We start from the raw sequence: 115,343 nt of genomic DNA on the forward strand, positions 1-115,343 counted from the left end.
GAATTACTTTTAAAAAAACAAATTAACACAGGTTTTTAAAATAATTATTTTACGTATGAGAAAAACTTTACTCGTAATTTTTTTTCTTCAATTTTTAGTTTTGAGTAATGCGCAAAGTATCGTTGTAAATGGCGCAACGGATGCTGAAACTAATTATGGAGCAGAACAATTACTTACCGACGTGTTGTTAGACGGAGGGCTATGTTCGTCTACTTCTAATTTCCAACTTAGAGAAAACACAGAATTCCCATTTCCAAATGCAAACAGAAGTTGGGGTTTTTTTAAAAAAGGAAGCTCAACTTTTCCGTTTGAAAGAGGAATTGTCCTCACTTCCGGATATGCAAAAGATGCAGAAGGTCCGGATTCTGGTACGATGAGTATGGGTACTAGTGCATGGACTGGAGATTCTGATGCAGATGTATTGGCCGGAATATCTACTAGAAATGCTACTGTTTTTGAGTTTGATTTTGTTCCTCAAGGAAATGAAATCTCTTTCAACTATATTTTTGCATCAGAGGAATATCCGGAATGGGCTTGTTCAGACTACAATGATGTTTTTGGATTTATCATCAGTGGTCCAGGGATTACAAATGACCCAGGATTAAGTGGTAAAAACATTGCATTATTGCCCAACGGAGATCCGGTAACCATAAACAATGTAAACAATCAAAATTGTGGAGACGATACTTATTATGTTCATGGGCCTTTTACGACCATTGAGTACGGAGGGAGAACCACACCTTTGACTGCTTATTCTGAAGTGACTCCGGGTGAAACTTACCATATCCGTCTTTTGATCGCTGATGCAAGTGATACCAATTTCGATTCCGCTGTATTTCTGGAAGCAGGATCTTTTAACTTAGGATCAACCATTGTTGATGATGGTGGGGTAGATATAGGTGACGATTTGATGGTTTGTGGTCAGGACGAATATACACTTTATGTAAACGTTGACGACCCTGCTGTAGACTTACAATGGTATAAAAATGGTGAAATCATCGATGGAGCGACGACGAATTCTTTGGTGATCAATGAATCTGCAATTTATAGTATCGAAGTGACCAGTGGAGATTGTTCTGCAACAGATGAAGTCAACGTCGTATTTGGTGATTTGCAAACAAATGGTACCAATTTTTATTTAGAATTAACAGACGATAATAATGATGGATCTGAAATATTTAACCTAACTTTGGTTGAACCTCAAATTGTAGACACACCTGCTGATTATACTTTTGGATATTTCTTAACCCAAAATGAAGCAGATAACAATACCAACCCAATTGACAATCCAAATGCCCATCCGGGACAACATGGCGATGTCGTTTATGTTAGAGTAGAAAATGCAGATGGTTGCTACGCCGTAGTCAATCTTAATTTAAGACTAGAGGCCAATGATAATCCATGTGATTTCATTCCGATTTGTTCAAATGAAGACATCTTTGATGAACCAGAGCCTCATGATCCGATCCAATTAATTTCAAGCTGTGTTGATTTTACTGCTGATGAAACACTTTGGTATTATCTCGTGATAGAAGAAGGATCGACGTTTACATTTACCATTTCGCCTGATACAGCAAATGATTATGATTTTATGTTATGGCAAAATGTAGAAGATTGTAACCTCATACCGCAAATCAGCGGTGTTCAGCCCGGTATTGAGGCAACTAGAGCTTCTTATGATGCACCGGGTGCTGGTGAATATGACACTGGATTGATGATGGATGAAACAGATTTATGTGAAGGAGCGGTTCCAGCAGGAGGTTCGGTTGATGGATTTGTACGCCATTTAGATGTTCAACCTGGTGACCAGATCATTATCGCAATTTATAAATTTAGTTCAGGTGGTGGATTTACACTTTCATTTGGTGGAGATGCTGTGCTGGATTGTACCATAGTTGGAGAACTAGATTATGCCGAGTGTGACAATGATGGAGATGGACAAGTCCAATTTGATTTAGCAGAAATTGCAGAAGAAATAACAAATGGTGATACATTTTTGAACGTTACTTATTATGCAACGGAAGAAGATGCAACAAACGACACAGGATTAAACACTATCCCAACTGAACCTTATACGGTTACGACAGCAACTTCGCCAGATGTGATCTATGCGCAAGTGAAAAATGACGCAGGTGAAGTAGAAGAAATTTTAACGCTTACACTTTCAATTAGCGAAGGAGTTACAGGTGCTCAAAACGCTTCTTATTTTGCATGTGATTTAGGTGAAGACGGTACTGAGATAATTGATTTAACAGAAATTGAAGTCATTTCCAATCCTGAAAATTATACCATACGTTATTATGAGGAAGAACAAGATGCCATAGATGGAAATGCAACGTTTATTTCCAATCCATCTGCGTATGAAGCTTCAACTTCGACGATTTATGTGAGAATTGAAAACGAAAACGGATGTTTTGTCATCGTTGAAATCAGTTTGGACATCAGTAGTTTGGCAGTAGATTTAGGAGAAGGATTCTCGATGTGTGAAGGCGAATTTGATTTGACCGCCAACGGTGATTTCTCCGGATTTACAAATGTTACTTTCACTTGGACTTTAAACGGAAATGTCATCGAGGGTGCGACTACCCAAACCATTACCATTTCAGAGCCAGGAACTTATGGTGTAACCGTTGATACAGACGAAGGTTGTTCTGGGTCAGATACGGTGACCGTAACACCGGGTGAATCTCCTACCATTACCAATGTAACTGTTGGGCCGGATTATGTAATCGTTGAAGCAACAGGTGGAGTAACGCCTTATCAATATTCGATCACCGGATATGTTTGGCAAGACAGCAACCAATTCAACTATTTACAGCCGGGAATTCATACGGTATATGTAAGATCTGCAGAAGGATGTATCGTTTCTCAAGAATTCGCAGTATTCTTCATCCCTACGATGTTTACACCAAATGGTGACGGAATTAATGACACTTGGAACATTCCGGGACTAGAAATCTATCCGGGATCAAATGTCACGATTTACGATAGAAATGGAAGATTGGTACACCAAGCCAATTTAGAGTCCAATGTTATTTGGAACGGATTCTTTGTAAATGGTCAAAAAGCGCCTACGCAAGACTATTGGTACGTAATCAACGTTTCAGACGGACGCCAATTTACCGGTCATATCACTGTGAAAAGTAGAGGTGAGAAACAATAAAAAAAGAAATGATGAAAAAACAAAATATAATTTTAACATTGGCAATTGGACTCATTTCCTTTTGCGGCTTCGCCCAGTCAAGTTTACCTTTTGATGAACAATATTTCATAATGGATAAATTTCTTGTCAATCCTTCCTTTACCGGAGCTACTGATGATATCGTTTTTAGAGCTTCCCATAGAAGACAATGGGACAATATGCCTAACGGGCCTGTAACGACGATTGCCAGTGCGCATGCAAACATCGTAGACAGAGTAGGTCTTGGAGTTTATTTCATGAATGACCATAACGGAAATACCAAAACCAATAGTTTTAACCTTTCTGCCGGATACCATATCCCGATTGGAGATGGGAATAAAAAACATCCGGAACAGAAAAACCAATTCTCTTTTGGTACCTCCCTAAGCTTTGCAGGAATGCACTTTAGTGGAATTACGGAAAATCCAAATGACCCGATTTATAACGATTTGGAGACGAGAGTTTATGTTCCCTATATCAATTTTGGGGCTTCTGCAACCTATCAAGGTTGGATGCTAGGTTTGTCCGTTTTGGATATCCCATTGAGTTACAATGATCCGATTGTGAATCAATATGAACCAAGTCCGATTTTTTATTATGGAATGTTAGGGAAAACGATCAATGCTTCTTCTCAAATCGAAATCGAACCCATGGTTGCTTACCGTTCCAATTTTGATGAAGACAGTCGATTGGACGTCAACTTACGGGCAAAAGCCAAATTTGAAGACAATGCAGTTTGGTTAGGAGCAAATTATCGTATGGATTTCTTCAACGGAGAAAGCCAGTCTTTGAGCGTCTCTCCTATGCTGGGAGCAGAAATAGGAAGACTAAACCTTGGTTTTTCTTATAACATCGGATTGAGCGATATCGCATTTGATGGAAGCAACGGATTTACAGCAGTTTTGGGTTATGATATCGAAAACTTTTTCAAACCGGCTCCCGAAGTAGATTAAATGATTAATCTCCTCATCATAAAAAGGACAGTTTTTGCTGTCCTTTTTTTATGCTTTTCATTTCCGTTTACTCATCCTAAAATTGTAATTTTGGAGGATGTTTCTCCAATCCATTCAACTTAGTAATTTTAAAAATTTCAATGAAATTCAATTTGAACTTTCTCCAAAAATCAATGCATTTGTTGGAAGAAACGGTGTAGGGAAAACCAATGTGCTGGATGCCGTTCACTATTTGGCATTGACCAAAAGTTATTTAAACTTTTCTGATGTTCAAAACATTAACTTTGAGGAAGATTATTTTTCAATCGAAGGAAATTTCATGAAAAATGAACTGGAGGAAATCGTTTTTTGTGGTGTCCAAAAAGAAAAAGCAAAGGTTTTTAAACGAAATGCCAAACAATATGAGAGAATTTCTGATCATATCGGTCTTTTTCCCGTCGTCATGATTTCTCCTTATGATTTGGATTTGATTAAAGAAGGAAGTGATGTGCGTAGAAAGTTTATGGACAATATCATTTCCCAATCCAATAAAGAATATTTACAAAATTTAATTCGGTACAATCGTGTTTTGAATCAACGAAATTCCTTGTTGAAATTTTTTTTCCAGAACCAAACATTTGATAAAATTTCTCTTGAAATCTATGACGATGAAATGGCTGAATTGGGGAAATTCATTTTTCAACAACGCAAAGAATTCATCGAAGCATTTTTACCCATATTTAGCCATTATTATCAAATTCTTTCTCAAGGAAATGAATCTGTACAAATCCGTTATGAGTCAGATTTGGAAGAAATTCCTATGGATATTTTGTTGAAAGAAAGTTTACCAAAAGATAAGGTTGCACAGTTTACGACCAAGGGCATTCATAAAGATGATTTGAAATTTACATTGATGAATTATCCGGTTAAGAAATTTGGATCTCAGGGTCAACAGAAATCTTATTTGATCGCTTTGAAATTGGCTCAATTTGAATTGATGAAAAACTATCTGAAGATTACTCCGCTTTTGTTGTTGGATGATATTTTTGATAAATTGGACGAAGTCAGGGTGGAACAATTGATCAATTTGGTCAATGAAGAAAAATTTGGACAAATTTTTATTTCGGATACCCATCCGGAACGAACAGAAAATGTGGTCCAGCAAATCAATTCAGAAAGTAAGATATTTCGATTATGAGGAGGAAAGACAATAAACAAACACTTGGAGAAGCGATCAGTGGTTTGATTTCAGATTTTGGGATGAAAGAAAAGTTAGACTCCATTCAGGTTGAGGAACTTTTTGCAGAAATGATGAAAGGCGTAATCATGAAATATGTGGAAAAGACACAGGTTAGGAATAGAGTTTTATATGTGAAAATGAATTCTCCAGAACTGAAAAATGAATTGCAGTATGGAAAAGGAAAAATCATCAGCCATATCAATGAAGAAATGGGTTCAGACTATCTCAAAGACGTAAAATTTATATAATGCCTATCATAAAAAACTCTGCTTATGAAGTTCCTTGGTTAATTTATAAAAATCCGCATATTTCTACCATACACATCGGTCGTTTTAAAAAGACCTATCCTCCTGAATATGAGCGTGAAAGATTGGAGTTGTGCGATGGTGATTTTTTGGATATAGATTTTTCCCTGCAAAACAAAGATAGAGCCGTGGTGCTTTGTCATGGGCTGGAAGGTGGCTCAACTCGAACCTATAATAATACGAGTGCAAAGTATTTCTTGGAAAATGATTTTTCTGTTTTTGCATGGAACAATCGGAGTTGTAGCGGAGAAATGAATCGACTTCCCAAATTGTACCATCACGGTGTGATCGATGATTTTGATGAAATGATCAATTTTGTTTTGGGCAAGGGATTGAAGGAAATCTATTTGTTGGGATTTTCCATGGGTGGAGCTCAAATCATGAATTATTTAGGTTCAAAAAAACGGGATGATAGGATAAAAGCTGCAGTTGTTGTTTCTACACCTATTCAATTAAAATCAAGTGCGGAAACTTTAAAAAATGGATTTAACCGGGTTTATCTTAAAAATTTCACCTATAAAATTGCTAAAAAACTGAGAGCGAAATCCGTTCAATTTCCTGAGGCTTTGGATTGGTCTCGTTTGAATTCGATTAAAACTTTTGATGAAATAGATGAATATTTCACTGCGCCATTGCATGGATTCAAAGACAAAGAAGATTATTATAAAAAGGCTTCACCTGGGTTTGTAATGGAGAATATTAAGGTGCCGACCCTGATTCTCAATTCACTAGATGATCCCTTTTTGGGAAAAGAATGTTATCCGATTTCCTTTGCAGAAAATCATGAGTTTGTGTATTTGGAAATACCTAAACATGGTGGACATTGTGCTTTTCCCATGAAAAATTCCAATTATTCATTTTCAGAAATTCGTGCTTTGGAGTTTTATTTGGAACAAAAAAGCCATAGGTAAATAAATACTACTATGGCTCCAGTTGGGTCAATTATAGAAAGGTTAATTTATTGCTCCATCAGGTGCTGGGGTTGTTCCGGTAGCACTTCCACTCATATCGACCATTCTTGTTGAATTGGTTTTGGTTAAGAATGCATTATAGTAAACAGAAACATTTAAATAGATATCGACATTGTGTTCAAACTGTCGGTTGTTATTCAAATCAAATTTTAAATGCCAAGTTCCGTTCTGCACAAAGGCTCGAGCAGAATATAAAGGAAATTGACTTGCACTTCCATCTACAAATATTGAAGTTCCCCCACTATCGGTTAAAACGAAAAAACCACCAATCGTTAGATAAAAATTAGTCGCACTAATTCCGGTGTCATAGTCATGCAAACCATGTGGGCTCACATTGTCAAAATGGTAAGGAACAAAAGTTATCGCTGAAAAAGGCATAACTTCTGGGTCAAATTTATTTAAAGTATTGGTAGTTAGGTTTTTTACCATTAGTAAAGAATTTCCAGAAGTTCCGGTATATGCACCTATGTTTTCAAAGTACAATTCGTTATCTGGATGAAGTTGGAATGTTCCGTTGACTTCAAGGGATTCCGTTGGTGTATAGTTTGTAGGGAGTCCAATACCGACTTGGGAGAAGAGGATACCTCCTATTATGCTAAAAACAGCAAATAATAAATTTTTCATAAGAATAGGGTTTAGATAGGTTTTTTATATTCCAGTCGGTGCTGATGGGGCAGCTCCGGTATTGGAACCATTTAAGTTATAAGGGATTGTGCCTAGGTTTCTAAAGAATCTTTTTGGAAAAAGTACGACGTCAAAATTGTACTGATATGAACCGGTTTGAGGATTGGCGTCTCTGGCTCTGATTTCTACGTGCCAGGTGCCACTATTTTCAAAAGTTCTGATGACAAAATTATCGTATACATAATTTCCTCCACTTGCGCTTTTTCTATAGATTCCTTGCGCTCCTCCAACAGGTATAGCTTCAAAATTGGAAAGGGAAATAACATATTTTGAAGTAGAAATATTGAGGTTGAGATCGGTCAGGTTATCAGCATCTAAATTGCTTACATTATAAGCCTGAATGATAATCGGCATGATTTCTTGGTTGCCGACGAATTCCATCAGGCGACCGTCAACTGGCGAGCCATTAGCATGGCTGTCAGCGTCTACTGCAACAATTCTGAAACTGCCCGGGCCTAGTGTGTGACCGTCATATGCAGGAAGGTTGTCTACATAAAATTTGTCTGTGATATAAACATCGCCATTGTCAACTTCCAACATATTGGAAGGGCTAGATACACCTATTCCAACCTGTCCATAAACAGATATATAGCCGACAAAGAATAAGCTAAAAATTAAATTTGCTTTCATAATGAGTTAGGTTAATTATGGGTAATTAGTAGGTGATAATCGGTGTGCCAACCGCAGTAGTTCCTCCTTGCATGTTTACAACTTGTAAGGGGTAAATTTTCGCATAAGTTTTTGGATAGACCACGCATGTGATATTCCAAGTTCCATTATTGTCGGAAGCGACTGCTGAATAGTCTGCCTCTAAATGCCAAGTACCGCCAATTTCTTTTGTTCTAGCAACAGGAGGAGCCGGATTGTCTCCCTCCAAATCCTCGTTGAACCAGGCAGAAAGAATGACTAGTGCATAATTGGTCGAGTTTATTTTGGTGTCAAAATCCAAAACCCAATCACCATTTACATTTTGTAGTTGATAGGTTAAAATGGAAGAAATTCCTCCTGTTCCGGATGCTGATAAGTCCAAAAGCTCAATAGCGTCAGTGTTTTGATCCTGAACCAGATATACAAAAGACTCTCGTTCCGTAATGGAAACTGCTGGTAGATTGGCAGGTAGTAGTACATTGGTAGATTTCATCGATCCGTTAATGTCAATAGCAGATCCTGCCCTTGGTGAGTCGGTGTTTATCCCAACTTGAGCAAATAATGAAATAGCCGAAAATAGTGAAAGTAGGGTTAATAGACCTTTCATAGTGAGTTTAGTTTAGTAGTTGGGACGAAATTACAAACATTTGGTTGATTACCAAAATTATTTAGAAAATCCGTTAAATTTATCTATAAAATAGGATCTATTGAAGAAAGGATTTTTAGTTCTTCATCATTTCTCGGATGACATCCAACGGATTTGCTGCGCTAAACACAGCATTGCCTGCTACCAGTACATCTGCACCCAATTGAGAAAGTTGCGCTGCATTTCCCGGCCCAACTCCACCATCTACTTCAATTAAAACTTCAGCATTTTTTTTGTCGATTAGTTCTGCAGCTTGAACGATCTTTTCATAAGTATGTTGGATAAATTTTTGTCCTCCAAAACCAGGATTGACACTCATGATTAATAGCAAGTCTATTTCTTTGATGATGTCTTCTAGTACATGAACTGGTGTGTGTGGATTTAAAGCTACCCCAGCTTTCATTCCTTCATTTTTGATCGCTTGAATTGTTCTATGGAGATGGGTTGAAGCTTCGTAGTGTACCGTTAAAACATCTGCTCCAACTTCTTTGAAGGTAGAAATATACCTTTCAGGTTGTACGATCATCAAATGAACATCCAAAACCTTTTCGGTTAAATCATCAATGGTTTTAATGATAGGCATTCCATAAGAAATATTCGGAACGAAAACACCATCCATCACATCGAGATGTATCCATTCTGCTGCACTTTCATTGAGCATTTCGATATCTCTTTGAAGGTTTCCAAAGTCTGCTGCAAGAACGGATGGTGCGATGATTGGCATGATGTAGAATTTTCAAATTATCGGTAAAGATACTATTCTCGTAAAAGAAAATAGATCTTTCAAACATAAAAAAAGCCCGAATTTTCGGGCTTCCTATATTTTTTTATGATTTATCGTCCTATGTAGGATTTTAATATTTTACTTCTCGAAGTATGTTTTAATCTTCTGATCGCCTTTTCTTTGATTTGTCGCACGCGTTCACGTGTTAAATCAAAAGTCTCACCGATTTCTTCTAGCGTCATCGGGTGCGCACCATTTAAACCGAAATACAATCGGATCAAATCCGCTTCTCTTGGCGTCAAAGTTTGTAAAGCGCGTTCGATTTCAATTCGCAAAGATTCGGTCATTAAACTTCCATCAGGACTTGGAGATTCTCCAGTGTTCAATACATCATATAAATTGGAATCTTCACCTTCAACCAACGGTGCATCCATCGATACATGACGACCTGAATTTTTCATCGATTCTTTTACGTCGCTTTCTGACATGTCCAATAACTCCGAAATTTCTTCTGCCGAAGGAGCTCTTTCGTGTTCTTGTTCAAGGGTAGCGTAAGCTTTGTTGATTTTATTGATCGAACCGATTTTGTTCAAAGGCAAGCGTACGATCCTTGATTGTTCAGCCAACGCCTGCAAAATAGATTGTCTGATCCACCAAACCGCATAAGAAATGAATTTAAAACCACGCGTTTCATCAAATCTTTGTGCAGCTTTAATCAGTCCTAAATTTCCTTCATTGATCAAATCCGGTAAACTCAACCCTTGATTTTGATACTGTTTAGCAACTGAAACCACAAAACGAAGATTGGCTTTGGTTAATTTTTCCAAAGCAACTCGATCTCCGGCCTTGATTCTTTGTGCTAATTCCACCTCCTCGTCTGCAGTGATGAGGTCTACTTTCCCGATTTCTTGTAAATATTTGTCAAGTGACGCAGTTTCCCGATTGGTTACCTGCTTGGTAATTTTCAGCTGTCGCATTCTCTTTCTCTGTTCTTTTTAATTGAATAATGTGTGGTTGTTTTAAGTATACGTAAATTTGTTGTAAAAGGTTACAGTTTCTAAAATGAATTATTGTAATTTGTTCTGATTTAATCAATTGAGAAAAAAGAATTTATGGATATTGAAGCATTTAGGACTTATTGTTTAGGGAAGAATGAAGTAACAGAAGAATTTCCATTTGGTCCGGAAACATTGGTATTTAAGGTAGCAGGAAAAATGTTTGCGCTTACAGGTCTTGATCGTCCTGAGTTTTCAGTTAATTTAAAATGCGATCCCAATTATGCGATGGAACTTCGCGAAAACTTTGTGGAAGTTCAACCCGGGTACCACATGAATAAAATCCACTGGAATACCGTCCATTTCGAAGGAAGTTTACCAGAAAATCTTTTAATTGAGTTGATAGATCATTCCTATCATCTTGTGGTAGATTCATTTTCTAAATCAAAAAGAAAAGAATTGGGCATTTAATTAATAAGAATTCCTCGATGTATCCACTGAAATTGTCATTCCTGAACTTAATTCGATTCCAATTTGAATTTCAATAAAACATTGTCTTTTAAAACCTGAATCGTATCGCTTTCAGCATGTTTCCAAATTAAATACGGTTTTTCTAAATCTTTTAAGGAGGCAATTTCTACTATATTTAAATTCGAGTCCAATAAAGTAGAATCCTGTGATTCTGCTATCAATTCCAAATCGGTATTTAAAAAATAAGGCTCATTGATGCGAAGTGATCCATCTCTTTCCAAACCCCATTCGACCAGCATTGGATAGATTTCAATTTCATTGTCGACAAAAACTTTGGAACTGTTCAATACGAAACGCACCATAAAAACCAATGCCACAAAGATGGAAATTACCATGAACCAATAATAGTATTTCCACCTTGATTTGTATTTTTTCTTCTTTGCCAATTTAGTTTTTCATTAGGTTGATAAAGCAAAAATAAAGAATTTAATTTTTTCAATTTCAATGGTTTTTTGAATTTGAAATTCTAAAATCATTTAAAAGCGCAATTCCTTTAAAATTGGCTAAATTTGCAGCTTCAAAATCGAATCAAATGCAATACCACCACAAAGAAATTGAACAAAAATGGCAAAAATTTTGGGCTGAAAACAAAACCTTTAAAGCTGAAAATCACTCTTCGAAACCAAAATTTTATGTGCTGGACATGTTTCCCTATCCTTCTGGAGCGGGTTTGCATGTGGGACATCCACTCGGATACATTGCATCTGATATTTTTTCGCGATACAAACGCTTAAAAGGATTTAATGTCTTGCATCCCATGGGCTATGATTCCTTTGGGCTTCCGGCGGAGCAATATGCCATTCAAACCGGACAACATCCGGCGATTACAACCAAAGTGAACATAGAAGGTGGCGTGGACAAACAAGGAAACGAAATCGAAGGTTATCGAAAACAATTGGACAGAATTGGTTTTTCCTATGATTGGGACAGAGAAGTTCGGACTTCAAATCCCGATTATTACAAATGGACCCAATGGATTTTTATCCAATTGTTCAATTCTTATTACGATAAAGATGCGGACAAAGCCTTACCGATTGCTGATTTGATTCAAGAATTTGAAAAAGATGGAAATCTGAAAGCCAATGCAGTTTGCGATGAGGATACCCCGAAATTTACAGCAGAAAACTGGAATCAATTCTCTGAAAAACAACAACAAGAAATTTTGTTGAAATACAGATTGACCTATTTGGCTGAAGCCGAAGTCAATTGGTGTCCTGCGCTGGGAACCGTTTTGGCAAACGATGAAGTCGTAAATGGCGTTTCTGAGCGAGGAGGTCATCCGGTCATCCGTAAAAAAATGACCCAATGGATGATGCGCATCACAGCTTATGCAGAAAGATTGTTAAACGATTTGGAAAAAATCGATTGGCCACAGCCGATCAAAGACGCCCAAACCTATTGGATAGGAAAAAGCAATGGTGCTTCTGTGAAATTCGAAGTAAAAAATCACGACCTACCGATTGAAGTTTTTACCACCCGACCCGATACGATTTTTGGGGTTTCCTATGTGACACTTGCGCCTGAACATCCTTATGTTTTGAAAATCGTAACGGAAGATAGAAAACAAGCGGTTACCGACTATATCGAAAAAACGTCCAAACGTTCAGAACGTGAGCGGATGGCTGACGTTACGACGATTTCAGGTGAATTTACCGGTGCTTATGCCATTCATCCTTTGACCGGAAAAGAATTGCCGATTTGGATAGGGGATTATGTGCTTTCCGGATATGGAACAGGCGCTGTGATGGCAGTTCCGGCGGGAGATGAACGCGATCATAAATTTGCCAAACATTTCAACTTACCAATTATAGACATATTTAAAGACATTGATGTAACGGAAAATGCATTTGTGGAAAAAGAAGGATTTGTTTTCCAGAATTCTGAAATGCTCGATGGTTTAAATTATAAAGAAGCTACTCAAAAAATCATACAAATTCTCGAAGAAAACCATTTCGGAAAAGGAAAAGTCAATTATCGTTTGCGCGATGCTGTATTTTCCAGACAAAGGTATTGGGGTGAACCTGTCCCTGCGTATTATAAAGATGATGTTCCTTATATGATCGATGAAAAACATCTGCCGTTGGTTTTGCCCGAAGTGGACGAATATCTTCCCACCGAAACCGGCGAACCACCTTTGGGAAGAGCCAAAGAATGGGCTTGGGATATTTCCAAAAATGAAATTGTAAATGTGGATCAAATCGACGAACAAACCGTTTTCCCATTGGAATTGAATACGATGCCGGGCTGGGCGGGAAGTTCCTGGTATTTTTTGCGGTATATGGATGCAAAAAACGAGGAAGAATTTGCCTCAAAAGAAGCGATGGATTACTGGAAAGAAGTGGATTTGTACATGGGCGGAAGCGAACATGCGACCGGGCATTTGTTGTATGCACGTTTCTGGCAGAAATTCTTGTTTGATTTGAATTTAGTTCCAACCGATGAATTTGCTAAAAAACTCATCAACCAAGGGATGATTTTGGGGATGAGTGCGTTTGTTTATAGGATTGATTTTGATTTTCATTGGTCAACTTCGACTAGAAATTTTCCACAACCTAAATTAGCTAATGATTATTTTATAAGTTATGGATTGTTTAAACAACTAAACAATTTACAAAATAAAATTTTAAACTCGGATAAACTTTCTCTTGAGGAAAAAAATACATTCGTTAATGGAAATGGATTTGGAAAAAGACTTTCAATAGTAGGGGAAGGTTCTGAGTTTTGGAAAATTTTATCAGATAATGATAAAATACTAATTTCAAACTACAAAGAAATAGAGAGAAGAATCATTAGTGACTTGAAAGAAGGGAATTTTGGAATTATTGTAGAGGCTTTGAAATTTAATCCCATCCACGTCGACGTAAACCTACTTAAAGACGGCGACGAATTAGACATTGAAAAATTCAAAGCTTGGCGAGAAGAATATGCTGATGCTGAATTTATATATGAATCTGATGGAAATTTCTTGACTTCCCGCGAAGTAGAAAAAATGTCCAAATCCAAATACAATGTCATCAATCCCGATGATATTTGTAAGCAATACGGAGCGGACACACTTCGACTTTATGAAATGTTTTTGGGTCCGATTGAACAAGCCAAACCTTGGAATACACAAGGATTAAGCGGCGTTTATTCGTTTTTGAAGAAATTCTGGCGTTTGTACCATTCGGGAGAAAATGAGGCTTTCTTTGTTTCAGATGAAGAGCCGACCAAAGCGGAAATGAAGGCTTTGCATCAAACGATCAAAAAAGTGGATGAAGACGTAAACAATTTCTCGTTTAACACATCGGTTTCCAATTTTATGATTGCCGTAAATGAATTGACCAAGATGAATTCCAACAAACGTGCGGTTTTGGAGCCGTTGGCGGTTTTGATTTCGCCGTATGCGCCGCATATTGCAGAAGAAATTTGGGAGAAATTGGGACACAAAGAAAGTATCACATTTGCCGAATTCCCTGAATTTGATGCGAAATGGTTGGTGGAAGATGCAAAGGAATATCCGGTTTCGTTTAATGGAAAGATGCGTTTCAAATTGGAATTGCCGATGGATTTGAGCAAAGACCAAATCCAAGAAGCGGTGATGGCAGACGAAAGAACCATTAAACAATTGGAAGGAAGAACGCCAAAAAACATCATTATTGTTCCGGGGAAAATCATCAATATCGTGGGATAGAGCAGTTTAAGTTGGGAAGAAAATAATTTTTGAATTCTCTTTTAAGTTGGATTAAAATTTGCTTAAATTTAGACTAATAAAGGTAGTTATGGAAACAGCAGAATTAATCGAAAAAGAAGAAGTAATCAATTATCACTTCGTTCCGGTGGATCAAAAAGAGTCTAATATCACCCAAGCAAAATTGGAAAGAGCATTGCGTTTGGGAAATGAATATAAATCAAAGACTTATATCACTTTCCTGACTGATCAGGGACCTAAAAAAATTGAAACAACGGTTTGGTCTTGGACAGAAGATTACATCCAAATCAAAGGAAGTGTTTCAATTCCATTGAAATCCTTGATTGACATCGCATAAAGAGGATCGATTTTAGATTTGAGATAAGATTTTTTCCAATTTGATTTGAAGCAATTGATCTTGTTTGACGCGCTCGGCAATGGCTTTGTAATCTTGTTTGCTCAAATCATGTTTGGAGTAAGCCTTTTCAACTTCTTGCTCCAATTTGTTTTGAACCTTTTCAATTTCAGGTTGAATTTCTTCGTATTTGGTAAATTCAGATTTCGGAACATCAGGCTCATAATCAGAATTTTTGCTTTCATTGATGGCATGGTAAACTTCTAAATCCATTCCTTCTTTTGAAATAATTTGCGCCATTTCTTTTTGTGCTTTATTGTTCAATTGAAGCATTTCTTTATAAGCCCGAGCGAAATTCTGTAAATCATAATCGGTTACTTCCTGCGCATTGATTTGGGAAAATGCAAAAATTCCCAACAGCACTACCAAACTTTTTATTGTCTTCATTATGATTGATTTTAATTCAAACGTAAGCTTTTCAAATATATTGCCAAAATAAATTTCTTAAATCCTATCTAAACAACTGAAAAGCAGACTTTAAAGAATTTGGCACAATTGTTTCATAAATTCTGACGTTAATTATTTAAAAAATCAGTTTATGAAAGTTAAAGGAAAAATGTTAGGGTTATTGTTTGCGATGTTGTTTGCATCTTCATGGATGATTTCATGTAGTGATGATGATAGTCCGGCCGACAGTGATGTTTTTGTAGGAAGGTATGAAGGTTTTGTTTCCTATTCAAATGGTGAGAGCAATACAACGGACGAAAATGGATATGTTCAAGTTGTAAAAGTAGGTGAGCATTATAATTTTTTATTTTCCAATGGGATTCCGGATTTAACGGGTGTTCAATTTGAGTCAGATGGAGAAGTTTTGATTAACATCGGTGCGACTGAAACTCAGTTGATCCGTGTTACCGCCAATTCTCTTCAGATTGCCTATGCAGAAAATGGGAATGATGTTTGGACAGCCAATTGTACGAGATAGAAATTCCACAATTAATAACGAAAAGCACCCGATGAATTGTTCAAAGGGTGCTTTTTTTTTGTCTAATTTAAGAGCCTGTTTAAATTTTAACGGAATTAAATTCATATAGTAATACTATATTTCCCTTAAATATCTTTTTATGCTCTTTTTACCGTATTTTATCCTTTTTAATTTTGTTTTAGCCCGCTAAAACTACAATCAAAAAGAACAAAATTCATCTAAAAACTGCTATAAAAATAATTATTTATAAAATTTAACAGGCTCTTAATTTTATTTCGAAACTAAGCAATTGAAAAGCATTTTCAATAAATCCGGATAAACACCTAGAGCAAAAGTCAAAAGCGTTCCTAAAATCAAAAGGATTTGAGTTGTCAAAGACAGCTTGATTTTCTTTTTAGACGAATTTCGGAAATACATCGCGATCACAACTTTGATGTAATAATAAATACTCAAAACCGCCAGAACCAAAGCAGCGATCACCAAAATCAAATTGGAAGGCTCTTTCATTGCGGAACTCAATATGAAGAATTTCGCTAGAAATCCGGACGTAAATGGAATTCCCGATAGGGATAACAAAGCTACAGTCGAGACAAATGCCAAAAGTGGTGATCTTTTTGAAAGTCCGTTAAATCCTTTGTAAGAAACATTTTTTACCTGAGTCAAAGTATAGAATAGGACGATACTCGCCAAACCATAACTCACGGTATAAAACAACAAAGCATATTTTGATTCTTCGTTAATTTCAAAAAACGCAAACATCATAAATCCGGCTTGAACAACAGACGAATAAGCCAACATCCGTTTGACACTACTCTGTTTTAAAGCTGAAAAATTACCCAAAATCAATGTTAGAATGATGATGAAACTGAGTAAATACTGATAATTCTGCGCAACGATTTCAGAAGTGATTTTAAATGCAGACATCACCGTTATGAAGGTCATGAATCCTGCTCCTTTTACGATGGTTATCATAAAGGAAGAGAAAACCGTCGGTGTCCCATCGTATACATCCGGCGCCCAAAAATGCATAGGCGCAACTGATACTTTGAAACAAAAAGATAAAACCAATAATACCCAACCTGAATAATAAATGGACTGGAAATCAAAAGCATAAGCCACGATGTTTTTCATCATAAACGTTCCGGTAGCACCATAAATTAACGTAATCCCAAGCAACATAATTCCAGTAGAAAAAGCGCCCATCAAAAAATATTTTACTGCAGCTTCTGTACTTTTCATCTTATGTTTGGCAGAGCCGGCAAGTGCATACAGTGGAATTGAAAGAATTTCGATTCCTAGAAACATTAGCAAAAGGTTGTTGAACGTAGCCAAGACCGCAATTCCTACAAACGATATGAAGATTAAGGCAAAATAATCTGAAACCTGACTTCCCGGTTTGGTGAAATTATATCGATTGACTAATGTGTAGTAAAGTCCGATCAAACACAACAAAATGAAAAATGAAATCCGATAAGGATCGGTCTCAATCATATTGGAATACTTTCCTTGAAAAACCTCAAAACCTTGTAATTGAATAACCCCGGAAACGATCATCACAATAAACAATAGAACCGCCAAAATGTTGAGTTGGCGTTTGTCTTTTAAAACAAAACCACTGAACATAAATAAGATTCCTGAAAGTGCCGATGTCAATATAATATTCATGAATGCGCTTGTTTAATTTTGAAAAAGATTAAATAAAACAGTTGGATATACACCTAAAACCAATATGATGATGGAAATCAAACCAAATAATATCCATAGTGTTTTAGGGAATTTTTGTCTCTTTTCCGGTATATTTTCTGGCTCGCCAAATAACAAAGCAGTTGATAATCTCAATGTATAGGCCGCAGAAAGAATGACACCTGTACAACCGATGATACAAAGAATCGGATTATATGTATACAATGCGTTTAACATCATAAATTCACCGATGAAACTACTAGTAAGCGGCAAGGCGACGTTTGCCAAACCAAAGAAAGTAAAGAAAATCGCAATCCATGGATCTATTTGTGCCAATCCACCGATGGATTTGATGGTTTTGATTTTATATTTTCTTTGCATATAATCTACACTTAACCATAGTCCCAAAACCACAATTCCATGACTGAACATTTGAAAATAAGCACCTTTGATTCCGATTTCGGATTGAGAAAATAAACTCATGAAAATAAGTGCCAAATGCGCTATAGACGAAAAAGCAATGATTTTCTTGACATTATTTGTCGTCAAGGCTATGAGCGAAGCATAGATCAATCCAAATCCGATGACGTACAGTAAATTATCATAGACTTCGCAAGAAAAAGGAAACATATTGATGTACCAATTTACTACTGCAAAAAGTCCCATCTTCGCCATCAAAGCACTCAAAACAACGGTTACCGGAGTAGGAGAAGTCTTATAAACCGCCGGTTGCCAACTATGTAACGGAAACAAAGGAATTTTTATAGCAAATGCGATCAAAAACAACCAAGCCAGCGTCTGTAGATTTCCAAATTCTGCTGTTACTTTCATCACGTCTTCCAGCAAGAAACTGTCTGGACGCAAATGAAATCCGATGTAAATGATGCCTGCCAACATCAAAAATGACCCTAAAATTGTATAGATAAAAAAGGTTGTATTGGCCGAAATCCTCGTGTTTTTTGCACCCCAAATTCCTATCAAGAAATAAATCGGAATCAAAACGATTTCCCAAAAGAAATAGAATAACAATAGATCTTGTGCTAAGAACACTCCGTTTAGCCCGGCAAATGCAATCAATAATAAGCCATAAAAAGAGTTAGAATAATTCTTTTTAATCGTATAGAAATACAAAAATAAAACAGTGTAGACCAGCGTGGTCAATAAAACCATGGCTGCGCCTAGTCCTGTCAAACTTAGTGCAATATTGGCTTGAACATCCGCCAATTTGAACCATGGAAAAATCACGGTCAAATCTACAGCTGTGTTAGAAAACAATAAAAATAAAGTGTAGACAAAACAGTAAATGCTGACAGCCGTTCCAACAAATCCCAGTGGTCTGTTGTGTTTGATAACCGTTAAAATCAGTCCGGCAATAAGTGGCAATAAAATCAGTAACGATAATAACATTCCTTCTATATGTTTTTAAGTATCAGGTGATTGAATTCAATTGACCTAAACTTTTTTAATTTTTAATTCTAATTCTAAATTTCTCCGAAAATTAATTGATCACTCAATCAAATTATTCCAAAAAAGAAAATCCCCAATCCGGCAACAATTCCGATGACCATCAATAAAATGTACATGCCTATGTTTCCGGTTTGAACCGTTTTTATATTTTTTGAAATGACATAAGATAAATCTCCCGTACCATCGACTAAGCGAACAATTCCAGATTTTTCTACGTATTTTTTAAAGAAATTTCCTAATCCAATCAATGGCGAAACAATGGCTGCTTGATAGATTTCGTCTATGTACCATTTGTTTTCCAATACTTTTGCCAAACCTGTCGCTTCCTTGTCCACTTTTCCGTTGTACCATTTGTTGGCAAGTAATATAGCCACCGCAACACAACTCAGCAAAGCGCCGATCAACATCCATTCGGTTGCATGTGAAATATGGTGAGGTTCTCCATGAGGAATTACAACTCCGGAAAGGAATTCGTTCAAACGATGTGCATTTTTCATGAACAATTCAGGAATTCCAACCCAACCACCTACGATGGAAAGAACCGCTAAAATGATCAAAGGAATCGTCATCGCTTTTGGACTTTCATGTGGATGAACACTTTCATCTCTTAATTTTCCACTGAATGTCATAAAATACAGTCGGAACATATAAAACGAAGTCAATACCGAAACGATAAATCCAATGGCGTAAATCGCTTTGTTACCTAGAAACATGCTCAAAAGCATTTCATCTTTGGAGAAAAATCCACTTAGTGGCGGAATTCCGGCAATCGCGATACATCCAATTAACATCGTGATATGTGTCGTGGGCATGTATTTTTTCAGACCGCCCATTTTGGTCATGTCTTGTTCGTGGTGCATTCCATGGATCACAGAACCAGCTCCGAGGAATAACAAAGCTTTAAAGAAAGCATGTGTCATCACATGGAAAACCGCAGCGACATAAGCACCCATTCCCAAAGCGGCAAACATTAAACCCAACTGTGATACAGTCGAATAAGCCAATACTTTTTTGATATCGTTCTGTCTCATCGCAATGGTTGCGGTAGTCAAGGATGTGATGATTCCGATCCAAGCGATGATTTCTTTTGTGTAAGGTGCCAATTCAAATAATTCATTGCAACGCGTGATCAAGAAAATACCTGCCGTTACCATCGTTGCAGCGTGAATCAACGCCGAGACAGGAGTTGGTCCGGCCATCGCATCAGGCAACCAAGTAAACAAAGGTACTTGAGCTGACTTCCCGGTTGCTGCAAGGAATAGTAATAAGGTGATTCCTCCGATTGCAAAAGTTGAAATATGGGTGGTAGAAAGCAATCCAAATACTTCTGTGTATTGTAGCGTTCCAAATTCTCTGTATATCCAAAACATCGCCAATAAAAAGCCTACGTCACCAATTCGGTTCATGATAAAAGCTTTTTTGGCTGCGCCAACGAAATCTCTGTTTTTGAACCAAAATCCGATGAGCAAGAAGGAACAAAGTCCAACGCCTTCCCATCCGATGAACATCATGAAGAAATTACTTCCCATGACCAGGATTAGCATAAAGAAAATAAACAAATTCAGGTAAGCAAAGAACTTCCCAAATCCTTCATCGTCATGCATATATGCTGAACTGTATACATGAATCAAAAACCCAATTCCTGTAATGACTAATAAAAACAAACTCGTCAAGGCATCGATTTGGAATGAAAAAGGAATTTGAATTGACTTAAAATTGATAATATCAAATGCATGAAAAATCATCGGTTGCGCTCCCGCTCCAGATGGTACATTCATGAATACCAATACCGACAAAATAAAACTAACGAAAACCAATCCTGAACCGATCGTACCGATCATCGATTTGGAAAATGTGTTTCTTCCTAAACCATTGATGAAAAACCCTAAAAGTGGCAACAAAGGAATGAACCAAATATACTTCTCCATAAATTTAGTGTTTTAATCGGTTTAGGGATTTCACATCTACGTTGTACGCTTTTCTATAAAATAAAATCATGATGGATAGACCGACTGCAACTTCTGCTGCGGCTACAACCATGATAAAAAGAACGAGCATTTGGCCGTCAATTCCGGCTTCTGTTCCTATGTTTTTGGCTTGATGCATTTTTGAAAACGCAACCAACAACAAGTTGACAGAATTTAACATCAATTCCACACACATCAACACGATGATGATATTTCTACGCGTCATCACACCGATCATCCCGATGGAGAACAGCGTAAGCGATAGAAATAAATAGTAACTTATCGGTATCATTCTTTTATTTTATTTATAGAAAGTTGAATGTAAAAAGTAAAGTCTATATTTTCAAATTCTAATTTCAAATCTTCAATTATTTTATTTTCAAATTAATCTTTCACATGTAAATCTTCCGTTCTTTTGGATAGTAAAACCGCACCGATCATCGCACCCATAAACAGGATACTCGCCAATTCAAATGGAATGACGTAATCTGAATACAAAGCAGTTCCTATACTTTCTGTTAGACCTATATCGCTTTTTGCCAATAAAGTTTGGTTGTTTTCTTTTATGTCCGATTTCAAGAAAATGCCCACTGTGAGTGCAAAAAACAAGATAGAAACGATCGTTCCGGATAAGATGATAAACGGTTTGCTAAAGTTTTTGTCTTCTTTGTTCAAATTCATCAACATCACGACAAATAAAAATAAAACCATGATGGCACCTGCATAAACGATGATGTTGACTACCGCTAGAAATTGAGCATTGAGCAAAACATAATGTCCGCTGATGCTGAAAAATGTGATGATCAGATACAAAATCGAATAAACAGGATTTTTGGTCGTAACCGTCAAAAGTCCACTTAAAATGGTCAAACTCGCCAAAACAAAAAATAAAATCTCCGCTGTTTCCATTTAGTCGTTGGTGTTTTTTGGATAAGGAATCAATAAATCTTCTTTTCCGTAAATGAAATTTTTACGTTTATAACTTGCCGGAGGAACTGTTTGCGAAAGATAAACAGCATCTTTTGGGCAGGCTTCTTCACAAAATCCGCAGAAAATACATCGCAACATATTGATTTCGTATTTCGCTGCATATTTTTCTTCACGGTACAAATGTTCTTCACCCGGTAATCGTTCCGCAGCTTCCATCGTGATGGCTTCCGCAGGACAAGCCAGCGCACAAAGCCCACAAGCTGTACAATTTTCTCGTCCTTCTTCATCACGGTTTAACACATGCAATCCACGGAAAACTTGACTGAAAGGACGTGTTTTCTCAGGATAATTGATGGTCGCTTTTTTCATGAAGAAATGTTTCAGCGTGATCCACATTCCTTGAAAAATTGAAATCAAATAGAGTTTCTCCCAGAAATTCATCGGGCGTCTGTCTACTTGTTTTGCTCTGTTTGTTAGAAGTTCCATTCTTCTATTTTATTATTAATTGTTAAAAAAATACAACATTACAAATCCGGTGATCAGCATATTGGCCAATGCCAACGGCAACAGTCTTTTCCATCCCAAATCCATTAATTGGTCATAACGGAAACGCGGTATGGTCCATCTCACCCACATAAAAACAAAGATGAAAAAACATGCTTTTAAGAACAAACTCAAAAAGTGTAAAACCGCCATCGTATTCATCCCCAAACTTTCCGTCAACTCCGCATCGTTCACAAACGGAATATCATATCCTCCGAAATATAATGTCGATAAGATTACTGAACTGATGAAAATGTTGATGTATTCGGCAAATAAGAAAAATCCTAATTTCATGGACGAATATTCAGAATGGTATCCACCGATCAACTCGTTTTCCGCTTCCGGTAAATCAAACGGTGTTCGGTTGGTTTCTGCAAAAGAACAAACCAAAAAGATGATAAACCCGATGGGTTGTAATATGATGTTCCAATAACCGTCCATTTGTTGTTCCACAATTCCTCCGAGTCGTAGCGTTCCGCTGATCATCAAAATCGTTATCAATGCGATACCCATTGGCAATTCGTAGGAAATGATTTGCGAAGCAGCACGAAGTCCTCCCATCAACGACCATTTGTTATTGGACGCCCAAGACCCCAACATGATTCCGTAAACACCCAAACTCAAAACACCCAAAATGTAAAGAAATCCAACGTTGATGTCTGCGATTTGTGGAACGATGATACTGTCGCCAATTTCTATCGGCGTAGACCATGGAATCACGGCTCCGGTCATACAAGCGAGAATCATCGCAATCGTCGGTCCTAAAACGAATAGGAATTTTTCTGCATGACGAGGTGTGATTTCTTCTTTAAAAAATAATTTTCCACCGTCTGCAAGTGGTTGTAGTAATCCTCCCCAACCGGCACGGTTTGGTCCGCGACGGTCTTGTATATAAGCCGCCACTTTTCGTTCCGCCCAAGTCGAATACATCGCAACTACCAACGAGAATCCTATCATGATTCCTGCCAGCGTTGCTTTTTCACCAATTAAACTCCAAAATTCCGGGTTCATATTTTTCTTTCTATATTAAATTTTGATTTGGAAATTAATTTCCATTTTCATCCGCCGCGGCGGACAAATTCACAAATTAATTTACTCCTTAAAATCTTTACTCGTTGCTGGGCCGTCAATTTTGCTTAAATCTCGTTCCGGTTCATTGACTTCACTTACATCGTGGATGTTCAACAATAATTTCGGATCACGACCTTTCATCACTCGTTTAAACGTTTCATGCGGTTTAACCATTCCCACTTTTCCGGCATAATGTCCTTGACGAATTACCGAGTCTTTTGCTACTACACTCGGTTGCTCAATGACCCAATCCTGGGTTTCTTTTTTATCAAATCGGCAAGTATTGCAAATCCAGTCTTCCACTTCGTTCCATTCGTTTTTACGAGCGGTTACACGGAAAACTTCGTCACCTCTGTACCACAACTGAACTTTTCCGGAACAAGTCGGGCAGTCTCTATGCGCATCCACCGGATTTAAAAACCAAACACGATTTTTGAATCGGAAAGTTTTATCGGTCAACGCACCAACCGGACAAACATCGATGATGTTTCCGATGAATTCGTTGTCCAATGATTTCTCCAAATAAGTTGAAATCTCCGCATGATCTCCTCTGAACATCACGCCATGCTCACGACATCCAGTAATTTGGTCGGCCGTTTTTACACAACGGTAACACAGGATGCAACGGTTCATGTGCAATTGGATTTTGTCTCCTAAATCCTCAGTTTCAAATGTTCTGCGTTTGAATTCGTATCTTGTTTCTTCTTTACCGTGCTCGTAACTCAAATCTTGCAATTTACATTCGCCAGCTTGGTCACAAACCGGACAATCCAAAGGATGGTTGATCAATAAAAATTCGACCACACCTTCTCTTGCAGTTACAGCACGTTCAGATGATTTGTTACCGACAACCATTCCGTCCATCACAGTCGTTCTACAAGAAGCTACCAATTTTGGCATCGGTCGGGGATCGGCTTCACTTCCTTTGGTCACTTCGACCATACAAGTTCTACAGTTTCCTCCTGTATTTTCCAATTTTCCGTAATAACACATCGCCGGTGGAGCCACTTCTTTCCCTATCATTCTGGCTGCTTGAAGAATCGTCGTTCCAGCAGGCACTTGAATGGTTTGCCCATCAATGGTTACGGTAAATAAGGGTGTTTCTTTTATTTCTGACATTTTAAGCCTGTTCTTTAATTTCCAATGGATCTGCATAGTGCGCCAATCCATAATTTCTCGTCAGGCATTCTTCCGGATTTAGGACATGCCATTCAAACTCATCTCTGAAATGTCGAATGGCTGCTGCAACTGGCCAAGCCGCCGCATCACCCAAAGGACAAATCGTGTTTCCTTCTATTTTTCGTTGGATGTCCCACAGCAAATCGATGTCGGACATTTTTCCTTGTCCTTCGTCAATTCGTTTCAGAATTTTTTCCATCCAACCCGTTCCTTCACGACAAGGTGAACATTGTCCACAACTTTCATGTCGGTAAAATCTTGCCAATGTATACGTATGATAAACGATATCTTGATCTTCATCCAGAACGATAAATCCGCCCGAACCCATCATGGTTCCGGTTGCAAATCCACCGTCAGCCAAACTTTCATAATTCATCAAACGCGGCTGTCCGGTTGCGGTGGTTAACAATAAATTCGCCGGTAAAATCGGAACGGAACTTCCGCCCGGAATACAAGCTTTCAATCGTTTTCCGTTGGATATACCACCACAAAATTCGTCTGAAAATATAAATTCTTCCACCGTTTGGGTCATGTCGATTTCATAAACGCCCGGTTTGTTGATGTTTCCGCATGCGGAAATTAATTTGGTTCCGGTGGAACGACCGACTCCGATTTTGGCATATTCGGCACCCGTCATCATGATGATCGGAACGACTGCCGCAATGGATTCAACATTATTTACCACCGTTGGTCTTCCCCAAGCTCCTTTTACAGCGGGGAATGGTGGTTTGATTCGAGGGTTTCCTCTTTTTCCTTCTAAAGATTCTAACAAAGCGGTTTCTTCCCCACAGATATATGCTCCACCACCTCGTTGTACATATATTTCTAAATCAAATCCGCTTCCTTTTATGTCTTTTCCGAGCCAGCCGTTGGCTTTGGCTTCGGCAATGGCTTCTTCTAGAATTTCTGCTATCCAAGCATATTCTCCACGGATGTAAATGTAAGAAGCATTGGCTCCCAAACAAAAAGACGAAACGATCATTCCTTCGATCAATAAATGCGGAATGAATTCCATCAAATACCGGTCTTTGAAGGTTCCGGGTTCGGATTCGTCTGCATTCACTACCAAATGTCTTGGAACGCCTTCCGGTTTCGCCAAAAAGCTCCACTTCATACCCGTTGGAAAACCCGCTCCACCACGTCCACGTAGCCCGGAAGTTTTTACTTCTTCCAGGATTTGTTCAGGGGTCATCGTAAATGCTTTTTCTACCGATTTATAGCCGTCATGTTCGCGGTAAGCGTCATAATGACGAATCCCGGGAACTTCAGCGTGTTTCAATAATAATCTTGTTTCTCCCATTTCCTACTTGATTTCGGATTTATTGGTTAATTCATTTTTTATCTTTTCAGCTTCTGAAATTGTGAAATTACCTGAAATATTTAATTTTCCTCCGGTAATTTTTTCATTAACAAAAGGGGCTGAAATAATTTTTCCATTACTTAAAATGGCTAATTTTTTTCCTATGCTTTTTTCAGTCGCTTCACTAAATTTATTAGTACCCTCTTGGGTTAATTCTATATAAATTGTAACGTGATTTTTTGAATAACCCGAAATATCAACATTTATCTTTTTAAAATCTTTTTGTTCACAAACAGCAACAGTATCTATATTTAGAATAGAAATTAAATTGTTATAGTCTTTATACTCTAACTGAACAGTTGAAGATTCACGACTATCTTTCACATAATAAATTCCTGTTTCCAATTTCTTTTCGGGAACAAAAAGAATGGAAGTAGAAAAAAATGTTATGAATAGCAATTTTATCATTTACGCCAACTTTCTTAATTCTTCCAACAATTCATCGACCTTTTCTATGGTCAAATTCTCTCTGTACGTTTTTCCCAATTGCATCATCGGGGCATATCCGCAAGCGCCCAAACATTCAGCAGGTTTCAATGTAAACAATCCGTCTGGAGTCGTTTCACCTGCTTTGATGTTCAATTTTTCTTTGATATGGTTGATGATTTTATCCGAACCGCTCAACATACATGGCCCTGTTTGGCATACTTCCAAAACATATTTCCCAACCGGATTCAAATTGAACATCGAATAAAAAGAAGCAACTTCATACACTTCCACCGGTAAAATACCCAAGGTTTCCGCTACATGATCCATCACCGGAACATCCAACCATCCGTTGGATTCGGCTTGGGCAATATGCAAAACAGGAATCAAGGCGCTTTTTTGTTTTCCTTCCGGATAATGCGTCATGATTTCCTTTATCTTATTATAGGTTTCTTCTGAAAATTTTACTGCTGTTTCCATATTATGCATCTAATTCTCCTGCAATTAAATTTAAGCTACTCATCGTCAAAATCGCATCACTTAACATCGACCCTTCTACCAATTCCGGAAATGCTTGATAATAAATAAAGCAAGGTCTTCTGAAATGCAAACGATAAGCGGAACGACCTCCATCACTGATGAAATAATAGCCTAATTCTCCATTGGCGCCTTCTACTGCGTTGTACAATTCACCTGCTGGAATATCGACTTCACCCATGATGATTTTAAAATGGTAAATCAAAGCTTCCATTTTGGTGTACACATCTTTTTTCAACGGTAAATAAAAATCTGGAGCGTCTGCATGGTATTTGGTTGCTTCTTCTCCTTCCAAATTATTTATTTTTTCAATGGCTTGTTTGATCAAACTGATCGATTGCCACATTTCTTCATTTCGAACCAAATAGCGGTCGTAACAATCTCCAGTTGTTCCTACCGGAACTTTAAAGTCAAATTCTTCGTATCGACAATATGGTTTTTGAATCCGAACATCATAGTCGACTCCGGCAGCTCTTAAATTTGGACCTGTAAATCCATACGCCAAAGCTCTTTCAGCACTGATTCCACCTACGCCTTGTGTGCGTTCCATGAAAATTCGGTTTCGATTGAATAAATCTTCAAATTCTTTTAAAACTTTTGGGTATTCATCTAAAAATTTATGGATTTTCTCCCAAGCGGTTTCTGTAAAATCGCGTTCAAATCCTCCAATTCGACCGATGTTGGTCGTTAAACGGCTTCCGCAGATTTCTTCATAAATTTCATAAATCAATTCGCGGTATTTGAAAACGTATAAAAATCCGGTAAATGCTCCGGAGTCAACGCCTAGAATTGAATTACAGATCAAATGGTCTGCAATTCGAGCCAATTCCATGATGATCACACGCAAATATTGTGCTCTAGCCGGAACTTCAATCCCGACAAATTTTTCAACCGTTAAATGCCAGCCGATGTTATTAATCGGAGCTGAACAATAGTTCAATCTGTCTGTCAACGGAGTGATTTGGTACAAAGGTTTCCGCTCCGCAATTTTTTCAAATGCTCTGTGGATATACCCTACAGTAGGTGTGGCCTGGATAATTCGTTCACCATCGATTTCCAAAATATTTTGGAAAACACCATGAGTTGCAGGGTGCGTAGGGCCAAGGTTAATCGTTTGGGTTGTTTTTTCAAGCGATTCCTTGGGTAATTTTATGTTTTGTTTTACTTCAGCCATTTTCCAAATTCTTTAAACGGAAAAATTTCCATAATTAAAATGTCCACCGCGTCCAAACATCTCGTCATCTTTATCGGTTCGGGTTTGGTCTTCCAGCGGGAATTCTTTACGCATCGGGAAATAGTCCATTTCGTCTACGTTCATCACACGGATTAAATTGGGATGACCTATGAAATTCACACCAAAGAAATCATAGCATTCTCTTTCCAGCCAATTGGCTGTTGCATGAAGTTTTGAAGCGGTATAAATGTTGGGCTCATTGATGTCCAAAGTAAATTTCAAACGGATATGAAAATTTTTAGGCATATTGTAAAGCAAATAAGTAACCACCAATTCTTCTCCAACATTATTTGGATAATGGATGGCGGTTAAATCGGTCATGAATCGAAAGCCTAATTCTTCTTCATCGTATAAAAATTGAAGAATTTTTAAGTTCAATTCTTTATCGGCATAAATTGCCATCATATCAAACTGTTCTTCATAACCAAAGACAGCTTCCCCAAATTTCTCGATTAGTTTGTCTAAAACAAATTTGCTGTTCAACATAATTTTCGCTTATGAAATCCCGTAACTTTTTAATAATTCTACATATTCTGGGCTGGATCTTCTACGCAAACTTTCATTTTCTACCAAATCCTGAATGCGCATTACACCGTCTATGATGGCTTCGGGTCTTGGAGGACAGCCGGGTACGTAAACGTCTACCGGGATGACTTGATCGATTCCTTGTAAAACCGAATACGTATCAAATATTCCACCGCTACTCGCACAAGCTCCAACCGCAACTACCCAACGCGGTTCAGCCATTTGAATGTAAACTTGTCTTAAAACCGGTGCCATTTTTTTTGAAATGGTTCCCATCACCATTAACAAATCACATTGACGCGGTGTAAAGGCCAGTCGCTCACTCCCAAATCTTGAAAGATCGTAGGTGGAGCCCATGGTCGCCATGAATTCAATTCCGCAACAACTCGTTGCAAATGGCAATGGCCAAATGGAATTTTTGCGCGCCAAACCAATCACTTTGGATAGTTGCATGGCCATGAATCCTTCTCCCTGATATCCTTCCGGCATGTCCACAATTTTCACGTTCGTGTTGTGGGTTACCGGTCTTTTATTGTGAATCATTTTTTTTTCTTTTTAATTTCCAACATTCAGCACTTTATTTCTCCCAATTTAAAGCGCCTTTTTTCCTAACATAAAGATACATGATTAAAAATAAACCGATAAATGTGCTAACCGCCGCAAATCCTTCCCATCCCAATTCTTTAAAATTAACGGCATAAGGATAGAAAAAGATGACTTCTACATCAAATAACACAAATAATATCGCTACCAAATAATATTTGATGGAGAATGGTTTTCTTGCATTTCCTACCTGCTCAATTCCACTTTCAAAATTGTCCAGCTTTTCATCAGTTTCGCGCTTCGGTCCTAGAAAATGCGTCATGATGATGGTCGATACGACAAAACCCGCAGCCAGTAAGAAAAGCACTAAAATCGGTATATAATCAAAAGTTGTATCCATTTCTTTCTCCTAAAAAATCAGCGGGTAAAAATACGAACTAATAACTGCAAGCAAAAATTAGAAAAATTTAATTTCTCAAAATCCATTGAAATTGCGTAATTTATACTGATTATAAATAGAGAGAATTCTTAGATAAAGATTAATAAATAACGCTAAGCTTTGAATAAAATTTAATCTTTTCCCATTATTAATTGTGAGATTCGCAACGGAATGGAATTGGGGAATTCGATGAAATTGGTTGATTGGATTGACTTTTCCATTCATAGGTTCTCATTGGAAATCAATACATTTGAGGGTATGGTTTAATCAAAAAATGAAATAGTATGAAAAGAAGTTTATTTTTAATGGTTTCACTTGGTGTTATCAGATTTGCTTCAGGGCAGTTAATAGAAGGAATCCAAACAGATGAAAATGGGAAAATTTATTTTCAAAAGAACATTGTTTCCCATCCTTTGCTCAACCATAGTTTATTTGGCTCCAATGAGCTGAACTTGGATTGGAGTCATCCTGATTTTAATTTGTCTGATAATCCGGGTGAAGATTCTTGGGATGTGCGTTTGGCAACTGAAGGCAATGATGTTTATGTTGTTTACAATGACAACCACACCAATGGTCTTCAGAAAATCATGTACCGAAAAAAAATCAATGATGACGAGTGGTCAGAGGCTATTTTTGTAGATGCTGGTGGTGAAATCGGCGCTAGAAACAATCATTTTCCTGCCATTGATGCAGCGCCAAATGGAGATCTTCATGTGGCTTATAACGTTTGGGCTTTTGAAAATACACGAAACTATATCGGTTATTCTCATTACGACGCTGGAACGGATACTTGGGCAGATGGTGTGAAAATATCCGATTTGGGTGGAACGGTGGATCATTTTAATTCCTATAAAGATGTGTATGTAACTGACGATAACCTTCCGGTGGTAGTTTGGGGATATGATTTTAGAGAAAATCAGACGAATGAAGAAATTTACATGACGTATTTTGATGGAAGCAATTGGTCAGCAGATATTGCAGTTTCTGACGTTACCGATGGTCAAAACGCAGGAGTGCCTTTTATGAGAGGAATAGGGAATGGAAAGGCGATGATCGTTTATTCGGAATACAATTCCGGTGGGACGATGGATTTGAAATACAGGATTTATGATGAAGCAACTCATGTTCTAAGTGATCCTGAAATCATAGTTAATGAGGCTGTTATGAATTCAAATTATGCCATAACTTCTAAAAACGGCCAAACCAAAGTCATGCATTATTTTAAAATGACAAGTCCTGATAGAGACGCCGTTAATTTGTATGAATATGATGCTGAAAACGATGTTTTCAGTATTTCGCCAAATACATTTGAAATTGCGGCTAATGCTGGTGGCTTGTTAAAAAGAATGGATATGGACTGTACGGTGGATGGAGATTGTGGAGTGGTTTTTACTGACTTTTTGGCTCAGACCATTTCTTTTTTGGAATATGATGCTTCGGTCGGATTTGGGACTCCACATGTCATTTGTGAAGAAGATCCGCAGTTGGATTTTCCTTCTGTGAAATTTGATGTTTCTGGGAATTTTCATGTTGCTTGGTCAGATATGCGCAATGATCCCGGGACTGGTTGGTCAACGCGCGAGACCATTTATAAAATGGGTAGGAATGAAAATATGGGTACAGCAGAAATTCTGCAGGAAGAAATTACGATTTATCCCAATCCTTCCAATGGTCGATTTACAATTCATACAAAAGACAGTTATAAAGTAGAAATTTTCAATGTTGCAGGAAAGTTGGTTTACACAAGGATGGTTTCAGGTGTGACGCTATTTCAAAAATCATTTCCGGCTGGTGTTTATTTCGTGAAATTTTCCAATGAAAAAGGAACAATTATCAAGAAATTGATCATTCGATAAAGGCGGAGAAAAGGTTTATGAAAATTTATGAGCTAAATTATTCAAATGCAATAAAATAAGTTAGCATAAATAATTAAAGGAAAGAGTTGGAAGTAAAAGAATAATTCCTATATTTGCCGTCCGAAAAATTATTTAAAAAGTATAACTAATGTATGCAATTGTAGAAATAGCAGGGCTTCAGTACAAAGTTGAGCAAGACCAGCAGTTGTATGTTAACCGTTTGCAAGGCGATGCGGGAGTTGAAGTTTCTTTCGACCGCGTATTGTTGACTGACAACGGTTCCGTACAAGTTGGCGCCCCGGTTATAGACGGAGTTTCCGTTGTAGCAAAAATCGTAGAACACGTAAAGGGTGACAAAGTAATCGTCTTCAAAAAGAAAAGAAGAAAAGGTTACAAAAAGAAAAACGGTCACCGTCAGCAATTCACAAAAATCGAAATTGTTTCAATTGGAGGTGGTAAAGCAAAAGCTGCCAAAAAAGAAACTAAAGTAGAAGAGAAAGCTGAAAAAGCACCAGTGAAAAAAGCCGCTAAAAAAACTGATGACCTTACGTTAATCGAAGGAATCGGTCCAAAAGCAGCCGAAACTTTGGTAGCAGCAAAAATTGATACTTTCGCAAAATTGTCCAAAAAATCAGTTGAGGATATCAAAGCTGTTTTGGAAGCGGGAGAGAATTTAGCGCATTTGGATCCAGAAACTTGGGCTAAACAAGCAGCGCTTGCAGCCGAAGGAAAATTTGACGAATTGAAAGCTTGGCAGGACGAACTTGACGGAGGGAAAACTGCATAATCATAATCTGAAAAAATAAACTAAAATGGCACATAAGAAAGGAGTTGGTAGTTCCAAAAACGGTCGTGAGTCGCATTCCAAAAGATTGGGTGTGAAGATCTTCGGTGGACAGTCTGCAATCGCAGGAAACATCATCGTTCGCCAAAGAGGTACAAAACATCATCCGGGTGACGGAGTGGGAATCGGTAAAGATCACACTTTGTTTGCACTAGTTGACGGGACAGTTGTTTTCCGTAAAAAGAGAGACAACAGATCTTACGTTTCTATCGATCCGGTAGTAGAGTAAAATCCTCTTTAGTTGAAAAAATCAAACAGCTTCCAGTTTCTGGAGGCTGTTTTTATATGTTTATACAATGAAGAATCAAAAAAGCTTTATTCAAATATTAGAAAGTTGGTTTAGATGAAGTCATATTTTAAATTATTAACCTTATTAGGAATTTTCATTTTGTTTCTAAGTATTGGTTTTATTGTCTTTTTTGTTTCAGTTGCTGTGAAAAAACAAAATAAAATAGATGCTTATTATCAAAACTCTCAAGTTTATTTTAGTGGAGAAGTGATAGATTATGAGCAAATTAGAACCGTAGAATATGCAATTATTATTAGGTATGACTCTATTCAATTTGACTCAAAATTGAAAAACCAAAATGAAATTTATTTAGGGGTAGTAGATACCGCAAACAAAAAAATTGCTTTTATTGCTTTCGTACGTCCCCCCCCCTATGAATTTAATTCACATAAAGAAATTAGCCCTTCAAAGTTTCCTGACTATGTAAGTTATGATGGGAAAAATAAGAGGTTAAAATACTATAAAGAGACTAAAATATACAATACTACAAATGAGATATCAACATTAGGTAGCTATGCTCATAGTGAAAATAAATTTAAGGAATTTTGTTCAAAGAATAATATTGAAGAAAATATGAAGTTATGATAAAGCAAAAGTGGTAGTGTATCAAAGTTAGTGATAGCGTAATTTCAAAACCTCAACTATCTGATAATAAGAATTCTTTACTTGAAAAAATATAAATAAGAAGAGCTAGGTTTTCCTGCTCTTCTTATTTTTGACACATACTGGCACTAGTTTGAGCAATCGCGGAAACGAGCGTCAAGATTAGCAATGCGTTTGATGCGCAAATTCAACTCCAATTATTTTATTTATTCCAATTTATATTTGGAAGGATCTTGCCTTACATCAAACACCATTAAAATTCTAATCGTTTTATTATCAGAAATTCTATAAATAACTTTGTAATGGCGAACAACAATTCTTCGATAAGGCTCGCCTAAAATTTCATCTTTTTGCCATTGCTTTAAAAAGACGATATTCCCTACAACTTCATAAATTTCTATGTTTATTTTTTGAGCAAATTCATTCGAAAATTTCGATTTATTAAATTCAAAAATTAACCTTAAATCTTCTTTGGCAGAATGATCCCAAATGATATCATAAGATGGATTATTGCCTTCAATCATTACCAGTTTTTCATTTCTTCTAACAATTCTTCGTGTGAAGTAAATCTACCCTCATCAATATCTTTTTCAGCTTTTTTTATTCGTTTAACCAATAAAGATTTTGTAAGCGGTCTTCCATCTGCAGTATGTCCAATGATTGCTTCATCTTCAACTCTCTGATAGCTTTCAAAAATACTTTTAATGATATTCAATAATTTGTCATCAGCATTTTCTATGTAAGTATGTATCAGATTTTTAAGCTCTAATGATTGCATAAGTAATATATTATATAACAAATGTAGGAAATAATTGGTTTATATTATTTAGTCAATGAAAATGATTTGATTATGCGGAAAGTCAATCTGTTTTATAAATTAAGCCATTTGAAAATTTTCACTACCCATTTGAAAATTTCCAAACTATTTTTATATTCGCTGAACGTTAAGATTTTTATACTCCAATGAAAACGATCCAATTCTTCCATCCGGAAGAAACTTTTACCTACCACATCGAAAAATGTTTCTGCAAAGTGGTGTACTCAGGGAATCAACATCAGCTATTAATTGAAATTTATTCGACGGATGGTCTCGATCACGTGGAGGATGATTCACTTCAAAATGATTTTGCCCAAGTCATCCTATCCGTAGATGATTTTCCCGTAAATGTCATTTCGCCGGACGAATTAGCCGGAAAGAACTTCGAGATTCCTGAATGTTACATGGAAATAGAAGATGAAGAAGGCGAAATCGAAGAAATCTATTATACCAACGTCAATTTTTCCGATGAGAATTTCGAAGCCGATGAAAACCAGCTTTCTTTTTTCAAGGACAATTCCGGAACGTTATGTTTAAAATGGAAAGGAAAAGTGCAGGATTTTACCGAAGAATCTGACGAATTGATTCCATTTAAACTGGAATGCGCCTTCAGTCCTGCTTCTTTTGAAGATCGAGATTAATTCCAAAAATCTTTAGATTTCTGTTGTTGATTTCCGTAGTTTTGTGCTCTTGTCTAATTTAGAATTAAGCCAAAAAAGATGAAAACGGAAAAAGATGACAAACTAAGGATTGATGCTTTACGTTACCATGAGTCTGGTCGCAAAGGGAAGATAGAAGTCGTTCCCACAAAACCACATGATACCCAGAGAGATTTGGCTTTGGCTTATTCGCCAGGCGTAGCAGAGCCTTGTTTAGAGATAGAAAAAACGCCACAAGACGTTTATAAATATACCGCCAAAGGAAATTTGGTGGCAGTCATTTCAAATGGAACTGCAGTTTTGGGACTAGGTGACATCGGTCCACTTGCGTCCAAACCCGTGATGGAAGGAAAAGGACTTTTGTTCAAAATATTTGCAGACATCGATGTGTTTGACATTGAAATCAACGAAAAAGATCCTGAAAAATTCATCGAAACCGTCAAAGCGATTTCTCCGACTTTTGGCGGAATCAATTTGGAAGACATCAAAGCGCCTGAAGCTTTTGAAATAGAGCGAAGGTTAAAAGAAGAATTGGACATCCCAGTGATGCACGATGACCAACATGGGACAGCGATTATTTCTGCTGCTGCGCTTTTAAATGCGTTAGAATTGGCCGATAAAAAAATTGAAGAAGTTTCTTTTGTCGTCAATGGAGCAGGGGCTGCTGCGATTGCTTGCACCAAATTATATGTCGCTTTGGGAGCAGATCCTGATAAAATCTTCATGTGCGATAGCAAAGGTGTGATCAACCAAAGACGTACTGATTTGAACGAAGAAAAATTACCATTTGTACGAAATACAAATTTCGATACTCTGAAAGAAGCAATGGTCGGTTCTGATGTATTTATCGGTCTTTCAAAAGCTGATGTGGTTTCACCAGAAATGTTGTTGTCGATGAATGAGAATCCGATTGTATTTGCGATGGCCAATCCGGTTCCTGAAATCAATTATGATTTGGCAGTAGAAACCCGATCAGATGTGATCATGGCAACTGGACGTTCAGATTATCCCAATCAAGTGAATAACGTTTTGGGATTCCCATTTATTTTCCGTGGCGCTCTGGATACACAAGCTTCCAAAATCAACGAAGAAATGAAATTGGCGGCGGTTCATGCCTTAGCTGATTTGGCCAAAGAACCTGTGCCTGAAATGGTTCAGATGGCTTATAAAAGTGGAAATTTGAGTTTCGGTAGAGATTATATCATCCCGAAACCATTTGATAATCGATTGATTACCAACGTTTCTATGGCGGTTGCAAAAGCAGCGATGGAATCTGGTGTGGCAAGAAAGCAAATCAACAATTGGGCGGTTTATGAAGAAGAATTGCTCAATCGTATGGACAGCGATCAGAAATTAATCCGAATGCTTCAGAATCGTGCGAAACAGAATCCGAAAACGATTGTGTTTAGTAATGCTGCTGAATACAATGTTTTGAAAGCTGCGCAGATTGTTCATGACGAAGGTATAGCCAAACCGATTTTATTGGGGAACAAAGAAAAAGTAGAAGAAATCAAAAAAGAATTCGATATCGAATTGGATGTTCCGATCATTGATCCCAAATCAAAGGAAGCAGAAGAACAAGTCAACCGACTAGCTGAAATGCTTTGGAAAAAGCGTCAGAGAAAGGGAATGACTTTGTACAATGCCAAACGTTTTGTGACCAATCGGGATTATTTTGGCTCCATGATGGTTGAGGCAGGAGAAGCAGATGCTTTTTTAACCGGTTCTACGAGAAGCTATGCGAGTTCGTTGAAGCCTGTTTTGGAGGTGATTGGTCCTGCAAAAGGTGTTTCAAAAGTAGCCGGATTGATGATGATTTTGTCCAAAAAAGGCCCCTTGTTTTTTGCCGATACGACGATCAATGATAATCCAACCGCAAAAGAATTGGTGAAAATCGCTCGAATGACGGAATATGTAGTTCGGGGAATTGGAATCAGACCACGTACGGCGATGCTTTCTTTTGAGAATTTTTCTGCGCGAACGGAAACTTCCAAAAAAGTGAGTGAGGCCGTTTCTATTTTACATCGATTGTATCCGGACATGGTCGTGGATGGTGAAATCCAACCGGATTTTGCTTTGGATGAGGAATTGATTTCCAAAACATTTCCGTTCTCAAAATTGAATGGAAAACGCGCCAATGTGCTGATTTTCCCCAATTTAGCTGCAGGAAATTTATCCTATAAAATTTTAAGAGGAATTGAAAATTCGCAAGTAATCGGACCTATTTTGATGGGATTGAACAAACCGGTTCATATTTTACAAATGCGTTCGACGATCGACGAAATTGTCAATCTAGCCACCATTGCCGTTCTCGACGCTCAACAACGACAAAAATGATTGCACATTTAAATGGGAAACTTACTGAAATTTATCCGACGCATCTCGTTTTGGAATGTCACGGCGTGGGATATCATGTGATCATCAGTTTGAATTCTTATTCGAAATTTGGAAAAGAAGAAAACCTGAAAATCTTTACACATTTGATCGTAAGAGAAGATGCTCAGATTTTGTATGGATTTCATTCGGAGCAAGAAAGAGAAGTGTTTTTAAAGTTGATTTCGGTCAATGGCGTAGGGCCTTCGTCAGCTATGATGATGCTTTCTTCATTGGAAATTGACGAAATCAGAATGGCGATCGAGTCGGCCGACGTAAAAACGCTTCAAAGTGTTAAAGGAATCGGTGCGAAAACGGCACAAAGAATCATTATCGATTTGAAAGACAAATTGGAAGGAGATATATTTAATTTTAACATTAATTCCGATAATTCTAAAAATAAATCTAAATTTGAAGCGTTATCAGCATTAGGTGTCCTTGGTATACCAACTAAAACCGCAGAAAAAGTATTGGAAATTGTTTCAAAAGACTTTCCAGACGCGGAAGCAGACGTTTTGGTGAAAGAGGTACTTAAAAGAATTTAGTTTATTTGAAACAGCTTTATTTACACATGAGGAGGATGAAAAGCTTGTTTCCGATAATTTTTTTATTATTAATTGTCGGGATAGCAAATGGTCAGGAGCCTGAAGAATCAGATACGTTAAAATACCCTTTTAATAATCAGGAAGGAGGATTGTATTTAGATGATCAAATTACGTATGATATCGTCTACGACCCAGTTCGTGATATGTATGTGCTTTGGCCAAAGATTGGGGAACTTCAAGTAGGACAGCCTATTTATTTGTCTAGCCAAGACTATTTGGATATCATACTCAATAGAGATATCGATTCTTATTACCGAGATAAATCCCGTGCTTACGATGAAATGTACAGAACCAATGCTTTTGGGGATGAAGAAGGCGAGTCCGGAAATATACTTCCCAGTTTAAAAATCAAATCAAGAGCATTTGAAACCATATTTGGAGGAAATGAAATCCAGTTGATTCCACAAGGATCGGCGCAATTGGATTTGGGTGTTTTCATTCAAAAAATTGACAATCCACAATTATTACCACAAAACCGAAATACGTTAACCGTTGATTTACAGCAACGTATCCAAATGAGCGTGCTCGGTAAAGTAGGCGAAAATCTACAATTAAAAGCCAATTATGATACCCAAGCAGGGTTTGGATTTGAAAACCAAATGAAGCTCCAATGGAAAAACATGAAAGAAGGCGGCGAGGATGACATCGTCCAAAACATAGAAGTCGGAAACATTTCGATGCCTTTGAACACTTCTTTGATTACAGGAGCGCAATCTTTATTTGGGGTTCGAACAGATCTGCGGTTCGGAAATACAGATGTTTCCATGGTGTTCTCAGAACAACGTTCCGAAACAAAAAATATTACGGTTCAAGGTGGTGGTGTCTTGACCGATTATCGCATTTATGCCGAGGACTATGACTACAACCGTCACTTCTTTTTAGGACAATTCTTTAGAAATGAATATGACGATGCACTTGTCAATTATCCGCAAATTTCAAGTGATATCGTCATCACGCGATTGGAAGTTTGGCGAATCGATAACGGTGGAGCCAATCAAGAACAGAGAAGAACGATTTTGGCACTTCGGGATTTAGCGGACAATGGCAACAACGCACCAACTAACGAAGGAACGCAATCTCCATATAATGCTGTTTTAAGTTTATTGGGAGGTAACCGACAGCCTAGCTTTGTTCGTTCAACCATGAATGGTCAATTGATTGGAGGTCAAACTTATCAAGAAGGCGAACATTATTTGGTCAATGAAAACGTTCGGAAATTAGATGCTTCTGAATATACCTTCTATCCATCTCTTGGTTATTTCTCGTTAAATCAACCACTCGTAGATGGTGAAGATTTATTGGCCGTTTCCTTTCAATATACCCGAAACAGTACGCCGGGTGTTTTGTACAAAGTCGGGGAAATGTCGGACGAGCAAAACGAACTCTTAATCGGAAAATTAATCAAACCCAACACAACGGTAAACACGGCTTCACCTATGTGGGATTTGATGATGAAAAATATTTATTCGCTAAATGCATTGACGATTTCATCGGAAGATTTTATCATGAATGTCGAATTCAAAGACAACAGTGCCAATTCTTCTGGAGTGATCAATTATTTACCAAACACATCGGTTCAAGACCAAACTTTATTACAAGTCATGAACATGGACCGTTTGAATCTGAATGGAAATCTTCAGATGAGTGGAAATGGAAATTATGGAGATGGAATATTTGACTTTGTCAATGGTGTAACCGTCAATCCAAATCAAGGAACGATCATCTTTACAACTGTTGAGCCATTTGGTGAACATCTGGCAGGCGTTCTCGGTGATCCGAACTCTCAATTTGTATTCAACGAATTGTACAACCAATTGCCTAACACTTTGGACGCCGAGCGATTGGCGCAACGATATAGTTTAGCAGGTCGATACAAAGGTGAAGTTGGCGGTGGAATTCCGTTGGGTGCATTCAATGTTCCGGAAGGATCTGTTACCGTTACAGCAAATGGAATGGAATTGGTAGAAGGTGTAGATTATACCGTTGATTATCAATTAGGACAAGTGACCATCATCAATGATCAATTGAAAAATTCAGGTGTTCCGATCAACATCAGTTTGGAAAACCAATCCACTTTCAACATGCAGAAAAAACGATTCATGGGATTGAACGTGGACCATCACTTTTCCGATAATTTCTTAGTTGGTGGTACAATTGTGAATTACCAAGAAAGACCATTGACCCAAAAAGTACAGTTCGGAGCAGAACCGGTGAGCAATACCATTTTTGGATTGCATACAGAATATACAGGAGAATCTGAATGGTTAACCCGTTTGACCAACAAAATTCCGGGAATCAAAACCGATCAAATTTCCCAAATCAACTTCAGTGCAGAAGGCGCATATTTGATGCCAGGGCAGAACAAAGCTGCTGGTGGAGATTCTTATATCGACGATTTTGAAGATGCACAAAATAGAATCAGTTTATTGGATGCCGCTTCATGGCGCATGGCAAGTGTACCTGGAAGCCCTGCCGGATTAACCGGAAATACCCACCCATTCTTTCCAAATGGAGCCAATAACGATGACCTTTCCTATGGAAACGGACGAAAGTTGATGTCATGGTACAGCATTGACCCGAGATTCTACGGAATCGGTGGAAATGCACCAACCGGCATCAGTGATGCGGAACTTTCCCAACACAGAGTACGTAGAGTTGAGCTTCGCGAATTATTTGATCAACGCGATGTCATGGCGGGAACAGCTTCCTATATCAATACTTTTGACATGACGTTCTATCCGGGAATCAACGGACCTTATAACGTCAATCCAAATGCTGTCGATACAGAAGGTTGGGGTGGTACGATGCGTCCGATTTCAGTTACGAATTTTATCGATTCAAACGTCGAATATTTAGAGTTCTGGATGATGGACCCTTATGCCGATGGTGTCGGTGGAAATGGTGATTTATTGATCCAATTGGGTAACGTTTCAGAAGATATTTTGAAAGACGGTCAAATGTTGTATGAAAACGGAATGCCACATTCTGGGAACGGAGAAGCTACTTCCACTTCACTTTGGGGTAAACAACCGGAGAATTATCCGATCATTTATGCCTATGATACAGAAGGCGCCGCTCGAAAAGAACAAGATTTAGGGTACAATGGATTGAATGACGCAGAAGAAATTGCTGCTTATCCAAATGCAACTGGAAATATCAATCCGATTACAGGTGAAAATGACCCTGCAGCAGATAACTATGTTTTCTATCTGGATGATAGATGGGGACAATCCAACGATGCAGGTTCGATTACCGGCCGATATAAATATTTCCAAGGACCACAAGGAAATAACTCTACCGATGATTTGCTAGATGCATATAGCATGCAACCTGACGCAGAGGATATTAATTTGGATTATAATTTGGATCAAACCGAAATGTACAACCAGTACACGGTGAAAATTAGTCCTTCCGATTTACAAAATAATACCAACAACTTTATCGTAGCCACAAAAGATGCCGAAGTAACCCTTCCAAATGGTCAAACCGAAAGCGTTACTTGGTACCAAATGAGAATTCCGGTGGACAATTTTGATACCGATATCGATGGAGATGGTGTGCCGGATTTGGTGACAGATGAGCAATTGTCTTCAGCAAAAAGTGTATTGACTTCCGCTCGTTTCATGCGGGTTTTGATGCGCGGATTTAACGAAGAAACCACTTTGCGTTTTGCAACCATGGATTTGGTACGAAGCAATTGGAGAAGATACCCAAAAACTTTATTCCCGATTCCAGGTCAATCAGGACCGGAAGAAGGAGTGGAACAAGATGAATTCTTATCCAATTTGGAAATCGGTCAAGTAACGCTTGAAGAGAACTCTACAAACGTTCCGCCTTATGTATTGCCTCCGGGAATTCAACGAGAAGAAATGCAAGGAACGACAGGTTACCAAAGCCAAAATGAAGCTTCCATGTTGTTAAAAGCGAAATTAAGCGCCAATAGTCCGACCAAAGCCGTATTTAAAAATACCAATTTGGACTTGAGACGATACAAACGATTGGAAATGTTTGTCCATGCAGAAAACCTTTTGGATGTCACCAGTCAAGCTGTGGACGAAACGACCAAATTGTTCATCCGTTTGGGTAGTGATTATTCGGACAACTATTACGAATATGAAATTCCGCTAAAATATACCGCCAAAACACCGGATACCAATCCATCTAGAATTTGGCCAGACGAAAACATGATCGACATTTTAACCGATTATTTCGTAGATGCAAAAAAAGCCAGAGATTTGGATGGAGCAATTACCACATTGGAGCGATATGCTTTCGTTCCCGATGAGGAAAATCCGCTGAAAACCATTTATGTAAAAGGTCGTCCATCATTAGGAGGTGTAACTTCTGTGATGGTCGGTTTGCGATCTACCAATACACAAGACAAAGAAGTACTCGTTTGGATAAATGAATTGCGCTTAAGCGAAATCGACAATGAAAGCGGTTATGCAGCGATGGGAAGTTTAGGATTTACATTGGGTGATTTTGCACAAGTTCAGGTTTCAGGAAGTGTAAGTTCTGCCGGATTTGGCGCAATTGATCAAGGTCCAAGCCAGCGTAGCCAAGAAGATACAAGAGACTACGCCTTAAATGCACAAGTGAAATTGGACAAATTCATGCCGAAAGAATGGGGAATGGAAATTCCGTTTAACGTCTCCTTAAGCGAACAATTTGCAGATCCGAAATACAATCCGCTTGACAATGATGTCCTTTTTGATGAAGATCCGAGAAAAGAAGAATTGAAAGATGTTGTAAGAACTTATTCGCAACAAAAATCATTTACTTTCAGCAACATCAGAAAAATAAAAACCAACAACAAACCGGCGAGGTTCTATGATGTTTCCAATTTTGCTTTGTCCTTTATGTATGCTGATATGTACAACCGAGATGTGTACACAGCTTATAATTTGACCAAAAATGTAAAAGCATCCTTGAATTATAATTATGGATTCCCGGTAAAAAGCATCAGACCATTAAAAGATTGGAGAGCCGTTCAAGACACAGCGAAATCAGCCAAATATTTAAAATTCTTAAAAGAATTCAATGTCAATCCATTGCCAACCAGATTGTCCTTCAGAACCGACATCGATCGTGTGTATACCGAAAGACAATACCGTGATTTGAACCAATTCTTTGGAGGAACTTCTTCTTATCTATTCCCGGTTGCTTTTAGTAATAATTTCTTGTTCTCATGGCAATATAACGTCGGATTTGATTTGACCAAATCTTTGCGACTAGATTATACTTCCGCTACGCGAACTCTTAACGACGGAGCAGCTTTTGAATATGCAGACAAAGCTTTGATTTGGAATAATTTATTCAAAATCGGTCGTCCGGTGAATTATGATCATCAGATCCAGTTGAATTGGAAAACGCCAATCCATATGTTCCCATACATGAGTTGGGCCAATTTAGAATTGGGAGTGACCAATAGTTACAACTGGCAAGCTAGATCAACCGTATTTTTAAATGCACCAAATACGGACGGACAAGGTCTTGGTAACATCGCCCAAAACGCAAGTAACTTTACGATGATTGGTGATTTTGACATGACCAAATTGTATCCGGAATTCAGAGGGTATACAAAGATGGATTCGGTCAAACGTGGAAGAAAGAGAGAATTGGATTCCTTAAATAGAGCCTACGAAGGCATGACCTTTAAAGCGCTTCGCAAAATCAAAAAACCATACAAATTCAAATCCAAATTCCGTGGTCAGGATTATATGTGGATGGTCGTTTCCAGTATCAAACGTTTCCAGTTCAACTACAACCAAACCAACGGCGCTGTGATTCCGGGGATTTTAGCTGAACCTAATTTCTTTGGGTTTGGGAAAGATGGCGGTCCCAATGCCGGATTTATTTACGGAACCGAATTTGACATCAAACGAAAATTCATCGAGTCCGGAAATGATTGGGTGACGCGAAGTGATCAATTGCTCGAACCTTATATCATCACCCGCGGAACAAACTTTACAGCCAGTTCCATGGTAGAGCCGTTCCCGGAATTGAGAATTGACTTAAATGCCAAACGTTCTTCTTCTTTTAGAAGTTCTGAAAATGCATACAATTTGAGGACGTATGAAAATCCAAATATCAATACTTATGTGGATAGACAACAGACTTTAAATAGCAGTAATATAGCCATTTCAACAGCATTTATGGATCCGGATGAAATGTACCAAACATTTCTCGATAATACACAGGTGATTTCAGAGCGTCTAGGTATGGCCAATGGTATGGCGCCACTCGGAGATGGATATTATGATGGTTATGGTTTGGCCAATTATGATGTATTGGTACCCGCATTTGTGTCGGCAGTGGAAGGTAGAAATGCAAAGAAAACTTCACTTGGATACAACCGTAAAGTGCCACTTCCAAACTGGTCGATCACCTATACCGGAATGAAAAATATTCCATTGATCAAACGTTATTTCGAAGTATTTGAATTGTCACATGCCTATTTATCTTCCTACACCGTAAATGGAATTCAGTCCAATCCGAATTTCTTTGTCAATCCAGATACCAGAGATTTGAACAATAATTTCTATTCGGAAAACATCTATGGAACCGTCAATATGATTGAATCTTTCTCTCCGCTGATCGGAGTAGACATGACTTTCAGAAACAGTTTCCAGTTCAGAGCCCAGTACAACCGTGACCGTTTGATGACCATGAGTTTGAGCAATTATACATTGACAGAAGATTATGGAACTGAATATGTCTTTGGGATGGGATATGTGATCAAAGATTTGAAATTTAAAATGCGCTATCAGGGAAGAAATAAAACTTTTAAAGGAGACATGAATTTCCGTGCAGATATTCGCATGAGAGATAGTGAAACCAGAATCAGAAGGATTTTGGATGGAGATTCACAAGTTACGGGCGGACAGAAATTGACTTCTATCCAATTTTCAGCAGACTATGATTTCAGCAAAAACTTTAATTTGCGTTTCTTCTGGGATCAAATGTTGACCGAATATAAAATCTCAACGGCTTATCCGATCTCGACCATCAGAGCCGGATTGAGTTTAACCTTGTCCTTTGGAAATTAATTAAAATTTGATAAATAAAAAGCTATGAACGTTCCACAAGAATTAAAGTACAGCCAGGATCACGAGTGGATCAGAGTTGAAGGAAATACCGCTTACATCGGTATTACGGAATATGCTCAAGACCAATTGGGTGATATTGTTTATGTCGATATTGCAGCTCAAGAAGGTGATGAAGTGGCTTCAGGTGAAGCATTTGGTTCTGTTGAAGCTGTAAAAACGGTTTCCGATTTGTTAATGCCGGTTTCAGGCAAATTATTGGAATTCAACGAAGATTTAAATTCAGAACCTGAAAAAATCAATTCTGACCCTTATGGCGCAGGATGGATCATCAAAATCGAACTAAGCGATGCTTCTGAATTAGATGCTTTATTAGATGCAGCAGCTTATCAGGAAATTACAGGATAATTTCGGAAAACCACCTAGCCGATTCCTCTTTGGGATATATACGCTGATTTTATTGGCCATGACTTTGTTGCCGATGAGCGTCATTCCTTCTGATGGAGAAAGCTGGTTATCACAATTGAAAATAGAAAATGGAGACAAAGCGGTACATTTCGCTTTGTTCTTCATTTTTACTTTTTTGGGTTTTGCTGCCAAATTTTTCTCTAAAAATCTTCAAATCCTTTGGGTTCCCATTCTTTTTGGACTCATCATCGAAATCCTCCAACATTTCATCGGTTGGGGAAGATCTTTTGACCTTTGGGATTTATTGGCCAATTCTTTGGGTATTTTAACGGCTTATTTCATGATTCAAAGGATATTTCAACCCAATTATTTGAATTAGAATTTTGGAAATTTGCATCTTTGTTTTCTAATTTCGATTTGAGAAATACGCCCTACCAATTGAATTGGTTTTTTTTGCTGGCGAATTTCGAATTTCGATAGACCAAATTCGATATAAAATGGCAATCCAAAAACCGTCTATCCCAAAGGGAACCAGAGATTTTTCACCTGAAGAAGTAAGCAAACGACAATTCATTTTTGACACCATCCGTCATCAATTCCAATTGTTTGGTTATGCACCAATCGAAACGCCTTCTTTTGAAAATCTATCTACCCTGACCGGAAAATACGGTGAAGAAGGTGATCGCTTGATTTTTAAAATTCTGAATTCAGGGGATTATTTGGCGAAAGCCGATGATGCAATTTTGCAAGAAAAAAACAGCCAGAAACTCATTTCGACCATTTCCGAAAAAGCATTGCGCTACGATTTGACCGTTCCTTTTGCACGTTACGTCGTTCAACACCAAAACGAAATTACCTTTCCGTTCAAACGCTATCAGATGCAACCCGTTTGGCGTGCAGATCGTCCGCAGAAAGGACGTTTCCGCGAATTTTATCAATGCGATGCTGATGTAGTGGGAAGCGATTCACTTTTACAAGAAGTGGATTTGATTTCATTATACGACGCTGTATTTACGGATTTAAATGTTCCGGTAGAAATTCATTTTAACAACCGGAAAGTACTCAGCGGATTGGCTGAAGTGGCCGATATTTCTGATAAATTGATTGACTTTACTGTTGCGCTTGACAAATTGGACAAAATCGGCGAAGAAAAGGTCAAAGAAGAAATGCGTGAAAAAGGAATTCCGCAAACTTCGATTGATATACTGTCTCCATTGTTTTCGATGAAAGGTGATTTCCGATCACAGTTGGCTTCCTTAAAAGCTATTTTGAATACTTCAGAAATTGGATTAAAAGGAATTGAAGAGTTGGAATTTGTCTTTGCCAAAATCGAAAAATTAGGATTGAAATCGGCGGATTTGGTGTTGAATCTGACACTAGCTCGTGGTCTCGATTATTATACAGGCGCCATTTTTGAAGTCAAAGCCAAAGGCGTTCAAATGGGCTCAATAGGCGGCGGAGGCCGATACGATGATTTAACCGGAATCTTTGGACTAAATGGGATTTCAGGTGTGGGAATATCGTTTGGTTTAGATCGTATTTATTTGGTTTTGGACGAATTGAATTTATTTCCCGATTCGGTTGACCATTCACTCGAAGTATTGTTTATCAATTTCGGGGAAGCCGAAGCTGAAAAAGCCATGGATCTCGCAAAAGAATTACGAGACAATGGAGTCCGCTGTGAAGTCTACCCGGAATCTGCCAAAATGAAAAAACAAATGCAATATGCCGACAAAAAAGCGGTGAAATTTGTGGCCATTATAGGCGAGGAGGAATTGAAAACAGGAAATCTTACGCTGAAAAATATGCTAACTGGCGAGCAGAAATCAATTGCTTTTGACGAATTAAAAAATGCCATCCCTTAAGCCTGGGTTTTCAGTGAATCGCCTCGTATTTTTCAAAGTTGAGTTTCGTATTTTTCAAAGTTAGGTTTCATATTTTTCAAAATGGAGATTCACCGCCATACGTTAAATAAAACCTAAACTTTCCCAAATTTTTCTATCTTTGAGTTTACTCAGAAAGCGAAACACAGAGGATGAGAAAACTAATTTTATTGATTTGCGCAGTTAATGTGCTCATTGTCAATGCGCAACAAATTACACTTGAAAACATTTGGGGAGGGAAATACTATGCACCCGGACTTTGGGGCATCAATCCCATGAACGACGGTAAACACTATTCCATCAACGAACAAACGGGTATTTACCAATATTCGTACGAATCTTTTCTCAACAAATCCAATTCCCAATCCTTGATTCTTTCGGGAAGTTTTGATGATTATGCTTTCAGTTCTGACGAAAAATATATGCTCGTTGCTACAGGATCCCAACCGATTTATCGGCATTCTTTTACCGCCAAATGGCAGGTTTACGATCTAAATGCGAAATCTTTCAAATCTATTTTTGACGGAAAACCCGTTCAGGAACCCACTTTCTCGCCAGATGCGACAAAAGTCGGATTTGTGTTTGAAAACAATTTGTATTACCAGGATTTGACCAATGGAAAAGTTACACAAATCACAAACGACGGAAAGAAAAACGAAATCATCAACGGAATTTGCGATTGGGTATATGAAGAAGAATTCGGATTTGTGCGGCATTTTGATTGGAATGCAGACGGTTCGGCTTTGGCTTTTGTGAAATTTGACGAAAGCAAAGTGCGCGAATTTTATATTCCGGTTTATGAAAACAACCTTTATCCCTACGAAATGCGGTTCAAATATCCGAAAGCGGGTGAAGACAATTCAAAAGTGAGTTTGCATATTTTTGAATTGAAATCAGGAAAAACTGCTGATGTGAATTTGAATTCTGTGGAGAATTATTATATCCCGAAAATCAAATTTACAAACGATAAAAATACATTGGCGGTTCTAACTTCCAACCGTCATCAAAACAAAGTCGATGTGAATTTTTTAGAGATTCATTCACAGAAAGTATCCAAATTATTTTCAGAAACCGATGCAAAATGGATTGATACCGATAATTTTACGATGGAATTTTTAGCGAACAATGGATTTCTTTGGACTTCAGAACGCGATGGAAATCGTCATATTTACCATTATGACAAATCGGGAAAATTGGTCAACCAAATTACCAAAGGCGATTGGGAAGTAACGGATTTTTATGGATTCAACTCAAAAGACAATTCGATTTATTTTCAATCCAATTCAAAAGACGGAAAAAGAAATTCGATTGAAACACAGGTTCAGAAAGTGAGTTTGGACGGAAAAAACATGACTTATTTGACCGATAAAAACGGTACAAATTCAGCCGAGTTTAGCAAAACATTTGAATATTTTATCAATTCGTATTCGTCTAATTCACAGCCGACTACTTATTATTTGCGAGATGGAAATGAAGAAAAAGAATTGGCAGTGATCAAAGAAAATTCGGCCATGACTTCCAAACTTTCAGCAGATGGAATCGGTACCAAAGAATTTTTCACGATGAAAGTAAACGGCGCCGAATTGAATGCGTATATCATCAAACCAAAAGATTTTGACAAAAAGAAAAAATATCCGGTTTTGATGTACCAATATTCAGGTCCCGGTTCACAAACGGTTTCCAATTCTTGGTACAATTCAAATGATTATTGGCATTTCATGCTCGCACAAAATGGCTATTTGGTAGTTTGTGTAGATGGTCGGGGAACAGGTGGCAAAGGTGCAGCTTTCAAAAAACAAACTTATATGGATTTGGGTAAAATGGAAGTAGAAGACCAAATCGAAGCGGCAAGAATCATTTCTAAATATGAATTTGTAGATGCTTCGCGAATCGGGATTTGGGGATGGAGTTATGGCGGTTATATGTCAAGCAATTGTATTTTCAGAGGAGGTGATGTTTTCAAAATGGCGATAGCGGTGGCTCCGGTGACCAATTGGCGGTATTACGATACGGTTTATACCGAACGATTCATGCGGACTCCACAGGAAAATCCGAATGGATACGATAAAAATTCACCGATTACGTATGCCAATCAGTTCAACGATAAAGAAGATAAATTTTTGTTGATTCATGGAACAGCAGACGACAACGTTCATGTGCAAAATGCAATGGATTTGGCGACGGCTTTGATTTCGAACAATAAACAATTTGATATGATGATGTATCCCGACAAAAACCACGGGATTTATGGAGGGAAAACGAGAATTCAATTGTATACTTTAATGACCAACTATATCTTGCAAAACTTATAAACTCAAAACCTATGTGGAACAAACATCCGAAAGCACTACCTTATCTTTTTCTCTCCGAAATGTGGGAAAGATTTGGATACTATTTGATGATCGGGATTTTTACATTGTATCTCAAAGACGTCGAAACCGGATTTGCGATGACCGAAAAACAAGCTTCGGATTTATACGGAACTTTTATTGCATTGGTTTTCTTGACGCCTTTCATCGGTGGATTGGTAGCGGACCGTTATTGGGGTTACCGGAAATCGATTATCATCGGTGGTGTTTTGATGGGAATTGGTTACATGATGATGGGGATTCACAACATTACGGCACTTTATGTTGCGATGACATTGGTAATTCTCGGAAATGGATTCTTTAAACCCAATATTTCAACTTTATTGGGTAATTTTTATTCGGAAGAAAAATTCAAAGACAAAAAAGACGAAGGTTACAATATTTTCTACATGGGAATCAATATCGGCGCCTTTATCTGTAACTTTTTTGGCGCTGCGCTTCAAATTCTTTTGGGTTGGCAATGGGCATTTATGGCTGCCGGCGTCGGAATGTTCATCGGTGTGATCATCTTTTTCATGGGAACAAAATTCTACAAAGGACATGACCATAAAAAAGGAGTACAACCGGGCGATATGCCATTTTGGAAAATCGTGATGTTCATTTTGGTGCCATCAGCGGTTTTTGGGGTTATCGGATGGTTGCTAAAAGGAGTCGAATCGGCTTCCAATGCCAACAGCGCCATATTTGGTTCGGACAGTACAGATGCTTTTATTTTTGCTTGTATTCCGGTGGTTTTCTTTTATGGGAATTTGTATTTCCGAGCGAAAAAAGATGACAAAAGACCGATCGGCGCATTGTTAGCGATTTTCATGGTGGTGATTTTGTTTTGGGCGGTTTTCAAATTAAACGGTTCGGCATTGAATACTTGGGCGGATCGCTATACGGATAGAGAAGTTACAGGAGTCACCGGAGAAATATTCGGTACACTAAAATTGGCACAAGAAGTTGAATTCAAAAAAGATTCGGTAGCACTTTATGATGACGCATTTCGCATCCAAAAAGAAGGCGACATTGTTTTAAAAGAAGTCAATTATCCGGTGTATTTCCGAAACGATAATCCGGACGAATTTAGGGCTGAAGGCTCAAAAGTTTCGCTCTGGGCAACCAATTTAAGCCAATCCATAAACCCGGGTTGGGTAATCATCCTCACACCGTTAATCGTAGCCTTTTTTACTTGGCTTCGCCAACGAAACAAAGAACCGACGACACCGACCAAAATTGCGTTTGGATTGTTGATTTCGGCGCTTTCCGTACTCGTGATGGTCGCAGCGGTAAAAGCCGGAGCAAACGGAACGGAAAAAGTAAGTGTCTGGTGGTTAGTTGCCAATTATGGCATCATTACCATCGGTGAATTATTCCTCAGTCCCATGGGACTTTCCGTTGTTTCCAAACTCAGTCCGACTAACATTACCTCACTCATGATGGGCGGATGGTTTTTATCGACCTCCATCGGGAACAAAATGTCCGGAGTTTTGGCGAGTTTATGGGATACTTATGATGACAAAGCCAATTTCTTCTGGATCAATTTCGGACTGTTGATGTTTGCAACTTTGTTGATGTTTGCTTTGCTGAAACAATTGAACAAGGTGATGAAAGAAAAAAATATTCATTAATTATATACTAATTTTAACTATTACACATGACGACGAATGCAGATATTAGTGTAGATCAACCACAGAATTCCAGACATCCAAAAGGGCTTTGGGTGTTGTTTGGGACTGAAATGTGGGAGCGATTCAATTTTTATGGAATGCGCGCCTTGCTGACCTTATTTATGGTCAATGCTTTGATGATGAAGGAAGCTGATGCTTCGATTATTTACGGAGGTTTTTTGGCGCTTTGTTATTTGACACCTCTTTTAGGAGGTTTTGTAGCTGACCGATTTTTAGGTAACCGCTATTGTATCATTTTGGGGGGAGTTTTAATGGCTTTAGGGCAAATCCTTCTCTTTTTCAGCGCATCTATTTTTAGCGAGAATTTAGGAATGTCCAATACTTTGTTGTGGATTGGATTAGGGGTTATCATATTTGGAAATGGTTTTTTTAAGCCAAACATATCTTCCATGGTGGGAAGTTTGTATCCGAAACAAGAAAAAAGCAAATTGGATTCGGCATTTACCATTTTCTATATGGGAATCAACATCGGGGCATTTTTAGGTCAATTCATCTGTCCGTTTTTGGGGGATGTAAAAGTAGATGGTGTTCGAGATATATTTGCTTTTAAATGGGGATTCTTGGCAGCATCTATTGCCATGGTCATCGGAACTTTGACTTTTGTTTTATTGAAAAATAGATATGTTGTAACACCGGAAGGAAGAGCAATTGGTGGTTTGCCTAAAAACAATACAAAAGATGATTTCGAAGAAGGAGAAGCTACTTCTGCCAAATTTACTGCTAAATCTTTAGGGATTGTTGTCGCGCTATTTGTAGGGTTATTTTTTATTTTCCAATATTTATTGGTTGACAAAATCGGATTTACCGGAATGGATGCAGCCGGGATGATCAAAGGTGTGATTTATCCGATTATTTATGCGTCGGGGATTTCATTGGCAGTGTTGATAGTTTCTGATTCGGCTTTGACCAAAATAGAACGCGACCGAATTTTCGTTATTTATATCATTTCCTTTTTCGTCATCTTTTTCTGGGCCGCTTTTGAACAAGCAGGATCGTCCTTGACCTTCATTGCAGACAACCAAACCGACCGAAATATTTTTGGTTGGGAAATGCCACCGTCCATGGTGCAAATTTTTAATGGAATGTTTGTCGTGCTTTTGGCAGTTCCATTCAGTATGTTGTGGGACAAATTGAGAGCAAAAGGAAAAGAACCGGTTTCACCATTCAAACAAGCCATCGGTTTGGCAGTGATGGCATTGAGTTATTTTATCATTGCGTATAACGTAAAAGATTTAGGAAGCTCGGGCATGTTGGCGATAAAATGGTTGATTTTATTGTATTTCATCCAAACTTGTGGAGAATTATGTTTGTCTCCGATTGGATTATCCTTGGTAGGAAAACTTTCTCCGAAACGTTTTTCGTCTTTGTTGTATGGCGTGTTCTTTATTTCAAATGCAGCCGGATATGCATTGGCAGGAACATTGGGAGCATTATTACCGGCGACGGGAGATAAATTCCAAAAGGCAAGCGAATTGGGAATTAATTTACAAGGGGTTTTGGACAAATCAGTTGCTTTGACACCTCAAATGGAAAAGGTTTTGACCGATAATCAGTTGCCGACACATAATCCGGTTTTCGCCGGATTTGAAATCGGGAATTTATTTGAATTCTTTATGGTTTTTGTGGTTTTATGTGGAATCGCGGCGGTAATCCTTGCTGCCATCACCCCATTTTTGAAAAAAATGATGCACGGAGTGAGATAATTCTTGTCAAAGACCAATTAATTTATAATTTAGCGAGGATGTTTTGAAAAAGGCATCCTCTTTTATATTTATACATGAACACACTTGAACAAATCCAGAATTTTAAGGGTAAATACCCTAAACAAATCTGGTCTTTATTTTTCTCCGAAATGTGGGAACGCTTCTGTTTTTACGGAATGCGCGGGATGTTGGTTTTCTTTATGATCGACCAATTAAATTTTGAAGAAACAGCAGCAAATCTTCAATACGGAGCAACGCAAGCCTTTGTTTATGCCTTTACTTTTGTAGGCGGACTTTTTGCCGATAAAATCCTCGGATTCCGGAAATCGCTCTTCTGGGGCGGAATTTTGATGATCGTAGGAAGTTTGATTCTGGCCACAGATCCTCATCAGTTTTTCTTTTTGGGAATCGCATTTACCGTCGTTGGTACTGGATTTTTCAAACCGAATATTTCCACCATGGTCGGAAAATTATACAAATCGGACGATTCTCGTCGAGACGCCGGATTTTCGCTTTTTTATGCCGGAATCAATTTAGGTGCGCTTTTGGGTGGATATCTTTGTATTGCCATAGGGAAAGGTGAAATGCTCTCATCGGTGATTGCTGAAGGAGCAAGGTGGAATGTAGCTTTTGGATTGGCAGCCATCGTAATGGTCATCAGTCTGATTAATTTTGTTTTCACTCAAAGAAGTTTAGGTCCGATTGGTTTACAGCCTCAAATGATGAGATTAGACGGTACATACTATCCAATTGAAAAATGGAAAGAATACGGGGTGTATATTTTATCGTTGGTATTTGTGCCGTTGATTATGGTTATGGTAGCCAAAACGGAGTATACTGATTATTTCATGTGGACCATAGGGCCACTGGTTTTAATCTATTTGTTTTATGAAATGTCCAAAGTGAATGCGGCTGAAAGAAAAAAACTCTGGGCAGCTTTGATTTTCATCCTATTTTCTATTTTGTTCTGGGGAATTTATGAGCAAAGTGGAGGTTCACTGAGCATTTTTGCCGCCAAAAATCTGAACAAAGATTTATTTGGATTGGATCCAAATGGCGTCAATAATTCGGCCGGAGCATTTTTCATCATTTTTCTGGCACCTTTGATCGGATTGCTGTGGATTTGGTTGAGTAAAAGAAAAATTGAACCCAATACCGTCATCAAATTCGGATTGGGATTTATATTCCTAGGATTGGGCTATTATGTTTTATTTGCCACAAGATTATTTGCAGATTTACAGGGAGTTACATCTTTAAATATTTTCACGATTGCCTTATTGGTGATAACATTGGGAGAACTTTGTCTTTCCCCAATCGGTCTTTCCATCATGACTAAATTGTCCACCGAAAAATTACAGGGAATGATGATGGGGCTTTGGTTTCTGGCCAGTGCTTATGGCCAATATGTAGCCGGAATCATCGGAGCAAATTTGGCTACCGCCAAAGAGGGCTCCACCAATTATGATGCTTTAATCGCTTATACAGACGGCTATAAACAATTGGGAATTTACGCTGTCATAGCCGGTGTATTACTGATTCTCATTTCCCCAATCGTAAAAAAATTAATGCAAGACGTTAAATAAATAATCGTTCAACCTTGTCAAGGTAATTCTTCATTACGAAAATAACCTTGACAAGGTTTTTTTATAATATTATACACTATGACAGAAAACAACAAAACCTTCTTCCAAACCATCGGATCGCTGAATAAAAACTTTTGGATTGCCAGTAATATGGAGCTCTTTGAAAGATGGGCTTGGTATGGAATGTTCAATATTTTAGGATTGTATTTGGTAGGTTCTACTGATGATGGAGGACTCGGTTTCAACCATATTCAGAAAGGAAGCATCATGGGAAATATCACAGCAATTCTTTATTTGTTGCCTGTGTTTTTTGGTGTGATTGCAGACCGAATTGGTTATAAATTATCCTTAACCATTGCCTACATCATCATGATTGCAGGCTATTATCTCATGGGTGAAGTCAATACCTACTGGAGTGTTTACATGATTTTTCTTTTTGTGGCAATAGGTGCTGCATTTTTCAAACCTGTGGCTTCGGCAATTGTCGCAAGAAATACAGACGAATCGACCGGAACGCTCGGATTTGGGATTTTCTATATGATGGTAAACATCGGTGGTTTTGTAGGTCCATTTATGTCATCTACGTTGCGAAACGCTTATGGATACAAAATCATCTTTATACAAGCCGCAATCGTGATCGGAATCAATTTGCTGATTTTATTGTTTTTCTACAAAGAACCAAAGGTAGAACGTCCAAAAGATTCGATTGGGAAAGCGATTGGAGATTCTTTGAAAGGAATTTTTGAAGCCTTAAAAGACATCCGATTAAGCATTTTATTGTTGTTGATGATTTGTTTCTGGGTGATGTTCAATCAATTGTTCTACACCTTGCCTAACTTTATTGATGATTGGGTGGATTCAAGTGCGATCAGTCATTGGATCATCGAAAATGTTCCCTTTCTGAAACAATCCTTTGTAGACAAAGATACTGGATTGATCAAACCGGAACAATTCTCCAATTTGGATGCTTTGATGATCATCATGTTACAAATTCCGATTTCCTATTTCGTCACCAAAATGCGTCATATCAATGCCGTAATTCGCGGTGCAATTGTAGCGACAATTGGTGTTGGATTGACTTTTTATACGCATAGTGTTTGGTTTACAATTTTAGGAACGATGATTTTTGCCATCGGAGAAATGATGTCAAGCCCTACAGTTTCTTCGTTTATCGCCTTGATTACGCCAAAAGGAAAAGAAGGATTGTACCAAGGAACGTATTTTTTACCAGTTGCAGCGGGTAATTTCTTTACCGGATTCATCGCCGGAAATTTATACCAATCTTGGTCAGACAAACTCTCCTTATTGCAAAAAGAAATGGGAAAACGCAATATCGAAATGCCGGAAGTGGTCACCCATGAACAATTCATAGAATCAGGTTCAAAAGCGCTGAAAATGCCGATTTCGGATTTTGAGAGACAATTTGATCTGAAAGCAGAAAAAGTGGATTGGGCAACGGTGGAAACTTCTTTCCGTGAATTTGCCACCACAAAAGGTGTCGATATTTCCAACGTTCATTTGCCATTTTCCAAAAACGAATATTTCGCATTGGCGGAACAGAAATTGGGAATGGATCATTGGCAGATGGTTGAAATGCTTTGGAATACGTATAATCCCAATAAAATCTGGTACGTCATCGTCGGAATCGGATTGTTTTCTATCGTGACTTTGTGGATTTATGACCGAATGATCATTCGTCCTAGAGAAAAAAATATGAAAGAGATTTAAATCTAAATTTTAAATAAAATGAATTACAGCCTGCATAGATTTCTTTGCAGGCTGTTTCATTTAAAAAAATCTTAGTACTTTGCGAGCTCTTAAAAAATATTATGCAGCAAACAGCTACAACTTCAGATTCTTTTTTTAATAGCAAAGTCTTTGGACATCCATCTGGATTATTTGTTTTGTTTTTCACTGAAATGTGGGAAAGATTTTCCTTTTATGGAATGCGTGTTTTATTGATCCAATTCTTAACCGCAGCTGTTCTGGGGCAGAATCCGGGTTGGGGTTGGTCGGCTGAAAATGCAGCTGCACTGTACGGAACATACGCCATGTTGTTGTACATCACACCGATTTTTGGAGGGATGATTGCCGATAAATACATCGGTTATCGCTGGGCGGTTGTAGTAGGAGCAGCTATCATGACGTTGGGCCATGCATTTATGGCATTGGATACACCGTTGTTTCTTTATTTAGGGTTGGGTTCTTTGGTCATCGGGACAGGATTTTTTAAGCCTAATATGACTTCGATTTTATCTGAAATGTATAAGAAATTCCCTGAAAAGAAAGATGGTGCATACACAATTTTCTATATGGGAGTAAATGCCGGAGCCTTTTTTGGGATGATGCTTTGTGGTTATTTGGCAGAGAAAATAGGATGGCACTGGGGATTTGGTTTAGCCGGGATTTTCATGTTTTTGGGAACTTTACAATTTTGGTTAGCGAAACCTTTGTTTGGTTCAATTGGAGATATTCCTTCAAAAAGAGAAAAAGAAGATTTAGGAAGTGATGAAATCGAAACTATCGGAGGCGTTCCAACTCCTAAATCTACTTCGACACCGGCCGATAAATTGAATCCTTTTACGGTTTTTGATTATATCATGATTGCCATTACAATTTGTTTGGGATTGGGTTATGCTTTCAATGATCCACTTTCAAAAATCGGAGGAATCAATCTTTTTCCATTTAGCATTGGCAATGTTGCGGGTCAAAATGTAATGGCACTTTTAGCACTGGTCATGTTTTTAACGGTGGTCGTAAAAAGATTGATGAATTATACAAAAGTGGTGCGTGATCGGATGATTGCAGTGATCATTTTCGCTTTTTTTGTGGTTTTCTTTTGGATGTCTTTTGAGCAAGGTGCTTCTTCACTTGTGATTTTTGCCAGAGATAATATTGACAGAAGTCTAGAAGGGACTACGCAGACGATTTTTAACATAGTCAATACGTTATTGACCATCGTTCCATTATTGGTGATTTCTTATGTTTTGTACTTATTAGGAAAACAAACTTGGAAGAAAATTCCGGTATCCAATATCGTCTTGATCATTTGTTTTTTAGGCGTTTGGGGAATTGCGATTTGGATGTTGAACAGAGAATTACGCGCTGAATCTTCTGAAATTACCGTGTCTTTTTTCAGTACATTAAATTCGTTTTTTATCATCACTTTAGGTTCATCAGTATCAAGAATTTGGGATAGTAAATACAATCCACCTGCAGCTGTAAAATATGGTTTGGGTCTGATCATTATGGCGATTGGGTTTGGATTTTTATTTTTAGGAACTAATGGTGTAGCAGATGGTGTAAGGATCAGTTTCATTTGGCTAGTTTTGGCATATTTATTCCATACGCTTGGCGAACTTTGTTTATCACCTGTTGGCCTTTCTTATGTGAGTAAATTGGTGCCGGCAAGGATGATCGCTTTTATGTTTGGGATGTGGTATCTCGCCATTGCAATTGGTCAGAAATTAGCAGCCATTTTAGGAGGAGAAATTGAAAATATCACCAAAGAATATTCACTTTCGACCTTTTTCTTGATCTTTACCATCGTTCCGATTATCGCTGGACTTTTAGTCATGGCTTTACATCCGGTATTGAAAAAATTAATGCACGGAATCAAATAAGTTGTAGCTTTGTTATACCAATTTAGGAATGAATGCGTTCAATATCAATATGAAAAAGTACGTTTATATCAGTCTGTTTTTTATCTCACTTTCGCTTTCAGCCCAGGATATCAACTGGATGTCGCTGGAAGAGGCCGAAGTTGAAATGAAAAATTCGCCCGAAAAACCATTGTTCATTGATTTTTATACCGATTGGTGCGGTTGGTGCAAAAAAATGGACGCTTCTACTTTTAAAGAAGGTGAAGTCGTGCAACATATCAATGAAAATTATATTCCGGTGAAATTTGATGCGGAGATGAAAAACGATGTGAAATTCAGAGGAAAAACCTACAAATATGTCAAACCCCAAACCGGCGGTCGCGGCGTGCATTCCTTTGCGTATTTTTCACTTAGAGGAAAACTATCCTATCCTGCCTATGCGGTGATCAATCAGGAAGGACGTTTGGAGAAATTATTATTAGGCTTCATGCCAAAATCCCAATTGCTCGAAAATCTTAATCAAACCCAATAATTCGGGCGCCTTTTTCACGGGTTTTCCAAATGGGAATTTCTACATCTTTTAAGTGATTTGGATAATTGCTTCCGTCGATGATGATTTCGGTTTTAGATGAAATGGAATCCAAATTTATTTCCGAATTGTTTTGAATCAACACATAATCAGCGTGAATGGTTCTATGGACGAATTCTCCATGGGTTAAAACCAAATGTTTTTCTTCGAAATAAATGGAATGATTTGATTTATAATAATTTGAATGATGACTTTTTTCTAAATCTCTAAGTTCAACTTTCCGAATTCCTTCGTTGATTACATAAGGTTTCACCAAGTATTTTTTCAAATTGACCGAATCTGAAATATTTTGAACATACACATCCAACTGAAATCCATCCCGAACGCCAACTACCGAATTTCTGGTTTGATGAAATACGATGATTTCTTTTTTCTTCTCGAATTGATACGAACGAATCATTCGCTGGACTTGAAAAATTAGAATGACAGAAAGCCCTGTAATTATCCATTTGAAATTTGGTTTCTTCCAAATAATTTTAATCAAAATGATGCCAACCAAAATCAGAAGTACTTCGAAAGAATTGAATGAAATATTCTCAAAAACAAAAGCATCAAAACTTGATAGCCAAGCAATATATTCATTGCAAAACGCAATAAATCCGTTAAAAAGATGGATGAAAAAGTTGAATTTGATGCCAAATTCGACCAAAAGCAAAGCAAACATCCCACCCCAAATCATTGCATAAGATGCCAAAATCATCACAAGATTTCCTGCGAGAAATAGACCGGAAGTTTGGTGAAAATAATAAGCCGCAAATGGAAATGTTCCCAATTGTGCCGAGATGCTTGTGCCCAGAAAGGATACGAAATATTGGGAGAATTTGGATTTAGGGCGAAATATTTTTTGATAAATCGGGTGCAGATAAACGATAAAGAAAACGGCAGAAAAGCTGAGTTGAAAACCGATGTCAAACAGGAAATTGGGATTGATCAACAATAGAATCATCGCAGAAACCGCTAACGTATGGTAAACATTGGGTTTTCGTCTGAAGGTAATTGTGATATAATACACCGAAATCATTACAGCCGAGCGCAAAACTGGAGGTTGAAATCCCACAAAAACCACAAAACTCCAGATAAGCGTTAAGCTCAAAAGGATGCGAATCGTCTTTCCGTTTCGCAAATAAATCAAAGGATAGAGTAAAATCATGAAAATGGAAAATACCATCATCACATGCAGTCCCGAAATCGAAAGGATATGAACTACGCCGGCTTTTCGGTAATTTTCTTCGGTTTGTGGATTCATTTCTGTACGGTCGCCGAGTAACATGGCGCCGATGAGGTCAGCAGAAGATTTGGAATAACCGGAATCCAATAACTTTTGGTAAATCCTTCGTTTGTATTTGGCAAATTGGAAATAAGCGGATTTAGAATTGGTTTGATGAAAAATAGTATCTGAAAATATCGTGTAGTGAATATTTTGCCTCCGCAACCATTTGGCATAATCAAATTGATGAGGATTGAGCGGCTTTTGCGTTGGAAGAATTTTGGTTTTCAGCCAGATTTCATCCCCAGGATATATTTCTTGATTTTCTTTTTTCCAATACAGCAAAGCAAAATTGGAAGTTGAAGTAGAGTCGATTTGAAGGATTTCAGCTTTGTATTTTCTAAATTTTGCAGAAGGTTTGTAGATTTCTTTGATTTTGAGTTGAATGAACAGTTCTTTGTCCAGTTGGGTTAGATTTAGACCGGAAAAAGAATTGAATTGAGAAGAATAGAAAAATCCAATTGCAATAAAAATGAAGAAAACCGCAAGTATTTTGTGTCTAAACCAAAAACCTAAACCACAGAAAAGGATGATGCCGATCAGACTCCATTTGAGTGCAATGGATAATTTGGAATCGAAAAAGAAATCGACTATGAAAATTCCGAGCATCAGCCCGAAAACTGGAGCGATGAAAGGTTGGTTTTTCATTTCAATGGGTTAGGTGTACTAAATGTACAAAAAAAACGCCTCGACTAAGCCGAGACGTTTTTGAATATAAGATTTACAACTATCTTTAAGGAATGACAACTCCCGGATAATTGTTTGGATTGACATTTCTTAAAGTTGATCCAAATTTCAAATTGATTGCATCGATGAAATAATTGGCAACCACCGCATAACCCTTTGCAGAAAGGTGAACACCGTCCAATGAGAAAGCACCTCCGCTCACATAAGTCGCGGTATAGGTATTCCCAAAATAGGTGATTCCGGATTCTGTATTCAATTGTTCCAAAGCACGGTTAGCATCCACAAACGCCAATCCATAATTATTGGCCAATTGTTGGATAGCAGCATTGTATGCATCAGTTGCTGCATTGATCGCTTGGATTTCAGAAGGGATTAATACCCAATTGTCAGTCAATGGATACGTGATTCCATTTACAGAAAGTTGAGCGGCTTGTTCTTGGGGAACGCCCATTGCCATTAATTCAGCTACTCGGTCAGTATTTATTTGACCGATTACCGTTTGAGAAGTAAAAATCATCAATTCATCAGAAGTAGCTTGTCTTGATTGTTTGTAAGTGTCTGCTAAAATAGTTGCAGTTCCCATATCCATACCTTGAGAAACAAGAACAGATCTGATTTGATCAAATAAATTGGGCAAAGTTTCATCCTCGATAACCACAGCACTTGCTGCATCTGTGTTGAAAACAACTTTTCTTTCCGGAACACCCAAATAATCAAACACTGCATTCAATTGCCCGAATTGCGCGTTCAAAGCAGGGATCATAGCACCAAAAGAAGGATTACTCGGATCCAAAGGCGCATAAGGAACGGTTGTAAAGAAAGGAATATTGGTAATTCCCGGAACATTTGCAATTGCTCCTTTTGCTCCACCTTGATTGATTAAAGTTTCCAGAATCATTTGGATAGAACCGGCGACAACTTGTGGATGCGAAATATCATTGCTTCCATAAGTGGTAACATCTGTATTGTTTGCAGCCATTTGGTTCGTACCTACACCACCACTGGTTGCATAAGAAAGAACGTCATTAGAACCAATCCATAGCGAAACAAAAGTTGGCGCTTGAGCCGCAGCATCTGCCAAAACAGTTGTCGTTGAAGAAGAAGCAAATCTCACGAAATAAGGATTGGCATAAGTTCCAATTCCGGCAGGATCACCATAATTTGGGGCTAATAAATGATAGGATTTTGCTCCAGGAACACCCATATTGCCAAAAGGACCTCCCGAGGCTGGTGTCAAAGGAGATTGTGCAGGTGTTGAAACAGGCGTCAAACTTCCATCTACCAACTGTAAAGTCATCCTTCCTGCAACACCTAGATTGGTAAATCCACCGATGTCATCCGGCATCAAAGGTTGAGCAAAACTTCCTCCACCGGCCATAGCCATTTGCGTAGCCAACATGTTTGGATAAGAGTTTACCTGACCGCTTGAAAAAAGTGCATTGTCAGAATATCCAGAAGTCAAAGAATTTCCCAAAGCGATATATTTGCTGAAATCAGCTTCACCGGAAGTTACGACAAAGTCTTCTACCGGTTCGTCAAAATCGGGTTCACAACTTGCAAAGGCTACCAATGAAGTTGCAATTAATATTTTTGATAAATTTTTCATGTTTCTCATTAATTAAAGTTATAAGAAAGACCCAAACCAAATGAAGCAGCACGTAATGAAACATCTCCTTCAAATCCGGTTTCTACATTGTGAACATAGCGTTCTTTTCCTATGTTATATTGTCCGTACAAATCCACATTCAATCCGCCAAAAGTCAATCCCAAACCACCGTTTAGTGAATGACGGGTCGTTTCAGGCGTTTCAGGTGACCAGTGTTCTGAAGGTGACACAAATTCGTCGAAATAATATCCCAAACGAACCGCCAATAAATCGGTTGCTTGGTATTCGCCACCTACTTTCCAAACCGCACGGTCGATAAAGTTTTTGGTCGCATAAGAATCATAAGTTTCGCCGGTAGAAGTATTGTTCAACTGAATGTCCAAACTTCTGTATCTTCCCCAACCATGAACTGAAACCTCACCTGCCAACATCAATTTGGAAGTGGCTTGGTAAGAAAATCCTGCTAAAAATTCCGAAACCAAAGGTAACATCGCTGAGAATTCATCAGATGCAAAAGGCATTGTAGAGCCCAATGCTGTAGGGACATCTGTCCAAGTAACTTCACCGTAATTCGCTTTCATATCAACCGGAGATCGATAAGCCAAACCGATGTTCAATCTTTCTGTCGGTCTGAAATAAGCTCCGATGTTAAATCCTAAACCATGCGCATCTGTATCATCAATTTCCAATCCTATGTCATTTCCGGCAACACTCATCGTTCTTTGCAGATTTACAGAACCCATCGCATAGATAAATCCGGCACCCGCACTGAACCATTCGTTAAATTTCACCGCAACCGTAGGTTGTATGAAATAAGATTTAAGTGAAATTTCAGTAATATTTGCTTTTCCTGCCCAGTCTTCCGGCCATTTCACTGAACTACCAAATGGTGTAGTGAAACTCAAACCAACGGTGACATCTTCAATAGGACGATAGGACGCCGCAAAGTAAATAGGCGTTCCCAATGGGCTGTCCGTCTCTGCAGATTCCAGTGTTTTGGGGTTTTGCCAACTCACATTGTTGATGATTCCAAAACCACCTGCTGCAATGCTCAATTTACTTTCTACAAAAGCAAGACCCGCAGGATTGTAAAATGCAATACTCGCATCTCGGGCATGCATGACACTGGTAAGTCCCATAGATGCCTGTCTGACACCTTGAAAGGAAACGCGGTATCCACCTGCAAAAGCTGTAGTACCTAACCCAAACAAGAGTGCAATTAAAAAAACTCTTCTCATGTATTGATTCAATTTAAATGTTAATGTATCGTTAACAAATGTAAATAAAATTATTGAATTGTTATGCGTACATAGTAAAATTTCCTATTTCGCTACTGTTAAATAAATTAGCTGAATTTGAATTGGTGTACATTTTACACTTTGGGCGTCTCCGCCTGACGGACGGACAGGCGGTCGGGCTCTTCCGGGGTTCCGTATGCCGCCAAAGAAAATCAGAACGTAATAGGCGGCACACCAAGCCCTCCGATCCCTGACGCAAACCCGTTATCTAATTCAAAATATTTTTTTAAATATTAAAATCCGTTAGGATTTAGATATGGGTAAAAAAACAAAAGAACCGCATTTGCCCCATTCGGGGTCGCAACTGAGGTATCCATTAATTTCTACACACATTCGATTTCTCCGAAGTCATTTCATTTATACTAAAAAACGAAAGGTTTGGCCTTAATAACGATTGCTGTTTCCATTTCTAACTATAAAAATTCATTTTTTAAAGTCTCAGAAATGATAAAACCTTCGCTCCAACAAGCTTGAAAATTAAATCCACCCGTGATGGCGTCAATATTTAATATTTCTCCGGCGATGAACAAATTGGGGACAATTTTGCTTTCCATCTTTTTGAAATTGATTTCTTTCAAATCCACACCGCCCGCCGTTACAAATTCTTCTTTGAACGTACTTTTTCCTTTTACTTGGTAAATTCCTTTAGTTAATTCTGAAGCTATTTTTTCCAATTGATTTTTGGTCAAATGGGAGTAAGTTAAATCCGTCGGAATGGGAGTGATCTCTAAAATCCTTTGCCAAAATCGTTTGGGGAAACCAAAGGGATTGATTTTATAAACGGACTTTTTTCCGTTTTCCAATTTGAATTCATTTAAAAATTCACAACATGCTTCATATTCTTTTTGGACGAAATTGATTTTGATTTCAAATTCATAATTCAAACGATTCAATTCAATCGCTCCCCAAGCTGAAAGCCGTAAAATTCCCGGTCCACTCAGCCCCCAATGCGTGATCAACATCGGTCCTTCTGCTTCCATTTTGATTTGTGGAATCGAGATTTCTGCCCATTCGAAACTGATACCCATCAAATCCTTCAATCGTTTATCTTTGATGTTAAACGTAAAAAGCGAAGGAATGGGTTTGACAATGCCATGACCTAAATTTCGAAGTATTTCCATCGATTTATTGCTGCTTCCCGGCGTGAAAATGACGGTTTCAAATTTATAAGAACCTGATTTCGTTTCAATTAAAAACGAATGCTCTTTCTTAGAAATTTTTTGAACCGTTTCGCTCAATTTGATTTCCACCAGATTTTTTTCTGTTTCATTCATCAAACATTCGATAATGCTCATGGAATTATCCGAAACCGGAAAAATACGGTTGTCATCTTCTATTTTCAATGGAACTTTACGGCTTTCAAACCACTCCATCGTGTCTCCTGGTTGGAATTGATGGAAAACACTCCGCAGTTCTTTTTTGCCACGGGGATAAAATTCTACCAATTCTTTAGGGTCAAAACAAGCATGCGTCACATTGCACCGACCGCCTCCGGAAACACTGACTTTCTGAAGAGGAGCAGAAGACTGTTCAAACAAAACCGTTTGACTTCCCAATTCCTTTCCCAAATTGGCTGCAGTGAAAAATCCGGCGGCACCTCCGCCGATGATGGCTATTTTTTTCATTTTTTCGAAGTTCGAATTTCGTTTTGCGAATTTCGCTTAAAATTTGAATCTATAAAAATGTGTTTAGTACACGACAAAAATTGTATATGGTTGATGAAAATAACTTTAACCACATAGGGACAGAGTCTTTTTTGAAGATTAAGTTTTTATAGTATCCGCCTTTGGCGGTATAGGGTTATATAATTCATTTTCATGATTCTATGTTCCACGAAAAGTGGAAACTATTTTAACTAATGCGCACTGATAAATAAGAAAAAACTATGTGTCTATGTGGTTGCATTACAATTTATTATATTTTTTGTCGTGTACTGAAAAAAATGTGAATAAATCTGTGGTGTATTTTGAGAACTTATGATTTAAGTTTTCTCTCCTTAAATCAACTTATTGATTCCTGAAAAAAAAACTTAACAAATTGAATTGTAGGTAAATGTGTGGTTGGTTTAATTCACGTCAACTTTAAATCTTAATTTTTTTATATCGAACTCCTATGTTAATTTAAATAGGCACTTATGGTTTATTTTGAATTAAAAATTTATGTAGACTAATCCTCAACATTAAACCTTAAACTTTGAACTTTAAACTTGAAAGATTCGTATTTTTACGCAAAATTATTTCGGTATGCAAATTTTAGACGGTATCAAGTTGGCCAAAGAAATCAAACAAGAAATTAAAAGTTCTGTTGAAGAAGCTGTGAGTCAAGGGAAAAGACCACCTCATTTGGCGGCTGTTTTGGTCGGGAATGATGGTGCGAGTCAAACTTATGTGAACAATAAAATCAAGGATTGTGAATTTGTTGGTTTTAAATCTTCATTGGTGAAATTGCCCAATACCGTTTCCCAAACCGAATTGATCGAAGAAATCGAAAAATTGAACAATCAAGAAGATTTGGATGGTTTCATCGTCCAACTTCCGCTTCCTTCTCAAATCGACCAAGAAGAAATCATCGAAGCCATCGATCCTAAAAAAGATGTAGACGGATTTCATCCGGAAAATTTTGGGAAAATGGCGTTGGATATGAGTACTTTTTTACCGGCAACACCTTTTGGGATTTTAGAAATGCTAGAACGCTACGAAATCCCGACCAAAGGAAAACATGCCGTGATCATCGGTAGAAGTAGAATCGTAGGTCGTCCGATGAGTATTTTGATGGGAAGAAAAGATTTTCCGGGAAACAGTACCGTTACCTTAACTCACAGTAATACCGAAAATTTAGCCGAATATACTCAACACGCCGATATCGTCATCACAGCACTCGGTGTTCCCGGGTTTTTAAAGGCCGACATGATCAAAGAAGGCGCTGTGGTCATCGACGTTGGAATCACCAGAGTCGATGATGATTCTGAAAAAGGATATTCACTAGTGGGTGATGTGGATTTTGAAAATGTTAAAAATAAAGCTTCCTGGATCACGCCTGTGCCGGGTGGAGTAGGCCCTATGACTCGGGCTATGTTGTTGAAAAACACACTTTTAGCCTATAAGAGCAATATTCGATAAGCTTCTTGCGTTGTAGTTTAGAACTAATCTTACAAATTTTTTACCTAAATTGAGTTTGTTCTAATTACATTTTTATGAAAAGAAGGAATTTTATCAAAAAAGCAGGTCAACTTCTTTTGTTGACTTCCGCAGTTTCAGTTACAGGAATGTCAGTAATTAGCTGTTCAGACGATGATGATTCGTTTGGAGATGGATACTATGGTGATGGTTATTATGGAGATGGATATTATGACGATGGATATTATGACGATGGTTACTATGATGATGGTTACTATGATGATGGTTACTATGATGATGGTTACTATGATGATGGTTACTATGATGATGATGACGATTAAATGTTAACCCTAAAAAGTAGAAATGGACATTGCCTTTTAATGGGAATGTCCGTTTTTCATTTCTTTCCAAATTGAAAAAAATACTATTCCTTCATGATACGCGTTTGGATACGCCTCGTGGCGCCGAGTTGACCATTTTACAATTGATGAAATTGGGCGAAGAAAAAGGTTTGGATACAAAAGCCGATTTGTTGCGCAATTTTGAACAAACCAAAATGTCCATTGCTGCAGCTGATTTGGTGATTGTTAACTCAACTTCTCGATGTCCTTATGAAATCGAATTGATTCAATTTTTGGTTGATCACAACATCAATTACATCAAAATTGAATTTGACTATAATTTCTGTGTCAGACGAAATATTTATTGCACCATCACCAAATCGGTTTCCAAATGTTGTCACAACGATAAGTTTCATCATTTCAGAGAATTGTTCAAACATGCTTTTCGAAATATTTTTCAGTCCCCCGCACATTTTAAAGCACATAAAGAATTTTATGGCGAAGCTATTCAAAACCCAATCATCATGCCGCCGACTGTGGAAGTGGAACGGCTCCAGATTTCGGAAAAAAAACTTGAAAACATCATTCCATTTTTTGGGAGCTTGAACAATTTAAAAGGGGGAAATGCTTATTTGGATTATGCAGAAAACCATCCCGAAATGGAATTTCATGTGTATGGCAACAATCAATTGGAACGGGAAATTCCGGAAAACGTTCAATTTTTCTCACCCATTTCAAACGATGAAGTTTTGAAAATTTTGGGTCAAACCAAAACCTTTATTTGTCAGCCCGTTTGGCCGGAACCCAGTGGAAGATTGGCTGCAGAAGCATTTCTCTCAGGCTGTGAAATCATTTCAAATAACAGAGTTGGAACCTTTTCTTTTGATTTTTATCCAAATGATCCATCTCGCGCTTATCAAGAAATGAAAGAAAGTCCGGATTTGTTTTTTCAAGCGGTAGGGGATTTCTTTTCAGAAAAGGAATTGGAAATCCATCCAAAATGGAAGAATGTATTGATTTACAAATCTTATGGCGGTCTCGGAGATATTTTTTTCTGTATTCCGTCTCTACTTTTGTTTCAAAACGTTGCAGAAAAATTGAGTTTTGCCGTTGAATCCAGATTGATTCCTTTTTTTGAAAAATATTTCCCTCAACTCAAAGTCGTGGATGCCGTAGAGGTGAAAGAAAGAGAATCGGATTTTGATTGTATCATTGATCTCGGAAACTGTCCGGCTTTTGGCGGATATGCCATTCCGCATGTCATTCGTTATCCAACTCATAAGAAGTTAAAACAACATGTCATTCATCATTATATAGACGGTTTGGCGCGTTTGCATAAAGAAGTACAACCGGAAATCTATCAACGGTATCCTTATATTTCTTCGAAACCAAAGGAATTAGCGTATACAATTCATCCCGGTGCGGGATTTCTATTGAAAATTTGGCCGACTAAAAAATATGCAGAGTTGATAGAGAAAATTCATGCTCTTTTTCCTGAATTAAAATGCAGAATCATCATTGGTCCAAACGATCCCAATCCTGTCGATTTTATGAAAATTCCAACCGATTTCATCGAACTCGTAACGGGTGATTTATTGGCGGTTGGAGAAGCGATGGAAACAGCGCTTTTTCATATAGGCAATGACGCCGGAATCACGCATGTTGCGGGTGGATTCAATTTGCCGACTTTGGCGATTTATGGCCCGACCGGTCCCGGAGCTTGGGGAAGTTTCTCCGAAATCAACGAAATCGTTTGGGGAAAGAAAGGCGTTTGTAATCTGCGATGCAATTATGAAGTGATCTTGAATTGTGAGCACCGGATTTGTTTGAATTCCATAACATCCGATCGGGTTTTGAACCATTTGTTTCAATTGTTTAACAAAATGGAGAATTTGGAAGCCGGGAATCAAATTCTTTTTGGGCAAAATAATTCGTGGAAACGAGAGAAAAACGATTTTATCCTCCAAAAATATGATGATGAATTTTTAGTTGAATTTCATAATCAATCAGAAGCCGATTATTTCGAAACCTTATTAAAACAGCCATTTGATTTCTCAGAAGAATTTCCCGATTCGATTTACCAAGTTTTAGAAGTATTGATCGAAAAAGAAATTTTCTTCGAACTGCCCGATTTTTCAAATTGGAAATCAGAGAATTCCTAAAAGATTTAGTTTTACCTTTGCCAGATGCAAATGATAGGTGAAGAAAAAGAAGTTTTGAAGCGAGAAGGAAAATTTCTTCCTTTGATGGAGCATTTCTATACGTTGCAAGGCGAAGGAATGCATGCCGGAAAAGCGGCGTATTTCATCAGACTTGCAGGCTGTGATGTGGGGTGTCATTGGTGCGATGTAAAAGACAGTTGGGATGAAAATACGCATCCGCTGACCGATATGAAAGCACTCGCCAAAGAAGCGACTGATTTGTCCAAAACCATTGTGATCACCGGAGGAGAGCCTTTGATGTGGAATTTGGATTTTCTCACTTCAAAATTAAAAGAATTTGGTGCAACTATTCACATCGAAACTTCTGGTGCTTATTCGCTTTCTGGTCAATTGGACTGGATCACGCTTTCTCCCAAAAAAAGAGCAGAAGTAAAACCCGACGTTTTGGAAAAAGCTTCAGAGTTGAAATGCATCATTTTTAACAATGATGATTTCAGGTTTGCAGAAAAACATGCGGCTTTGGTTTCGCCAGATTGTAAGCTGTATTTACAAGTTGAATGGAGCAAAAAGGAGAAAATGTCACCTTTGGTGGTTGAATATGTGAAGCAAAATCCACAATGGCAGGTTTCCGTCCAAACTCATAAATATTTGGATATTCCCTAAGTGCCGTAAAGTTCGATTTCCGAAGTTTCTGCTTGAAAAAACCGTATCTTTCATCCTAAATTCTAAAAAACAATTATGAAATTTTCAATTCTAATTTTAATGATGATGATTTCGTTTGGACTTCATGCCCAAACTAAAAAGATTGACACAGCCAAAAGTTCCATTCATTGGGTAGGTAAAAAAATAACCGGGAAACACGATGGAACGATTAACTTTAAGGAAGGATCATTGGTTTTTGATAAAAACAAATTGAAGGGAGGAAGTTTTACGGTTGATATGACTACGATTAACGCTACGGATGTTTCAGGTGGAGCAAAAGAGAAGTTGGATGCACATTTAAAAGCCGATGATTTTTTTGGGGTAGAAAAATACCCGACTTCTACGTTGAAAATCACAAATATTACCGATAAAGGAAATGGGGTTTATACAGTAACGGCCGATTTGACCATCAAAGCAAAATCCAATCCGGTGACATTTGATATGAATGTTTCTGGTAAATCAGCATCTGCAAAATTATCCGTTGACAGAACGAAATACGATATTACCTACAAATCAGGTTCTGTATTTGACGGTTTGGGTGACAAAGCCATTTCGGACGAATTTGATTTGGAAGTGAAATTGGTTTTTTAAATTAAATTGAAAAATTAAGCTAACGCTGAGAATCGTCATTTTATAGTTCGGTTTTCAGCGTTAACTTTATAGAAAAGCAAACAAATGAAACACCCATGATTAAACTTAAATCATACAGCAGAATCTTATTTGGGTGTTCCATGTATCCGATAAAAACAATAAATATTTATACATGAAAAATTTATTTTTAGCCTTAACTTTTGTATTTACAATTGTATCATGTGGTTCAGATCAAAAAGATTCCACAACTGAAAAACCAAGCACAACGGCATCTGAAGCGCCTAAAACTTCCAATGTTTTGGATATTAAGGGAACGGACGACATGAAGTTCGACAAAACTTCGTTTACCGTAAAATCTGGAGAAGAAATTACTTTGAATTTCACCAATGCCGGCGTTTTACCACTTGAAACCATGGGACATAACGTAGTGGTTTTGGAAAAAGGTGCTGATGTTCAAACTTTTGCTACAGCTTCTGCCAAAGCAAAAGAAACAAATTATATTTCAGACCTGTACATCACCGACATCATCGCCCAAACCAAACTTTTGGGACCAGGTGAGTCTGAAACCATCAAATTTACCTTAAAAGAACCAGGAGAATATACCTTTATTTGTACGTTTCCCGGGCATTGGATCCAGATGAAAGGAATCATAACCGCTATTTAATTTTAAAACATAAAGAGCCTGTTTAAAATTTATATTTTCAAAATCATTTTTTAGCATGGTTAAGGATCAACAAATTGATTAAGAGTTTCTTCAATCATATGATAACTTAACTCATCTTGATTTATGAATTTCTAAATGACTTAATGTTGAATTTTATTTAATCATATTCTAAACTTTGGCAGAATTTGAAGTTTTGCCAAAGTTATTTCTAACTTCGCAATTCTAATTTCTAATTTCGAAATGTCAGACGTAAAAATTACGGTAATCGACCGCGAGGGAATTTCCCATGAAGTAGACGCACCGACCGACATGGCGATGAATGTCATGGAACTCGTTCGTGCATACGAATTGGCGCCGGAAGGAACCATCGGAATCTGTGGCGGAATGGCGATGTGTGCTTCGTGCCAATGCTATGTTCTTTCTGATGACGTCGAACTTCCACCTATGCAAGATGATGAAGAAGCCATGCTCTCTGAAGCCTTTAACGTGAAGGAAAACAGCCGTTTAGGTTGTCAGATCAATATCACGGAAGAATTAGAAGGATTGGTGGTGGAATTGGCGCCTGAGTCTTAATCAAATTGAGAAGCATAAACCATTAAATCCCTATAAATGGGATCGTTAGAGCTGTAAAATTCTTTGATTAATTCTCGTAAATGATTGGCGTCTCTCACCATAATTTGATCTAAATCAGAAAACTCCACATTTTCTTGTTCTAGTGCATTGTGGTCAGCAGTTACGCCACTCAAATAATTCCCATCCCAATCATAAGTCAATAAAAAATTGTCTGGCGTATAACTTCCGCTTCCGGTAATAAACGCGGCATCATCACCACCCATAAAATAAAGTTCAAAATATTGATCATAAGATTCAAAAGAAGCCAGTGCATCAAATTCAACCATTTTGGTTAAACCATCCAAATTGTATTTCACCCGAACCGTTGCCAAACCTTCACCCGCTTCGATGAAATTTTCAGAAACCACAACTGTGTTATAATGAACATCCTGATTGGACCATTTGTAAAAATCGATCATTTCAACTTTTTCAAGTTGAGCTTGTGCTACAAAAAAGAACAATGTAAAAATAAGAGAGAGAGTAGTTTTCATGGGGTTTTAAATTTCTCAAATATAAAATTTCAATTTCAAATTTGAAATAGGTAAATAAAAATTTATAGAAGAAATCTGCAATTTCAGGTTTCTTAATTTTCATACCTTTACCTTCTATGAATACAGAAGACAAACGCTTATTTTTATTGGACGCATATGCGCTCATTTTTCGTGGCTATTATGCTTTTATTAAAAACCCAAGAATCAATTCAAAAGGTCTAAATACCTCAGCCATTTTAGGTTTTACTAACTCCTTATTGGATGTCATAAAAAGAGAAAAACCGACACATATCGCTGTGGTTTTTGATGTTGGACAAGCCACCGTCCGTACCGTGGATTATGACCAATACAAGGCAAACCGCGACGAAACGCCGGAAGCCATCAAAATAGCCGTTCCTTACATTCAAGAAATCATCCGCGCCATGTGTATTCCGGTTTTATTTGCAGAAGGATATGAAGCAGATGATGTCATCGGCACTTTGGCCAAAAAAGCGGAAAAAGAAGGTTATACGACTTATATGGTCACGCCCGATAAAGACTTTGCCCAATTGGTTTCCGATAAAATTAAGATGTATCGGCCGCCGGCTTTTGGAAAAGGAATCGAGATTTGGGGCGTGGAAGAAGTCAAAGAGAAATTTGGTGTTCAGGATCCAATTCAAGTCATCGATTTTCTCGGGATGATGGGCGATAGTGTGGACAATATTCCCGGACTTCCCGGAGTTGGTGAAAAAACGGCGAAAAAGTTTCTAGCGGAATACGGTTCACTAGAAAATCTTTTGGAAAATACCGACAAATTGAAGGGGAAAATGAAAGAAAACATTGAAGCCAACAAAGAGTTGGGAATTCTTTCTAAAAAATTGGCGACGATAATAATCGATGCCCCGGTCGATTTTGACGAAGAAGATTTGACCATGTGCGCACCAGATGTAGATAAAGTCAAAGAAATTTTTAACGAATTGGAATTCAGGCAATTATTAGAAAATTTCTATAGGACATTCAATTTGGAATCAGATGTAGTAGAAAAAACCAAATCTGTTTCTGAATCTGCTGTGCAACAATCCTTGTTTGGTGGTGGAGATGCAGATTCTGGCGAAATTCCTTCAACTGCATTTTTTACGGAAATCGACACCTATGATCATTTGTACCAATTGACCGAAGGAAAAATGGGACGTAAACTTTTAATCGACAAATTGCTCCAGCAAAAGGAAGTTTGTTTCGATACTGAAACGACCGGACTCGATGCTCTGACTGCAGAACTAGTAGGGATTTCCTTCAGTTTTGAGGCCGGAAAAGGCTATTATGTTCCGTTTCCTCAAGATTTTAATGAGGCCAAAGCAATCATCGAGGAATTTCGTCCGTTTTTTGAATCGGAATCGGTTTTGAAAATCGGGCATAATTTGAAATACGATTATAAAGTCTTGTTCAAATATGGAATTGTCCCAAAAGGAAAATTCTTTGACACGATGATTGCGCATTATCTTTTGAATCCCGATATGCGGCATGGAATGGATGTTTTGTCCGAAACTTATTTGAATTATAAACCGATTTCCATAGAGACCTTAATTGGTAAAAAAGGGAAAAACCAAAAACAATTCAATGAAGTAGATTTGGAACAACAAAAAGAATATGCGGTGGAAGATGCCGATGTTACGTTCCAACTCAAAACATTTTTCGCACCACAATTGCCGGAAGTCAATGCCGAAAAATTGTTCCATGAAATCGAAATGCCACTCATGGAAGTGCTTTCCGATATGGAAATCGAAGGAATCCGTTTGGATACTGAAGTTCTAGCAGAACAATCGGTAAAAATTACAGCAGAAATTCTCGAATTAGAGAAAAAAATATTTGAAAAAGCAGGAGAAGCATTCAATTTAAATTCACCCAAACAATTGGGCGATATTTTATTTGAGAAATTAGAATTGGACAAAAAAGCCAAAAAAACCAAAACGGGTCAATACGCAACAGGCGAGGAGGTTTTGACCAAATTGGTCGATAAACATCCGATTATTTCCGACATTTTGGACTATCGTCAATTGCAAAAATTGAAATCGACTTATGTGGATGCTTTGCCCAAAGAAGTTAGTTCGGAAACCCAAAGAATCCATACGACGTTCAGTCAAACGGTTGCTGCAACAGGACGTTTGGCGTCGGTTGGACCCAATTTGCAAAATATTCCGATTCGTTCCGAGCAAGGACGTGAAATCAGAAAAGCCTTCGTGGCCAGAGATGAAAATTATGTGTTGGTTTCTGCAGATTATTCACAAATCGAATTGCGCATCATTGCCGAATTGAGCCAAGATCCGATCATGATGGAAGCTTTCCAAAAAGGAGAGGACATTCACCGAACCACGGCTGCCAAAGTGTTCAAAGTAGCTCTTGATGAAGTAACGCGCGAACAAAGAAGCCAAGCCAAAACCGTGAATTTCGGGATTGTGTATGGAGTTTCTGCATTTGGTCTTTCGGAACAAACCGGACTTTCCCGTGCGGAATCCAAACAATTGATCGATGCGTATTATGAAACCTATCCGACCTTGAAAAAATTCATGGAAGAGCAAATTCATCAGGCGAGAGAAAAAGGCTATGTCGAAACGATTTTGGGAAGAAGAAGGTATTTAAAAGACATCAATTCACGGAATCATGTCGTAAGAAGTTTTGCAGAACGAATTGCTGTAAATGCTCCGATTCAGGGAAGTGCGGCCGATATTATCAAAATTGCGATGATCAATCTACAAAAGGTTTTAAAAGAAAATTACCAAACCAAAATGCTGCTACAGGTTCATGATGAATTGGTATTTGATGTGCCGAAATCTGAATTGGAAACGATAAAACCTATTATCAAAGAAACGATGGAAAATGCGGTGAAAATGCAGGTGCCACTCGAAGTAGAAATCGGCGTGGGACAGAATTGGTTGGAGGCGCATTAGAAGTGCGATTTACGAAATTAGAAGTATGAATTAATATACCATCTATGAAAATAAATCTTTTTATTTTTTCATTTGTAATTTTTTTGGTTTCCTTACTGGTACACTTATTAGCTGTTTTTCAAATTACTGAAATAAGCCGTCTTCCTGTTTTTATTTTACACTTTTTGACAATTGGTATTTCAGCTGTTGCTTTTTTTGACTTACGTTCAAAAGAAGGAAGTAAGATAAACTTTGAGAATTATTTTAAATCTAAATTTTCTGGTAACCTTTTTTGGATTCCCGTAGTGTTACTGATTTTTTTTATTTACAATTTCATTAATTTTTTTGTTGGAATATTTTATAGTGTTGGAACCCCAGATGTTTGGGATAGTAAATATGTTTTACATGATCATGGTAAATTGATTAAAGAAATAACTGAAAATGAATATTTATTAGAAAGAACAAAAGAAGTTAAAATGTTTTCTTCTTTTTGGATAATGTTTTCCGGTCTTGCAATAGCAATTCTCTATGATAAAGAATATTTTATGATTAAATAGATTCTTAAAAGTGCGATTTACGTAGGAGAGACGATTTAATCTCTATAATTCCGTAATTATGGTTCTACGGATGTTGTTCAAATTATAATCGTCATTATCACAATTAATTCGGATGGTAGAATTTTGTCTTTCAAAGTGTTCGTTGAAGTTTTTACAATTCTTTATCGTATGAAATTCCTTTTTAGAAAAATACATAATGATCGGGCGGTAATCTGCAGGTGAATTCGTAGAAACTACTCCTGCCAATGCTCCACCAATTGCTCCTCCTATTCCAACGCCGACTGCAGTTGTGGCAATCAAATTTCCCATGGTTTGTAATGGCATTTCAAAATAAAGGAAATCATCGCCCATATATTTTACGCGAACAAATGTATGTACACCATGTTTTAACACAAAACTTCCTTTTTCATCTTTGCTTTCATGATCAGACGCATGTTTTACACTTACATACACATATCCATTTAACAATACTCCGGCAATGTCTTTGATTTTTTTTGTTTCATAATCCACTACATCGATCAGATCATTTGTGTATTCGTAAAGTCCAAGTCCGATTGATTTTGATCGAAAAGGCATTTCCGTAAGATTTCCATTGATAAGGTCATCAATAGTTAAATAAACCCCACGTCCTTCTCTTTTTTCCGAAAAAGTTTCATTTAATTTAGGTGCGTTTTGATGGAATTGTGTAGAATCGAATTCAAATTTTTCCAGTTTTTTTAATTTCGCATAACTTAAAACATAAGGATAATTGGTATTTCGAAACTGAATCAGCTTATCATTTACATAAACCACATCTTTTGCAGAAACGGTTTCATCAAGTTTCTCAAATTTTAATGTGGCATTCTCAATATATTGTCCAAATGCAATTGAACTCAAAACCAATTGAAATGCAAATAGAATTTTTTTCATTCGAATAGATTTAAGTGTGCAAATCTAAATAAATATGGTTTTAAACCTAAAACTTTAACAAAGAAGGAAAATTCAAAAATGCCATTTTGTCACACTTCCCTTCAATGGTATTTTTTTTGACCAATTGGATGAAAAAAGTACAAAATGACAAAAGGAAGTATCAATGTTTCAGTGGAAAACATTTTTCCACTCATCAAGAAATTTTTATACAGCGACCACGAAATATTTTTAAGAGAACTTATCTCCAATGCGACCGATGCGACTTTGAAGCTCAAACATTTGACCAACATCGGTGAGGCTAAAGTCGAATACGGAAATCCGAAAATCGAAGTAAAAATCGATAAAGATGCCGGAACGCTTCACATCATCGACCAAGGAATCGGGATGACAGCGGAAGAAGTAGAAAAATACATCAACCAAGTGGCTTTTTCAGGTGCAGAAGAATTTCTAAACCAATACAAAGATTCGGCAAAAGATTCAGGAATCATCGGACATTTCGGTCTTGGGTTTTATTCTGCTTTTATGGTAGCCGACCAAGTCGAAATCATCACAAAATCCTTTAAGGATGAACCGGCGGTAAAATGGAGTTGTGACGGAAGCCCCGAATTTACACTCGAAGAAACGAAAAAAGCAGAGCGAGGAACGGAAATCATTTTGCATATAGCGGAAGATTCAAAAGAATTTTTGGACGAACATAAAATCCGTGAACTCTTGTTGAAATACAACAAATTCATGCCGATTCCGATTCAGTTCGGGATGAAAACGGAAACTTTGCCGTTACCGGAAGATGCGGCAGAAGATGCAAAACCGGAAACGATTGAAGTTGAAAATATCATCAACAATCCAACTCCGGCTTGGACAAAAGCGCCTTCAGAATTGACAGATGAAGATTACTTGAATTTCTACCGAGAACTCTATCCGATGCAATTTGAAGAACCGTTGTTTTGGATTCATTTGAATGTGGATTATCCGTTTAATCTTTCCGGAATTTTGTTTTTCCCAAGAATCGGAAACAACGTCAATATCGAAAAGGATAAAATTCAACTCTATCAAAATCAAGTATTTGTAACAGATGAGGTAAAAGGAATCGTTCCTGACTTTTTGATGTTACTTAGAGGTGTGATCGATTCGCCGGACATTCCATTGAACGTTTCAAGATCTTATCTACAGGCTGATGGAGCGGTGAAGAAAATTTCGCAGTACATCACAAAAAAAGTGGCCGATAAAATGGCTTCTTTGGCTAAAAATGAAAGAGAGGAATTCGAGAAAAAATGGAACGACATCAAAGTCGTTTTGGAATACGGTGTGGTTTCAGAAGAAAAATTTGCAGAGAAATCGGAGAAGTTCATGTTGTTTCCAACTGTTGACGGAAAATATTTCACTTGGGAAGAATTGAACGAAAAAATAAAAGACCATCAAACCAATAAAGACGGGAAATTGGTGGTGTTGTATGCGTCACATCAAGATCAGCAAGATGCCTACATTCAAGCGGCGCAGGAAAAAGGCTATGAAGTTTTGTTGTTAGATTCGCCAATTGCTTCACATTTCATTCAGAAATTGGAACAAGAAAAAGAGAATGTAACTTTTGCGAGAGTTGATGCTGATCATGTTCAAAATTTGATCAAAAAGGACGAACCGATACTTTCAAAATTGTCAGATGAACAGAAAGAATCTTTGAAAACTTCAATTGAAAATTCGATCAACAAACAAACTTATACGGTTCAATTGGAAGATTTGAGTTTGAGTGATGCTCCGTTTGTCATCACCCAGCCGGAATTTATGCGTCGCATGAAAGAAATGCAGCAAATGGGCGGCGGTGGAATGTTTGGAATGGGAAATTTCCCGGAAATGTACAATTTGGTGGTCAATACAAATAGTGAATTGGCAAACGAAATCTTAAATAAGCCTGAGGAAGAAAAAGCGCCGCTTATCAACCAAGCATTGGATTTAGCGAAATTGTCTCAGAATTTATTGAAAGGAAAAGAATTGACAGATTTCGTGAAACGAAGTTTCGAAATGTTAAAATAATTCTTTGAATTCATATAAAAAAAACCTCTCTTGTCATTTGAACTTGAGAGGTTTTTGGTTTTATAAATTCTTCAAAATCTCATGAAAAACCGTTTGTGTCGAATAAATGCGATTGGTCGCTTCGGGAATGACGATGGAATGCTCAGAATCCAAAACATCATCGCTCACCACCACATTTCTACGAACCGGTAAACAGTGCATGAATTTTCCGTTATTGGTCAATTTCATTTTGTCGAGTGTCACTTGCCAATCCACTTCAGGCGTTAAAGTTTGTCCATAATTTTTATAACTACTCCAGTTTTTTGCATAGACAATATCTGCACCTTCAAATGCTTTTTCTTGGTCGAATTCGATTTTGGCTCCTTCTGTAAAATCGGGATTTAACTCATTTCCTTTGGGCTGAACGATGGTCAAATCGACCCAATCCACTTTAGAAAACCATTGCGCAAAAGAGTTCGGAACTGCTTGTGGCAAACGTCTCGGATGTGGTGCCCAAGTCATCACTACCTTTATTTTTTTGTCGAAATTTTGATGAGGTTTGTAACCGGAATACTCGGCAACCGTAATCAAATCAGCAAAAGATTGAAGCGGATGCAAAGTCGCACTTTCCAAACTCACAACCGGAACCGAAGAAAGTTCTCTTACTTTATTGAACATCAATTCGTTATAATCTTCATCACGTTCTTCCAACTTTGGAAAAGTCCGCACACCCAAAATATCACAATACGCACTCATCACACCGATGGCTTCTTTGATATGTTCCTGCGTATCGCCGTTCATCACCGTTCCGTCTGCCATCTCCAACGTCCAAGAATCGGCTCCTGCATTTAAAACCCAACAATTTGCACCGAGATTATAAGCGGCTTTAACAGAACTTAATCGTGTTCGTAAACTTGGATTGAAAAATAACAATCCGATGGTTTTGTTTTTCCCTAAATCCTGCTGTCCAAAAGGATTGGCTTTTATTTCCAATGCCGTATTTAAAAGTTGGGTGTAATCTTTAACATCGTTAAAAGAAATGAAATTTTGCATCTTTATTTAATTTTGATTTGAATTTTGGTTTCGATATTCATTCCAACTTTTGATTTCTAAATCTTCAAGACTCAAAGTCGTAAATGCATTGATGTAAGCCGCTGCTAATCTTGCATTGGTAACCAAAGGAATGTTAAAATCCACAGCCGTACGACGGATTTTATAATCATTGTCCAATTCTGCTTTGGTCAAATTCTTAGGAATATTGATGACCATGTCGATTTTCTTGTTTTGTAAATACGAAATTACGTTTGGTTCTTTTTCATCATTTGGCCAATAAACCAAAGTCGAATACACATTATTTTCCATGAAAAATTTATGGGTTCCTTCCGTAGCATAAATTTTATAACCTTTTTCGATCAATTTTTTGGCAGGACTTAGCAAAGCCACTTTGGATTCAATCGGTCCTCCTGAAATCAAAACCGTTTTTTCAGGAATTTTATATCCAACGGAAAGCAATGATTTCAGCAAAGCGTCTTCTGCAGTCGTTCCGATGCAACCCACCTCTCCGGTCGATGACATATCAACAGAAAGCACAGGATCGGCTCCGGCCAATCTCGTAAAGGAGAATTGCGAAGCTTTTACTCCGACATAATCCAAGTCGTAAACAATTTCAGACTTTCCTTTTTCCACTTCTAAACCTAAAAGAACTTTCGTTGCTTTTTCAATTAAATTATTTCCGGAAACTTTGGATACAAAAGGGAAGGATCGTGAAGCTCTGATGTTACATTCGATCACACGAACAGCATTGTTTTTAGACAAAAACTGAATGTTCATCGGACCCGAAATCTCAAAACGTTTGGCAATTTTTTCTGCTACTTTTCTGATTTGTCGGATGGTTTCGATGTACACTTTTTGTGGCGGATAATACATCGTTGCATCACCCGAATGCACGCCTGCAAATTCTACGTGTTCTGAAATCGCATAGTCTACAATGTCTCCATTTTTAACAACCGCATCCAACTCAATTTCTTTGGCGCCTTGGACAAATTCGGAAACCACAATCGGATAATCAGGCGAAACTTCTTTGGCCAATTTTAAAAATGAATTCAATTCGTCTTTGTTGGAAACTACATTCATTGCCGCACCGGAAAGTACATAGGAAGGACGAATCAACACCGGAAAACCAACTTCTCCTACAAATTCATGTACCGCTTCAAGCGAAGACAGTTCCTTCCATCTGGGTTGGTCAATGTTCAATTCATCTAAAATTTCAGAGAATTTATGCCGATTTTCCGCATCGTCAATTCGAAGTGGAGAAGTTCCCAGAATCGGAATATTTTCATCGTATAATTTGATGGCCAAATTATTTGGGATTTGACCTCCGGTCGAAATAATTGTTCCCGATGGGTTTTCAAAATCCAAAATGTCCATCACACGCTCAAAGGACAATTCTTCAAAATACAATCGATCCGACAAATCATAATCCGTCGAAACGGTTTCTGGATTGTAATTGATAATGACCGTTTTAAAACCTTCTTTGGCAGCGGTTTGAGCAGCATTGACACCACACCAGTCAAATTCTACCGAAGAACCGATTCTGTAAACACCCGAGCCCAAAATACAAACTGCTTTTTCGGTTTCAGGTTGCAAATCGTTTTCAGTTCCGTGATAAGTCAGGTACAAATAATTGGTTTGTGCGGGGAATTCAGCTGCCAGCGTGTCGATTTGTTTCGTCACGGGAATGATTCCATAATTTTTTCTTAATTGACGTACAGTCAATTCATTTCGGTGTATTCCCGAATTTCCCTTGATTAAAACGCCGATTTGCTGATCCGAAAACCCCATTTTTTTTGCTTTTGAAAGCAATTCAGGCTGTAATTGTTCAAATCGGATCAATTCTTCCAATTCAACTGAAGTAGAATAAATTTTCTCCAATCGTTGTAAAAACCATAAATCTATTTTAGTTAAATCATGAATTTTTTCAATTGAATATCCGGCTTTAAATGCTTCTGTAATGGCATAAAGTCGCTCATCATTGGGTTCAGACAACCAAGTATCCAATTCTTCACCTTCCGGAATTGTAAAATTATTGGCAACAAAACCACGATGTCCGATGTCCAACATTCTGATTCCTTTTTGGATCGCTTCTTCAAATGAACGTCCGATCGCCATAACTTCTCCGACCGATTTCATGGCAGATCCGATGTTTCTTTTTACACCATAAAATTTATTCAAATCCCAACGCGGCAATTTTACCACACAATAATCCAATGCCGGTTCAAACATCGCCGAAGTAGTTTGGGTAACGCTATTTTTCAATTCAGACAAATTATAACCCAATGCCAGTTTCGCAGCAACGAAAGCCAATGGATAACCAGTTGCTTTGGATGCCAGTGCGGACGAACGTGACAATCTTGCGTTGACTTCTATCACACGGTATTCTTCATTTTTAGGATTGAGTGCGTACTGAATGTTACATTCACCAATCACGCCCAAATGGCGAATGGTGCGGATGGCAACTTCACGTAATTTATGGTATTCGGAATTGCTCAAAGTTTGTGAGGGTGCAACTACGATTGATTCTCCGGTGTGAATCCCGATCGGGTCGAAATTTTCCATGTTACAAACCGTAATACAATTGTCTTCCGCATCACGAACGACTTCATACTCAACTTCTTTCCAGCCTTTTAGGGATTCTTCGACCAAAATTTGGCTGGAATACGTAAATGCTTTTTCGGCCAATTCTTTTAATTCTTCTTCATTATTGGCAAAGCCGGAACCCAATCCACCCAAAGCATAAGCCGCACGGACGATCAGCGGAAATCCGATTTCATTTCCAGCACGAATTGCGTCAGAAACGGTTTCGACCGCTTCACTTCTAGCGGTAAAAACATTGATTTGGTTTAGTTTTTCGATAAAAATATCGCGATCTTCGGTTGCTTCGATTACGGAAATCGGTGTTCCTAGGACTTTGACGTTGTATTTATCGAAGATTTTATTTTTGTTCAATTCTACGGCACAATTCAAAGCGGTTTGTCCACCAAAAGCCACCAAAACACCATCCGGTTTTTCTTTTTGGATGACTTTTTCTACAAAATAAGGCGTAACCGGAAGGAAATAAACTTCGTCGGCAATGTTCTCCGAAGTCTGAACAGTAGCGATATTGGGATTGATAAGTATGGTTTGGATTCCTTCTTCTTTCAAAGCTTTGAGAGCCTGCGAACCTGAATAATCAAATTCTCCAGCTTCTCCGATTTTCAAAGCTCCTGAACCTAAAACCAATACTTTTTTGATGTTTTTGATCATTTTTTTTTGTGTATTTTAACTTCCAAGGTTTTTAAAACCTTGGAAGTTTGGATTTTTATAATATTTTATGGTAAATGTCAAATGAAGGCCAAAGAGAGAACATTTGTCCTTTTACAAAATCGTTGCAATCCATAGTTTTATAGTTTCTAATAAAACTATTTCTGATTTTTTTTCTCGCACTTTCATCTAATCCTTCAAAATTAAAATCTAATTGGTCAGATTTGGAATAATGTTTAATTTGTTCTTTTCTAAATTTTTTACAATCTTTTAATTCTTCTTTGAACTTTTTAGTTTTTTTGAATTTTAAAAATTGCTCTGTTTTGAAATTTTCTAGTTCTATTAAGTTAAATTTAAAGCTTTGTGCGACTAAATTATTTTCTATTCCAAATACAAAATAATCTGCTTCTTCTGGAGTTTTTTCATCCCAGTAATTATCATTATAATCCGAAAAAATTAAAACCTCATTGAGTAGGATTGAGTTAATTTTCTCTTTAATATTATCATTGATGACACTTTTTAGATAAGATAAGCTATCGTTTTCGTTGAAAACAAATGATTTCAGATCTTTGAGCTGTAATTTATTATTTTCAACCTCCCAGACTGCCATGTAGCCTCGCCATAAAGCTGTGTAAAAATACTCATCAGTGATGTAGCCTTCATCTATTACAAATTGATTTAAAATTTCTTCGTGTAAAAATTTATTTTCGATGTAATAACCTTTTCCATTGTAAACCAAACTGTCTTTGATTTGTTCAGTAGCAGATACGTTTGAACAAAAAATAAAACTGATTATTAGAAAAATGAACTTTGACATATTTATACCAATTCTCCTTTATACTTTTTAATTTCATTGATGAATTCATCAAATAAAAATTCTGTATCCACAGGTCCACCCATCGCTTCCGGGTGAAATTGAACTGTGAAAAACGGTTTTTCTTTGTGACGAATTCCTTCACAAGTTCCATCATTCAGATTGCTGAAATAAGTTTCCCAACCGTCCGGCAATTTGGAATCGTCCAATGCAAATCCATGGTTTTGAGAAGTGATGAAACATCTTTTGGTTCCCGCCATGACAACGGGCTGGTTGTGCGAACGGTGTCCGTATTTTAGTTTGAAGGTCGAAGCACCTGCTGCTAACCCAACCAATTGATTTCCCAGACAAATTCCGAAAATCGGTTTGTCTTCGGTCAATGATTTTTTCAAGTTTTCAATGGTCACATCGCACAAAGTCGGATCGCCAGGCCCATTTGAGATAAATAATCCGTCGTATGCCAAAGTCGAATAATCATAATTCCAAGGAACTCTGATGACTTCCACGCCACGTTTCACGAAACAACGAACGATGTTGTTTTTCACACCGCAATCGATCAGAATAATTTTGATTTCGGCGCCTTCGTTGTAGCGTTTTACTTCTTTTAAACTTACTTGATCAACCAGATTATCCAAATTTGGATCGTAAAATTCGATGTCGTTTTCTGCGATGATTTTACCCAAAGTCGAACCTTCTTCACGCAATTTTTTGGTAATGGCGCGCGTATCGACTCCGTAAATTCCGGGAATGTTTTGTTTTTCCAGCCATTCGCCCAATTTCTGAAAACCGTTCCAATGGCTGAATTCATCTGAATAATAGGAAACAACCAATCCGGTCACCTGAATTTGATTGGATTCCATGAAAGCTTCGATTTGGTCAATTATTTCTGTTTCGCTCGGAACGCCATAATTTCCGACAATCGGAAACGTCATGACCATGATCTGACCTTTGTAAGAAGGATCAGTCAAACTATCCGGATAACCCACCATCGCCGTGTTGAAAACGACTTCCCCGGCAGCCGAAATATAGGCTCCGAAAGAATTTCCTTCGATTGTTTGTCCGTCTTGAAATACGAGTTTTACTTTTTTCATTCTTATGTTTTGGGTTTTGAGTCTTGAGTTTTGAGTTTTGAGTTCTATTTTAAAGTGACTCGTAACGCAAAACGCTCAACACATAATTATTTATGATTTAGAATTTCTTCTTCTAGTGCGTTGATGAATTTATCTGCAAATCCTTTGTTCATCGTTAATGGCGGTAAAAGTCGGATAATGTTAGTCTTTGCGTTTCCGACAAATATTTTATGTTTTTGCAATAAATTATTTTTGATTTCGGCGATTGAAAAATCCAGTTCAATTCCAATCATCAAACCTCGTCCGCGGATTTCTTTCACTCTAGGCAAACGGTTCAAAGTTCTTGAAATATAAAATCCGATTTCATCAGCATTTTGGATTAAATTTTCTTTTACAATCACTTCCAAAACCGCTAACGCAGCTGCACATCCCAAATGATTTCCGCCGAAAGTCGTTCCCAAAAGTCCGTGTGAAGCTTTGAATTCCGGAGAGATCAAAACACCTCCGATTGGGAATCCGTTGCCCATTCCTTTCGCAATCGTAATCAAATCGGCTTTGATTCCAGAGTGTTGATGCGCAAAGAATTTCCCTGTTCGTCCGTAGCCAGATTGGATTTCATCTGCAATTAAAATCACTCCGTTTTCTGTGCATAGTTTTCTCAGTCCTTGTACAAATTCATCTGTTGGTAAAATAATTCCGCCCACACCTTGAATCGGTTCGTAAATGACTGCGGCAACTTCTTTCGAATTAATTATTTCCTGAATTTGATTCAAATCATAATCAACAAAAGAAACCGAATGTCCTGCATTGAAAGGTGAGACGATTTTTGGATTGTCTGTCAAAGCAACTGCGCCCGAAGTTCTTCCGTGAAAAGCGCCTTTGAAGGCAATGATGTGATTTTTTCCGGTGTGGAAAGAGGCGAGTTTCAGCGCATTTTCATTGGCTTCCGCTCCTGAATTGCATAAAAAAAGGCTAAAATCCGGATAACCCGACAACTGCCCTAATTTTTCTGCCAATCTTTCCTGAATGGGATTCTGAACGGAATTGGAATAAAAAGCCAATTTTTTCAATTGTTCTTCGATGCTCTTGACATAATGCGGATGGCTGTGTCCGATAGAAATCACGGCATGACCGCCGTAAAGATCTAAATATTCCGTGCCGTTTTCATCCCAAAGAATACAATCTTTGGCTTTGACCGGAGTTACGTTTAGGAGTGGATATACGTCGAATAATTTCATTTTCTAAAAATTTTGTTTCAAGTTTAAGGTTCAAAGTTTCATGTTAGTTTAAAATCCTACAGGTTTTAGATTCAATCCCAAATTTTCTTCCCATCCGAACATCAAATTCATATTCTGAATTGCTTGTCCTGATGCACCTTTGGTCAAATTATCGATGATCGATGTGATCAATAAAACATCATCGTGTTTCTGAATTTGGAGCAAACATTTGTTGGTGTTGACAACTTGTTTCAGTGCGATTTCTGTTTCGGAAACGATGGTAAACGGATGATTTTTGTAATAATTTTTATAAATTTCATTCGCTTCTTTTTCCGTCAAATCTGATTTCACGTATATGCCAGCGAGAATTCCTCTTGTGAAATCGCCACGCATGGGTAAGAAATAAATTTTATGGTCAAATGAATTTTCTAATTGATGAATAGATTGATAAATTTCTGCTTCATGTTGGTGCGAAAATTCTTTATAAAATGAAACGTTGTTATTTCTCCAGCTGAAATGTGTGGTTTCTGAAAGGCTTTGTCCGGCGCCAGTTGAACCGGTTACAGCATTGATGTGAATGTCGTTTTTGATTAAATTCTTTTCTGCCAAAGGCAAAATTGCCAATTGAATTGCCGTTGCAAAACAGCCCGGATTGGCAATGTTTTGAGCGGAAATGATTTGTTCTTTGTTCAATTCAGGCAAACCATAAACGAAATTTCGATTTTCAAAATTTTGATTCGGAGCCAGTCTGAAATCATTGCTCAAATCGATGATTTTAGTCGTTTCCGAATATTTATTTTTGGCTAAAAATTCAGTCGATTTTCCGTGTCCAAGACATAAAAAAACGACATCCGATTCCGCATCAATTTCATCTGAAAAAATCAAATCCGTTTCGCCCAATAAATCATCGTGAACTTTCGAAACAGGATTTCCAGCGTTTGAAGTGCTGAAAATCGAAGTGATTTCGACATGAGGGTGGTTGATGAGAATTCTCAGTAATTCTCCCGCTGTATAGCCTGCTCCGCCAACGATGCTGGTTTTTATATTTTGTTTCAAGTTTAATGTTTCAGGTTTCATGTCAACTCTTGAATGAATGATAAATTTTCAATTGATTTCCAAAGATTTTGATAAATCCTCTCGCATCACGTCCGTCCCAAGCGTCCATGTCTTCGCCGTAAGTGGCAACTTTGGACTGCAACATGTCAAATGGAGATTCAACTCCAACCAAATCAAATCGATACGGATGCAATTCCAAAATGACTTTTCCGGTTACATGATTTTGGGAAGATTCCAAAAATGCTTCGATGTCACGCATCACCGGGTCCAAATATTGTGCTTCATGCAACAATGTTCCGTACCAGTTTGCCAAAGAATCTTTGTGCAACAATTGCCAGCGAGTCAAAGTATGTTTTTCTAATAAATGGTGTGCTTTGATGATCAAATTCGCCGCAGGCGCCTCAAATCCGACACGTCCTTTGATTCCCAAAATCGTATCTCCTACGTGTGTATCTCGTCCGATGGCATAGCTTCCTCCGATTTCATTTAATTTTTGAATCAAATCCACAGGACTCAAACTTTCTCCATTTAATTTCGCAGGAATTCCTTTTTCAAATTCGATTTCGATGGTTTGAGGTTCAGTCTGTGAAAGTTGCGTCGGATAAGCATCTTCGGGAAGTGATTGGTGTGAAGTTAATGTTTCCACACCACCGACAGAAGTCCCCCAAATTCCGACATTGATCGAATATTTCGCTTTTTCCCAACTATATTCTACACCTTGACTTTGTAAATAGTTTACTTCTTGTTGACGCGTCAAACGTTCGTCACGAATCGGCGTGATGATTTCAGATTTCGGAGAAATGACCGCAAAAGCAACATCAAATCGGATTTGGTCATTTCCCGCGCCAGTCGAACCATGGACGATGTATTCGGCATCAACTTGTTTGGCATATTCAGCAATTGCGATCGACTGAAACATGCGTTCAGCACTCACGGAAAGCGGATAAGTATTGTTTTTCAATACATTTCCATAAATCAGAAAGCGCAGACAGTCTTGAAAATATTTCTCCGTAATGTCAATCGTTTCGTGGTGAGAAGAACCCAATTCATAAGCTCTTCTTTCAATTGATTCTAATTCTTCTTTGGTGAAACCACCTGTGTTTACGATGACCGTATGTACTTCAAAACCTTGTTCTTTAGTAAGGTTGACGAGGCAATAAGAAGTGTCCAATCCGCCGCTATAGGCCAATACAGCTTTTTTACTCATGTTGTGATTTTAATATTGGGAATTAAATTTTCGATTTGATGGATGAGGGTTTTTTGGTTGAAATTGACTTGGACGGCAATGAAAATTGTATCGTCGCCGGCAATGGTACCCAGTATTTCTTCAGATTTAAATTGGTCGATTTCGATGGCAATTCGGTTCGCAAATCCAGGACGCGTTTTCAAAACGGCTAAATTTCCGGTGAATGCTAAGGTTTCGGTGTCAGTAGAAATATCTTGAGGTTCGATTTCGGTCAATTGGTAGATATAATTTCCTTTGGAATTGGGTAATTTAGAAACTTTCAATTCTCGCAAATCTCTTGATAAAGTGGCTTGTGTCACGGAAACTTCTTGCGCCAAAAGTTGTTTGATCAATTCTTCTTGATTGCTGATTTCTTGTTTGGAAATCAAATCTTTAATTAAATCTTGTCTGTATAATTTTTCACTCATTTTTGAATAATTATTTAATATTTTGGCTTTTTCTTTGATTTTTTAGTAAAAAAATTTAGTAATGATGAATATTTATTCATCGTTATATTTTCTCTAAAGGATTGTAATTCGAGTTCGATTTGTTTGGATTTGGGTTGCGCAAATTGGTCATTTAAATTATCATAAACCAAACCTGTACACAAACACATTTTCCGTTCGTTTTCCATCAAAATATCATAGTTTTTACAACCTTGACAACCTTTCCAGAAATCATCACTTTGGGTGATTTCGGAGAAAGTAACCGGTTTATAGCCTAAATTATAGTTCATTTTCATCACAGCCAAACTGGTTGTGATGCTGAAAATTTTGGCATTTGGAAATTTTGTTCTTGATAATTTGAAAATCGCCATTTTGATTTTTCTTCCGATTCCCGAATCGCGCATATCGGGACGGACGATCAATCCGGAGTTGACCACAAATTTTTCTTCTTCGTAGGTTTCGATATAGCTGAATCCGGCAAGAAGTCCATCATTATCAAAAGCGATGATAGCGTTTTCAGTTTCCATCTTTTTTTGGATATAAGACGGATCGCGTTTGGCAATACCGGTTTTTCTTTGTTTCGCAGAATCCTCATACCAAATACAAAGTTCATCTGCGTATTGGGTATCGGTGCTATTTGCTGTCCTAACGTACATTTTAAATGAAAGGAGAATTGTTGATTAATAAAAAAAAGGAAAAAAGGAAAGAAATTGGAGAACCCAAATCCTTAAAAAAAGGAATACAAATACTAAAGCCCGACCGGGCGGAACCCTCGGGATAAATTAAATTTGCTATTTTGTGCATGAATCAACATTCAGTGTGTGTACTGAGATGCAAAGGTATAAAAACTTTATTTTTGTAAAGTTAAAAATTTTATAATTCGTGAAAAAAGAGGTTAACGCATTGAAAATCATCAAAATAGGAGGTGGTGTTATAGATGATGAAATGCAATTGAATCAATTTCTCGAAGACTTTTCTAAAGTTGAAGGTGCTAAAATTTTGGTTCATGGCGGCGGAAGAGGAGCGAGTGAGCAACTTAAAAGAATGGGAATCGAGCCGAAAATGATCGATGGTCGTCGCATCACAGATGCAGAAACTTTGGAAGTTGTGGTCGGATTTTATGCGGGAGTAACGAATAAATCTATCGTTTCCAGTTTACAGAAATTGGGCGTAAATGCAATGGGGATTTCTGGTTCAGATGGAAATGCGATTTCGGGTGTGAAACGTCCGGTGAAAACGGTAGATTTTGGTTTTGTAGGTGATTTACATGAAAATTCGGTCAATGGAAAACTGTTTCAAATTCTTTTAAAAAACGAATTGATTCCGGTTGTCTGCGCGATCACGCATGATGGAAATGGACAGTTGTTGAATACCAATGCGGACACGATTGCGTCTGCAATTGCCAAAGAATTGGCGAAAATTAAAGAATGGAATGTCGAACTTTATTTTTGTTTTGATAAAAATGGTGTAATGAAAGATGTCAATGACGAATCTTCTTTGATTTCCGAAATTGATTTTGAATTTTATCAGGAATTAAAAGCAGATGGAATCATCAATGAAGGCATGATCCCAAAATTGGATAATGCTTTTGAAGTGATCAAATCAGGCGTGAAAAGCGTTTACATTAAACATGCTTCAAATGTGAATATGGAAATTGGAACGAAACTAATTTAAAGTATATCTCGCCAAAACTATTAAATTTAATGAATTTTGGCGGATTATAATTATTCGGCATACAAATCTTTCAAGGTCAAATCATTTTGAATGAGTTCGTTAAATTGATGGAATTTAATAAATCAATAAATTAAATATGAATCAAGAATTAAAAAACAAAGCCATCAATTTGTTGAAACAATTAATTGAAACCCAATCTTTTTCTGGCGAAGAAGACAAAACCGCGGATTTGATTTTTGAATTTCTCGAGTCCAATGGAGCAAAAGCGCAAAGACAAGACAACAATGTTTGGAGCATCCACCCGAATTATGATGTTTCCAAAAAGACAATTTTGCTAAATTCTCATCACGACACGGTGAAATTCGGGTCGAATTGGACGTATGATCCACTTATTGCAACGGTGGAAGAAGATAAATTAATTGGTTTAGGGAGCAATGATGCAGGCGCTTCGGCGGTGAGTTTATTGGCATCGTTTCTTTATTTTTTGGACAAAGAATTGGATTTTAATTTGATAATTGCCATTTCGGCGGAAGAGGAAAATTCCGGTCAGAAGAACATTGCGAGTATTTTACCGAAATTAGGGAAAATAGATTTGGGAATTGTAGGCGAACCTACCCAAATGAATATGGCGATTGCCGAACGTGGATTGGTGGTTTTGGAAGTAGAAGCCAAAGGGAAAACGGGTCATGCAGCAAGAAATGAAGGAATGAATGCGATTTATGAAGCTTTGCAAGATATCCATTGGTTTCAAAATTTTCAATTTGAAAAAGTTTCTGACTTTCTCGGCCCGGTAAAAATGACTTTAACACAAATAGAAGCCGGAAAACAACACAATGTAGTTCCTGATTTCTGTAAAATGGTGATCGATGTGCGTGTTAACGAATTGTATTCCAATGCAGAAGTGGTGGAAATTGTCCAAAAAAATGTGAAATCTAAAGTGAAAGCCCGTTCATTGCGTTTGAATTCTTCTCGCATCGATAAAAATCACCCGATCGTACAAAAAGGAATTTCAATTGGCTGTACAACTTATGGATCTCCAACGTTGTCTGATATGGCGATGATGGATTTCGATACGGTGAAAATCGGTCCGGGTGATTCTGCTAGATCACATACTCCAAACGAATTCATCTACTTATCAGAAATTGAAAATGGAATCGATCGTTACATCGATTTGTTGGATGGATTTAGATTTTGAAATCAGGAATTTTCCTCATTAAATTTGAGGAAATCACCTTGAAATTAAATGAATTGCTGGTGGTAGATTTGTAAAAGAAAACAAAACAACTCTCTCTACATAACTTCCCTATTAACTATGAAAAACCCTGTGATTTTTGAAACCACAGGGTCTTTTTTATAATTCAATTTGATTGAAAATCAAAGCATTTTTAAGAAAGAAACTTCTTTTTCATCTAATTTTCTCCAATCGCCACGTTTCAAATTCTTTTTGGTCAATCCGCCAAATGATACACGATCAAGTGCTTCTACTTCATAACCCATTTTCTCAAATATCCTTCTCACCACACGGTTCCAACCGATGTGAATTTCGATTCCGACTTCTGTATGCGGTTTTCCTTCGATAAAGGAAACATTGTCGACTTCAGCGATTCCTTCGGGAATCAATCGAATTCCTTTTTTGATTTCATCTAAATCAGCATGGGTCAGTTTTTTGTTCAACTTCACATGGTAGATTTTCCGCACTGTATGACTCGGATGGGTCAATTTTTTGGTCAAATAACCATCGTTGGTAAACAACAACAATCCAGTTGTGGCTCTATCCAAACGCCCTACCGGAAAAACACGTGCCGTAGTAGCATTGGCGATCAAATCCATCACCGTTTTGCGGTCTTTTTCATCTTTTGTCGTAGTGATAAATCCTTTGGGTTTGTTGAGAAGTATGTAGACATTTTTCTCGGCAGAAATGGTTTTTCCGTCAAATTTCACGACGTCCCCGGGCTGGACTTTATAGCCCATTTCGGTAACGACTTTTCCATTTACTTGCGCCAATCCTGTTTTGATGAATTCGTCTGCCTCGCGTCGGGAACAGATTCCGGCGTTGGCGATGTATTTGTTGAGTCGGATGGTTCCGTCATCAACGGGTGCTTTTTTTAACCGGGGTTTGAAGGGTTTGCCGGTGTTTCTAAAATTGGGCTTTGAGTTTCCCGCCGGTCTTTTTGGGGAAGCGTCTCGCCTTTCCTGTCTTTTTTTCATTTTATATTTTTTTTATTTACCACATAGTTTTTTAAAAAAATATCGTTTAGTTGACATAGAACGCCATTGGCGTGATAGAATTTGTATTTCTAAAAGATATTTTTATTTGTCTTTTCCTTGCGTGAGGGATGGAGGCTCTGTTTGAGCTCTTTTTGTCGTCTGAGGTTCTCGAAGACAACAAAAAAGCGAGTGCCGACAGCCCGACTTCGTTGCGGCATTATTTTGAATGGATTCTGATTTTTGAATCGCTACGAAGGCACGCCCTTGTTTAAATAATTTTTTGCAAATCTAAGGGATTTAAATCAATGAACACCATGTTGAAGATCCCAAATCCGATTAAAAGTTTGAAAATCAGGTGTAAAATTTTGTAGGTCGTTTTGGAATTTGAGCCCCAAAGCGGGAAAATCATCAATAAATTGAGTATGGCGCTGAAGAGAAAAAAGTATTTCATGTAACCGGTAGCCGTGTCGGTCCACATAAAAACGGACCAAACCGCAGTAAATATCATCAAAACGGTGAGGATGTATTTTGTGGTTTTATCACCGTAAATGATGGGCAATGTGCTGTAATGGTAGATTGCGTCTGCTGTGGAGGTGGTGAGGTCTTTTAAGATGTCCGTTACGAGCAACAATAAAAGTAAATAGGCGGCGTGGAAAAATATGATTTGGGTAAAATTTTCATAATACAGAAACAACGCAAAAAACGGAAATACCATGAGGATGACCGAATATAAATTGTTCAGCCACACGATTTTATTGGCCTTGTGCGAATAAAACCAAACCAAAAATTGGTACACCAGAAAGAATAAAGCTACCCGCCAGGAGACCAAAAATGCAATTCCTAGCGCAAGAAAATTAAGGGCGAGATATGTGTTGAGTTTAAAATTTTGGGAGACGAATCGTTCGATATAATTTTGCAGTGGACGGCTGATGCTATCTCGCTCCAAATCGTAAAAATTATTGATGATGTATCCGGCTGCCGCACTGAGCGCCGAAGCGATGATGATAAAGTTGAGGTTTTTATCGAGGAGGATTTCGAGATGGTTTTTACCTTCGTTGAAAATGAAAAGACTCGCCATGTATTGGGCGAGAATGAGCATCGCAATGTTGTATCCCCTGATGACTGTAAAAAGTGCAAGTGTTTTGACAAATAGCTTTCGAGGGCTCAATCCGTTCATCATTCGTAGGATTGGATCACCTTTTCGGCAAACCAACAGGTTGCAGAAACACTCAAATCATTTTCTTTTGCAAATTCCAGAACTTTGTCGACTAGTTTTTTTCCATAACCTTTTCCTTCGAATTCTTTTTTTACATAGGTATGGTTGATGGAGATCGCGTTTTGAATTCTTTTTCTGTAAGTGACTTCTCCAATTTTTGTTTCGTCTTCAAACAAATCAAATTTCCCGATTTGGTCATCTTCTTCAAATTTGAATTTTTCCATAAAAATTAGAATTTGTAGATGATTTCGGTGTCAAAATCTTGTAAATGTGTTTTTGCTTTTTCGTAATCTTTGGTGAACCCAAGGATGTATCCGCCGCCGCCTGAACCGCAAAGTTTCAGGTAATAGGAATTGGTTTGAATTCCATATTGCCAAGCGTCTAAAAGTCGTTGTGGAATCATGGGTTTGAAATGCAAAAACGCCCAAGTGGACAATTTTTTCAAATTGGAAAACAATGGATTTACATCGCCTTTTACAAAAGCATCGATGCAAGCATTGTTGTATTTGATGAATTCTTCTTTCAGTGTTTTACGGAAACCGTCTTGTTTCAATTTTTCAAAGAAAATCTGAACCATAGGAGCGGTTTCACCGGGAGCACCGGAATTGACTAAAAATATAGCACCTTTTCCTTCTTTTTGAGCCGGAATTCCGATGGTGGAAATGTCGGTTTTGGAATTGATAAGCAACGGTAGATTCAAATAACAAATCAAAGGATCAATTCCTGAACTTTTTCCGTGAAAGAAAGATTCCATTTTGGAGAAAGTTTCTTTGAGTTGGGCGATGATTTCTTTTGAGATTCCTTGTTCGGTTTCGATTTTATTTGCCGCATAGCGTTCGTAAATCGCAGCCACCAAAGCACCTGAACTTCCTACACCATAGCCTTGTGGTATGGTGGAGTCGAAATGCATTCCCTCTTCGATGTCTGATTTCATTTGGTCGAAATCGAATTCGCCCGGAAAATTTTCTTCCAAATACGCCGCAAACTTTCGGATGCTTTCGTTGGAAATTTTTCCTTGCGAATTTTCATCAAATGTCAAAGTTCCTTTGTAAGAGTTATAAGGAATGGTCAATCCTTTGGAATCTTCGATGATTCCATACTCTCCAAACAAAAGGATTTTTGCATAAAACAAAGGGTTTCTCATCGGTTGTAATTACAGGGCAAAGATACGAAATATTTGGTTGGGAAATTCGATAAAGTTTGATAAGTAATTACCACTTAATGAAAAGTGAAATAATTAATTTATTCCGTATCTATTTCTGAATTCATTGCTTCTATTTTTTTCTTATAATCCGAAAATAATGTATCAAACCTTTCTCTACTCATTACTTTTTTAGGTTTTTCTTTTTTAAAGTCAAATTCGATTTCATCATTTATTTCAGTAGCTGTATAATGATGGAAATGTTTTGCGCCTTTCTTAGTAGAAATTTTTGCTTCCAAAATTAAATTTTCGTTGCCTGAATAATTTAATGGACCATTTGGAATATGAATTTCAATTGCACACCAAATTTCTATAAATTGATTTTCATCTTCATAAAAATATTTTTGTGTTTGATAGCCTAACAATTCTTTTTGTTCATTTGTTTTTCGCCAAATTAGCTTTTGTAAAGAATCCCTAACAAAGTAATTTTTGTCGAACTGAATCAAATTTACAGTATAATTTTCTTTCAAATTTTTATATGCCCATTTCAAATCGGGCTCAATCTCAATGGCTAATACATTTTGTGAATTTATAAGTTTCGGCAATAATTTAAAGACTGATTCTGAACTATTTGTATACAATGAAAACGCATAAGTCACATTACTCGCATCCTTAATTTGTTGTAAAATTTCAGGAGGATATGACCTTCGGGTATTTTCATCAATTTCTAATGATTGAGTGTAATGATAATCAACCTTATAAAGTTCTTTTTCAAGTTGAGGAAACCAGAAATTAAAAAAAATCAATAAGGCTTCTATTACGTACATAATTCATTTTTTTTATTCAAAGAAACAAAAAACCTATTTTACAGATTAATCAAGATAATTAAAAATTGTAAGTAATTACAGTTTTTAAGGAACCCTCACCTCAATCAGTGTAGCATTCCTTTCCGGAATAATTTTATAGGAATCTACTTCCGCAGGTATCAACAAAGTTTCATACATTTTCAATTTCGTTCCGCCGTTTTGGGTTTGGAATTTCGCACTACCTTCCGTACAGATGTAAATACGCATTTCGTTGTTTTCCGTCATGGAAATTTCTTGGTCTCCGGTAAAAATTTGGGTTTTAAAAAAAGGCGAATCGATTAAAGTTTCGAATTGATTTTCTGTCGAATTGTATTTCGTTTTAACATTTTCAATCGGGCTAAAATCAATCGCTTCCAACGCCAAATCGGTATGTAATTCGCGTTTATTGCCGTCTTTGTCGATTCGGTTGTAATCGTAAATCCTGTAGGTAACATCGGAAGTTTGTTGGATTTCTGCCAATACAATTCCGGCGCCGATGGCATGAACTCTTCCTGCCGGAATATACACCGCATCACCTTTTGTTACCGAAACTCTCCCAAGGATTTCTTCCAGAGTTTCAGACTTTAAATGTTTTTCATAATCTAATTTCTCAACGCCATCTTGAAATCCGATGATGAGTTCAGCATCCTTTTCGGCATCCATGATGTACCACATTTCAGACTTTCCGAAGGAATTGTGCAGACGTTTGGCTTGTTCATCGTTTGGATGGACTTGAACGGAAAGCGGCTGTGCCGCATCGATGAATTTGATCAAAAGGGGGAATTCATTTCCAAATTTTTCCCAAACCTTTTTTCCGACCAATTTTTCTTGGTAAGTCGAAATCAATTCGTTCAGGTTTTGACCTTTTAAAAAACCATTTTCAACTTCACTGATATTTCCTTCGACTCCAGAAATACTCCAGATTTCACCTAGATTTTCAATTTTTAAATCATCGGAAACAGCTTGGTTCAGTTTATTTCCACCCCAAATTCGGTATTGAGTGATGGGTTTGAATTTTATGGGGTATAATTTATTCATCGTAAGGTAAATTCTTGAATAAAATGAGCCGCTAATTTAGCGGTATGATTATCTTGATCCAGTTCTGGATTTAATTCGACGACATCAAAAAGCTTGACTTTTTTTGTTTCAATGATTTTTTGGAGAATGGATTTAACCTGAAAAGGTGTCAATCCATTGACCGAAGGCGCACTCACGCCCGGCGCAAATGCTCCGTCCAGCACATCCAAATCCAAACTCAAATAAAGCGCATCAAAATGTACGGCAAAGTCTTCTATTTGACGAAGCACAAAATTCAAATCGACATGTACTTCATCGACCAAAATTGTTTTTACTTCCAATTCCTCAGCTCGCTGAAACAAAGCTTGCGTATTTCCGTTGGACTGGATGCCGATGCATAAATAATGAAATTCCCGATCGTTATTTTGGCAAAATTGCGCCATCTCAAAAAAAGGTGTTCCTGAAGTACTGTTCTCAACCGGAATCCTTAAATCAAAATGTGCATCGATATTGATAATTCCTATTTTTTTAAATTGGGAAGTCATCCCTAGATAATCTCCCAAAGCCGTTTCATGACCGCCGCCGAGGATGATAGGGAAAAAATTGTTTCGAAGTAAAGTGGAAACACATTCTATTTGTTCTTCTCGAGCAGATTCCAAATTTTCATTGACCAAAAGAATATTCCCAAAATCAAAGATTTGTTTTTGATTTTCTTTGTTAAAAGGAAGATTGGCGAGTGATTTTCGGATTTGATCGGGCGCATTTCTTGCACCGATTCTTCCTTTATTTCTTCTGACGCCTTCGTCCGAACAAAACCCCAAAAGCGCAATATTTTCTTCTGAGTTGAATGCTATTTCAGAAAAATTTTTGGTTTGAATTGCTTGATGCCAACGCAACCCAAGTGTGCCGTCCTCATCGTCCAAACGCCCTGTCCATATTGTTTTATCGGTAAATTCTAACATGATTATCTAAATTTTGGGATGCTCCATTTGAAATAAACTGCCAAAACCCTGATGAAGATGATCAAGAGTCCGGAAATGATGAAATTCAGTGTTCTGTCTACTTCAAATCGGTATAAAATTAAAAATAAAGTTGCACCTGCCAAACAAGCTGTGGCATAGACTTCTTTTCTGAAAATGACCGGAGTCGTATTGGTAAGCGTATCACGAATTACACCGCCCATGACGGCAGAAAACATTCCCATGATAGCTGCGATGACCGGATGAACGCCAAATTCCAAAGCTTTTTCGGTACCTAAAACTGTGAAAAGCGCAATTCCCATAGTGTCAAAAAGTGAGAGTTCTCTTCGGTACCTGTCCAAAGACGAATAAAAAAAGCGCATGATTAGGATGCCTACAAATATGGCGTACATAAAATTGACATCATTTATCCAAACCAAAGGATAACTGCCAAGGAGCATGTCCCGCAAACTTCCTCCTCCGATTGCCGTGATAAAACCAATAAATGTCACCCCAAACCAGTCTTGTTCTTCAGATTTTTCTCCTGCTGCCAATGCACCCGAGATGGCAAAAACGATGGTTCCAAGGATTTCAAAAATGTACTGGATGGACATAGTTGTGCATTCAAATATTCAGGATGTAAAAGTAAAGAAAGAATTGTAAATCCTCTTTTGTAAAAGGTTTTTTCTATTTTTAAATTTTAAATAGAACGCATGAGTTTAGGAAGCATCGCTTTTTACAATACAGAAAATTTTTTTGATGTCATAGATGATCCGGAAAAATTTGAAAATGAATATTCGCCTGAAGGAAGCCGGAAATGGACGCAAAAAAGGTATGAAAATAAGGTTTGGAAAATCGGCAGTGTGATCAGTGAATTGGGGTTAAAAGAAACAGGTAATCCTCCATTGATCGTAGGTTTGGCTGAAGTTGAGAATGATTCTGTTTTGCGAGATTTGGTGCGTTCAGAGCATTTGGTTGAGCATAATTATGGATTTATTCATTTCGAATCCCGTGATGAACGCGGGATTGACAATGCGATTTTGTATCGGAAAGATTGGGTGAAAGTGATACATGCTGAACCATTGGCATTTTCTTATTTAAAACCACCAGATTTTATCGCAAAAGATTTTTCAAGAGATGTCTTGTATGTTCAATTCCAATTGGGAAACCATCTGTTTCATAGTTTTGTATTGCACCTTCCTTCTCGTAGAGATTTGGATGTGAATCGGGAATTTCGCAATATTATTTTAAAAGAAATCAAATCAAAAGTCAATGAGATTTTGGGTTCGGACCCTGAAGCTCAAATTATTTTGATGGGCGATTTTAATGGAAATCCAAATGATGTTGATGCGTTGGAAATCTTAAAATCCAGTCGTGAAAAGGAATTGGGGATTGATCAATTGTTTAATCCGATGTTGGAAATGTTTCCCAAAAAAGGCAGTTTGAAACACAATGGCCGATGGATTTTATTTGACCAATTATTATTTTCGAAATCATTTTTGGATCAAATTAATCATAAGATTCGGTTTGAGTCTGCGCATATTTACAACGATAGATCTGTTCAGGATTGGGACAGGAGATTCAAAGGATCGCCCTTCCGGACTTTTGCCGGAAGCAAATATTTGGGTGGTTACAGTGATCATTTTCCGGTTTTTGCCATAATTAATTATTAATTTTGTGTCCTAATTATTTTCGAAATGCAGTTAGGTGATTATTTGGATTCTACCTATTTAAAGACTCCCAAACAAAGTGGACTTTCTGATTCACAGACTTTAGAAGAAGTACATAAATTGACGCGTGAGGCGACAGAACATGGTTTTTTTGCGGTCATGGTACGACCGGATTATGTACGTTCCTTGCGAATGTTGATTGATGAGTTGAATTCTGAAGTGAAATTGGGGACGGTCATTGATTTTCCGGAAGGAAATGGAGGGTTGGATGCAAAAGTTTCTGAAGCACAAAGAGCGATAGGAGATGGGGCGGACGAATTGGATTTCGTAGTAGATTATCGGGCATTTAAAAACGGTCAAGTTGAAAAGGTTTCAGAAGAAATCGAAGTTTGTTCAGCCATAGCTTTGAAAAATGATAAAATTGTAAAATGGATCATCGAAACTGCTGCGCTAACAGATCATGAAATCCAGCGATTGACAAAATTGATACGAGAGATCATCGAAATGAAATTGGCAGAATTTCCACCGGAAAATGTCTTTGTAAAATCCTCGACCGGTTTTTTTCAAACTCCAAATGCTGAACCAAACGGCGCAAATGAACACGTCATCCGATTGATGGTTGAAAATGCAGGCGATTTGTCAGTAAAAGCTTCGGGCGGAGTTCGGACAAAAAAGGAAGCGGAAAAAATGATTGAATTGGGTGTGAAAAGAATCGGAACTTCCTCTGCCAAACAAATCATTTCTGACGCAACTGGAAGTACAGATTATTGATACAATACTTTTTCCTAAATTGCGTTGGATTATTTTGAAGTTATTTCTCTAATTTTAGCAAAAAATTAAAAAATGAATAAATATTTGTTGTTCTCATTTCTATTGCTCGGTTTTTTATGGAGCTGTTCAGACAGTGAATTACTAACGCCGGGTGATGAATTCCAGAACGTCATAGATCAGGGAACTTATACTTTTGAGTTGAACGGTGTTTTTATGGATTATAGCGTAGGAACGACAGCGACATCTTCGACGGATGGCAGCCAAATCCGTGGTGGAAGCGGAGCAAGCCAAACCATCGTATTGTCTATCCTACAAGTTCTGGAAGTCGGTGCTTTTTCTCAAGCGGATGGAGCAACTGTGATCCTCAATCTTGGTGCTGAAGGCATATTTACAAATGTCGATGCAAACAACGAATTGTTGCCATTAACAGTTGGTATTTCTGCGGTAAACAATAGCGCAGGTTTGGTGACAGGAACTTTTTCAGGGACTGTTTATAATGCTGCTTCTGACGAAACCAGAGTTATTACCAATGGTATTTTTCATGAAATCCAATTTGAGCCTGAAGTTCAGGAAGATCGCATTTTAAAAGCCAATTTTAATGATCAAGAATTTGATTTCAGTACCAATGCAGTTGCGCAAGGTATCCAAACTGCAGCCGTGATTCAGGGAATTAATACCAATCAAATCCAAACTTTATCGATTACTATCCCGGGCGGAATCGCAGTTGGCTCTTATACCGAAGCTAATCAAGTGGTTTACCAAGTAAATTTGGGAACTTCAGGAAATCCAAATGATGTTTATTCCAATTATGATGCGACCACCGACACCTATCTTCCGGTAACACTAAACATAACGGGGATTACCGCTGAACGAGTAATCGGATCTTTTACCGGAACCATTACCAAATTTACCAACGGTGTGCCGGGTGAGGAAATTGTCGTTACCTCAGGCCAAATTAATGTGCCGATCATGCCGTAAACAAGAACAATAAATAAAAAAGGACAACGAAAGTTGTCCTTTTTTTATGCTGAAATTTTCGAATTAGTCTTTGGAAACAGAAGAGGAGTCATCACATCCACATCCTTTGGAACAGGATTTTTTCTTGGAGCCAAAAGATTCTTTGGAAATCTTAATCACATACCAAACCGCTATCACAAAGACAACGGCAATAAAAATATATTGGATGATGGTGTAAAACATGCTGCAAATTTAGGGGAATTATTTTAAAATCTGATAAGCAATCAATGCTGCAAAATAAGCCATTCCGGTCATGAAGATCATTTGTACAAATGTCCATTTCCAAGAATCCGTTTCCTTTCTCACAATCGCAATGGTTGCCATACATTGCATGGCAAAGGCATAAAAAAGCAAAAGCGAAATTCCCGAAGCCAGATTATACGCCGGTTTTCCGGTGTTGGGATTGATTTCTTTGGCCATGCGTTCCCGTATAGTCAGCTCATCATCCGTATCGCCCAAACTATAAACCGTCGCCATCGTTCCGACAAAGACTTCGCGCGCAGCAAAAGAGGAAATCAATCCTATTCCCATCTTCCAATCATAACCCAATGGTTCTACCAACGGCTCGATAGCTTGACCCATATAGCCCAAAAACGAATATTCCAATTTATAAGCCGTGATTTCATTTTCCAATTCCTCATCGCTCAAATTCGGTTTTTCGGTTTTCACAATTTTCTCTGCATTGTTGAATCTTTCACCCATTCCAAAGGTTCCCAAAACCCAAAGGATGATGCTGATTGCCAAAATGATTTTTCCTGCTCCCAACACAAATCCGGTCGATTTTTCCCAAACTGTCAGCAAAACATTTCGCCAAACCGGCATTCTATAAGTCGGCAATTCGAGAACCAAATAACTTTTAAATTTGGATTTGATTAATTTCTTCAAAATCCAAGCACTTCCCAGAGCGCCCAAAATCCCCAAAACATACATGCCCAGAAGTGCAAGTCCTTGTAAATTAAAACCATATATTTTTTCTTCCGGAATGATCAATCCGATGATGACCACATAAATGGGCAATCGCGCAGCACAAGTCATAAATGGTGTAACCAAAATGGTAATCAAACGTTCTTTGTCGTTTTCAATGTTTCGGGCAGACATCACCGCAGGAATCGCACAAGCCGCTCCGGACATCAGCGGAACAGCACTTTTTCCACTCAACCCAAATGGTTTTAACCACCTATCCATTAAATATACTACACGACTCATGTAGCCCGATTCTTCCATGATCGAAATAAATAGAAATAAAATCACAATCTGTGGAACAAAAATGACAATTCCACCGATTCCTGAAATGATCCCATCTGTAATTAATCCACTTACCGGACCTTCCGGTAGCCAATTTGCTACCTTCTGCGAAAGCCATGCAAAACCTTCATCTATACCATCCATAAAAGGACCTGACCATGCGAAAATGGCTTGGAAAATCAACAATAACAATCCAAAAAATAGGAGGTATCCCAAAATTGGGTGAATCAATATTTGGTCTATTTTTTCAGAAAATGAAGAGGTTTTTTTAGTTGTTTTTGCAATCGTTTGATCCAAAATTTCATCGATGGTTTCGTAGCGGTTTAAGATTTCTTTGACTTGAAGTCGTTTGGAAATGATTTTGTTTTCTGATTTTAAACCGTCTAATTCTAATTTCTGTTTTTCAGAAAGATGTTTCATTTCTTTCTGAGTCAGCATTTGCCAAGCTTGGTAATCTCTGTCTGTCCCAGAAATTTCTTTGGTTTTTTCAACAATGGAAACAAATTCTCGAGGAATTGAAAAAGATTTTTCAACCAAAGGAATGGGATTTTCTAAAGCATTTTTTAAGGCTGCTACTCCTTTTCCAGTCCGGGCATCTGTCAGTAAGATTTTGGTTTGAAGTTTTTCTTCTAATTTTTCCAAATGGATTTTAATTCCTTGTTTTTCCGCCTCATCCATCATGTTCACCACAAACAAAGTCGGAATGCCTAAATCCCGGACTTGCTGTTGCAACAAAAGCGCTCGCTTGAGATTGGAAGGTTCAGCCACAACGATTGCCAAATCTGGATGTTGAGGATGATTGGGGTTGTTTAAAACATCTGTAACGACTTGTTCATCAAGTGAGTTGGCGTAAAGTCCATAGGTTCCAGGAAGGTCTACAAGGTCATATTTTTTTCCTTCATGGGAGAAACTTCCGGTCTTTTTTTCAACGGTCATGCCCGGATAGTTTCCGATTTTTTGACGCAAACCTGTTAGCAAATTAAAAAGCGTGGACTTTCCGACATTGGGATTGCCAATTAATGCAATTTTTTTAGGTTTCATAAGAATTTTTCAATTAGGATGGAATTGGCTTCGGTATCACGTAATGCGATTAACTGAACAGAATCCATGATTTGAACACAAACTGGGCCACCAAATGGAAGTCGTTTTTTCAATGTGACAAATGAGCCGGGCGTTAATCCCAGTTCATAAAATTTCATGGGAATGTCTTCAGATGAAAATCCTGAAATCCTCCCTGAATCTCCAATTTTTAAATCAAAAATCGTTTGATTGTCACTCATTTTTTTGAATTTCGACAAAGATATTAATTAAATTTAATCTAAATAAGGACTGATAAGTTTCATGAACTTTTCAATAGATTTTTGTAATATCTTTAGAAAAAATTTGAGAATGAAACAATTGGTATTGATTTTCGGGACTTTGTACGGGGCATCTTCTGTTATTTTGGGTGCATTTGGGGCACATGCGTTTAAGAAATTCCTATCTCCTGAAAAGCTCGCCAGTTTTGAAACCGGTGTGAAATACCAAATGTATCACGCACTTTTATTGGTCATCATCGGATTGTTTTTGCAGTTCCAATCCGGATTGGAAAAAGGCGCCGGATGGAGCATCATCATCGGTACGTTTCTTTTTTCGGTCAGTATTTACTTTTTGTCGTTTGCCGACCATTGGGGAGTAAATTTGAAATGGTTGGGACCGATTACGCCGCTTGGTGGATTGTTGATGATCGTCGGATGGTTTTTGTTGTTGTTTTATTTTCTGAAACGAAATTAATTCGTCACCGCATTTTCTAAAATATAAGTTTCGGTTTCTTTTTCATCCAACCAACCTTCGATTAATAGTGAGTCCGAATCATAATTGGTCAACCAAATTTCGATGATTTGGATGATGCTAGGGTATTTCGATTTGAATGATTGAAAGGTTTTGATTTTCAATAAATCCAAATCTGAGTTCGCCGGAACGGCAATGATTTTATAATCGTTTTCGCCCTGGTCCATCAATTTTACCGTTCCCAACGGAATGACCGGAAGCAGCGTTCCTTGTGACAAAGATTCAGAAATCACGATGATGTCTAACGGGTCACCATCGCCGCCTTCTGCTTTGTTGGAAAGGGTGGAGGGAATGAATCCATAATTTCCGAAATAAGGAAGATACCGAATGACGCGATCTTTTCCATCGCGTTGATCGATTTCGTAGGAAATACTTTCCGGACTGAACTCATACTTTTTATTGGTTCCCGCCGGAATTTCCACGACAGCATGAAAATGACCATCTTCAGATTTTAACGGATAATTTTCAGCGTTTTTGCTTTCACATGAAGCCATGAAAATTATGATTAGAATGAATAGAACGTTTTTCATAATGGATGTAGATTAATTCCTTAGCATTTCCATGTGCGGCAATCCGTCTTCTAGATATTCTTCAGAAGTTTGCTCAAATCCATATTGCGCATAAAAATTTTTCAAATAAGTTTGCGCACTGATTTTAATTTGAGAAGTCTGAAAATGATTTTGGATGATTTCAATCGCATTTCGCATCAATTGATGTCCCAATTTCAAATGCCGAGCTTCGGGATGACTCACTACGCGACCGAAGGATGGGACTTCGTAGGAAACACCCGGTGGAACGATGCGGCAATAAGCCAAAATTTTCCCATCCATCGTACACCAAAGGTGTGAACATTTCGGGTCTTTTCCATCGACTTCGTTGTACAAACAATCTTGTTCGACCATGAAAACCGTCACGCGCAAACTCAATATTTCATAGAGTTCCGCAGAGGTCAGTTCATCAAATTCTTTATAATGCCAGAGGAGGTTCATTTTTTTAATCTAATTTTTATTTTTTACCATAATTCAAAAATTTCTAATATTCCAATTAGAATAAAGACGATTCCGCCACCAATGAAAAAAAATAAATTGTTCAAGTTGGATGGTGAGTCTTCCATATTTCTATTTGTTTGTTTATAAGCCCATCGGATGTATAAACCCAAAGCCAGCATAATTACTCCACAACTTATTATGAACATCACTCCAACTTAGAATACCTTGCCAACATTTTTTCAAAAACCCTTTGTCCCAAAACCCTTTTCAGCGTTACAGAAAATTTCTGGATTCCTTTTCCTATATTGTAATGTGGTTTTAGATTTCTTTTGTTGATGAGTCGCTCGATGACTGGAATCAATTGTTCCGGTTCCAATCCATGATCGACCTCTTCGTCGATGAGCTGGACTAATTTCTCATAGCTTTTTTTATAATAATTGGAAACGGTGCTTTGGATACGGCTTTCAGCAATCGGTGTTTTGATGTCACCAAAATTGACAGTTGTGATTTCGATTCCGGTATTTTGATTTTCCAATCGGACAGATTCTGTAATTCGGTCTATTGCTGATTTCGAAGCCGAATAATACCCACGGAACGGTAAACCATGATTACTCGCGATGGAAGAAACATTCAAAATATGTCCCGATTTCTGACCGCGCATCAAAGGTAAAACGGCTTGCATCAGATAAATCACACCATAAATATTCACATTCACCAATTTATCAAAATCCTCTTTCCGAACATCTTCGATACTTCCAAGCATCCCTACTCCTGCATTGTTGATGAGGACATCGATGCGGCCAGCTTCGTTGATGATCGTTTGGATGGATGAAAAGACGTTTTCTTTATCGGTCACGTCGGTGGCGATATGGTGAAAAGCGAGTTTTTCCTTTTTGGAACGGGAAAGTCCATAAACGGTATGACCTTGTTTTACAAAATGGTTGGCGAGTGTTTCACCAATTCCAGATGAACTTCCCGTGATGACGATTATTTTTTTATTCATTTCTGTATATGAAATCTCTGCGAAGATAAGTTAGGCAAGGTTTTTATAAAATTATTTCAATCGAAAAATTATGATCGTATAATTTTCGAACAAAGCTTTTTGGTGCAAAACCACTTCAGTTGGGACATCTTTCCATTCGGATTCATAAAATTTTTCTTTGGTGATAACGATTGCGTCCGGATTTTCTTTTAAGAATTTTAAAACTTCATCTTTGGTTTCTGCAAACGGAAAAGTTCGCTTATAATTGAATAGAAATGCGGGGTCATACCCTTTGTACAATATGGTTTTGGAATCAGAACTGATGTCATTTTTCGCCAAAACCAAAGGACTTTGTGCTACCAAAGCCGGATACACAAATTGGAACATTTGTAAACTTAAAAACATCGATCCCATGCCGATTACGATGATGCTTTCTTTGATTTTTCCTCGGTATAAATAGATGAGCGACGCAATCATGGCACAAGGTAATATTGCCAAAGTGAAACTGGTATAACGGACACTGTACAATTGGGTTTCGATTTGGGAGAGTGCGATGTAGCCGGCAATCGGCATCGCAATTGTGATCACAAGCAAAACCCATAAACTGATTTTGTAGCCTTTTAAGGAAATCGATTTTTTGAGGATTTCGTTTAGGTAAACTGAAATGAGAATTCCGATGAATGGATAACTCGGCATCGGATAATTGGGTAATTTGGTCATGGAAACACTGAAAAAGACGACAAAAACAATAGCAACCACAAACGAAAACAAAATGAAATCATGGGTTTTTCGTTGTTTCCAACCTTGAATAAATCCTTGAATGATGAAAAACGAATAAGGCAAAAGTCCCAACAATACAAATGCCCAAGTTACAAAAGGCAATCCGCCGTGACCTTCCATTTCACCACTGAACCTTTGGATATTATGTTGCAGGAAAAAGCCTTCTGTAAAAGCGCCATCTGTGGCTTGATGAACCAGATAAAAATAAGGAACACAGATCGATAAGGTTAAAATTCCGCCGAGAAAGGGTTGGGTTTTTTTAATGGTTTTCCAATTGAATTCTTTTTTCATCAAAAGAAAAATCAAAATGATCAATCCCGGAAGTGCAATTGCAACCGGTCCTTTGGCTAAAACAGCCAATCCAATTGAAATATAAAAAAGCAAACCACTGCTTTTCTTGCCAAATTTGTAAAAATCATAAAACGTAAAAAGTCCGAAACTGAGAAAGAAAATCAAATAAGGATCCGGTACCGCCAAATGAAATTCCTGCATAAAAAAGATCGCCGAACAAAGAATGAAAGCCGTGATGGCGGCTACTTTTTTATTGATGAATTTTTTGGTGAAATGATAAGTGGAAATGATCGTCAATACACCAAATAAAGCGGAAAAAAACCTAGCGGCAAAAGCATCAACGCCAAATAATTTGTAAGCAAGCATCATGAACCAATAATGGAGTGGTGGTTTGTCGGTTCGCAATTCGCCATTAAAAGTTGGGACAATCCAATTCCCATTGACAAACATTTCACGGGCGGCTTCTGCATTTTTGGCTTCGTCCAAAATATAAATCGGATGACTTCCAAGATTGGCAAAACATAAAAATCCTGCAGCCATTAAAATCAGGAAATAAAAGAAAAATTCGTTTTGAGAATACTGCCTCATTGATTTTTAAGTATATTCGCTTTCAATATTGATTTGGGCTAAATTAAGCATTAAAAATGATTCAAAATCCGCTTTCAGAAAACTTATCGGTCGTCGTTCCGGTTTATAACGAAGAAGAAAATGTTGCGCTTTTGGTTGAGCGGATAGAAGGTGCTTTGAAAGGAAATCATTTTGAAATCATTTTGGTGGATGATGGTTCTACAGACCAAACCCGACAAGCGATCAAAAAGCTCGATAATCCAAATGTAGTCCTGATCGAACTTAAAAAAAATTATGGTCAGAGTTTGGCACTTGCAGCTGGAATTGACTATGCAAAAGGCGATTATATCATCACGATGGATGGAGATCTGCAAAATGATCCGGACGATATTTTGATGATGTACAACAAAGCCAAATCGGAAGATTGGGATGTAGTGACCGGAATTCGTCAGAAAAGAAAGGACAATTTGGTGCGTACTTTTCCATCAAAAATAGCCAATTGGATCATCCGAAAAACGACCAAACTCAATATCAAAGACCATGGATGTGCGTTGAAAGTTTTCAGTAGAGAAACTGCAAAAGATTTGAATTTATATGGTGAAATGCATCGTTACATCAATCTTCTTGCGTTTTTCAATGGCGCAAGAATCACGGAAGTAAATGTCAAACATCATCAGCGTCAGTTTGGGAAATCCAAATATGGATTAGGGAGAACCACAAAAGTTGTCAATGATTTGATTTTACTGCTTTTTCAAAGGAAATATTTACAAAAACCGATTCATCTTTTTGGGAATTTCGGGATGTTTTCTTTTACGATTGGCGGTTTGATTTTGTTGTATTTGATGATTGTCAAATTCGGATTGGGAGAGGACATCGGGAATCGTCCTTTGTTGATTTTGGGAATTTTATTGTTATTTGTCGGTATTCAATTTTTCACAACGGGAATTATCATAGATTTGCAGATGCGGACTTATTTTGAAGCACAGCAAAAGCGTCCGTATAAAGTCAGAAAAATATTTATCGGTGAAACCGAAACGCAAAAAACAACTCACAACCTTTCTTAAAATTGCAATTAGCTTTTCTCTAATTGCTTTGGTTTTCAGTGAATTAGATTGGAAAGAAATTGGTGATTTATTGAAAATAGCCAATCCTTTTTATTTTGCCGGTGCGGTAATCCTTTTTTTGATTTCCCAGGTAATTTCTGTTTTCCGGTTCAATATTTTCATCCGTAAAATAGGCGTCAGATTAAGTTTTGAAGCCAATTCCAAATTGTATTTGCTCGGGATGTTTTACAATTTTTTCTTGCCGGGCGGAGTAGGCGGAGATGCTTATAAAGCTTTTGCACTGAGTAAATCCCATCAAAAATCCTTGAAAAAAGTAGGTCAAATCGTTTTTGTTGAAAGGTTTTTGGGAATCGTGGCGATTGGGTTTATGTTTTGTGTTTTGATTCTTTTCGTTCAAACACCTTATGCAATTTATTGGAATTTTGGGATTTCAATTTTGGGAATGATTTCGACTTTGGTGGTTTTGAAGTTGATCATTCGGTTTTTGCATACCTATAAAAAGAGAATTTATATCGGATTTTTTTATTCGATTTTGATTCAGTTGTCACAACTGATATCTGTTTATTTTTTATTGAAATCCTTTCAGATTGAAGGAGGTTATTTGATTTATTTGCTTTTATTTTTGGTATCCAGCGTACTTTCTGTGATTTCTTTTGCAGGGTTAGGAATTCGCGAAGCGGTATTTTATTATGGAGCGCAATGGTTTCAATTTAACGGAGATATTTCTGCTGCGGTTGCACTGTCTTTTTCATTGATTACTGCTGCAGTTTCATTCATGGGAATCCTTTATTTATTCCAAAAAATACCATTGAAAAAAAAATAATTTAATTTTTCACGCAACCTTTTTCAATTTCTCCATCTATACATTAAAACCAAAACCCATAATTGAAACTAGATAATTGTTTTGATTAGTTTTTCGCTTTTTGCTACCCTTTATTAGAAAGTTGCTTCTTCCCAAATACGGAGCAACTTTTTTTTATTTTCTTCCGAAATCTTTCTCAAATTTGCGTGATGAAATTTTGGGCAAATAAATGGGTCATATTGTTGATCTTGTCGCTTACTTGGGGAAGTTCCTTTATCTTGATCAAACAAGGGATTTCCGTTTATACGCCATATCAAGTTGGAGCGCTTCGGTTGGCAATCGCAGGATTAGTTCTGGTGTTTTTCGGAATTAGAAACTTCAAAGACATCCCGAAAAAGTTATTTCCATGGGTGATCATCGGGGGTTGTATGGGGAATTTCATCCCGATGTTTTTGTTTCCGTTGGCGCAGGAAAAGGTGAGTAGTTCCATGGCGGGGATTTTGGATTCATTGGTCCCGATTTTCATTTTGCTATTTGGGTTTTTGTTTTTTGGAATGAAAAGCAAATGGTCACAGATTTTAGGCGCTTTGGTTGGATTTGGTGGTGCCGCAATTTTGATGAGTAATGAAGGAACGGAAGGAGAAAACGATTTGTTTCATTCGTTCTTAATCGTTTTGGCGACGGCTTTTTATGGAATGAATAGTTTGATCATCAGTCGATATTTAGCGGGAATCAAATCCTTTAGTTTGTCATCTGTGATGTTTACGATTTGGCTTGGGCCGGCTTTAATCATTTTGGGTTTTACCGGATTTTTTAACGAATTTAAAGGAACGCCTGAACAATGGGAAGGTTTGGGTTATGTGGCGATTTTGGCAATTGTGGGAACGGCTTTGGCGATGATTTTATTTTATAAATTGATCCAACAAACTTCGGCTATTTTTGCTTCAGTCGTGACTTATTTGATGCCGGTGGTTGCGGTCATTTGGGGAATAATAGACGGTGAAAGGTTGACGATGGTTCATGCTGTTGGTGGAATTTTGATTTTGCTAGGTGTTTATTTGATTCAGATGAATTCAAAAAAAGTAAGGAAAGAATTGGATTGAACCCAAAAAAAAAACCTTATCTCATCAGACAAGGATTCTATATTTTGTATTCATTTTTGAATTTTAATCCAACTCAATATCAAAGTTGGTCAAACTTTTAAAGATATCCAGACGTTCCACCAAATCCTCATCGGTCAATTCAGCCAAACGATCTGTTCCAAATTTCTCAACGGTAAATGAAGCCAACGCACTTCCATAAATGATGGCGCGTTTCATGTTTTCAAACGAATAGTTTTTCGTTTTGGCCAGAAATCCTGAAAATCCTCCGGCAAATGTGTCTCCCGCTCCTGTCGGGTCAAAAACATCTTCCAGCGGTAATGCCGGCGCAAAAAACACATTGTTTTCATGAAACAAAAGTGCACCGTGTTCACCTTTTTTGATGATGAGCGTATGTGGTCCCATCTCGAGGATCTTTTTGGCAGCTTTTACCAAACTATATTCTTTGCTCATTTGGCGTGCTTCTTCATCGTTGATGGTCAACACATCCACGTCTTTTAAAACATCCATCAGCTCGTCCCAAGTCAAATCCATCCAGAAATTCATCGTGTCAAGAATGACCAATTTAGGACGTTCTTCCAATTGATTTAAAACAGATTTTTGTACCAAAGGGTGTAGATTTCCTAGCATCAAAACTTCAGGTTTTCTCCATCCGACTGGAACTTCCGGTTGGAAATTCTCCAAAACATTTAATTCAGTAACCAAGGTATCACGAGAATTCATGTCGTTATGGTAGCGACCGGACCAATAAAAAGTTTTTCCACCTTCTACTTTTTCAACTCCCGCAAGATCCAAATTTTTGGATTCCATTAAATCGATGTGTTCGTCCGGGAAATCATCACCAATGACTGAAACAATTCCGGTTTTAACGTCCAACATCGATGCGGCCATTCCGATAAAGGTAGCGGCACCGCCGAGGATTTTATCGGTTTTTCCAAAAGGTGTTTCGATTTTATCAAATGCGACAGTTCCGACAACTAATAGACTCATAATGGTTAATTTTTGGGCAAAGATATGTTTTTTGATGTATGATGGGTGTTGTATGCTGAAAGAAATTAACGTCTTCCTTTCTGCTTCCAACCTAATCAATTGATTTCACCACTGCTTTTTCTGCTTCTTTTCGTGAACCGTCAAATCCGTCAACACCGGAAACGGTTGTGTATTTTAAGATGAATTTTTTACCGGGATTCAAACGTTGGTAAATGCTCTGAACGGCCATAGTTGCTTCATGGAAACCACATAGGATTAATTTTAATTTCCCCGGATAAGTGTTGATATCGCCGATGGCATATATCCCATCCACATTGGTTTGATAATCAAGTGCATTGTTGACTTTGATGGCATTTTTTTCAATTTCCAATCCCCAATCGGCGATAGGACCCAGTTTCGGCGAAAGCCCAAAAAGTGGAATCAAATAATCGGTTTCCAAAGTTTGGAATTCACCATCTTTTTCGATGGTAATTCCGGTCAGTCGTTCATCACCATGCAAGGCTCGTACTTCTGCAGGTGTGATCAAATTGACTTTGCCTTGGTTTTTTAGTTCTTGAAGTTTCTCAACAGAATCAAGTGCGCCTCGGAATTCATTTCTTCTATGGATCAAGGTAACTTCAGAAGCCACATCGGCTAGAAAGATACTCCAATCCAAGGCTGAGTCGCCACCACCGGCGATGATGATTTTTTTATCACTAAATAATTCTGGGTCCCGAACGAAGTATTCGATTCCTTTTTCTTCAAATTGCGCTAAATTTTCTAAATCCGGTTTTCTCGGCTCAAAACTTCCCAATCCACCTGCAATGGCGATGGCTTTGGTTTGGTGTTGCGTTCCTTTGTTTGTTGTGACGATAAAACTTCCGTCTTCTTGTTTTTCGATGGTTTGGGCAACTTCATTGAGCGTAAATCCAGGTTCAAATTGCTTGATTTGTTCCATCAAATTGTCCACCAGAACGCCCGCGTCTACACTTGGGAACCCCGGAATATCGAAAATGGGTTTTTTAGGATACAATTCTGCCAATTGTCCTCCGGGTTGAGGAAGTGCATCGATGATATGACAACGAAGTTTTAATAATCCGGCTTCAAAAACGGTAAACAATCCGGTTGGTCCGGCTCCGATGATCAATATATCTGTTTGAATCATAATCTTATTAGTTTGGATTGAAGAATTCTTTTTTGAATTGCTTCATGCAAAAATACGTTGGAAATCAATGTTGTAATGCTGATTTCTGTCAGAATTTGGATTTAACTTAAAACAGTTTTAATTCGTTTCATGGCTTCTTCCAATTGATCCAGAGAAGCAGCATACGAAAATCGCAAACAATTATTTAAACCAAATGCGCTTCCTGCAACAGTTGAGACATAGACTTCTTCGAGTAAAAAGTTCGCCAAATCATCTGAATTCTGAATGGTTTTTCCTTTTATGGTTTTTCCAAACCAATCAGAAACGTCCGGAAACATATAAAATGCTCCTTTTGGTTCTTTGATTTTAAATCCGGGGATTTCATTGATCCACTCCAAAACTTTTTCCCGTCTTTTGGCAAAAGCATCGATCATGTATTGGATCTCACTTAAATCCGAATTCAGCGCAGCAATTGCGGCACGTTGTGCGATGGAATTGGTTCCTGAAGTGACTTGGCTTTGCATGTTGTCACATGCTTTTGCGATCCACTCGGGCGCTCCGATAAATCCTATCCGCCAACCGGTCATGGCATAGGCTTTTGATAGGCCGTTTATGGTAACGGTTCGGTCAAAAGCTTCTGGGAAACTCGCAATACTGATGGCTTTTTCCTCGTAAACGATGTGTTCGTAAATTTCGTCTGAAAGGATAATCAGGTCGTGTTTTGCTGCAAATTTTGCGATTTCGTGTAGCTCAGATTTAGAATAAACGCTTCCACTTGGATTACAAGGCGAACTGAAAATCATCGCTTTTGATTTGGCAGAAATTGCATTTTCTAAACTTTCAAGAGTAGGTTTGAAATCATTTTCGATGGTTGTTTCTACCAAAACGGGTTTTCCACCTGATAGTTTTACGATATCTGCATATGTTATCCAATAAGGAACAGGGATAATGACTTCATCGCCTTCATTGATGATGGATTGAAAAACATTGTAAATCGATTGTTTGGCTCCGGTAGAAACCACGATTTGAGATGGTTTGTAGTCTAAATTATTGTCGCGTTTGAATTTGTTTACAATGGCTTCTTTTAATTCGGGATAACCGGAAACCGGTGTGTAATGCGAATAATTTTCATGAATCGCTTGAATTGCAGCTTCTTTAATGAAATCAGGCGTGTCAAAATCCGGTTCACCGATGCTGAGGCTGATGACATCTTTTCCTTGTTGTCTCAGTTCACGTGCTTTTTGGGTCATGGCGATGGTTGCCGGTTGTTCGATATTTTGAATCCTGGTGGATAGTTTCATCTGAGCAAAATTTGCTGCGAAGTTAATTAAATTGAAGCGAAATATTGGGAATCAGAATCGATAATCCTACTATTGCTATAATTCTATTTGATACAAAATCAATTCTTCGTCGTCATTTGGAATTCTGATCAATCCGGATTTTTTCAAGCCCAATTTTTCCAAGAGTTTTTGTGAATCATAATTGTCTTTGGTTGTGAAAGCGTCTAGATGATTGATTTTGAAAGTGTTTTTTGCTTCATATAATAGTTTGGAAGCGGCTTCAAAGGCAAAACCTTTTTTTTCAAATTCGGGAAGAAAAGCAAATCCGATGTCTATATTTTCCATGCCTTCCCGGCTGTACAAACCACAAGTTCCTATTTTGGTTTGGTCTTCCTTTTGGATTACTGTATAATTTGAAAAACCACATTTTTCTAATTGGGGAAGCATGCGATTTTGGATATAAATTTTGGCATCATCAGAAGTTCGGACATTTCGGTCACCTATGAATTGGATCCATTTCGGAGAATTGAGTAATTGGAAAATAAATTCTGTGTCTTCAATTCCTGTTGGTTTTAAAATCAATCTTTCAGTTTCAAATGAATGGTAGTCCATTTCATGAAAAGTTTAAACGAATTTAGGAATTATTTATGAGGAAGATTGGGTGAATCCATGTAAATTGCAAAGAAAAAACAATGGCAAATATTACACTAAAAGGCAATCCGATTCATACCAAAGGAAATCTTCCAAATGTGGGTTCTAAAGCACCGGATTTCAAATTGACCAATGGTGAATTAGGAGAAAGGACTTTAAACGATTATAAAGGGAAAAGATTGGTTTTAAACGTTTTTCCAAGTGTGGATACGGGAACATGTGCGGCTTCTGTAAGGAAGTTTAATGAAGAAGCGTCCAATTTAGAAAACACGGTTGTGCTTTGTGTTTCACGTGATTTACCGTTTGCGATGAACCGTTTTTGCGCAGCGGAAGGTTTGAAAAATGTAGAAACTTTATCAGAGTTTAGGGATCAGAATTTTTCTGAGGCATATCAATTGCAAATCACGGATGGTCCATT

The 115,343-nt window shown here is 37.7% G+C and carries 105 protein-coding genes (1 of these 105 cut by a window edge); 47 read left to right on the forward strand and 58 right to left on the reverse strand.

Annotation, left to right across the window (positions count from 1 at the left end; all coding sequences use genetic code 11):
• Window positions 1–55: 55 nt before the first annotated feature.
• The 5 genes from HU137_RS05605 (at window position 56) to HU137_RS05625 (ending at window position 6,569) form a co-directional block, all read left to right on the forward strand.
• Complete coding sequence (locus HU137_RS05605; RefSeq protein ID WP_182042806.1) at window positions 56–3,163, forward strand: T9SS type B sorting domain-containing protein; 3,108 nt, start codon at window positions 56–58, stop codon at window positions 3,161–3,163.
• Window positions 3,164–3,174: 11 nt separating this feature from the next.
• Window positions 3,175–4,134, forward strand: a complete 960-nt coding sequence (locus tag HU137_RS05610; protein WP_182042807.1) for a PorP/SprF family type IX secretion system membrane protein — start codon at window positions 3,175–3,177, stop codon at window positions 4,132–4,134.
• A gap of 97 nt (window positions 4,135–4,231) precedes the next feature.
• Window positions 4,232–5,311 carry a DNA replication/repair protein RecF gene (recF, locus tag HU137_RS05615; RefSeq protein ID WP_182042808.1) on the forward strand — a complete coding sequence of 360 codons (1,080 nt, stop codon included), beginning with the start codon at window positions 4,232–4,234 and terminating at the stop codon, window positions 5,309–5,311.
• Window positions 5,308–5,601 carry a DciA family protein gene (locus HU137_RS05620; protein WP_182042809.1) on the forward strand — a complete coding sequence of 98 codons (294 nt, stop codon included), beginning with the start codon at window positions 5,308–5,310 and terminating at the stop codon, window positions 5,599–5,601. The genes recF and HU137_RS05620 overlap by 4 nt, the downstream gene beginning before the upstream one ends.
• Entirely contained in the window at window positions 5,601–6,569 is a 969-nt protein-coding gene (locus HU137_RS05625; RefSeq protein WP_182042810.1) for a YheT family hydrolase, read from the forward strand. Before HU137_RS05620 ends, HU137_RS05625 begins: the two co-directional genes overlap by 1 nt.
• A gap of 42 nt (window positions 6,570–6,611) precedes the next feature.
• Here the strand turns inward: HU137_RS05625 and HU137_RS05630 are convergent, their stop codons facing one another.
• The 5 genes from HU137_RS05630 to HU137_RS05650 all read right to left on the reverse strand — a co-directional run bounded on the left by HU137_RS05630 (window position 6,612) and on the right by HU137_RS05650 (window position 10,308).
• The gene (locus HU137_RS05630) at window positions 6,612–7,253 is read right to left on the reverse strand and encodes a hypothetical protein (RefSeq protein ID WP_182042811.1); all 642 of its coding nucleotides are present in this window, start codon (window positions 7,251–7,253) and stop codon (window positions 6,612–6,614) included.
• Window positions 7,254–7,277: 24 nt separating this feature from the next.
• Window positions 7,278–7,943 carry a hypothetical protein gene (locus HU137_RS05635; protein WP_182042812.1) on the reverse strand — a complete coding sequence of 222 codons (666 nt, stop codon included), beginning with the start codon at window positions 7,941–7,943 and terminating at the stop codon, window positions 7,278–7,280.
• A gap of 25 nt (window positions 7,944–7,968) precedes the next feature.
• Window positions 7,969–8,568 (reverse strand): hypothetical protein, encoded by a 600-nt coding sequence (locus tag HU137_RS05640; protein WP_182042813.1) that lies wholly within the window; start codon window positions 8,566–8,568, stop codon window positions 7,969–7,971.
• 115 nt (window positions 8,569–8,683) lie between these two features.
• The gene (gene rpe / locus HU137_RS05645) at window positions 8,684–9,331 is read right to left on the reverse strand and encodes a ribulose-phosphate 3-epimerase (RefSeq protein ID WP_182042814.1); all 648 of its coding nucleotides are present in this window, start codon (window positions 9,329–9,331) and stop codon (window positions 8,684–8,686) included.
• A 110-nt stretch (window positions 9,332–9,441) separates the two neighbouring features.
• Complete coding sequence (locus HU137_RS05650) at window positions 9,442–10,308, reverse strand: sigma-70 family RNA polymerase sigma factor (protein WP_182042815.1); 867 nt, start codon at window positions 10,306–10,308, stop codon at window positions 9,442–9,444.
• A 135-nt stretch (window positions 10,309–10,443) separates the two neighbouring features.
• Between HU137_RS05650 and HU137_RS05655 the strand changes: the two genes are divergently transcribed.
• On the forward strand, window positions 10,444–10,797 hold the full coding sequence (locus HU137_RS05655) for an MmcQ/YjbR family DNA-binding protein (RefSeq protein WP_182042816.1): 354 nt from the start codon (window positions 10,444–10,446) through the stop codon (window positions 10,795–10,797).
• 47 nt (window positions 10,798–10,844) lie between these two features.
• On the opposite strand, the gene HU137_RS05660 is transcribed toward HU137_RS05655, so the two are convergent.
• A complete protein-coding gene (locus tag HU137_RS05660; protein WP_182042817.1) occupies window positions 10,845–11,192 on the reverse strand; it encodes a hypothetical protein in 348 nt (115 codons plus the stop codon).
• A 197-nt stretch (window positions 11,193–11,389) separates the two neighbouring features.
• On the opposite strand from HU137_RS05660, the gene HU137_RS05665 reads away from it, so the two are divergent.
• Both HU137_RS05665 and HU137_RS05670 read left to right on the forward strand, forming a co-directional pair.
• On the forward strand, window positions 11,390–14,530 hold the full coding sequence (locus HU137_RS05665) for a leucine--tRNA ligase (protein ID WP_182042818.1): 3,141 nt from the start codon (window positions 11,390–11,392) through the stop codon (window positions 14,528–14,530).
• An 88-nt stretch (window positions 14,531–14,618) separates the two neighbouring features.
• Window positions 14,619–14,885 (forward strand): hypothetical protein, encoded by a 267-nt coding sequence (locus HU137_RS05670; protein ID WP_182042819.1) that lies wholly within the window; start codon window positions 14,619–14,621, stop codon window positions 14,883–14,885.
• Between the two features lie 12 nt (window positions 14,886–14,897).
• On the opposite strand, the gene HU137_RS05675 is transcribed toward HU137_RS05670, so the two are convergent.
• Window positions 14,898–15,329 (reverse strand): DUF4168 domain-containing protein, encoded by a 432-nt coding sequence (locus HU137_RS05675; RefSeq protein ID WP_182042820.1) that lies wholly within the window; start codon window positions 15,327–15,329, stop codon window positions 14,898–14,900.
• Between the two features lie 151 nt (window positions 15,330–15,480).
• Here HU137_RS05675 and HU137_RS05680 point away from each other — a divergent pair, with 151 nt between their 5' ends.
• Entirely contained in the window at window positions 15,481–15,867 is a 387-nt protein-coding gene (locus HU137_RS05680) for a hypothetical protein (protein ID WP_246361483.1), read from the forward strand.
• Window positions 15,868–16,137: 270 nt separating this feature from the next.
• Here HU137_RS05680 and HU137_RS05685 read toward each other — a convergent pair whose 3' ends face one another.
• The 15 genes from HU137_RS05685 to HU137_RS05755 form a co-directional block, all read right to left on the reverse strand.
• Window positions 16,138–17,532: an NADH-quinone oxidoreductase subunit N gene (locus HU137_RS05685; protein WP_182042821.1), complete on the reverse strand. Its 1,395-nt coding sequence runs from the start codon at window positions 17,530–17,532 to the stop codon at window positions 16,138–16,140.
• A gap of 12 nt (window positions 17,533–17,544) precedes the next feature.
• Window positions 17,545–18,957, reverse strand: coding sequence for a complex I subunit 4 family protein (locus HU137_RS05690; protein ID WP_182042822.1), 1,413 nt, complete (start codon window positions 18,955–18,957; stop codon window positions 17,545–17,547).
• A gap of 107 nt (window positions 18,958–19,064) precedes the next feature.
• Window positions 19,065–20,945 (reverse strand): NADH-quinone oxidoreductase subunit L, encoded by a 1,881-nt coding sequence (gene nuoL / locus HU137_RS05695; protein ID WP_182042823.1) that lies wholly within the window; start codon window positions 20,943–20,945, stop codon window positions 19,065–19,067.
• A 4-nt stretch (window positions 20,946–20,949) separates the two neighbouring features.
• On the reverse strand, window positions 20,950–21,276 hold the full coding sequence (gene nuoK, locus HU137_RS05700; protein ID WP_182042824.1) for an NADH-quinone oxidoreductase subunit NuoK: 327 nt from the start codon (window positions 21,274–21,276) through the stop codon (window positions 20,950–20,952).
• A 92-nt stretch (window positions 21,277–21,368) separates the two neighbouring features.
• The gene (locus HU137_RS05705; protein ID WP_182042825.1) at window positions 21,369–21,893 is read right to left on the reverse strand and encodes an NADH-quinone oxidoreductase subunit J family protein; all 525 of its coding nucleotides are present in this window, start codon (window positions 21,891–21,893) and stop codon (window positions 21,369–21,371) included.
• Window positions 21,894–22,400 carry an NADH-quinone oxidoreductase subunit NuoI gene (gene nuoI, locus HU137_RS05710; RefSeq protein ID WP_182042826.1) on the reverse strand — a complete coding sequence of 169 codons (507 nt, stop codon included), beginning with the start codon at window positions 22,398–22,400 and terminating at the stop codon, window positions 21,894–21,896. It lies immediately after the preceding gene.
• A gap of 15 nt (window positions 22,401–22,415) precedes the next feature.
• Window positions 22,416–23,468, reverse strand: coding sequence for an NADH-quinone oxidoreductase subunit NuoH (gene nuoH, locus HU137_RS05715; protein WP_182042827.1), 1,053 nt, complete (start codon window positions 23,466–23,468; stop codon window positions 22,416–22,418).
• 81 nt (window positions 23,469–23,549) lie between these two features.
• Entirely contained in the window at window positions 23,550–24,647 is a 1,098-nt protein-coding gene (locus HU137_RS05720) for a 2Fe-2S iron-sulfur cluster-binding protein (protein WP_182042828.1), read from the reverse strand.
• 1 nt (window position 24,648) lies between these two features.
• Complete coding sequence (gene nuoF, locus HU137_RS05725) at window positions 24,649–26,007, reverse strand: NADH-quinone oxidoreductase subunit NuoF (RefSeq protein WP_182042829.1); 1,359 nt, start codon at window positions 26,005–26,007, stop codon at window positions 24,649–24,651.
• A gap of 3 nt (window positions 26,008–26,010) precedes the next feature.
• Window positions 26,011–26,412 carry a SecDF P1 head subdomain-containing protein gene (locus tag HU137_RS05730; protein ID WP_182042830.1) on the reverse strand — a complete coding sequence of 134 codons (402 nt, stop codon included), beginning with the start codon at window positions 26,410–26,412 and terminating at the stop codon, window positions 26,011–26,013.
• 63 nt (window positions 26,413–26,475) lie between these two features.
• Window positions 26,476–26,973 carry an NADH-quinone oxidoreductase subunit NuoE gene (gene nuoE, locus HU137_RS05735; protein WP_182042831.1) on the reverse strand — a complete coding sequence of 166 codons (498 nt, stop codon included), beginning with the start codon at window positions 26,971–26,973 and terminating at the stop codon, window positions 26,476–26,478.
• A 1-nt stretch (window position 26,974) separates the two neighbouring features.
• Complete coding sequence (locus HU137_RS05740) at window positions 26,975–28,204, reverse strand: NADH-quinone oxidoreductase subunit D (protein ID WP_182042832.1); 1,230 nt, start codon at window positions 28,202–28,204, stop codon at window positions 26,975–26,977.
• Between the two features lie 12 nt (window positions 28,205–28,216).
• A complete protein-coding gene (locus HU137_RS05745) occupies window positions 28,217–28,750 on the reverse strand; it encodes an NADH-quinone oxidoreductase subunit C (RefSeq protein WP_182042833.1) in 534 nt (177 codons plus the stop codon).
• Window positions 28,751–28,759: 9 nt separating this feature from the next.
• Window positions 28,760–29,332: an NADH-quinone oxidoreductase subunit B gene (locus HU137_RS05750; protein ID WP_182042834.1), complete on the reverse strand. Its 573-nt coding sequence runs from the start codon at window positions 29,330–29,332 to the stop codon at window positions 28,760–28,762.
• Window positions 29,333–29,366: 34 nt separating this feature from the next.
• Window positions 29,367–29,732, reverse strand: a complete 366-nt coding sequence (locus HU137_RS05755; protein ID WP_182042835.1) for an NADH-quinone oxidoreductase subunit A — start codon at window positions 29,730–29,732, stop codon at window positions 29,367–29,369.
• A gap of 323 nt (window positions 29,733–30,055) precedes the next feature.
• Here HU137_RS05755 and HU137_RS05760 point away from each other — a divergent pair, with 323 nt between their 5' ends.
• From HU137_RS05760 to HU137_RS05775, 4 genes are all read left to right on the forward strand, one after another.
• Entirely contained in the window at window positions 30,056–31,627 is a 1,572-nt protein-coding gene (locus tag HU137_RS05760; protein ID WP_182042836.1) for a T9SS type A sorting domain-containing protein, read from the forward strand.
• Between the two features lie 148 nt (window positions 31,628–31,775).
• Window positions 31,776–32,414 carry a 50S ribosomal protein L21 gene (rplU, locus tag HU137_RS05765; protein ID WP_182042837.1) on the forward strand — a complete coding sequence of 213 codons (639 nt, stop codon included), beginning with the start codon at window positions 31,776–31,778 and terminating at the stop codon, window positions 32,412–32,414.
• A 25-nt stretch (window positions 32,415–32,439) separates the two neighbouring features.
• The gene (gene rpmA, locus HU137_RS05770; RefSeq protein WP_182042838.1) at window positions 32,440–32,700 is read left to right on the forward strand and encodes a 50S ribosomal protein L27; all 261 of its coding nucleotides are present in this window, start codon (window positions 32,440–32,442) and stop codon (window positions 32,698–32,700) included.
• 114 nt (window positions 32,701–32,814) lie between these two features.
• The gene (locus HU137_RS05775) at window positions 32,815–33,345 is read left to right on the forward strand and encodes a hypothetical protein (protein ID WP_182042839.1); all 531 of its coding nucleotides are present in this window, start codon (window positions 32,815–32,817) and stop codon (window positions 33,343–33,345) included.
• Window positions 33,346–33,569: 224 nt separating this feature from the next.
• On the opposite strand, the gene HU137_RS05780 is transcribed toward HU137_RS05775, so the two are convergent.
• Window positions 33,570–33,887 carry a type II toxin-antitoxin system RelE/ParE family toxin gene (locus tag HU137_RS05780; RefSeq protein ID WP_182042840.1) on the reverse strand — a complete coding sequence of 106 codons (318 nt, stop codon included), beginning with the start codon at window positions 33,885–33,887 and terminating at the stop codon, window positions 33,570–33,572.
• Window positions 33,887–34,141, reverse strand: a complete 255-nt coding sequence (locus HU137_RS05785; protein ID WP_182042841.1) for a hypothetical protein — start codon at window positions 34,139–34,141, stop codon at window positions 33,887–33,889. The genes HU137_RS05780 and HU137_RS05785 overlap by 1 nt, the downstream gene beginning before the upstream one ends.
• Before the next feature lie 185 nt (window positions 34,142–34,326).
• Here HU137_RS05785 and HU137_RS05790 point away from each other — a divergent pair, with 185 nt between their 5' ends.
• The 14 genes from HU137_RS05790 (at window position 34,327) to HU137_RS05855 (ending at window position 58,616) form a co-directional block, all read left to right on the forward strand.
• Window positions 34,327–34,821, forward strand: a complete 495-nt coding sequence (locus HU137_RS05790) for a hypothetical protein (RefSeq protein WP_182042842.1) — start codon at window positions 34,327–34,329, stop codon at window positions 34,819–34,821.
• A gap of 78 nt (window positions 34,822–34,899) precedes the next feature.
• A complete protein-coding gene (locus HU137_RS05795; RefSeq protein ID WP_182042843.1) occupies window positions 34,900–37,176 on the forward strand; it encodes an NADP-dependent malic enzyme in 2,277 nt (758 codons plus the stop codon).
• Window positions 37,173–37,757: a Holliday junction branch migration protein RuvA gene (gene ruvA / locus HU137_RS05800; protein ID WP_182042844.1), complete on the forward strand. Its 585-nt coding sequence runs from the start codon at window positions 37,173–37,175 to the stop codon at window positions 37,755–37,757. The genes HU137_RS05795 and ruvA overlap by 4 nt, the downstream gene beginning before the upstream one ends.
• A 35-nt stretch (window positions 37,758–37,792) precedes the next feature.
• The gene (gene sov, locus HU137_RS05805; RefSeq protein ID WP_246361484.1) at window positions 37,793–44,866 is read left to right on the forward strand and encodes a T9SS outer membrane translocon Sov/SprA; all 7,074 of its coding nucleotides are present in this window, start codon (window positions 37,793–37,795) and stop codon (window positions 44,864–44,866) included.
• A 24-nt stretch (window positions 44,867–44,890) separates the two neighbouring features.
• A complete protein-coding gene (gene gcvH, locus HU137_RS05810; RefSeq protein WP_182042846.1) occupies window positions 44,891–45,271 on the forward strand; it encodes a glycine cleavage system protein GcvH in 381 nt (126 codons plus the stop codon).
• Entirely contained in the window at window positions 45,240–45,650 is a 411-nt protein-coding gene (locus HU137_RS05815) for a VanZ family protein (RefSeq protein WP_182042847.1), read from the forward strand. The genes gcvH and HU137_RS05815 overlap by 32 nt, the downstream gene beginning before the upstream one ends.
• 118 nt (window positions 45,651–45,768) lie before the next feature.
• A complete protein-coding gene (gene hisS, locus HU137_RS05820) occupies window positions 45,769–47,136 on the forward strand; it encodes a histidine--tRNA ligase (protein WP_182042848.1) in 1,368 nt (455 codons plus the stop codon).
• A 170-nt stretch (window positions 47,137–47,306) separates the two neighbouring features.
• Entirely contained in the window at window positions 47,307–49,466 is a 2,160-nt protein-coding gene (locus tag HU137_RS05825; protein ID WP_182042849.1) for a S9 family peptidase, read from the forward strand.
• A gap of 11 nt (window positions 49,467–49,477) precedes the next feature.
• On the forward strand, window positions 49,478–51,136 hold the full coding sequence (locus tag HU137_RS05830) for a peptide MFS transporter (RefSeq protein ID WP_182042850.1): 1,659 nt from the start codon (window positions 49,478–49,480) through the stop codon (window positions 51,134–51,136).
• 26 nt (window positions 51,137–51,162) lie between these two features.
• Window positions 51,163–52,899 (forward strand): peptide MFS transporter, encoded by a 1,737-nt coding sequence (locus tag HU137_RS05835; RefSeq protein WP_182042851.1) that lies wholly within the window; start codon window positions 51,163–51,165, stop codon window positions 52,897–52,899.
• Window positions 52,900–52,973: 74 nt separating this feature from the next.
• Complete coding sequence (locus HU137_RS05840; protein WP_182042852.1) at window positions 52,974–54,482, forward strand: peptide MFS transporter; 1,509 nt, start codon at window positions 52,974–52,976, stop codon at window positions 54,480–54,482.
• 78 nt (window positions 54,483–54,560) lie between these two features.
• A complete protein-coding gene (locus tag HU137_RS05845) occupies window positions 54,561–56,210 on the forward strand; it encodes an MFS transporter (protein ID WP_182042853.1) in 1,650 nt (549 codons plus the stop codon).
• A gap of 101 nt (window positions 56,211–56,311) precedes the next feature.
• A complete protein-coding gene (locus HU137_RS05850) occupies window positions 56,312–58,105 on the forward strand; it encodes a peptide MFS transporter (RefSeq protein WP_182042854.1) in 1,794 nt (597 codons plus the stop codon).
• 49 nt (window positions 58,106–58,154) lie between these two features.
• A complete protein-coding gene (locus tag HU137_RS05855) occupies window positions 58,155–58,616 on the forward strand; it encodes a thioredoxin family protein (RefSeq protein ID WP_182042855.1) in 462 nt (153 codons plus the stop codon).
• Here the strand turns inward: HU137_RS05855 and HU137_RS05860 are convergent.
• The 4 genes from HU137_RS05860 to HU137_RS05875 all read right to left on the reverse strand — a co-directional run bounded on the left by HU137_RS05860 (window position 58,600) and on the right by HU137_RS05875 (window position 65,156).
• On the reverse strand, window positions 58,600–60,588 hold the full coding sequence (locus tag HU137_RS05860; protein WP_182042856.1) for a ComEC/Rec2 family competence protein: 1,989 nt from the start codon (window positions 60,586–60,588) through the stop codon (window positions 58,600–58,602). The genes HU137_RS05855 and HU137_RS05860 overlap by 17 nt on opposite strands.
• A gap of 85 nt (window positions 60,589–60,673) precedes the next feature.
• Entirely contained in the window at window positions 60,674–62,233 is a 1,560-nt protein-coding gene (locus HU137_RS05865; RefSeq protein WP_182042857.1) for an SGNH/GDSL hydrolase family protein, read from the reverse strand.
• An 8-nt stretch (window positions 62,234–62,241) separates the two neighbouring features.
• Complete coding sequence (locus tag HU137_RS05870; protein WP_182042858.1) at window positions 62,242–63,471, reverse strand: OmpP1/FadL family transporter; 1,230 nt, start codon at window positions 63,469–63,471, stop codon at window positions 62,242–62,244.
• A gap of 473 nt (window positions 63,472–63,944) precedes the next feature.
• Window positions 63,945–65,156: a BaiN/RdsA family NAD(P)/FAD-dependent oxidoreductase gene (locus HU137_RS05875; RefSeq protein WP_182042859.1), complete on the reverse strand. Its 1,212-nt coding sequence runs from the start codon at window positions 65,154–65,156 to the stop codon at window positions 63,945–63,947.
• Between the two features lie 618 nt (window positions 65,157–65,774).
• Here HU137_RS05875 and folD point away from each other — a divergent pair.
• From folD to HU137_RS05910, 7 genes are all read left to right on the forward strand, one after another.
• Window positions 65,775–66,650 carry a bifunctional methylenetetrahydrofolate dehydrogenase/methenyltetrahydrofolate cyclohydrolase FolD gene (gene folD, locus HU137_RS05880; protein WP_182042860.1) on the forward strand — a complete coding sequence of 292 codons (876 nt, stop codon included), beginning with the start codon at window positions 65,775–65,777 and terminating at the stop codon, window positions 66,648–66,650.
• Between the two features lie 74 nt (window positions 66,651–66,724).
• A complete protein-coding gene (locus tag HU137_RS05885; protein WP_182042861.1) occupies window positions 66,725–66,988 on the forward strand; it encodes a hypothetical protein in 264 nt (87 codons plus the stop codon).
• A 71-nt stretch (window positions 66,989–67,059) separates the two neighbouring features.
• Entirely contained in the window at window positions 67,060–69,150 is a 2,091-nt protein-coding gene (locus tag HU137_RS05890; protein WP_182042862.1) for a glycosyltransferase family 9 protein, read from the forward strand.
• A gap of 30 nt (window positions 69,151–69,180) precedes the next feature.
• A complete protein-coding gene (locus tag HU137_RS05895; RefSeq protein ID WP_182043326.1) occupies window positions 69,181–69,813 on the forward strand; it encodes a 7-carboxy-7-deazaguanine synthase QueE in 633 nt (210 codons plus the stop codon).
• Between the two features lie 75 nt (window positions 69,814–69,888).
• Window positions 69,889–70,443, forward strand: a complete 555-nt coding sequence (locus HU137_RS05900) for a YceI family protein (RefSeq protein ID WP_182042863.1) — start codon at window positions 69,889–69,891, stop codon at window positions 70,441–70,443.
• A 172-nt stretch (window positions 70,444–70,615) separates the two neighbouring features.
• On the forward strand, window positions 70,616–71,107 hold the full coding sequence (locus HU137_RS05905; RefSeq protein WP_182042864.1) for a plastocyanin/azurin family copper-binding protein: 492 nt from the start codon (window positions 70,616–70,618) through the stop codon (window positions 71,105–71,107).
• Between the two features lie 240 nt (window positions 71,108–71,347).
• On the forward strand, window positions 71,348–71,680 hold the full coding sequence (locus HU137_RS05910) for a 2Fe-2S iron-sulfur cluster-binding protein (protein WP_182042865.1): 333 nt from the start codon (window positions 71,348–71,350) through the stop codon (window positions 71,678–71,680).
• Here the strand turns inward: HU137_RS05910 and HU137_RS05915 are convergent.
• Entirely contained in the window at window positions 71,677–72,210 is a 534-nt protein-coding gene (locus tag HU137_RS05915) for a hypothetical protein (RefSeq protein WP_182042866.1), read from the reverse strand. The genes HU137_RS05910 and HU137_RS05915 overlap by 4 nt on opposite strands.
• A 116-nt stretch (window positions 72,211–72,326) precedes the next feature.
• Here HU137_RS05915 and polA point away from each other — a divergent pair, with 116 nt between their 5' ends.
• Together polA and HU137_RS05925 are read left to right on the forward strand one after the other, a co-directional pair.
• A complete protein-coding gene (polA, locus tag HU137_RS05920) occupies window positions 72,327–75,134 on the forward strand; it encodes a DNA polymerase I (RefSeq protein WP_182042867.1) in 2,808 nt (935 codons plus the stop codon).
• Window positions 75,135–75,178: 44 nt separating this feature from the next.
• On the forward strand, window positions 75,179–75,670 hold the full coding sequence (locus HU137_RS05925) for a hypothetical protein (protein ID WP_182042868.1): 492 nt from the start codon (window positions 75,179–75,181) through the stop codon (window positions 75,668–75,670).
• A 42-nt stretch (window positions 75,671–75,712) separates the two neighbouring features.
• Here HU137_RS05925 and HU137_RS05930 read toward each other — a convergent pair whose 3' ends face one another.
• Entirely contained in the window at window positions 75,713–76,579 is an 867-nt protein-coding gene (locus HU137_RS05930) for a hypothetical protein (RefSeq protein ID WP_182042869.1), read from the reverse strand.
• 144 nt (window positions 76,580–76,723) lie between these two features.
• On the opposite strand from HU137_RS05930, the gene htpG reads away from it, so the two are divergent.
• Window positions 76,724–78,607 carry a molecular chaperone HtpG gene (htpG, locus tag HU137_RS05935; protein WP_182042870.1) on the forward strand — a complete coding sequence of 628 codons (1,884 nt, stop codon included), beginning with the start codon at window positions 76,724–76,726 and terminating at the stop codon, window positions 78,605–78,607.
• 60 nt (window positions 78,608–78,667) lie between these two features.
• On the opposite strand, the gene HU137_RS05940 is transcribed toward htpG, so the two are convergent.
• The 9 genes from HU137_RS05940 to HU137_RS05980 all read right to left on the reverse strand — a co-directional run bounded on the left by HU137_RS05940 (window position 78,668) and on the right by HU137_RS05980 (window position 89,369).
• Window positions 78,668–79,639 carry an N-acetylornithine carbamoyltransferase gene (locus HU137_RS05940; RefSeq protein ID WP_182042871.1) on the reverse strand — a complete coding sequence of 324 codons (972 nt, stop codon included), beginning with the start codon at window positions 79,637–79,639 and terminating at the stop codon, window positions 78,668–78,670.
• 6 nt (window positions 79,640–79,645) lie between these two features.
• Window positions 79,646–82,888, reverse strand: a complete 3,243-nt coding sequence (gene carB / locus HU137_RS05945) for a carbamoyl-phosphate synthase (glutamine-hydrolyzing) large subunit (protein WP_182042872.1) — start codon at window positions 82,886–82,888, stop codon at window positions 79,646–79,648.
• Window positions 82,889–82,943: 55 nt separating this feature from the next.
• Window positions 82,944–83,702: a hypothetical protein gene (locus HU137_RS05950; RefSeq protein ID WP_182042873.1), complete on the reverse strand. Its 759-nt coding sequence runs from the start codon at window positions 83,700–83,702 to the stop codon at window positions 82,944–82,946.
• A 2-nt stretch (window positions 83,703–83,704) separates the two neighbouring features.
• The gene (carA, locus tag HU137_RS05955; RefSeq protein WP_182042874.1) at window positions 83,705–84,790 is read right to left on the reverse strand and encodes a glutamine-hydrolyzing carbamoyl-phosphate synthase small subunit; all 1,086 of its coding nucleotides are present in this window, start codon (window positions 84,788–84,790) and stop codon (window positions 83,705–83,707) included.
• Window positions 84,791–84,876: 86 nt separating this feature from the next.
• Entirely contained in the window at window positions 84,877–86,007 is a 1,131-nt protein-coding gene (locus tag HU137_RS05960) for an aspartate aminotransferase family protein (RefSeq protein ID WP_182042875.1), read from the reverse strand.
• A gap of 48 nt (window positions 86,008–86,055) precedes the next feature.
• Window positions 86,056–87,042: an N-acetyl-gamma-glutamyl-phosphate reductase gene (gene argC / locus HU137_RS05965; RefSeq protein WP_246361485.1), complete on the reverse strand. Its 987-nt coding sequence runs from the start codon at window positions 87,040–87,042 to the stop codon at window positions 86,056–86,058.
• Window positions 87,043–87,064: 22 nt separating this feature from the next.
• Complete coding sequence (gene argG, locus HU137_RS05970) at window positions 87,065–88,249, reverse strand: argininosuccinate synthase (protein ID WP_182042877.1); 1,185 nt, start codon at window positions 88,247–88,249, stop codon at window positions 87,065–87,067.
• Window positions 88,246–88,695, reverse strand: a complete 450-nt coding sequence (locus HU137_RS05975; protein WP_182042878.1) for an arginine repressor — start codon at window positions 88,693–88,695, stop codon at window positions 88,246–88,248. The genes argG and HU137_RS05975 overlap by 4 nt, the downstream gene beginning before the upstream one ends.
• Before the next feature lie 14 nt (window positions 88,696–88,709).
• Window positions 88,710–89,369, reverse strand: a complete 660-nt coding sequence (locus HU137_RS05980; protein WP_182042879.1) for a GNAT family N-acetyltransferase — start codon at window positions 89,367–89,369, stop codon at window positions 88,710–88,712.
• Window positions 89,370–89,595: 226 nt separating this feature from the next.
• On the opposite strand from HU137_RS05980, the gene argB reads away from it, so the two are divergent.
• Together argB and HU137_RS05990 are read left to right on the forward strand one after the other, a co-directional pair.
• Window positions 89,596–90,387 carry an acetylglutamate kinase gene (gene argB / locus HU137_RS05985; protein WP_317169899.1) on the forward strand — a complete coding sequence of 264 codons (792 nt, stop codon included), beginning with the start codon at window positions 89,596–89,598 and terminating at the stop codon, window positions 90,385–90,387.
• Between the two features lie 136 nt (window positions 90,388–90,523).
• Complete coding sequence (locus HU137_RS05990; protein ID WP_182042880.1) at window positions 90,524–91,582, forward strand: M20 family metallo-hydrolase; 1,059 nt, start codon at window positions 90,524–90,526, stop codon at window positions 91,580–91,582.
• 179 nt (window positions 91,583–91,761) lie between these two features.
• On the opposite strand, the gene HU137_RS05995 is transcribed toward HU137_RS05990, so the two are convergent.
• The 8 genes from HU137_RS05995 to HU137_RS06030 form a co-directional block, all read right to left on the reverse strand.
• The gene (locus HU137_RS05995) at window positions 91,762–92,595 is read right to left on the reverse strand and encodes a pseudouridine synthase (RefSeq protein ID WP_182042881.1); all 834 of its coding nucleotides are present in this window, start codon (window positions 92,593–92,595) and stop codon (window positions 91,762–91,764) included.
• A gap of 268 nt (window positions 92,596–92,863) precedes the next feature.
• Window positions 92,864–93,772 (reverse strand): geranylgeranylglycerol-phosphate geranylgeranyltransferase, encoded by a 909-nt coding sequence (locus HU137_RS06000; protein ID WP_182042882.1) that lies wholly within the window; start codon window positions 93,770–93,772, stop codon window positions 92,864–92,866.
• The gene (locus tag HU137_RS06005) at window positions 93,772–94,035 is read right to left on the reverse strand and encodes a GNAT family N-acetyltransferase (RefSeq protein ID WP_182042883.1); all 264 of its coding nucleotides are present in this window, start codon (window positions 94,033–94,035) and stop codon (window positions 93,772–93,774) included. The genes HU137_RS06000 and HU137_RS06005 overlap by 1 nt, the downstream gene beginning before the upstream one ends.
• 5 nt (window positions 94,036–94,040) lie before the next feature.
• On the reverse strand, window positions 94,041–94,955 hold the full coding sequence (locus tag HU137_RS06010; RefSeq protein ID WP_182042884.1) for a mevalonate kinase family protein: 915 nt from the start codon (window positions 94,953–94,955) through the stop codon (window positions 94,041–94,043).
• A 98-nt stretch (window positions 94,956–95,053) separates the two neighbouring features.
• Entirely contained in the window at window positions 95,054–95,779 is a 726-nt protein-coding gene (locus HU137_RS06015) for a GLPGLI family protein (RefSeq protein WP_182042885.1), read from the reverse strand.
• Window positions 95,780–95,863: 84 nt separating this feature from the next.
• Entirely contained in the window at window positions 95,864–96,835 is a 972-nt protein-coding gene (locus HU137_RS06020; protein WP_182042886.1) for a type I phosphomannose isomerase catalytic subunit, read from the reverse strand.
• A complete protein-coding gene (gene hutG, locus HU137_RS06025) occupies window positions 96,832–97,776 on the reverse strand; it encodes a formimidoylglutamase (protein WP_220457179.1) in 945 nt (314 codons plus the stop codon). Before hutG ends, HU137_RS06020 begins: the two co-directional genes overlap by 4 nt.
• 2 nt (window positions 97,777–97,778) lie before the next feature.
• Window positions 97,779–98,387, reverse strand: a complete 609-nt coding sequence (locus HU137_RS06030) for a trimeric intracellular cation channel family protein (protein ID WP_182042887.1) — start codon at window positions 98,385–98,387, stop codon at window positions 97,779–97,781.
• A gap of 99 nt (window positions 98,388–98,486) precedes the next feature.
• On the opposite strand from HU137_RS06030, the gene HU137_RS06035 reads away from it, so the two are divergent.
• From HU137_RS06035 to HU137_RS06045, 3 genes are all read left to right on the forward strand, one after another.
• The gene (locus HU137_RS06035) at window positions 98,487–99,446 is read left to right on the forward strand and encodes an endonuclease/exonuclease/phosphatase family protein (protein ID WP_182042888.1); all 960 of its coding nucleotides are present in this window, start codon (window positions 98,487–98,489) and stop codon (window positions 99,444–99,446) included.
• 24 nt (window positions 99,447–99,470) lie between these two features.
• A complete protein-coding gene (gene deoC / locus HU137_RS06040) occupies window positions 99,471–100,214 on the forward strand; it encodes a deoxyribose-phosphate aldolase (RefSeq protein ID WP_182042889.1) in 744 nt (247 codons plus the stop codon).
• Window positions 100,215–100,286: 72 nt separating this feature from the next.
• Entirely contained in the window at window positions 100,287–101,192 is a 906-nt protein-coding gene (locus HU137_RS06045; RefSeq protein ID WP_182042890.1) for a hypothetical protein, read from the forward strand.
• Window positions 101,193–101,255: 63 nt separating this feature from the next.
• On the opposite strand, the gene HU137_RS06050 is transcribed toward HU137_RS06045, so the two are convergent.
• Genes HU137_RS06050 through HU137_RS06060 form a run of 3 tightly spaced genes read right to left on the reverse strand, consistent with a single transcriptional unit; the run spans window position 101,256 to window position 103,756 of the window.
• Window positions 101,256–101,414 (reverse strand): FeoB-associated Cys-rich membrane protein, encoded by a 159-nt coding sequence (locus HU137_RS06050; protein WP_182042891.1) that lies wholly within the window; start codon window positions 101,412–101,414, stop codon window positions 101,256–101,258.
• 18 nt (window positions 101,415–101,432) lie between these two features.
• Window positions 101,433–103,517 carry a ferrous iron transport protein B gene (gene feoB / locus HU137_RS06055; protein WP_182042892.1) on the reverse strand — a complete coding sequence of 695 codons (2,085 nt, stop codon included), beginning with the start codon at window positions 103,515–103,517 and terminating at the stop codon, window positions 101,433–101,435.
• Complete coding sequence (locus HU137_RS06060) at window positions 103,514–103,756, reverse strand: FeoA family protein (protein WP_182042893.1); 243 nt, start codon at window positions 103,754–103,756, stop codon at window positions 103,514–103,516. Before HU137_RS06060 ends, feoB begins: the two co-directional genes overlap by 4 nt.
• Before the next feature lie 109 nt (window positions 103,757–103,865).
• On the opposite strand from HU137_RS06060, the gene HU137_RS06065 reads away from it, so the two are divergent.
• Entirely contained in the window at window positions 103,866–104,249 is a 384-nt protein-coding gene (locus HU137_RS06065) for a DUF423 domain-containing protein (protein ID WP_182042894.1), read from the forward strand.
• Here the strand turns inward: HU137_RS06065 and HU137_RS06070 are convergent.
• The 4 genes from HU137_RS06070 to HU137_RS06085 form a co-directional block, all read right to left on the reverse strand.
• Complete coding sequence (locus HU137_RS06070; RefSeq protein ID WP_182042895.1) at window positions 104,246–104,836, reverse strand: inorganic diphosphatase; 591 nt, start codon at window positions 104,834–104,836, stop codon at window positions 104,246–104,248. The two genes, HU137_RS06065 and HU137_RS06070, sit on opposite strands and share 4 nt — an antisense overlap.
• A gap of 12 nt (window positions 104,837–104,848) precedes the next feature.
• A complete protein-coding gene (locus tag HU137_RS06075; protein ID WP_182042896.1) occupies window positions 104,849–105,295 on the reverse strand; it encodes a GNAT family N-acetyltransferase in 447 nt (148 codons plus the stop codon).
• Between the two features lie 205 nt (window positions 105,296–105,500).
• A complete protein-coding gene (locus HU137_RS06080) occupies window positions 105,501–106,298 on the reverse strand; it encodes an SDR family NAD(P)-dependent oxidoreductase (RefSeq protein WP_182042897.1) in 798 nt (265 codons plus the stop codon).
• 51 nt (window positions 106,299–106,349) lie between these two features.
• Window positions 106,350–107,936 carry an ArnT family glycosyltransferase gene (locus HU137_RS06085; RefSeq protein ID WP_182042898.1) on the reverse strand — a complete coding sequence of 529 codons (1,587 nt, stop codon included), beginning with the start codon at window positions 107,934–107,936 and terminating at the stop codon, window positions 106,350–106,352.
• Window positions 107,937–107,992: 56 nt separating this feature from the next.
• Here HU137_RS06085 and HU137_RS06090 point away from each other — a divergent pair, with 56 nt between their 5' ends.
• The 3 genes from HU137_RS06090 to HU137_RS06100 all read left to right on the forward strand — a co-directional run bounded on the left by HU137_RS06090 (window position 107,993) and on the right by HU137_RS06100 (window position 110,884).
• Entirely contained in the window at window positions 107,993–108,979 is a 987-nt protein-coding gene (locus HU137_RS06090; RefSeq protein WP_182042899.1) for a glycosyltransferase family 2 protein, read from the forward strand.
• Window positions 108,939–109,802 (forward strand): lysylphosphatidylglycerol synthase transmembrane domain-containing protein, encoded by an 864-nt coding sequence (locus HU137_RS06095; protein ID WP_182042900.1) that lies wholly within the window; start codon window positions 108,939–108,941, stop codon window positions 109,800–109,802. The genes HU137_RS06090 and HU137_RS06095 overlap by 41 nt, the downstream gene beginning before the upstream one ends.
• 188 nt (window positions 109,803–109,990) lie before the next feature.
• On the forward strand, window positions 109,991–110,884 hold the full coding sequence (locus HU137_RS06100) for a DMT family transporter (protein ID WP_182042901.1): 894 nt from the start codon (window positions 109,991–109,993) through the stop codon (window positions 110,882–110,884).
• 63 nt (window positions 110,885–110,947) lie between these two features.
• Here HU137_RS06100 and HU137_RS06105 read toward each other — a convergent pair whose 3' ends face one another.
• From HU137_RS06105 to HU137_RS06120, 4 genes are all read right to left on the reverse strand, one after another.
• Entirely contained in the window at window positions 110,948–111,874 is a 927-nt protein-coding gene (locus tag HU137_RS06105; protein WP_182043329.1) for a PfkB family carbohydrate kinase, read from the reverse strand.
• Between the two features lie 88 nt (window positions 111,875–111,962).
• Window positions 111,963–113,015: an NAD(P)/FAD-dependent oxidoreductase gene (locus tag HU137_RS06110; protein ID WP_182042902.1), complete on the reverse strand. Its 1,053-nt coding sequence runs from the start codon at window positions 113,013–113,015 to the stop codon at window positions 111,963–111,965.
• Between the two features lie 101 nt (window positions 113,016–113,116).
• Entirely contained in the window at window positions 113,117–114,295 is a 1,179-nt protein-coding gene (locus HU137_RS06115; RefSeq protein ID WP_182042903.1) for a pyridoxal phosphate-dependent aminotransferase, read from the reverse strand.
• Between the two features lie 75 nt (window positions 114,296–114,370).
• Complete coding sequence (locus HU137_RS06120; protein WP_182042904.1) at window positions 114,371–114,886, reverse strand: GNAT family N-acetyltransferase; 516 nt, start codon at window positions 114,884–114,886, stop codon at window positions 114,371–114,373.
• A gap of 80 nt (window positions 114,887–114,966) precedes the next feature.
• On the opposite strand from HU137_RS06120, the gene tpx reads away from it, so the two are divergent.
• On the forward strand, window positions 114,967–115,343 hold the 5' portion of the coding sequence (tpx, locus tag HU137_RS06125) for a thiol peroxidase (RefSeq protein WP_182042905.1). Its footprint extends 124 nt past the window's final position; 377 of the gene's 501 nt are visible here — the first part of the coding sequence; the start codon lies at window positions 114,967–114,969; its stop codon lies beyond the right edge, outside the window.

This window comes from Moheibacter lacus, assembly GCF_014042165.1.
Lineage (GTDB): Bacteria > Bacteroidota > Bacteroidia > Flavobacteriales > Weeksellaceae > Moheibacter > Moheibacter lacus.

Bases quoted from the DNA above. Each gene is read 5' to 3' on its own strand.
- HU137_RS05605 (WP_182042806.1), top strand. From the start codon at position 56: ATGAGAAAAACTTTACTCGTAATTTTTTTTCTTCAATTTTTAGTTTTG.
- HU137_RS05610 (WP_182042807.1), top strand. From the start codon at position 3,175: ATGAAAAAACAAAATATAATTTTAACATTGGCAATTGGACTCATTTCC.
- recF (WP_182042808.1), top strand. From the start codon at position 4,232: ATGTTTCTCCAATCCATTCAACTTAGTAATTTTAAAAATTTCAATGAA.
- HU137_RS05620 (WP_182042809.1), top strand. From the start codon at position 5,308: ATGAGGAGGAAAGACAATAAACAAACACTTGGAGAAGCGATCAGTGGT.
- HU137_RS05625 (WP_182042810.1), top strand. From the start codon at position 5,601: ATGCCTATCATAAAAAACTCTGCTTATGAAGTTCCTTGGTTAATTTAT.
- HU137_RS05630 (WP_182042811.1), bottom strand. From the start codon at position 7,253: ATGAAAAATTTATTATTTGCTGTTTTTAGCATAATAGGAGGTATCCTC.
- HU137_RS05635 (WP_182042812.1), bottom strand. From the start codon at position 7,943: ATGAAAGCAAATTTAATTTTTAGCTTATTCTTTGTCGGCTATATATCT.
- HU137_RS05640 (WP_182042813.1), bottom strand. From the start codon at position 8,568: ATGAAAGGTCTATTAACCCTACTTTCACTATTTTCGGCTATTTCATTA.
- rpe (WP_182042814.1), bottom strand. From the start codon at position 9,331: ATGCCAATCATCGCACCATCCGTTCTTGCAGCAGACTTTGGAAACCTT.
- HU137_RS05650 (WP_182042815.1), bottom strand. From the start codon at position 10,308: ATGCGACAGCTGAAAATTACCAAGCAGGTAACCAATCGGGAAACTGCG.
- HU137_RS05655 (WP_182042816.1), top strand. From the start codon at position 10,444: ATGGATATTGAAGCATTTAGGACTTATTGTTTAGGGAAGAATGAAGTA.
- HU137_RS05660 (WP_182042817.1), bottom strand. From the start codon at position 11,192: ATGGTAATTTCCATCTTTGTGGCATTGGTTTTTATGGTGCGTTTCGTA.
- HU137_RS05665 (WP_182042818.1), top strand. From the start codon at position 11,390: ATGCAATACCACCACAAAGAAATTGAACAAAAATGGCAAAAATTTTGG.
- HU137_RS05670 (WP_182042819.1), top strand. From the start codon at position 14,619: ATGGAAACAGCAGAATTAATCGAAAAAGAAGAAGTAATCAATTATCAC.
- HU137_RS05675 (WP_182042820.1), bottom strand. From the start codon at position 15,329: ATGAAGACAATAAAAAGTTTGGTAGTGCTGTTGGGAATTTTTGCATTT.
- HU137_RS05680 (WP_246361483.1), top strand. From the start codon at position 15,481: ATGAAAGTTAAAGGAAAAATGTTAGGGTTATTGTTTGCGATGTTGTTT.
- HU137_RS05685 (WP_182042821.1), bottom strand. From the start codon at position 17,532: ATGAATATTATATTGACATCGGCACTTTCAGGAATCTTATTTATGTTC.
- HU137_RS05690 (WP_182042822.1), bottom strand. From the start codon at position 18,957: ATGTTATTATCGTTACTGATTTTATTGCCACTTATTGCCGGACTGATT.
- nuoL (WP_182042823.1), bottom strand. From the start codon at position 20,945: ATGGAGAAGTATATTTGGTTCATTCCTTTGTTGCCACTTTTAGGGTTT.
- nuoK (WP_182042824.1), bottom strand. From the start codon at position 21,276: ATGATACCGATAAGTTACTATTTATTTCTATCGCTTACGCTGTTCTCC.
- HU137_RS05705 (WP_182042825.1), bottom strand. From the start codon at position 21,893: ATGGAAACAGCGGAGATTTTATTTTTTGTTTTGGCGAGTTTGACCATT.
- nuoI (WP_182042826.1), bottom strand. From the start codon at position 22,400: ATGGAACTTCTAACAAACAGAGCAAAACAAGTAGACAGACGCCCGATG.
- nuoH (WP_182042827.1), bottom strand. From the start codon at position 23,468: ATGAACCCGGAATTTTGGAGTTTAATTGGTGAAAAAGCAACGCTGGCA.
- HU137_RS05720 (WP_182042828.1), bottom strand. From the start codon at position 24,647: ATGTCAGAAATAAAAGAAACACCCTTATTTACCGTAACCATTGATGGG.
- nuoF (WP_182042829.1), bottom strand. From the start codon at position 26,007: ATGGGAGAAACAAGATTATTATTGAAACACGCTGAAGTTCCCGGGATT.
- nuoE (WP_182042831.1), bottom strand. From the start codon at position 26,973: ATGGAAACAGCAGTAAAATTTTCAGAAGAAACCTATAATAAGATAAAG.
- HU137_RS05740 (WP_182042832.1), bottom strand. From the start codon at position 28,204: ATGGCTGAAGTAAAACAAAACATAAAATTACCCAAGGAATCGCTTGAA.
- HU137_RS05745 (WP_182042833.1), bottom strand. From the start codon at position 28,750: ATGTTGAACAGCAAATTTGTTTTAGACAAACTAATCGAGAAATTTGGG.
- HU137_RS05750 (WP_182042834.1), bottom strand. From the start codon at position 29,332: ATGATTCACAATAAAAGACCGGTAACCCACAACACGAACGTGAAAATT.
- HU137_RS05755 (WP_182042835.1), bottom strand. From the start codon at position 29,732: ATGGATACAACTTTTGATTATATACCGATTTTAGTGCTTTTCTTACTG.
- HU137_RS05760 (WP_182042836.1), top strand. From the start codon at position 30,056: ATGAAAAGAAGTTTATTTTTAATGGTTTCACTTGGTGTTATCAGATTT.
- rplU (WP_182042837.1), top strand. From the start codon at position 31,776: ATGTATGCAATTGTAGAAATAGCAGGGCTTCAGTACAAAGTTGAGCAA.
- rpmA (WP_182042838.1), top strand. From the start codon at position 32,440: ATGGCACATAAGAAAGGAGTTGGTAGTTCCAAAAACGGTCGTGAGTCG.
- HU137_RS05775 (WP_182042839.1), top strand. From the start codon at position 32,815: ATGAAGTCATATTTTAAATTATTAACCTTATTAGGAATTTTCATTTTG.
- HU137_RS05780 (WP_182042840.1), bottom strand. From the start codon at position 33,887: ATGATTGAAGGCAATAATCCATCTTATGATATCATTTGGGATCATTCT.
- HU137_RS05785 (WP_182042841.1), bottom strand. From the start codon at position 34,141: ATGCAATCATTAGAGCTTAAAAATCTGATACATACTTACATAGAAAAT.
- HU137_RS05790 (WP_182042842.1), top strand. From the start codon at position 34,327: ATGAAAACGATCCAATTCTTCCATCCGGAAGAAACTTTTACCTACCAC.
- HU137_RS05795 (WP_182042843.1), top strand. From the start codon at position 34,900: ATGAAAACGGAAAAAGATGACAAACTAAGGATTGATGCTTTACGTTAC.
- ruvA (WP_182042844.1), top strand. From the start codon at position 37,173: ATGATTGCACATTTAAATGGGAAACTTACTGAAATTTATCCGACGCAT.
- sov (WP_246361484.1), top strand. From the start codon at position 37,793: ATGAAAAGCTTGTTTCCGATAATTTTTTTATTATTAATTGTCGGGATA.
- gcvH (WP_182042846.1), top strand. From the start codon at position 44,891: ATGAACGTTCCACAAGAATTAAAGTACAGCCAGGATCACGAGTGGATC.
- HU137_RS05815 (WP_182042847.1), top strand. From the start codon at position 45,240: ATGCAGCAGCTTATCAGGAAATTACAGGATAATTTCGGAAAACCACCT.
- hisS (WP_182042848.1), top strand. From the start codon at position 45,769: ATGGCAATCCAAAAACCGTCTATCCCAAAGGGAACCAGAGATTTTTCA.
- HU137_RS05825 (WP_182042849.1), top strand. From the start codon at position 47,307: ATGAGAAAACTAATTTTATTGATTTGCGCAGTTAATGTGCTCATTGTC.
- HU137_RS05830 (WP_182042850.1), top strand. From the start codon at position 49,478: ATGTGGAACAAACATCCGAAAGCACTACCTTATCTTTTTCTCTCCGAA.
- HU137_RS05835 (WP_182042851.1), top strand. From the start codon at position 51,163: ATGACGACGAATGCAGATATTAGTGTAGATCAACCACAGAATTCCAGA.
- HU137_RS05840 (WP_182042852.1), top strand. From the start codon at position 52,974: ATGAACACACTTGAACAAATCCAGAATTTTAAGGGTAAATACCCTAAA.
- HU137_RS05845 (WP_182042853.1), top strand. From the start codon at position 54,561: ATGACAGAAAACAACAAAACCTTCTTCCAAACCATCGGATCGCTGAAT.
- HU137_RS05850 (WP_182042854.1), top strand. From the start codon at position 56,312: ATGCAGCAAACAGCTACAACTTCAGATTCTTTTTTTAATAGCAAAGTC.
- HU137_RS05855 (WP_182042855.1), top strand. From the start codon at position 58,155: ATGAAAAAGTACGTTTATATCAGTCTGTTTTTTATCTCACTTTCGCTT.
- HU137_RS05860 (WP_182042856.1), bottom strand. From the start codon at position 60,588: ATGAAAAACCAACCTTTCATCGCTCCAGTTTTCGGGCTGATGCTCGGA.
- HU137_RS05865 (WP_182042857.1), bottom strand. From the start codon at position 62,233: ATGAAAAATTTATCAAAAATATTAATTGCAACTTCATTGGTAGCCTTT.
- HU137_RS05870 (WP_182042858.1), bottom strand. From the start codon at position 63,471: ATGAGAAGAGTTTTTTTAATTGCACTCTTGTTTGGGTTAGGTACTACA.
- HU137_RS05875 (WP_182042859.1), bottom strand. From the start codon at position 65,156: ATGAAAAAAATAGCCATCATCGGCGGAGGTGCCGCCGGATTTTTCACT.
- folD (WP_182042860.1), top strand. From the start codon at position 65,775: ATGCAAATTTTAGACGGTATCAAGTTGGCCAAAGAAATCAAACAAGAA.
- HU137_RS05885 (WP_182042861.1), top strand. From the start codon at position 66,725: ATGAAAAGAAGGAATTTTATCAAAAAAGCAGGTCAACTTCTTTTGTTG.
- HU137_RS05895 (WP_182043326.1), top strand. From the start codon at position 69,181: ATGATAGGTGAAGAAAAAGAAGTTTTGAAGCGAGAAGGAAAATTTCTT.
- HU137_RS05900 (WP_182042863.1), top strand. From the start codon at position 69,889: ATGAAATTTTCAATTCTAATTTTAATGATGATGATTTCGTTTGGACTT.
- HU137_RS05905 (WP_182042864.1), top strand. From the start codon at position 70,616: ATGAAAAATTTATTTTTAGCCTTAACTTTTGTATTTACAATTGTATCA.
- HU137_RS05910 (WP_182042865.1), top strand. From the start codon at position 71,348: ATGTCAGACGTAAAAATTACGGTAATCGACCGCGAGGGAATTTCCCAT.
- HU137_RS05915 (WP_182042866.1), bottom strand. From the start codon at position 72,210: ATGAAAACTACTCTCTCTCTTATTTTTACATTGTTCTTTTTTGTAGCA.
- polA (WP_182042867.1), top strand. From the start codon at position 72,327: ATGAATACAGAAGACAAACGCTTATTTTTATTGGACGCATATGCGCTC.
- HU137_RS05925 (WP_182042868.1), top strand. From the start codon at position 75,179: ATGAAAATAAATCTTTTTATTTTTTCATTTGTAATTTTTTTGGTTTCC.
- HU137_RS05930 (WP_182042869.1), bottom strand. From the start codon at position 76,579: ATGAAAAAAATTCTATTTGCATTTCAATTGGTTTTGAGTTCAATTGCA.
- htpG (WP_182042870.1), top strand. From the start codon at position 76,724: ATGACAAAAGGAAGTATCAATGTTTCAGTGGAAAACATTTTTCCACTC.
- HU137_RS05940 (WP_182042871.1), bottom strand. From the start codon at position 79,639: ATGCAAAATTTCATTTCTTTTAACGATGTTAAAGATTACACCCAACTT.
- carB (WP_182042872.1), bottom strand. From the start codon at position 82,888: ATGATCAAAAACATCAAAAAAGTATTGGTTTTAGGTTCAGGAGCTTTG.
- HU137_RS05950 (WP_182042873.1), bottom strand. From the start codon at position 83,702: ATGTCAAAGTTCATTTTTCTAATAATCAGTTTTATTTTTTGTTCAAAC.
- carA (WP_182042874.1), bottom strand. From the start codon at position 84,790: ATGAAAAAAGTAAAACTCGTATTTCAAGACGGACAAACAATCGAAGGA.
- HU137_RS05960 (WP_182042875.1), bottom strand. From the start codon at position 86,007: ATGAAATTATTCGACGTATATCCACTCCTAAACGTAACTCCGGTCAAA.
- argG (WP_182042877.1), bottom strand. From the start codon at position 88,249: ATGAGTAAAAAAGCTGTATTGGCCTATAGCGGCGGATTGGACACTTCT.
- HU137_RS05975 (WP_182042878.1), bottom strand. From the start codon at position 88,695: ATGAGTGAAAAATTATACAGACAAGATTTAATTAAAGATTTGATTTCC.
- HU137_RS05980 (WP_182042879.1), bottom strand. From the start codon at position 89,369: ATGTACGTTAGGACAGCAAATAGCACCGATACCCAATACGCAGATGAA.
- HU137_RS05990 (WP_182042880.1), top strand. From the start codon at position 90,524: ATGAATCAAGAATTAAAAAACAAAGCCATCAATTTGTTGAAACAATTA.
- HU137_RS05995 (WP_182042881.1), bottom strand. From the start codon at position 92,595: ATGAAAAAAAGACAGGAAAGGCGAGACGCTTCCCCAAAAAGACCGGCG.
- HU137_RS06000 (WP_182042882.1), bottom strand. From the start codon at position 93,772: ATGAACGGATTGAGCCCTCGAAAGCTATTTGTCAAAACACTTGCACTT.
- HU137_RS06005 (WP_182042883.1), bottom strand. From the start codon at position 94,035: ATGGAAAAATTCAAATTTGAAGAAGATGACCAAATCGGGAAATTTGAT.
- HU137_RS06010 (WP_182042884.1), bottom strand. From the start codon at position 94,955: ATGAGAAACCCTTTGTTTTATGCAAAAATCCTTTTGTTTGGAGAGTAT.
- HU137_RS06015 (WP_182042885.1), bottom strand. From the start codon at position 95,779: ATGTACGTAATAGAAGCCTTATTGATTTTTTTTAATTTCTGGTTTCCT.
- HU137_RS06020 (WP_182042886.1), bottom strand. From the start codon at position 96,835: ATGAATAAATTATACCCCATAAAATTCAAACCCATCACTCAATACCGA.
- hutG (WP_220457179.1), bottom strand. From the start codon at position 97,776: ATGTTAGAATTTACCGATAAAACAATATGGACAGGGCGTTTGGACGAT.
- HU137_RS06030 (WP_182042887.1), bottom strand. From the start codon at position 98,387: ATGTCCATCCAGTACATTTTTGAAATCCTTGGAACCATCGTTTTTGCC.
- HU137_RS06035 (WP_182042888.1), top strand. From the start codon at position 98,487: ATGAGTTTAGGAAGCATCGCTTTTTACAATACAGAAAATTTTTTTGAT.
- deoC (WP_182042889.1), top strand. From the start codon at position 99,471: ATGCAGTTAGGTGATTATTTGGATTCTACCTATTTAAAGACTCCCAAA.
- HU137_RS06045 (WP_182042890.1), top strand. From the start codon at position 100,287: ATGAATAAATATTTGTTGTTCTCATTTCTATTGCTCGGTTTTTTATGG.
- HU137_RS06050 (WP_182042891.1), bottom strand. From the start codon at position 101,414: ATGTTTTACACCATCATCCAATATATTTTTATTGCCGTTGTCTTTGTG.
- feoB (WP_182042892.1), bottom strand. From the start codon at position 103,517: ATGAAACCTAAAAAAATTGCATTAATTGGCAATCCCAATGTCGGAAAG.
- HU137_RS06060 (WP_182042893.1), bottom strand. From the start codon at position 103,756: ATGAGTGACAATCAAACGATTTTTGATTTAAAAATTGGAGATTCAGGG.
- HU137_RS06065 (WP_182042894.1), top strand. From the start codon at position 103,866: ATGAAACAATTGGTATTGATTTTCGGGACTTTGTACGGGGCATCTTCT.
- HU137_RS06070 (WP_182042895.1), bottom strand. From the start codon at position 104,836: ATGAAAAACGTTCTATTCATTCTAATCATAATTTTCATGGCTTCATGT.
- HU137_RS06075 (WP_182042896.1), bottom strand. From the start codon at position 105,295: ATGAACCTCCTCTGGCATTATAAAGAATTTGATGAACTGACCTCTGCG.
- HU137_RS06080 (WP_182042897.1), bottom strand. From the start codon at position 106,298: ATGAATAAAAAAATAATCGTCATCACGGGAAGTTCATCTGGAATTGGT.
- HU137_RS06085 (WP_182042898.1), bottom strand. From the start codon at position 107,936: ATGAGGCAGTATTCTCAAAACGAATTTTTCTTTTATTTCCTGATTTTA.
- HU137_RS06090 (WP_182042899.1), top strand. From the start codon at position 107,993: ATGATTCAAAATCCGCTTTCAGAAAACTTATCGGTCGTCGTTCCGGTT.
- HU137_RS06100 (WP_182042901.1), top strand. From the start codon at position 109,991: ATGAAATTTTGGGCAAATAAATGGGTCATATTGTTGATCTTGTCGCTT.
- HU137_RS06110 (WP_182042902.1), bottom strand. From the start codon at position 113,015: ATGATTCAAACAGATATATTGATCATCGGAGCCGGACCAACCGGATTG.
- HU137_RS06115 (WP_182042903.1), bottom strand. From the start codon at position 114,295: ATGAAACTATCCACCAGGATTCAAAATATCGAACAACCGGCAACCATC.
- HU137_RS06120 (WP_182042904.1), bottom strand. From the start codon at position 114,886: ATGGACTACCATTCATTTGAAACTGAAAGATTGATTTTAAAACCAACA.